Consider the following 110,617-nt stretch of genomic DNA (forward strand, 5'->3'; position numbering starts at 1 on the left):
CCTTGGCGTTTCGGAGGGACTTACACCAGCACGTCCTAAGGCCGTGCCGTCCTGGACAACGGCACGCCACAGGTAGCGCTGAACTCCGTTGATCTTCGATGAAGACTTCGTCGAGGAACCACTTGTCGCCGGGGCGGGCGCTGCGGCGACGCAGCCGGTTCGCGTAGGCCTGCCCGAACTTGGCGCACCAGCGCCGGATCGACTTGTAAGAGAGCATCTCCCCGCGTTGCAGCATCAGCTCCTCCACGTCGCGGAAGCTCAGCGTGAACCGGAAGTACAGCCACACACAGTGGTCGATAATCTCGCTCGGGTAGCGGTGACGCTTGTACGACGGCGCGGCGGTGGTCACGACCACGATCCTGCCAGCCGCCCTCGACAGCTCGCTAACGTGACAATGCCCTACGAGGGTGTGGTGCGAAGGTCTTTGCGGAGGATTTTGCCTGACGCGGACTTGGGGATTGCGTCGATGAACTCGACTCGCCGGACCTTCTTGTAGGGAGCGACGTGGCGTGCAACGAATTCGATGACCTCAGCTTCAGCGATGTTGGTGCCGAACTGACGTACGATAAAGGCCTTGGGGATTTCTTCGCCTTCGTCGTCGGGGACACCGATGACCGCGGTATCGGCGATCGAGGGATGGGTCAGTAGTAGGGCTTCGAGTTCTGCGGGTGGGACTTGGTAGCCCTTGTACTTGATCAGTTCCTTGAGCCTGTCGACGATGAATATTCGACCTAAACTGTCGACTTGGGCGAGGTCTCCGGTATGGAGGAATCCGTCGGAATCAATCGTCGCTTTAGTGGCTTCTTCGTTGCCGAGGTAGCCGACCATTACGTTGGGGCCACGGACACACAGTTCTCCGGGAGCACTGAGTCCCTCTGTGGGGTAAGTAATTTCGTTTCCGGTCACGGGGTCCACAATTTTATTGACGGTGTTGGGAACTGGCCAGCCGCAGGAATTGAGCGGTGCGATGTCGCCGAAGTGTTCCTTGCCGCCGTCGGCGGGCATGCAATGGCTGACCGGGCTCAACTCGCTCATGCCATAGCCCTGGATCATTTGTACGTGCAACCGTCGCGAGACGGCGTTACCGAGTTCGGCATCCAACGGTGCGGCGCCGGACATCACGGTGCGCAGCGACGTCACGTCATAGTGGTCGACCAGTGGATGTTTAGCCAACGCGACCGCAACTGGCGGAGCGATGAAAGTGTAGGTGACTTGGTATTTTTGGATATTGTCCAGGAATTCGGCTAGGTCGAACTTCGGCATGACGAGCAGTGTTGCCCGCGCATGCAGGGCGGCGTTGAGCAGCACGGTCATGCCATAGATATGGAAGAACGGCAGGATGGCGAGGACTTTGTCGTCTGAATCTATCGCTAGCAGCGGCCGGATCTGTGCGATGTTAGCGGCCAGGTTCCTATGGGTGAGTATGACGCCCTTCGGATCTGCGGTGGTTCCGGAACTGTAAGGCAGCACTGCTGGGTGCGTCGTTGGATCGAAATCAACGGTGGGCGCAGAGGCGCCCTGTCCGATCAGATCCTCAAGATTTGGATGTCCGGAAACCGCTTCCCCTGCGCCGTCGAGCACGATCACATGTGCCGGAGGAATACCGACCGCTTGCGCCGCTTCCTGCGCTTGCTGCAGGAGCGCGCAGACTGTGATCATTGTCGTTGCCTTCGCATCGGTGAGCTGTTTGGCAATGTCCTTGGCGGTAAAGAGGGCGTTGATGGTGGTGACGGTGGCACCGGCTCGCAGGGTGCCGTGGAATGCCACGGCGAACGCCGTCGAGTTCGGCGCCAGGAGGCCGACGACGTCTCCCACTCCGACGCCGCGACCGGCCAATGCACCAGCCGTCGAATTCACCTGGCCGATGAGTTCTCCGTAGGTCGTCCGCGCGCCCCCGGGCGTATCGATAAGCGCAACACGATCGAGGTCTGCTTGATTCATGTTGCTGAAGAGCAGGTCGAAAACGCTCACTTCTGGGATGTCCACGTCGGGGAAAGGACTGGAGAAACTCATCTTTACCTGCCTTCACTATGTTGCCCACAACCGATATGCGGGGCGGGGCCGTATGTCCTCGGGACCGCCAACCGCGAGCGGTACACGCTGAGCGGTTAGCGGTCGAGTTCTGCAGTCTCGGTCAGTCGGTTTCGATCTCGGTGATTCGACTGCTGAACTGTGCGCCGCCCGCGGTCAGGTAATCGACGGCCAACCCTGACTCCTCGGAGAAATCCTTGCTGAGCTTCATGACGGTGACAGCGTCCAGAATGGAATGGAACTTTCCGTCCTCGGAGAAGTTCACGTTTGCACCGTTGATGACGTACAAAACGTTGGTGTCTTCTGTATTGCTCTCAGGGGCAAAGAGCGTGTGGACGGATGCTCCGGGCTCGTATAGATACGATCCTGCCGTCTGCAACTGTTCGGGGTACTCGCGGTAGCCCCACGCGCCGGTGAGGGTGTAGGCGTGAACAGATCCTGTGTGCAGATGAATGGGAAGCCCTGAACCCGGCTCGAAGGTGGCTATGAGTACCCAGATGCCGACTTCAGGTTCAAGGAAGAGTGGTTTGAAACTGACACCGGGGGCGAGTTTTCCGGTCACGAGCGGGATCGAGTCTACGTTGATAGTGAGCAGTTCGGTCTGTGGCAGTGAAACGACCGGAAGCTGTTCGGATGTAACGACAGTCATGATGATTTCCCTTGTTTGGTTGTTTTTGTAGGGCGCCAGGTTTTGGTCAGGAGGCGCTGTATCCGCCGTCTACCGGAATCGTCACGCCTGTCACCAATCGAGATGCGCCGGAAGCGAGATACAGCACGGTGCCCGCGATGTCTTCGGGTTCGCTGAAATTTCCGCTGGGCAGTCGACTGGTGATGGCGGCGTTGAGTGTCGGGTCTTCCTCCACCAAGCGTGTCAACTCCGTGCGAATCCAACCCGGGGCAACGGCGTTGACGCGGATTCCGTCGCCGGCCCAAGCCAGAGCGAGAGTTTTCGTCAACTGCACGATGCCCGCCTTCGCTGCACCGTACCCGGGAACGAGCGGAGACCCGAAGTAGCTGTACATCGAGCCGACGTTGATGATCGATCCACCGGACTCGGCCATGAGCGGCTTGAGGGTGACCGCAACATTGAACGACCCCACGAGATGGATATCGACGATCTCGCGGAAGACTGCGGGGTCGAACTCCTCGCCGGGTGCAGCTCTACCAGCGCATTGAACGATCGTGTCGAGCGATCCAAACTTCGATGCGGCCTTGAGAATGCTAGACGGTTCCCTGACATCGGCGACTACGTCCTCGATCCCCACGCGGGGGGATTCCGGCACCGGAGAAACATCGACAGCTACTACCCGAGCGCCGGCAGAGACGAAGGCGTTTGCTATGGCCGAGCCGATACCGCCCCGTCCGCCGGTTACCAGTACGGACTGACCTGCCACAGTGAAATCTGTTGATGACATGCGTGATCACACTTTCTGTCTCACGGGAAAAGTTAACGGGCACCGTCGAATTCATCGGTTGGCGAATACGTCGATTCGTTCCAATCACAGTGAAGTGGTGACGCCCTGGTTTCAAAGTATGGTGCAGGAGTGATCCATGACACTTGACCTGAAGCGACAGTTTTTTAACAATAAGCGACATGGATGATCTGATTCGGGCTTCTTCGCTGGCAAACTTCATCAGCCTGGTCGACAGGCAGGGAGGCGACGGCGAGCGGATCTTGTCGGACTGCGGTATCGATCCCGAATGGGCCGGCAATCATGACAAGTTCATCAGGTACACAGCCCTCTCGCAGGCTGTGCATCTGGCATCGACGTCCTTGGGGAAGCGCGACTTCGGTATCCAGCTCGCACAAGCACAAGGCGCGGACATTCTCGGTCCCGTAGCGGTCTTGGCGCGCCACGCTGGCACCATCGGAGAAGGCATCGATGATGTCGCCCGATACCTCCACACGTACAGTCCGGCCGTGCGCGTTTCGTTACGACGGGACTTGCCCTCCCCGCAATTTCGATTCGAGATCGTCCTTCGCAGCCTGGCCGGCCGCGACTTGATGGTGGAACTCAGCCTCGGAATCGCTCTCGAGTTGCTCAGGCTGCTGATCGACCCAGATTTTGTGCCTGAGCGAACAGGGTTCGCCCACGCGCAGATATGTCGTTCGTCGGTGTATGGCGCAGCGTTCGGATCTCCGGTCGAATTCGAAACCGAAGGAAACTTCTTCGAGCTGCCCAGCGTGATCCTGAATAAGCCGACACGAGGCGGAGATGCAGTTTCACGTCGTCTCGTCGAGCAATACCTGTCGCCTATCTCAGCGTACAAATCAATGGTTGATCAGGTCGCCGATTTCGTGCACCGACTGCTGCCGCTCAATCAGGCAACACTGGTCCATGTGGCTCGAGCAATGGCTGTGCATCCCCGCACATTGCAACGGCAAATAGCCAGAGAAGGTAGTACATTTTCGGCGGTCTTGGACGACGTCCGCCGAAAGCTGGCGTTACGGCTGGTTGGCGAAGGGCTCTCCGCGAACCAGATTTCGGCTTCCCTCGGATACAGCGAGCAAAGCTGCTACACACGTGCGTGCTGGCGATGGTTCGGCGAAACCCCGCTCAATCTGGCATCCCGATCGGTTGGCAGCAGGTAATCGGTGCGTGAGCAATGATCAGAACTTATGGATCCCGGGAGGGCGTACCTTCCCGGATGGCACTGTCACGTCAAGCAATCAAGCGCTGATTGTGGTCGATCCGTGCTCGGAAACCTCCTGCTCGTGTGTGGCTCATGAGGCTGGTGGGATTTTAGGAAGGCACCGAATCGATTAACGTGACAGTGCCGTCCGGCTTCTACAAGCACCAAGGGCGCAGGGTATCAATACTATTGGGGGAACGTCAGCAGCGGCGGGCGAATCTGGAAGTGAAGATCCTCGCGACCCACCAGGAGCCGAAAGGCGTCTACGGGGCACCGAGAATCACCGCTGAGTTCCAAGGTCGCGGCGAGGTGATCACCGAGAAGACGGTCGCGAAGATCATGCGATCGCTCGGCATCGTCGGGATGCCCCCAAGCACTTCGTGCAGGGAGGTACCCCCGCCCGCGCACGTTCAAGGTCCGCACCACCGTCGTCGACCCGAATTCAGTGCATGCATCGACAGTGGGGCGTGACATGCGGGATGAATTCGTCAGTGCTGTAAGGCATTTACGTAAACCGGTGAGCTGACACAGACCAACTCGACGGATTCGACAACCTCTTCACGACTTGAGGATCTGGCGCATTTGATCCGGAGAGAACGGATTCAAGCGGCGACTTCGGCATCGACAGTGCCACTCTTGCCGTGGAATGGCGCATCTGTCGGTCGGCGGTTTACTTCGACCGTCATTGTCCCGCCCTCCGTGGCCCGTCACCGGCGTCAGGTCAGCCGCTTACCAATGCGTATGTGACCCGACGGTTGAATCCGCGCTCACCAAGTACGGCGATGACAGCGGCTCCCACGAGACGGTACTTCCACCCCGATACAGATGATCGGGGTGGAAGGCCAGAGCTATTGCAGCAGTTGACCGTAACCTTCCTCTGCGGCCTTGGCACAATACAATTCGCTCATCGGCAGCGACGTGTCCTGCAACATTTCGCCTAACTATCGGACGATGTGTTTAGCGTCCAAATACCGTTCCGCCGTTGAGATGAATAACCTGCCCGTTGACCAGGCCCCCTGCCTCGCTGCAAAGCCAGAGGATCGCTGCACCGACATCGGCGCCACGACCGAGCCTGCCTATCGGAATCTGGCGGATCATCCTCTGCAGCGCAGGGTCGTCAACATCACCCAATCCCTCCATCATCCCCAACGCCAACGCATTCGCTGTTACACCACGCGAACCACACTCGACACTGAGGTGTCGGATCAAGGCCTCCGAACCTGCCTTGGCGGCACCATACGCGGAGACCCCTATAGAAAGTCCCCGTGTTGATGCACCTGAAGAGATCTGAATGATGCGGCCCCACTCGTTCTCGAGCTGACCAGGGAGTACTGCCTGGACGACTCGCATCATCGCAGACAGGTTGAGGTCGATCTGCCGCTGCCAATCCGCCTCCGGCATGTCGACAAATTGATTCGGGCGTGCACCAATGTCAGGGATCCCCGCATTGTGAACAAGAATATCGACGGAAGCCCCGTCGTCGGCCAGCGCAGTTATTGCCTGCTCCACTGCGGCGGCGTCTGTCACGTCAAACACCGAGGAAAATGCCGATCCTCCGCTGCCGATGATGGCATCGGCGACCGACTGAGCCCTGTCGGCGTGTAAATCGTTCACTATGACTGTTGCTCCGCAGGCCCCGAGAACGCGTGCGATACCTTCTCCTACCCCTCGGCCCGAACCGGTCACCAAAGCAGTGCGCCCATCGAGTCGAAATTGCTCCACACTCAGGTCCATAACGTCCTCCCGGTCGGGTCAGCTGATTACGACATACTGGGCCCGCAGTAGAACGACCAGACGTGCAGTCTCGATGAGCGGGAGTCCGAGAAATGGATTCGAAAGGGCATCTGCCGGTTCGGGATCGCTACCGCCGATTGTGGGTGCTCGTCGAAGTTGCCGGGCGACTCCGCAGCCGGCAGTCCTCCGTTCGCACCAGCGCTCATGTAGATGATTCCCCCGACGTTCACGGTCTGATCGACGTCGACTCACGGGCGGTTCTGCATGCTCGCGACCTGATCGAGGCTCATGGCCCTCTGACCGCCGCCCCGTCCCACACCACGGTCCCCGCACCCTTCTTCCTTCCTTGCGTTGAATTCGGCTGGCATCGAACAATCACGCCACCTTCCCCGCTCGGCGTCATCCGATTGGACTCCCCACATGAGTACAGACCGACTGCTCTTAGAGCTGAAAGACGGAAACCGACCTCTCCCCGAGATCGTCCTCGGGTTGAGCGCAGGGGCACTCCCCTCCCCCGCATCGACTGGCCTGCCATCTCAGCGGTGGATGTGGCTGGCTGATCTCCTCAGAAGGCGTCCGAGAACTCGCGATGGTGAGCAGCGCTGGCGGATCATGGGCAGGCTCCTGGTTGGGTCAGTGATAAGCAAGTCGCTGCCTGTACCCAGGAGTCCACAATGTCATCACCGATTTCGATGTGTCCGTCGTGCCCACCCCACGCGTCGGCGGGGCACCGGTGCGCGGTGTATCCGTCCTCGTCGCTGACCGACGCCCAATTGGTCGGTCCTGGAACCGCTACTGCCGCCGCCGAGCAACATGGCGGGCCGCGGTAGACGGCTCGAAAAGCATTGTCGCCGTGTGATCCTCGACGCCATTCTCTTTTCTTGTGCGGGGCGGGATCGCGTGGCGGCAGCTGCCGGCGGAGTTCCCCCCACCGACCAAGGTCTACGACACGTTCACCCGCTGGGTGCGAGCCGGCGTGTGGCAGCGCGTCCACGACTCGCTCCGGGACCAGCTACGGGTACTCGCCGGGTGCGAGGCGTTGCCCGACCGCGGCGATCATCGATTCGCAGACCGTGCCCGCCGCCGACACGGTGCACCGGTCGGGTCGCGGGTGGGATGGTTGGAATCGGACGAATGGCCGCAAACGGCACATCGGGCGTGGACGTCAACGGTCCTGTTGCTCGCGGTGGTCGTCACCGCCGCCTCCATCGGGGACCGCGACGCCGCACACCGGGTGCTGGCCGTCCTGCGCGGCGCGTTCTTTCGCGATCACGCTGGTCTGGGGCGACGGCGGCTACCCAGGACGTTTGGTCGGGTGGTCGAAACAGGTTCTTGCCCTTGAAGATTCAGGTCATCAAACGGATCCCCGGCAGTACCGGGGTTTCTCGTCCGGCCCCATGTCTGGGTGGTTGAGAGGAGTTTCGCGTGGATTAGTAAAAACCGCCGCTGTGTGCGTGACTACGAAACCAGACCCGATCACCACGAAGCCATGGTCCACCTCGCCATGATCGCGCTCATGACACGACGCCTCGCCCGAACCTAATGAGTTCTCGGACGCTTTCTGAGACCGCGCTCGGAAAAGCACTCGATAACGCACACGCCGTGTATTCGCCCAATCCCCCCCGGTGGTCAGACCGGCAGTCAATCGGTACTTCAGGCCACGACGCATCCAGTCCCGCTGGCACGGTGTTGCGCTATTCGGTTCCGCGATTGACCGCACTGTTTTCGCCAGGTATCGCGACACCGCTGGCAACCCAGGGTTCCGTTGCGGTCGTCTCCCTGTCGGTTCACTCTTGGGCGATGGACACCGCCGGGTTCCTTGCGCGACTGCTTAACTACGGATTCACCAGCACGCGAGCCTTGAGCACCCAAACCCACGGCTTCAACATCGACCCTCGAGTCTCACGCGCAGCTCGCCAAAATTTCCACAGGTCCCTACTCATTCATCCCGAAACTTCCTACGTGTGGGGATATTTCGAAGTAGGCGGAGCCCCGGAAGCCCTCTTCCCACCCGCCGATCAGTGGCCTAACACACTCACATGTGTGTGGGTACGAGAGAGCACTGCAATCTTCGAGAAAGAAATCGAAAAGTCAGCGAAATATATTGACGCACTTGACAAAACCAATGAATACGTCGACGCCGAGGAAAACAGTCGAATCATCGTGGTCGATGTCGACTACCCAACCGGAGACAACTCAGCGATGCTCTCGAAAAATGAGCTACGGAGCGCGCAAATGGAACAAGTGCTACGTGCCGCCGTCAAAGCTGTGAAAATCATGATGGATCGCGGTTTCCTGGACGAAGCGAACACCCAGGCCGCCTTCGAACTGCTTAACGGAGACGAGAGATCCGAGATCGCGAAGCAGATGTACAAATGGCTCACCGCCGAGAAACTGCTGCACAAGGACTGGCGACGCACCGTCGCCGAGTGGCACTAGTCCTCGCCCCAGTCTTCTTCTTCACGCATGCCGAAGTTCATACATCACCCCACTCTCGTTCGACCGAGCAGATCAAACGCCACCATACATTCTCTCCGAACAGATTCCGGTCCAACTGCCCCGTTCAACCGGTATTCGAGAACCGATCAGCGTCGGTCATCGTCAATGGGCGATCGGCCGCGCCGTACCCATCCCCGGAATCACCGGACGAATCCACAACCCCGACAACGACTTCCTACCCACACCCACCGCCCGGATGTTCGTCAAACACGCCGTCGACTACCAGCCCAGCCCCACCGAACAACACCTACTCGAAGACCAAAGGCCGCTGCAGCGGACCACCCCCGGACCCGTCGCGAAGTACCAACTCCAATCGCTGCGCCTCGACAAACCCAGCACCATCACAGCCGGTGATCCATTCGTCCTCGTCGGGACTGTCTCACCAATTCGGTGCACCAGCGACGGCCTTGGCCTCAACAGGTCGACGCCGTTTCCGACCGATCGCGTATCGAATGTGAGCACAGGGTGGTCATACATCGCGACTTCCAGATCGTGTCCACATAATCGAACGCAACCTGATCCGTGAAAGGACTCAGGTCGGACTCGCTGCGGCCCGTGCTCCTGACCGTACCAGTGGCCGGCCCCCGAAGATGACATCGACGAAACTCACACAGGCACAACGGATGCGGGAAAACGGAATGCACCTGACCGGTATCGCCGAGATCATCAGAGTCGGACCGACCACGCTGTACTGACACCTCAAAGACCTGCTTCCCCGAGCCGCTTCTGTACAGGACGTGGCGGGTACGACCGGTCAGTTCGACGGCAGATACTGCCCGCACGCGCGCTGGTCGTCGCGATCGGTGTCGACAGCGTCGCGGCTAGCCGACCAGCAGGCTCGTCAGCTCAGGGCAATACGTTGCTGTTGCAGCACCCACGAAGAAGCCGGCCTTCTCCTCGGTCCAACTCGTGTTTTCGTCCAGGACTGCCTTCACGGTCGAGTTCGCGACGGACCCATCCGACTGCCCTGCATCGATGAGGGAGCACACTTGGCCTGCCTGCGTAACGAGGCCGTCTTGGTCTGCGTCGTAGTCGAAGCTGCTCATGTTCAGGGCGACGAAGAACTGCATGTCTTTCTCGCTGTCGGCGGCGTTCTCTTGCGATGCGGCCATCGCGGTTGTCGTCGAAACCTCGGTGGTGGTGGGGTTGTCCTCGCCTTCTTCCTCGGAGGAGGAGCATGCAGTCAAAAAGAGAGCGGTAGCGGTGAGAGCAATTGCGGCAATTGTCCGTTTCATAGTTCAAGATTCAACCAGACCGGTCGTTAGAGTTCCTAATTGTCCAGTGGCCGATACGCACAGGTTGGGATGCTGTATCTCCATGAGCCATATGCCTGGCGAAGAGGTCACGGTCGTACGGGCGATCGCCATGCATCGTCGCGATCAGCAAAGTCGCGGGAAGGGTGGGGTGCTGATGCCTCGGCCGGGCTGACTGGCCACCACCGCAGGCAGGCCGACGACTGATCACGCATGGCGCCGACGAGGTAGTCGACGACCTCGCTGGGCAAACCCAGCAGTATCACATCCGGTGATGTGATCGTCTTCGTCTCCGCCGACGAATGGATCTACCCGCCGGCCATCGTGGCCTCCGAACCCATCCGGATCCCGCGGACCGGCGGCGCGGTGATGGTTTTCCTGCGTATCCGCACCAACCTGCCCCCACTGCCCCTCGCCACTGCCGAGAAGATGCTCTCCGACCTCGGACACCCCGGTCCAAGGTTGCGGACCGACCACTACGTCCCCTCTATGTCCATCCGGACTGCACTGTTAGCGCTGTGGGACCTCTGACCAACTGAGCACATCCCGTCGATCCGATTTCACCACCGCGGTTGCCTACATTTGCCGGAGCATCCACGTTGCGGCGCACATTGATTGGTTCCCTTGCAAGCGCCACATCGGTAGCGGCACCACAGCCTGGAGTATCGTCTCAGGCCAGGCACACGAGTTGGCGTACAAGTACGCAACCAACCCCTATGCCGCAAACACCTGCACCACACGTGTCCGGACGGACACCGATCGAACCGGACACGACCAATCATCCGAAGGAACCATGGCAACCGACTACGACGCACCACGACGCACCGAAGCCGACGAAGAAACAGACGATTCGTTGGCCCAATTGACCACCGGCCGCAACGAAACCCAATCCGCCGCCGTCGACATCGACGAACCTGACGCAGCGGAATCCTTCGACCTGCCCGGCTCAGACCTCTCCGGTGAGGAATTCACGGTACGAGTACTACCGAAACAGTCGGACGAGTTCACCTGCATCAGTTGTTTCCTCGTCCACCACCGCAGCCGCCGAGCAGACCCCACCTCGGATCAGCTGCTCTGTCGGGACTGCGCGGGCTGAGCAACACAAGACGTTTCACACCCCAGACCGGATCGATACCGAGCGGTCCCCGCTCCCTGATGGAAGGGATCGTGGCCGTCCCGCCGTGCGGGATCGAGAGATGGTCACCTTGCCATGGCGACCAACACACCACTTCGTTCCCGATCTTCCACTCGGACTACGGTTTTCGAAAACGCTACAGGCCGTAGTTACGAGGTCAAGATCGACATGAATGTAGCCGAAGGGGGATCAGGTGGCCCACCGGCGTGAATGTGAGTGTCAGTCCGGTGGGCCGTGCGCGCCCGAGCCGGCAAAGGTAGACGCGCATCCATAATGGTATGTCGCGAGATCCGCCCGGACTCCATCGCTCGGACGGTTCGCGTTCCCTTCATCGATGTTCCTTCGCAGTCCATCCACAGAGTTCGAGGGTCGCCTGTCGCGTAGATCAGGTGACCTGCGCCCGTCCGAGCGCCGTGGAGAGTTTCCGCAGCCTGCACATCGCCCAGAAGCAATTTGAGATCCTCGAGTAGATGTAACTTGGCGCAAACTGGCACTACCAAACGTAATCCCGTACGTTTGCGCTTCGGCGCCGCCGCATTCCCGACCCGAACCCGCTTTGTGGCGCCCGGCCCCGCCGATGCGACATACCCCCAGACCGTCTGCGGGGCAACATGGTTTACGCACTGCTTCCACCTCGCTTTCACGGTGCGCACGCCTCACCGAACGAGCACATTCCCGCGAACTCTTGTCACCGCAAGTGCTCGCTCATCTCGACGACCACGGTAGGTGTCGAAGACCCTCACCCACAGGCCATGACAAATCACCGGGCCGCGCGATCAGCGCCCCACTGACGAGATCCGCCCCATTTCGGCGAGGGCAGGCGATCCCGGATTCAGGCGACCGCCTGCTCGCCTCGGCGACCGAGGCCGGTCCCCGAGGCGAGCAGGCGAAGCAGGAACGACGATGCTCCGCCCACGAACGCGACGGACACGCGCTCCGCGGCAAGCCCTGGCCAAGTCCTCCTGGGAGGAATACCGTATGCAGAGCGGAGCGGTGAGCGCGAAGTGGTTAGCTCAATCCGAGACGCACACATGGTCCGCCCACCGACTGTGCACTCGCCGGGGGGGTTGACCCTCTGCCGCACGAGTCGGGAATGTCGGGCGATCACCGGTCATCACTTACACGGTGAAGTCAGCGGTCTTCATCAGTGAAACGAAAAGTATTCGGATGCAGGGTTTCGCGTTCTCGAGACGCGAGTACGAAACTCGCCGACACGGGCGGGCCCTTCGGCAAAACGCTCGACTTACGTTGCACACCAGAAGGATACGATTCAACCCTCGCGCAGTCGCAGTGTAGCTGCACTCAGTGCGCCGGCCCCGGCCAACGGGCCGGCTGACGCACCGCGTGGGTCCGCCGGTACCGCAGCAGTGACCAACCATCCGCCCGGGCAGCCCATACCGCGGTGCAAAACACATCGTAACTGGAGGTCAACGTTGACCCAGAGGTCACACCGTCGTAGACGGTGTTGTCAGCGCGCAAGTCCTGATACGCGGCCCACCAACAGCCCGAGGCCTTACTCCGCTGTGGACGCCGAGGCCGCGGACGGATACCCTGAACTTGTTGGTTCATTTTGAATCAAGAAAGGTGGGACGTACGAGCACCATGGATCTCAGCCGGGAACAGGTGGCGGAAGAACTCGACGGAGTCGCCGCGCGGCTACGTCTGGACAACCGCGCGCTACTGAAGGCAGTGGCGCAAGCCCAGCGTGTAGGCATGGTCCACCGAGAGATCGAAAAGCACCTCGACGTCTCCCAGAGCACGGTGCACCGTCTACTCCAAAAGGCCACAGCGGACCCGAAGGCTCTCGATGCGAGGCCCGCGGACATTATCGACCAACGAGCCGCCGGGCAGATCCGCACCGAAGAGATGATGAACCAACTGTTGAGCTGGAACTACACGTTCGGGCACATCCCGACAATCGACGGCACCGCGACGGACGCCCACGAACGGGGCAGTTGGGACGACATCGAGCGCGCCTACTACCGCCGTCTGCTGACCGAGGACGAGGTGTCCCAACTGATGGAGCGGAACAGGAATGCGCTCGAGCGGGCAGCACGCGGCAAGTGAAAGACCCTGCTTCCCTTGACGTTTCTTCCCGCGACGCCGTCGCCAAGCAACTCGCCGACATGTCGGCGCCGGGTGGACCGTTGGACACCTCCTCGCCGCTGAACACCACGATCCGCTACGCAGCGTCGATGCAGCGGCTCAACTTCCGCCGGGCGGTGATCGACCGGTACCTCGAGGACGTCGACACGCCGCTCCAGGGGCACTGTCAAGTTAATCGATTCGTCGCCTTCCCCGAATCAAACCAGCCTCACCAGTCACACGCGAGCTGGATGTTCCGGAGCGCGGATCGACCAAATCAATGCTTGATTGCTTAACTTGACAGTGCCCTGCCGGAGCGGTCGTGGAAACGCCTCTACCCGGTACTGGTGTCCCTGCAATCCGTGCTCGACTCCGTGTCTCCGCGCAGCAGTTGGGCGCGCCGGCTCCACGAGCTGCTCAACACCCGTCCACAGGTGAACCTGGCCAGGATCGGTGTCCCGGAAGGTTGGGCGGACGACGACTTCTGGAGCCGACACATCACGCGAGACCGGGCATCACAAAATTCCGGTCATTGTCAAGATATTTGGAGTGCAGCAGTTTTCGGACAAAGTGGGGCATCGCACGGAGATGTCGGTCAGGCAGCGATGGTCGGTTCGGTGACTTGATCCCACGCCTGAAATCCGGCGACCATTTCGGTGCGGTGGTCGGTGGTAGTCCTACCGCGCCGCGGTGGGCTGCAGTGTCGGGAGATTCGGCTGAACACAGCGAGGAATCGTTGTGCTGCACCGACCGAGTGGGACCATGTCATCGCCCGTTCCCGTTGTCGGGTCGGCTGGTGGGAGTTCTCGCACCGATTGCTCGAGTATTTGTTCCGCCGGTGCTCGACCGACGACATCATCTGCCGGTGTGCAACTCGATACGAAGCGAACTTGTCGGCGATCAGCACCCGCGGCGGGCAACCCTGATGTTTGAGGAGTATGCGGAAGAACCTGATCGCAGCCCTGCCATTCCGCTTTCTGTTCCTTCGCAAGAGATTTGGTTCACTCACCCAAGTGCATGGCTGCGGATACCGTCAGGAGTCCACCATCAGCCGAGAGTGTGGCTCCCGAAATCCAGCATGACCGTGGCCCGGTAAGGAATGCGACTGCCTGAGCGGCGTCCCAGGTATTGCCACCCGCGCCGAACGGGTGACGCACCGATGTTCCTTGCGCCGCAACTTCATAGCGACGCGACAGACCGTTTGACAGGCGCTTTACCCGCAAACCCAGTCCGCCATGACGTCCGCCAGCGCCTCGGCGCCCCGGTTGCAGTCGTCTGCTTCAGCGAACTCGTCGGGTGAATGGGACACGCCGGTGGGGTTGCGGACGAACATCATCGCGGTGGGGACCTTCGCCGACAGGATTCCCGCGTCGTGACCAGCAGCGGTCGGCAGGACGGGGATGTCACCGAGGTGGGCAAGGGAGCGCCGCAGCCGTTCACGGGTCGACTGCGGGAACTCGACAATCGGCGTCACCGACTCAGCGTCGACTTCGAGGCCTATACCGTCGGCGGCCGCGTAGGCCTGCGCCTCGGCAGTGATCTGATCCACGAGCTTGGTGAGTGTTTCCTCGTCGGCCGCGCGGGCATCCAACCAGGCCCGCACTTCCGATGGAATAGCATTGGCGCCGTTGGGAAGAACTCGAATTTTCCCGAACGTCGCGACGGCCTCGTGCAACTCCGCGGCCGAGCGGGCGGTGTGGACCGACGATGCGAATGCGAGCATCGGGTCGCGACGGTCGACGAGGCGGGTGGCGCCGGCGTGGTTGGCTTCCCCGGAGAACACGAACTGCCAACGACCGTGGGGCCAGATCGACGAGGCGACGGCGACGGGGCGATCGATCAGGTCGAGGGCGCGTCCCTGCTCGACGTGCAGTTCGACATATACCCCAACACGATCGACCAGATCAGGATCCTCTCCGAGATGGACTGGGTCACGGCCTGCACTCAGCAGCGCCTCGGAGAGGGTGATGCCATCGTTGTCCCGCAGCGCCAAGGCGCGGCCCGGCGCCAGTACTCCGGTGGACAGTTGCGAGCCGACGCAGGCGACACCGAAACGTGCGCCCTCCTCGTCCGAGAATGCCGTGACCGCAACGGGACGTGTCGGCTCGATCCCCCGAGCACGCACGATGTCGATCGCGGCAAACGCCGATACCACGCCCAGCGGGCCGTCGTAGGCACCCCCGTCGGGTACCGAGTCGAGGTGAGATCCGGTGACGAATGCACCACGGGGATCGCCGTCCCACCCCTCGGGCATCCACCAGGCCCAGAGGTTGCCGTTTCGATCCTCCTCGACCGTCATACCGCGCGACCGCGCACAGTCCGAGAACCACTCGCGCAGCGTCATGTCAGCGTCGTTCCACGCGAATCTTCGGTATCCACGAGTCGACTTGTGCTGTCCCACATCGAGGGTGGTCGCCCACAGTGAATCGAAGGAGGTCATGTTCTCGGTCCTCTACTGGTAATGCCGGACGTCAGTCCGCGTGATTGTCGGTGTACGAGCCGTGCCGCTTACATGGCGCCGGGAATCCAAGTCGTCCCGGCCAGTGGAACCCGGGCCATGGCCGAGGCTTCCACGGTGAGGGCGACGAGGTCCTCGGGTTCGAGGTTGCGCAGGTGCGACTTGCCGCAGGCGCGGGCGAGAGTCTGCGCTTCCATCGTGAGCACCCGCAAGTAGTTCGCGAGCCGTCGTCCACCTTCGACGGGGTCGAGGTTCTTCGACAATTCCGGATCCTGCGTGGTGATCCCGGCAGGGTCCCGGCCTGCCTGGAAGTCATCGTAAAATCCGGCCTTCGAGCCGAGCTCCTCGTACTGTTTTGCGTAGCGAGGGCTGTTGTCACCCAACGCGATCAAAGCTGCGGTACCGATCGCGACGGCGTCAGCGCCGAGGGCCATCGCCTTTGCGACGTCGGCTCCGCTGCGGATACCGCCGGACACGATCAGCTGCACCTTCCGGTGCACCCCGAGTTCCTGGAGCGCCTGGACCGCTTGTGGGATCGCGGCCAGCGTCGGGATACCGACGTGCTCGATGAACACGTCCTGAGTGGCGGCGGTGCCACCTTGCATGCCATCGACGACGATGACGTCGGCGCCGGCCTTGACTGCGAGCTTCACGTCGTAATAGGTGCGGGCGGCGCCGACCTTGATGTAGATCGGCTTCTCCCAGTTGGTGATCTCACGCAGTTCGATGATCTTGATCGCGAGGTCGTCAGGGCCGGTCCAGTCGGGGTGTCGGCACGCCGACCGCTGGTCGACGCCCATCGGCAGGGTGCGCATACCGGCGACGCGCTCGGTGATCTTCTGCCCCAGCAGCATTCCGCCACCACCGGGCTTGGCGCCCTGACCGAGGACGATCTCGATCGCGTCAGCCTTGCGCAGATCGTCCGGGTTCATCCCGTACCGCGACGGTAGGTACTGGTAAACCAGGTTCTTCGATTGCCCGCGTTCCTCGGGGGTCATGCCACCGTCACCGGTGGTCGTGGACGTGCCGACCTCACTGGCACCGCGACCGAGCGCTTCCTTCGCCTGCCCGGACAACGCGCCGAAGCTCATGCCGGCGATAGTGATCGGAATATCGAGGTGCAGCGGAAACTTTGCGTTGCGGTCGCCGAGCACGACGTCGGTGTCGCACTTCTCGCGGTAGCCCTCCAGCGGGTACCGCGACATCGAGGCACCGAGGAACAGCAGGTCGTCGAAGTGGGGCAGCTTCCGCTTGGCACCCCAGCCGCGGATGTCGTAAATGCCGGTCTCGGCGGCCCGCTGGATGTCAGAGATGACGCCGCGGTCGAACGTCGCCGATTCACGTAGGGCCGGGTTCGGTGTAGTCATGACGGTTCTCCTAGTACGCGCTGGCGTTGTCGACGTGGAAGTTATAGAGCTGGCGGGCGGAGCCGTAGCGTGTGAACTCGGACGGGTCTACATCGAAAGCCGCCGCTGCGAGCAGCTCCCGAAGTTCCGTCAGGTGCTCCTCGCGCATCTCCTTCTTGATGCAGTCGGCTCCGAGAGAGGCGACGGTGCCGCGCACGTAGATACGTGCCTCGTACAACGAGTCACCGAGGGCCTCCCCCGCGTCCCCGAGGACCACAAGACGTCCGGCCTGACCCATGAATGCGGACATGTGCCCGATGTTGCCGCCGACGACGATGTCGACGCCCTTCATCGAAATACCGCACCGCGCAGCGGCATTGCCGTCGATCACGAGCAGTCCGCCGTGGGCGGTGGCGCCCGCTGACTGTGACGCATCGCCTTTGACGTGGACGGTGCCCGACATCATGTTCTCGGCGACCCCCACCCCGGCGTTGCCGGTAACCGTGACGGTGGCCTGCTGATTCATGCCGGCGCAGTAGTAGCCGACGTGCCCGTCGATAGTGACGTCGATGTCGGAATCGAGACCACAGGCGAGCGCATGCGCACCCTGGGGTCCCGTGATGGTGACCGACTTCGGAGCCTCCGGTGAGGTGAGTTGCTCGTTGACGGCACGGATGCTCGACGTCGCAAGGTCCAGGACGGTCGTGACCGTGATCGTTTCAGTGGTGGCTACCGGTGCCATACGTACACCTCTTCCGGTTCGGGCTCGAAGATTCGGGCGTTGTCGACGCCGGGCAGGTTCGCCAGGGCGCGATATTCGGAGGCCATCGCGACCCATTGGTCGGTCTCGGCGATGACGGCGGGCTTACAGGAAATGGCGTCGCGGACCACGGCGAACGAGTCGGCCGTCGAGACGAGCAGGGTGTAGAAACCGTCGAAGGTTTCGTTCAGCATCAACAGCGCCTTCTCCAGGTCGACGCCCTCGGCGAGCTGCTTCGCGACGAACCTCGCCCCGACCTCGGTGTCGTTGGCGCTGTCGAACACGACGCCGTCACGTTCGAGCTGATGCTTGATACTCATGTGGTTGGAGAACGAGCCGTTGTGCACGAGGCACTGGTCAGGACCTACTGCGAACGGGTGCGACGCCTCGGCGGTCACGGCGGATTCGGTGGCCATGCGGGTGTGAGCAACTCCTTGCCAGCCACTCGCTGACGGCAGACCGAACCGGTTCGCCAGGTCGAGTGGATCTCCGACGCCCTTGAGGACGGTCAGGTCGTCGCCGAATCCGATGACTCGCGCCGACGGTGCCACGCTGCGCACAGCGGCTGCGAGATCCTCTGGGCCGACTGCTCCGTGCAGGATCGTCGTCGGTGGCAGGTCGATTCCGGTGATGGTGGTATCGAGTGACGCGGACAGCGTCGCGGCGAGGTCCGTTGCGGGGACGGGGCAGTCGAGCAGCGACACCGTGGCTTCGCCGATCGGTGACCAGGTTTGGTCGCCGTAGATAGCCATGCCCGCTGAGTCCGGACCACGGTCACACATCTGACCGAGCATGTCGGTCAGCAGAGTACCGAGTTGCGGGTAGAGGGACGGATCACGCAAGTGAAGTCCGACGATTCCACACATGGAGGTCTCCTTTCGGGAGTTTTGTCAGAACGCTGTCAGGTAGTGGTCGAGTTCCCAGGAGGAGACGGTGTTGTGCCAGGTGAAGAATTCCTCCCGCTTGAGTTTCGCGAAGTACGCGGCGACTCCCGGGCCGGCGACGTCCAACGCGCCGCTCACGACCGGATCCGATTCCAGAGCGTCCATCGCGTGCAGCAGTGTCATCGGCAGCATGTCGCTGGGGCTGTCGCCGGAACCTGGGGTCCCAGGGTCGAGATTTCGTGCGATGCCGTCCAGGCCGGCGGCGATGGTGGCGGCTGCGGCCAGGTAGGGATTGGCCGAGCCGTCTCCGCCGCGCAGTTCCACACGATTCTTGTCCGGAACCCGGAGATAGTGAGTGCGGTCGTTCCCACCGTAGGTAGCGTACCGAGGCGACCAGGTGGCACCACTGGCTGTCGAAGTGGCGCCGGTTCGCTTGTAGGAGTTGACAGTTGGCGCGATAACTGCCTGCAGTGCGCATGCATGCTCGAGAATCCCGGCGATGAAGGCGTACGCGGTCTTCGACAGTCCGAGCCCCTTAGGGTCGTCACCGTCCGGGAATACCGAACCGCTCTCGTTCCACAGCGACAGGTGCATGTGCATACCGGACCCGGTGCGGTCGGTGAAGGGCTTGGGCATGAATGTGGCCTTCATGCCGCGCTTCTCGGCAATGACCGACAGCAAGTACCGGGCGGTGATCACCCGGTCGGCCGTGGTCATGGCGTCGGCGTAGTCGAAGTTCTGCTCGAACTGCCCGTTTCCGTCTTCGTGATCGTTGGCGTAGTTGCCCCACCCCAGAGCGTTCATAGCCTTGGACACCTCGGTCAGGTGGTCGTACATACGCGTGACGTCGCGCGCGTCGTAACACGGTTGACGGCTGACGTCGGCGGTGTCCGCAGTTGTGAGTGCGCCGTCGCTGGTGCGGTTGACGAGGAAGTACTCGATCTCGGCGCCGACGTTGACGGTCAGACCGAGTTCAGCCGCCTTTGCGAGCGCCTCCTTCAGGATCACTCGGGGCGAGAACGGCCAGGACTTGCCCTCCACATGCGGATCGCAGTGCACAATCGCCAGGCCGGGCTTCACGAACGGAATCGGCGTGAACGATGAGACATCGGGCATGGCAACAAGATCGGAGTCTTTGGGTTCCTGACCCATGTGTCCGGCAGCGTAGCCGGCGAAGCTCACGCCGTCGTTCTGAAGTTGTTCGACGGCCTCGATCGGGACGAGTTTGGCGCACGGTTTGCCGGACAGGGTTACGAAGAGCGCGAGGATGAAGGTGGTCTGAGTGTCCCGCGCCACCTCGGACAAGGTCTGCGACTGCGGGGTGATGAGGGTCGGCGGGGTAAACGCGTCAGCGGTATCGACAGCCATAGGAAGCTCCTGAACTGTAGGTCTACGGATAAGTGGGTTTCGTATCAGCGCATTTCGCCGGCACCCTCGTAGGGATACAGACTGCGAAGAAGATCGCCTTCCTCGAAGCGCGAGTATCGAAAGTCGGACGGTTCGACGTTCGGGAGAGTCGTTTTTCCGTCGTCGAGAAGCATGTCGGCGACGAGGCGTCCGACTGCCGGCGAGATCTTGAAACCATGGCCTGAGAATCCGGTGGCCAGGAACAGTCCATCGACCGGTGCGGGACCGATGATGGGGTTGTAGTCGGGAGTCACGTCGTACGCGCCGACGTAGCTTGAGGTGATCCGAGGGTCTGGCATGTCGGGTAGACGGTTCCCGAGTTTGCCGATGTTCTTCTCGATGGTGCTGTTGTCTGCCCGGTTGCTGTACTTGTCGGGGTCGATGTACTCGGGCTCGGCGTGGTCACTGTTACCGACAAGCAGCTCACCGTTCGGCTCGCGGCAAATGTACTGCAATCCCGCAAGGTCCGAGAGCACCGGAACCTCCGGCGTCGGAGCACCCTGATCGATCAGGACAAGCTGCGCCCGTTGGGCTTTCACCGGGATGTCGATGCCGACACCGGCGCCGAGTTCGGGGGCCCACGGCCCGGTGGCGAGGATCACCTGCTCGGCATGCACTACGTCGCCGTTCGCGAGGGTCACCCCGTAGACGCGGCCGTCCGCATTCTGCAGTAGCGATGCCACCGGGGTGCTCTGGCGGATTTTGACGCCCAGCTTGCGGGCCGACGCGCCGAATGCCATCCCGGCCATGTATGCCTCGCCGCGGCCGCCGAGGGGCTCGTAGGCAAAGGCGGCAAAGTCGTCGAGGTGCAACCCCGGCCACAGTTCCGCCATCTTGTCGTGGCTGATGTAGTCAACGTCGATGCCGAGGCCCTGCATCATCGCGACGTTCGCCTTCAACGGGTCGATGTTGTTCTCGCCGACGCCGACCACGTATCCACACTGTCGGAACGCCATGTCGTCCCCGAATATCTCGGTGGCTCTGGTGAAGATGTCGATGCCGTACCACGACATCGCCGCCAGCGACGGCGTTCCGTAGTGGCACCGGACCACACCACTGGACTTACCGGTCATGCCCGAGCACAAGGTGCCACGCTCGAGGACCAGGACACCAGTCTCTCCGCGGTCCGCGAGCGACCAGGCGATGGCGAGACCCTCGAGTCCCCCACCGACGATCACGAACTTTGCTGTCTGTGTCACATCGTTTCCTTCATTCGGCCGGATGCGTCAGGTTTTCGCGGCTGAGGTGAGATGTTTCATCTCATGAATCAGTGTTATTTCATATGAAACATGGTGATGATGTCGATCACGTTACGGCAATGTTGTTGGTGAATTACCAATTCCTATACTCCCGAACCTCTTTCGAATATGCATTGCGTCCACTAGCAGGGGATCTACCGAAAAGTAGGATTGTTTACCTCATAGAAATCTACGATGTGGTTTCCTGTTAGTACTTTCTGTTTCACAGCGGAAGTTCGACGTATGAACGCCAGCACCCACCTACCACTACACATCCACCACTTCCCCAGGGAGAACCCATGACCACGACCGACAAGCCTGCAGTCGCCCCGTTTCGCGTCACTGCCGGATTCCACGAGAACCTGCCGCAGATGCCGGTCTCGGAATACCCTGGCACCAAGGGATTTATCGACGACGTCTTCTCCAACCCGGGCGGATCAGAGATGTCGGCAGGCTATTTCGAACTGCATCGCACGGATGCCCCGCTCGATTACTACTACGCCTACGACGAGATGAAGGTCGTCCTCGAAGGTGAGTTCACCATGGAGAACCTCGATACCGGGCAGGTCGAGGTGGCGAAGGCGAAGGATGCAATCTTCTTCCCCACTGGCTCGCGCATCCGCTTCACCACCCCCGACCGCGCACTGGCCTACTTCGTCGGCCACCGTTCCTTCGCTCCCTGATCCGCTATGGCGGTATCGATGAAGTCGACCAGTGTTCCGCGGTGGGGATCTGACTGCTCGGCCGTCGACGAACTGGCGGCCGGCTCTGCCGTCACCCGCTACGTACTCATCTCGGACAGTTCGGTCAGCGCGCCGGCCATACGCGAATTGAGCGAGCGAGTAGCCCCTGTCCCCACTAGAACATTGAGCGTCGACGACGTAGACGGGTCCGGGCTCGAAATGCTCGACGAACTGCTGTCCGAAGCGCGCATCGGATGGCGGTTCGTCGTGACGGGTTCCGAACGGACGGTAGGCGCCGTGCGAACTCGGTTGATCTCTGCGGGCGCGTTGCCCGCGGAGATCGCCGCGGTGATCAACGATCACACGGCTGATGTCCGGGTGCGCGACGTGTTTTGCGCGCATTGCCACACGACGTCGCGCATGGCGGCGGTAGCCGTCGGCGACCGGACACGGTGTGCGGGTTGTTCGGCCGAACTCACCGTCTACTACCACTTCTCCCGGCGCCACAGTGCGTACCTGGGATATCGCGCCGATGCGGAGGAACTGCCATGACCATGACCCTCGAAACAGTTGCGGGCAAGAACATTACAGACGAACTGGTCCTGACTGTCCGCGAGGCACGGTTGTTGTGCTCGGGGATCCGTCAGGTCGTACTAGCGGATCCGGCGGGCCGCACCCTGCCGTCGTTCACCCCGGGCAGCCATATCGCGGTCAACTGGGCCGAGGGTCACCGCAATTCCTACTCGCTTACCGGTCCCTCGATCGAGCCGGACCACTATGCGATCTCGGTCCGGCTCGACGAGAACGGCCACGGCGGTTCACGCTGGGTCCACGGCCTCCAGCTGGGGCAGCGGATCCGGGCCAGCCGTCCACGCAGTGCATTCGCACCCGTGCTCAATGCTCGCCATCACCTGCTGATCGCGGGCGGAATCGGCGTCACACCGATCCTGTCGCACGTCCGGGCAGCCCTCGAATGGGGTCGTTCGTTCGAAGTGATTTATTCCTTCCGTGACCAGCTGGGTGCGCACGCGGGCGAACTGGCTACGCTCTGCGGCGACCGGATGATCACGGTATCGACGCCCGAAGAACTCGCGAACTTCCTGGTCGCCAAGCTGGCGGATCAGCCACTCGGAACCCACGTCTACACCTGTGGTCCCGCGCCGATGATCTCGGCGGTGGCCGAGTGGGCCCGCGATTGCGGCTGGCCGCCGGATCGGGTGCACTCGGAGGCCTTCGGAGCGGGCCCCCTGCCCGAAGGAGCGCCCTTCGCCGTCACGCTCGGACGCACCGGAATGCTCATTCCTGTCCCTTCGGGCCAGAGCCTTCTCGAAGCCATGCTGGACAAGGGAATCAACGTCCCGAACCTCTGCCGCCAAGGTGTGTGCGGCGAATGCCGACTGAGCGTGCGCGGCGGCCGGATCGAACACCGCGACCTGTTCCTCACCGACGAGGAGAAGGCCGCCGGAGATTCCATCATGCCGTGCGTATCACGTTCCGCAGGAGACAAATTGGAGATCGAGCTGTGACATCCAGCGACGCGCGTGCCGACCACATCGCACACTTTCCGTTCCCCTTCCCCCACGACCAGTACCGCTACAGCACCAACGTCGAGCCGGCCGGAAACTGCACCGAGACCGTAGCCGGCTACTGGGGTGAGAACCGCATCGCCATCGATGCCCACTACCACCGAGAGCTTGCCGAGCGCGAGCAAATCCTGGCCGAGGACCCGTCGCGGCACCAATGTCTGCCCCACATGGTTCCCGCCGCCTGGGACGCGATGCTCACCCTGATGCGCACCCTCGCCGACGAATACCCCGACACCATGACCCTCGAAAAACGCCGCGACGAGTGGTTGTGGAAGAACGACATCCTCGGGATCGAACACAGCTTCGTGTTCGGTGACCTCGACACGTTGCCCGCGCCGCCGCTGGCATACATTTGCAGCCAAATCCAGGAAGACGTCGTACTTCTCGATCAGCGCGAGGGCGCGTTGTGGGGCGACGCCGGACTGGTGACGTTCGCGGCGGACTGGTCCTTCGGATTCGACGTGGGTATGAGCTTCCTCGAGATCCACGGCCCCGTCCCACGGGTTCACAGCGAGAAAATTATCACCCGCGCACATAACTTCCTGATGCGACTCGGGCCCGGCCAAAGTTACCGGCGCACCAACTGGACGCTGAACATAGACGGCAAACTCGACACATCAACCGAGACCTATCCCGGGTGGGGGAAGGACCGGCGCACCCTCGCCGACGGTCCGCTGGACGACGTCGGGGACCGGCTCTTCCTGAGAACCGAAGTGCAGCATCTGATCAGGCTCGCCCACTCCGGCGCCGTCATGTTCCTGATCCGGACGTATCTGCTCTCGTTCCGAGACGTCGCCTCCGTTCCGGAATGGGGAGAGCGACTGTACAAGGTTCTGGAGGATCTTCCGGTGGACATGGCCGAATACAAGGGCATCAGCCGCATCCGCGAACCCGGCATGAGATGGCTTCTGACATATGGGAGCGTCGAAACATGACGCTGACCGACAGGCGACCTCAGCGAGGGGCGCCCCCGAGCGATCGGTCTCTCGAGCTCGCACGCGCAACGGTCTCCGTGATCGCCCGCGACGGCCTGCGCAGTCTGACCATCGCGGCCGTCGCCCTGGAGTCCGGAGCCGACGAGGAAGTCCTTCGTAGCGTCGGATCAACCGATGCCCTCGTCGACGTCGCCCTCCGCTACGCGCTCGACAAGAGCGCTAGCATCTTCGTCGACATCACCCCTGGTTCGTCGCTCGACAACTTCGTCGAGCACCTCACCGACCTCGTCGCCCGAGACCCCGACCTTCAGGTCTTCCAGTACGAACTGATGCTCGATTCTCGGCGGACACCGCGACTCGATCCGCATGTGAAACTGCTGTACGCGACCTACCTCGAGGCGACTTCCCAGGCGCTGACCCGTCTGGGCATCACCGCTGACGAAGACCTGACCTTGCTGGTCTACTCGGCAATCGAAGGATTCATCATGCACCAACTCGTCGCGAAGGATCGCCTGGCCACGGAGCGCGCGATCGAACGCCTACGCCGGATCCTCTCGACCGCAAGGTAGTTCGTGTCTGCTGTACCGCTCCGGGTTTCACGTCGTACGTGCACGTCCGGTAACGCAGGCTCACTGACGGTCGAAGATGTCAGCCTTCAGGACCAATGCGTGCCCAGACGTCGTGACGACTCCCCGCTCCACCAGAAGACACTCACCCCGCCCGACGGACCCGAGGTCCGTCGTCAACCGCCCGTCGAGGACCAGTACGAGTACTGCCACTCTCTCGGCGAGATGAATCTCGAAGGGAATTTCGATGTCCATGATCTCGACAGTTGCTGCAGCGCTAGATCTTTCGACCATCACGTTGAACGCCTCCGTCGGGCCGGCAGCAACGCACACGGGTGCACGTTCTCCGGCGAAGGACGTCGGACTCAGTCGCGGTATCACCGTCGGGGAAGCGTCGAAGTCGAGTGACACCGGGTGTGGGCCGATCACGGTGAATATCCGGTCCACTCCGGGAAACGATGAGAACGTCGAATTCGCGTCGAGGGTCGCAATACTGAACCGCCACCGGGAGTCGGCACCGGCGGCGATCTCCGCAGTGCTCCCCAGCCCGTTTGCCCACCGGAGGATCCGACGATCGGCGCGGGGGATGATGCGCGCAGTTCGATCCGCAAGCAAGGTTTCTCCCTCAGTTGTCGCGCCTACTGTTGAGATACTAAATCAACTGTTGTTACACGAATGATTCCACTTGACTGCCAGATCGATTCGGTACTTACTCAGTGCTAGTTAACCTATTTGTCACCGAGATGCCCGCTTTGGCAACGTTTCCTTTGGTTTACTCATGCTACATAGCGATTCCCATTGGCAAACACTTCCTGTGTCACGTCACACTCTACCGAAGGGGACGACTTTATGAATGAAGCAGTCGCTGCAGCCGACACCGCCTGGATTCTGGCCGCATTCATGGCAGTGAGCCTCATGGTGCCGGGGCTGGCCATGTTCTACGGCGGAATGGTGAGTGCCCGCAACACACTCAACATGGCCATGATGACGTTCGGCGCATTTGCCGTCGTCGGCGTGCTGTGGATCATCTTCGGGTACTCCACCGTCCTCGGCAACTCACTCGGCGGTGCCGGCATCCTCGGCAATCCACTGGAGTTCTTCGGCTCGAGCTCGCTACTGCAAGCCCCAGCGGAACCTGGATTGCCACCCGCACTGGTCTCGGGATTCCAGTTGCTGTTCGCGGCGATCACCGTCGCCCTCATCTCCGGCGCGGTGGCCGACCGAATGAAGTTTGGCGCCTGGATGGTGTTCGCCGGACTCTGGGCCACATTCGTCTACTTCCCCGTCGCGCACTGGGTCTTCGCATTTGACTCCGAGGACGGCTCCGTAATCGGCGGATGGATCGCAAACACTCTCGGCGCCATCGACTTTGCGGGCGGCACCGCCGTCCACATCAACGCCGGTATCGCGGCCCTCGCCCTCGTGTTGGTACTCGGCACCCGCAAGACATTTCCCGCCGCGCCCCGCCCGCACAGCCTTCCACTGACCATGCTCGGAGCCGGCATCCTGATGTTCGGTTGGTTCGGGTTCAACGGCGGGTCCGCCCTGTCCGCCGGCCTCAGCGCTTCCGTGGTCATACTCAACACCGTCGCGGCGGCCTGCGCTGGCATCTGCGCCTGGCTGATGATGGAGAAGCTGCGCGAAGGGCGTGCCACCTCGCTGGGTGCCGCGTCCGGTCTGATCGCGGCGCTCGTCGCGATCACGCCGGCGTGTGGCGCGGTCTCGCCCCTCGGTGCGCTGGCGATTGGCGCAATCGCGGGCGCGGTGTGCTGTCTGGCGGTATCGGTGAAATACCGACTCGGATATGACGATGCGCTCGACGTGGTGGGGGTTCACCTCGTCGGCGGCGTCTTGGGCACGGTCCTGATCGGCTTCATCGCAGACCCCGCGGCCCCCAACGGTGTGGCAGGACTTCTCTACGGTGGCGGCTTTGATGTTCTCTGGCGCCAATGTGTCGCTGTGGCAGCAGTTCTCGCATACTCCTTCATTGTGACAGTCATCATCGCCTTGGCACTGAAAAAGGTGATGGGAATCCGGGCCAACGTCGACAGCGAACACGAGGGACTCGACGTTTCCGTCCACGGGGAAACGGCATACGTACTCGACTCCGCGCCCTTCACAGGACATTCCCACGACGCGTCCGACGCGGTCCTGGGTGCCGAGCGAATCACAAATAGTGCGGCGAAGGATACGGCGAAGGCCTGATACCTTCAATCGACAGCCGCAGTGGCCCTGCCCTCAGCGATCCGCTGGCAGGGCCACTGTCGTCATTCTTCGTGATGGTCGGGATAAGCCGTAACGGCGAGGAATCGGATGGGCAGCCGAACCAGATCGTTGGGGCCGTGCAGCCCTTCACCATCGAGCAACAGTGAATCACCTGGCCGCAGTGTGTATTCCGCTTCGCCGTGCCCGTAGACCATTACTCCTTCGAGCATGTAAAGCAATTCGGTGCCGGCGTGCTGAAACAGGGGAAACGTTTCACTGGCGTCGGTGAGCGTGACCAGAACCGGCTCGAGCCTCTTGTGCTGCCCGCGGAGGGTGCCGAGAAGCTCGTATTGGTGGCCCACCCGGGTTCCCCGCCCGACTATCACGGCGCCATGACCCGATTCGACGTACACGGCATCGCGGGCGGTATCCGCGCCGCGGAACAACGAAGTCACCGGCACGTCGAGTCCGGCTGCCAAACGCGCCAGCGTGGAAAGACTGCACGAGGTCTGCGAGTTCTCGATCTTCGACAACATAGCCTTCGAGATGCCGACCTTCGTCGCCATGTCCCCGACGGAGAGGCCACTGGCCTTGCGCAGGGCACGGACTTGCTTCGCAATCACCTTCTCGAGGTCCTGCCCCGTAGGCGTATCGGAGGGCACCTCACGCTCGACAGGCGCCGGGTCCCCGGTATCGCGATGGACTGAGGAACTTGCTCGAGTCGCCACTTGCACACCCTATCAACAGGTCTACTGACAGGAAACAGGGAATGCCGCCTGGGCCGAATCGGTTGTCTGCGATCTCGCCGGCCTAGCTTTTGTTTCCCCGCATTTCCGTCCATCCAGGAGCGAGCAGACCCGAATCGGCTTTCTGGCCATTCGGCCACGTCGATGCATTCGAGAAATAGTTGCAGCGCTGCGTCATAGCGGCGGTCACGTTTGAGCTGTACGACGGTCTCGCGCTAAGCCGTGTAATGCACACCGCGCCTTGCGGTTCGAGATCGGGTAGTCCTGGAACGCGCCGATAACGAGACGCATGCAAAGGACAGCACGGGCTAACCAGCGCGAGAGAACGGCGCTCGCCGATCCCGAAGCTGGCCTGGCAAGCAATGCACAGGCCAGCCAGCGGTCGACGAACCTCGATCGCCTCCGGCACTCCGGCAGCATCGGTATACGCGCCTGCGCGGTCGCCGTTCAAGACCATCGAAGAACAACGAGAACTGCTGCAATCACGCGGCATGACCATCTCGGACGCCGCCGCGGCGGAGCGTTGGTTGCACTCGAATCGTCGTCAATTTCCTGTGGTTGCCCTACTACACGTGGTGGGCGGTTACGATCATCGCGCTCAACGTGTTCGTGATCTGGGCGGTCGTCACATGGAACCCCGATATCATCTGAGCCGAGCGCCGTGTCCGACCTTACCCATCGATGCAGATCATGCAGTGCAACAACAGTTTCCATCCAGAAAAGAACGCGGTGGACAACAGCACGGGCACCGACCCGCTCAGCAAGGACGAACGCGTCGCCACTTCTCCGGTTACGCGGAGAAGTGGCGACGTTGCGCGGACAGGACACCGGAGATGCAGTCGATCTGAGCGGAACAGTCAGCATTCACTGAGCACGATCATCGACAGGGTCAAAGCAGCCTTGACCGAGCGTGGATTCGCGTTCGCGGACAAGATCCCCGCCGCGGACAAGGAATTCGTTCGCTTCCAGTCCCCCGAGCAGGTCTGGTCGTGTTGTGGATCGTTTTCGGTGCGCCGGTCGCGCTCGTAGCTCTCGAACTGCTGACCCGCCCGGCCCGCACAGCCGCGCAAGATCGGTGGAGGATTCGGACGATTCGGATCACGTCACCGAACAGACCGTCACTGCCTGAACATCGCTTTCCCTGACACCCATCGCACCCTAGAAATGCTGTACTCCGACAACTTGACAACACCGTTTACAGAAAAGTCATACTTCGGTACGCTAGGAGTATGACCGCGAAGTTTACAATCAGCCTCCCCGACGAGGACACACACGTCCTCGACGAGTACGTCCGTGATCACGGACTCCGTGGCCGGTCGGCAGGAATCCAGGCCGCACTCCGGCTTCTCGCGACGTCCGGCCTCGAACGCGACTACGCCGCAGCGTTCACCGAAGGCGACACCGACGAGGCGTGGGACGTCACCGCGGCCGACGCCGGATGATCCGCCGGGCACACATTCACTGGGTCGATCTGAACCCTGCGCAAGGTAGCGAAGCTTCCAAACGTCGCCCGGCGGTGGTCGTGAGCAACGACCGCGCCAACGCCACGGCGGAAAACCTCGGCAGGGGTGTGGTCACCGTTGTTCCACTGACCACCAACACATCACATGTCTTCCCATTCCAGGTGCTCGTCGAGCCAGACGAATCAGGGCTAGGTCAGGCGTCGAAAGCTCAAGCGGAACACGTACGTTCGGTATCGGTGCGCCGACTCGACGCCGAACCTGTCGGAAAGCTCGGGCTCAGAACACTGGCCGCACTCGAGGAAGCACTACGACTGCATCTCGACCTGCACTGAACGAACAGCTCCGAAAACTCTTCGACGCATATCCCGATCAGGAGATATTCGCAAGCCTGCCGCGGCCGGGGAATGGTATCCGGCTACGCCCCTTCTAACTGGGCGTGCCAACGCGGGTAGCTCTGTCCGGTGGCTGCGACGAAGCGTTCGTGCAGAGATTGTGTGCGATCTGATAGACGAGCCAGTCTTGCCAGTCCCCTGGGATTTCGAGGTCGACGATCCGGTTCAGCGCGGACGGTAGGTCGATCGCGGCAGCGGGATCGGGATCGGGAATGCGACCGCCCCGGGATCGACCCGGATGCTGTATGCGATGCCCGCGGGAACCCAGACGGCACCGCCCGCTGCGACACTCTTCGCTTCGCCCTAGCGAACCATAGAAAACGCAACAACCACCGTCCTCCCACCAGGGCGGAACCAATGGGTCGACATCGCGCCGCAATCGACAACACCGGCCACACCCCCGACTACCGTTGGGCCCCATGGGCACCACCTTCCACGGACCCAACCCGTGGCCACACATCACCCAAGCGATCCGCACACAAGGCCCACGCCACGCAGCCATCGCCTACCTCGACCACAACGCACCCGAACAACTCCCACTACGAGCCGGAGACATCCTGGTCGTCAACGCGGGCGCCGCCGCGATCCGGGCACACGCCACCTCCCCCACCGCCCTCGCCCACTACCTCAGCAAAGGAGTCCGGGTCCTGTCCTCCCCGACCCTGCACGCGAAAGTCATCGTCACGAACCGGCGAGCAGTGATCGGCTCCGCGAACGCAACCATCAACTCCACCTACTCTGACGACGCCGTCATCATCACCGACGACCCCACCATCATCGCCGACACCCGAAAGTTCATCGACAACCTCGACGACCTCACCGAAGTCGACCAACCATTCATCGACCACGCCACCGCCGAATGGGCAATCGGCCGCGCCGTACCCATCCCCGGCGTCACCGGACGAATCCACAACCCCGACAACAACTTCCTCCCCACACCCACCGCCCGAATGTTCGTCAAACACGTCGTCGACTACCAACCCAACCCCACCGAACAACACCTCATACGGGAGGTGCAACCGCGAACACGGACCACGGCCGGACCCATAGCGAAATACCAACTCCAATCACTACGCCTGAGCACACCCAGCACCATCACAACCGGCGACGTGATCGTCCTCGTCTCCGCCGACCAAGAATGGATCTACCCGCCGGCCCTCGTGGCCTCCGAACCGCTCCGCATCCCGCGATCCGGCGGAGCGGTGCTGGCTTTCCTGCGCATCCGCACCGACCTGCCCCCACTACCACTCCACGTCGCCGAGAAGCATCTCGCCGACCACCGGCACCCCGGTCCGCGGTTGCGGACCGACCACTACGTCCGCTCCCCCGCCCTCCGCACCGCCCTACTCGAACTGTGGAACCTCTGACCATCGGAACATGTCATGTTCGAGTGCCAATACGCGAACGTGCACTGCGTCGGGCACTGTCACGTTGATTGAAAGATGCAGCGCGCAGCCAGTTTTGGAGCTTCTACCCTGAACGCTTTCGGATTGTTCGCCTTCAGGCGGCAACATCGGCCGCGGTGATCTCCCGCCAGACCGCGAATCGGTCGGCCATCTCGGTACGCCACTCGGCCGGGGTCAGGGAAGCAACTTGCGTGTGGCCTCTTCGAGGATCATGAGAACTTCATCGGCGTCACGCCCTGCCGCCACGCCCACCATTGCGCCCAAAAACAGGCAGCTGAGAATCCGGGATGCCGACTCTATGTCATCGTCGGTATTTCCCTGTGTATCGCCGGCGCGGAGCGTCTCGCCGATCCACTTAGCTTTCTCCGGGCCGAAGCCGACTGTCGGATCGGTCGCGATCTGCGCCGGACTGCAGGCGACGTACGCGCGGTACATAGCCTGGTAGAGAAGAGGTTTCCTACTCGCTTCCCTCAAGATCCGCCCGAACACCATCACGAGGCGATCTGCGGGTGTCTCCCCGATCAACGTCCCGTGGCGCACACTCTCGGTCGAGAGCCTGCCGAGAGCCATCAGAGCCTCTACGAGTAACTGGTCTTTCGAGCTCGCGTGTTGGTATGCCGTAGGAACCGACACGCCGGCCGTGGCGGCGATTTGCCGAATGGTGACTGCGTCATATCCGCCCTCTGTTGCCAGGGAGACGGTGGAATCGATCAGTCGCTCCCGGGTGGCCGCCCGGGCAGGCGACAGAATCTGCCGAACTAGATGAGATTTAGGTTCCATGACATGAAGTCTGGCCTCCGATCACCCTTCGGCGCCAACGGCAGCAGTAAACACGTGGTTGACGTGTGTCTACTCTTCGGGTGATACTGGTCGGACCGAGGGGCAGACGTCGGGGAGCGAGATGAGTCTTCATGGCGCCCACGGCCAGCAGCTCCGCAAGAATTTGTGAGTCTGCTGTATGACCTTGACGCCTGCGGATGAGCTGAGCGAGGTACCTGTGAGGCACCAGAGCGAGACGCCGCCTACGAATTGTTCGGGAAGGCAGCTATGACCATTGACGTAAACGACACGGTATCCAGCGTCAGGTCGACCACTGCGCAATCCGAGAACGGGGAGTTCAAGAAGGACATACCGTCGTCGATGGTCGAACGGATAACGCTGATTCTCGATGCCTTCGGCGGTCGGGCCGCGTGGCTCACCCTCGAAGAAGTTGCGTACCGCACCCGGTTGCCTCGCTCCACCGTCCACCGGATTCTCGATCAACTCATCAAACTCGACTGGGTCAATCATGCATCGATCGGATACGGACTCGGCCGACGCGCACTCGGACTGGGGGGCGGGCACAGTCACGTTCGTGAAGCTGCAGCTCCCGTATTGCACGAACTGCATCTGCGGACCGGACTGGTCGTTCATCTCTCTATTCTCGACGGGCGCGATAGCGTCTACCTCGACAAGGTGGGCGGACGCTGGGCTACGGGGTTGCCCTCTCGTGTCGGTGGACGTATCCCTGCGCATTCGACGGCGGGGGGCAAGGCGATGCTTGCATGTATCGCCCCGGAGAGTGTCGACGCATTGTTCGGTGCAACACTCCCTCGCCGTACCGAGAAGACCATCGGGGAGATCGGGGAGCTACATCAGGAGCTGAACCGCATCCGTCAGCGTCGAGGTTTGGCCTTCGAACGCGGAGAAGCGGCGCGGGGTGTCGCCTGTGTGGCCGCAGTGATTCGGGGGCCCGAAGGTCACGTCGGCAGCATTGCGTTGTGCGGTGACATTCGTACCGCACAACTCGAACGAGTGGCGCCCCTAGTAGGTGATGCTGCCCGAGAAGTCTCGCGGTCGCTGAACCCCGAACTGGATGCTCCCCGCCGCGGCCGTGAGGCTTTGCCGGTTTCCGTGGACAACTTTTCGGCGGCGATGATAGACAGCCTCTTGTTCTCCTCCTCGGACCAGTGGATCTGAAGTACAGTTTTGGACGCGCTTTTAGGCAAATCCGCTCTGGGTCCAGGTCGCCCTTCCCTGCCCTCGCCCCTGGCCGGGCGCCTCGCTCAAGGAGTACGGGCGCTTCGGCGCACCGTCTACGCCGCGAGATTACTGGCTGATCCGGACCATTGGCGCAAGATCTCTTGCCGGTTCAACAAGGGCGATGCTCTGCACGCCCTACACCCCGACCTGCTCGATGCCCACGAAGGAATGACCCGAGCTTGGCAACTGGAAGCACAAACCGAATGTTGAACGTTCCTCCCACCACCGTCTACGGACACCTGAACAAACGCACGAAGAGGGCAAAGTCCCCAGCCCAATTGGTAGCAGTGGCCTCGGATGCTGTTGTGGCGGCGAGAGCGCTGCGGACCTGCCCGAGTTGTGGGTACGAGCCGAGCACCAGGGGCTCACCGACGCGCGGATTTGGCCGTGATCTGGTTGCATCCGCACCACCGCATTATTGGGGCACGGTGTCACGAACATCTCCATCCGTCTGAAGATCCCTTCGCGGCAGAGTTCGACTCCAGTCTCACCACCCGCTCAGCCAAGCGGGTGAGCGTCCACGGTCGTGTCAACCAATGAGACTGCCCGCAAGCAACACACGATGTGGCACTACCGCCCACAGGAAATCAACAGAGTAGGAACCAACGATGCACATCAACGTCCCCGACGGCAAGGATCCCACCGAATACGTATGGACCGAACTCGTCCCGGAGATCGGCCGCGCGGCGCGCCGATTTTCACGGACGGTAACCGCGGAATCCACACTGGGTCTACGTGAGTTCGAAGCCGCGCGGCTGCGGATCGCGCAGATCAACGGGTGCATCGTCTGTATGGATTGGCGTACCGAACGCGACGGGATGAGGGTCGAGAGCACTTTCGGTGATGCCGTCGAGCAGTGGAAAACCACGGACAGCTTCGATGTCCGCACGCGACTGGCTGCCGAGTACGCCGAGCGGTACGCCGTGGACCATCACGGTCTCGACGACGAATTCTGGGGCCGGATGAGTGCGCAGTACAGCCAAGCCGAGATCGTGGAACTCTCTATCAGTATCGGGTCGTGGATCACGTCCGGTCGACTCAATCACGTTCTCGGGCTTGACACAGTGTGTGCGATCCCGGTCAGCGACTGAGAAGGTCGTCATGTCCGCGCACTTCAACTGGTGCCAATCGCTTCGACTGTAAACGACGGTTGAAAGCTGGCTCTGGACCACTTTCCGCGATCGATTCTGAAAGTATCAGTCGCTGAAGAGTATTCGTTTGCGAAGCAGGTCAAATCCAACGCGTCCGTACATTTGCCGTTTGAGCATCTTGATAGTTACGTGAAATCTGAATTATCAAGGACGTCCGGCTCTGCCCCGGTTGACCGAGACGATCGGAAGCAGGGTCGAGGTCGCCGGAACACCGATCTCACGTGGCGTGACACCGGTCGGCGTCGGGACGTCGATCAGCCGCTCAAGGAGGTCGTCGAGAGCGCTCTGCCCCTCGTCGACGGCGTCCCGCTCGTCATCGCTGAGCGGGACGGCGGCGAGCATACGCGCCAGATTGTCTTTGGCCTCCAACAGTTAGTCTTTGCCAGAGGCCTTGGGGGCGTAGAAGTCACAGCGGGCGCATGCGATCCTGTGTGGGCATTGTTCGAAGAAGGTGTAGGTGCACTACCCGTGCCCGAGGTCGTAGTACTGCCAAGGCTCGTCGGTGGCAGCGGCGCCGGAGGTGACGGCGTCGCGATCGACGAGGACCTCGATGGTGCGGACGTTGCGGGAGAAGTACCCGGCGTCGTGCTGCTAGCGGATGCAGCCGATCCGCAGTCCGGCGATCTCGTCGCTGCACTGCCGGGAGAAGAACCAGGACAACGTGATTGCGCGGACCAGTTCGTGTGGGTAGAAGTGCCCGGACCGCGTCTCGGGGAGATCGATCTGCGACAGGTTCAGCCCTGCCCTGAGCAGTTTGGCCCAGATCCCGTCGGCGATTACCCGTGGGTTCAGGCCGAGCAGCGCGGTGATGCTGCGCAGAGTGGCCAGCGCCCGCCCAGGGTCGAAGCGACGCGGCAGCCATTCCCATTCCTGGCAGTCGGCGAAGAACCTCCGGATCGCTGCGAGATGGCCCTCCTTGGTCGAGGCCGTCAGCGGCTCGCCGATGCGATCTTCGATTCCGGCGGTGCGCTGCACGTAGTCGCCGACGTTCATCGTGCCCCGCGCCGCGACCCCTGCCGCACACATCTGCCGAGTCCATGCCGTCGGATCGGCGGCGGCGTCGGCGCTCGGCTGCGAGCCAGCGGTCGACCCACTGCTGCCAGACCTGCGCACCGCCAGTCGACCGAGCAGTACCACGACCGGTGGTCGCGGGCGGCGGGTCACAGAACCGACCCACAGCGCTCGAATAGCGTACCGAGATGGCCGACCCTTTCACAGTCTGGCAAGAAGTCACCGCGACCGATGCCACCACCTGAGAATGAACGGCCCGGCGGGGTCCTGTGACAGCCTGTCCAAACATGACTCGCTGCTTAGCTTTTCGACTAACGCCACAGCGCCATCCACCCCGTCACGGGACGAGCTTTTCCTCCCCCTCCGCGTTCTCCTCGCTCGGTCGACGGCCGCTGTCGAGTGAGAGCGTCGCGAAAAAGCCCAGGCAGAGAAATGCTGCAGCAGAGAATGCCGCGTAGCGGGTTCCATCGGAGAATGCAACCTTCGCGTCCTCCGCGATCTGCTCCGTTGCCGGGTCGGCGGCTAACCCTGCGATTGAGGCACCCGCGCTGTTCACCACGCTCGCGACGATACCCACACGTTGTGCCTCCGGCACACCTTGATCGCTGAGACTGCTGTCCAGCGCAGCGCCGGTGGAAGCGAACAGCACGGTTCCAAGAATGGCGATGCCAAGTGCCGATCCGATCTGACGCGAGGTGCTCTGTGTCCCGGAGCCCTGTCCGCTCTGTTCGACAGAGACATCCTTGAGTACCACTCCAGTGAGCTGGGCGGTTGCAAGGCCAACGCCGAGTCCGTAGATGAATAGCAGCGGTACGAGCACACCCCACCCGGTGTTGGGGCCGATTGCGAGGCCGATCCCGGCGACGCCGACGATCTCAGCAGCGAGGCCGACGCGCACGATCACGACAGGGGAGACCCGGTTGCCGAATGCTCCGGCGAAGCCGCTTGCCACGAAGGAGCCGCCAGCGAGGGCCACCAGGATCAGACCTGTGTTGAGGGCGGTGAAGCCCAGCACGTTCTGCAGCCAGAGTGGCAGGGAGAGGATGATGCCGAACTCTCCGAGCGAGACGATCATTGCCGCGAGGTTGCCGTTGCGGAAGGAGGGGATGGAGAACAGGTCGAAGGCGAGCATCGTGCTCCGCCCCATCCGCTCGCGGTGGCGCCCCCACACAACGAAGGCGACGCCGGCGATCACCGCGAGAGCGAAGAACATCGGGATCGGGGAGATATCGAGCGGCCATGTCCAGTCGCCGATCACTGGCCGCGTGTTGACGGCCCACCAGCCGTAGACGCGGCCCTCGATCAGGGCGAAAACGAGCGAGCCACTGGCCACGATCGAGAGCAGCGCGCCGACCAGGTCAATGCGTCGAGAGTCGGTGGAGTCCTTCGATTCGGTGACGGTGAGCAGAACACCGATGACGATGATGATGCCCAGCGGAATATTGATGCCGAATGCCCAGCGCCACGAATATGCGGTCGTCAGCCAGCCGCCGAGCAGTGGGCCGAGTGCGGCCATACCACCGATGGCCGAACCCCAGACCGCGAAGGCAATCGCCCGCTCGTGTCCGCGGAAGTTCGCGTTGATCAGAGACAGCGTCGTCGGCAACACCATCGCGCCGCCGACACCCTGTATCAGGCGCGAGGCGATAAGCAGTTCGCCTGTCGGGGCCAGCGCGGCCGCAACAGAGGCGAGTGCAAAAATCACTACGCCGATAAGCAGCATCTTGCGGCGACCGACGCGGTCGGCGAGCGTTCCGAAGACCAGTAGCAGGGCGGCGAAGACGAGCGTGTAGGACTCCTGCACCCACTGCACCTGGGTGGAGGAGATATCCAGATCGTCGATGATCGAGGGAATCGCGACGTTGACGATCGTAGAGTCGACGATGATCAGTGACACTGCGATGCTGATGAAAACGAGGCCAGCCCAGCGACGTCGTGAGGATTCCATTTTTACCCCGCTCAATAATTAGGCTCAATAATTAGTCAGTCGGCTGATGAAAGTTGAGACTAGTTCTACCATGGGCGCATGAGGAAAGCGGAGCTGCCGGACACTCCATCTGTCGTGAAATCTGTCGCACCGTCTCCGGCGGGTGCCGGGGACAGCGCCATCGAGAGCGTGCACCTACCCGAGAACTGGCCAACTGCCCGACTGCTCTCCACGGCGGCACGCGCCGTCGAACGACGCTGGGCAGATGCCCTGACGGAACTCGGCCTGACTCACGCAGGGCTCATCGTTCTGCACCTGATCGAGCTCGGCGTGAGCACGCAGGCCGAGCTTGCCCGGAACGCCCATGTCGAGGCGCAGACGATGTCGCGCACCGTCGACCGACTCGAGAGGGCGGGGCACATTACGCGCTCCCCCGATACAGTAGATCGGCGACGCCATGTGGTGCACGTAACGCCGGAGGGACACGCTTTGTGGCAACGTGCACGAGGGCTGGAGGCGGCGGTCTTCCCGGCCGTCGCTGACCCTGAAGCGCTGCGTACCGCGCTACTGCAGATCATCAAGCGGTAGGGCTCCCCCCGAAGAATAACCACGATTCACTCGAAGTGACACTATCAAATCATTTGGAGTGCAGCAGTTTTCCGCTAGGTGCGATGCAGCAAGTTTCGCGTCACAGGATCGATGCCAACACAATGTTCGTCCAAAGATCACGAACACGCGGCACAGAATCAGGTGTGGTTGGCGATCGTTGCGCTCGCCTCCGAACTGACAGCCTGGATGCAAATGCTAGCGCTGAACAGCAGCGATGCACGTCGACGGGAGCCGAAACGCCTGCGCCTGCGCGTATTTCGATTGCCGGGCGCATCGCCCGGCCCGCACGGCAAACATGTCTGCGCCTGTCTCGGCGGGCGCCGTGGTCGGGCTTAGTGGCCTCAGCGTTGGCCAGGCTCGACGCGTTACCGGCGCCGACCCGAATCATGGCGAATCCTATTGGCGCGAGCGGAAAGAACACGACTCCGGAAAGTAGAATCCGGCAGCATCCCGACTGCACACCGGCCGACCTGTCACATCCGGATACTGATTCGGACGGTGAAAACATCGTCGGCGAACCGATCAGGCCGGCAGTGGCCTCTCATGCAAGATTGAGGCTAACGGGCAGGTTTTTCTGCCGGCGAGAGTAGCGTGTTGAGGATTTCTCCAACAGGGGCGCGAAGAGTTGTTGCGGTGGCTGAAGTCAATGGTTCCAGTTCGATCGAGGAGCGAAGCAGGATATATTCGTCGTGCCGCGTTGTCCGCTCTCACGGACGGCAACGTATCGATCCCGGTGTTTCTTCAGTCGGTAACTCGCCCCTTTCAACGTCAAAACCTCTTGCGTGATGGACGATTCGGTCGATCATCGCGGCCGCGACCGCCTGATTGCCGAACACGTCACCCCACCGACCGAACGGCAGATTCGATGTCAGAATCAGCGAGGCATCCTCGTAGCGACTCGACACCAACTGGAAAACGCCCCCGAGCACTGCGTGCAGGGAGGGACCCCGTTCGCGGCGTCCTGTTCGAACGGGATGTAGCCGACCTGGTCGACGATGATCAAAACGTCAATGGCTTCATCGAGTGTTCGTGGCATCCCGTAGACGACTAGGGCAGCATCGCGGGTTCGCTCGTTGGCCGAACTGGGTTGTTGCCGAGCAACCGTTCACCGACCACGGTGCGCCGTGAGTTTCGCTCGTGGAGGTGAAGACCATGTATTCCGAGCCCACTGCACCACACTCCGACCCGTCGTTACCCCAGGTCAAAGCTTGTTCAAACACATTCACCCCCCAGGGAGCATTTGTGTCCACTTCCATGATTGGACGGATCGGGACACATCAAAAGGTGTATATCCGACCGAATATCCGATATCTTTCCCCCACGGCAGCCCCTACAGCGGCCGCGCCGCCCCACAGGCGGACTACTGCCTGGAAAGGCGCACGCCCTGAGACCGCCCTCGATCACCGACCACACCGCCCCCGACGCCTCCGGCGACTCACCACAACAGCAGCAGTCACCGCCGGCGTGCTCGCCCTTACCCTCGGCAGCGCAGTGGGTCCCGCCGCCACAGACACCGTCATCCACACGATTCCGGTCGACGCGGGTCCGCGGGGGGTGGCGATCAGCGGCAACCGCGCCTACGTCACCAACAACTCCAGCAATACGGTGTCGATCATCGACACCACCACTACCCCACCGGCGATTATCGACACCATCTCGGTCGGGCGGCCCGGCACGGGTCCGTGGGGAGTGGCGATAATCGGTACCCGCGCCTACGTCGCCAACACCGACGGCACGGTGTCAGTGATCGACAGCGCCGCCGTCCCACCCGCCGTCACCGCCACCATCCAGGTCGGCACGTATCCGGCCGGGGTGGCAACCAGCGGCGACTACGCCTACGTCACCAACTTCGGCAGTAGCACGATGTCCGTGATCGCGATCGAACAGGCGCCCGCCCTCGCCGGGACACCCACCGTCGCAGTGGTCGGTACGCCCTAGGAGTTACACCTTCGCCGTCACCGGAACACCAACCCCCGTGGTCACAGTCACCACCGGCACCCTCCCCACCGGGCTCACCCTCAGTGACTCCGGAGTCCTGTCCGGAACCCCCACCCAATCCGGGAACTTCCCCGTCACCATCACCGCAACCAACAGCGTTGGCACCACCACCCTCGATGTCACCGTCACCGCTGTTCCCGTGGTGGACCCGCCCGAGACGGGATCTCTCGGATCTTCGGGCTCGATTTTCGGGAGCAGACCTACCGCCTGACATGTCCCGTTCTGTTCGTGGCACATGCCGGCGCAGTCCCTTGTGAGGGGGATGCGCCGGCATTTCTCGGCTGTCTCCAGATTGGCTTTACTGGAAGCGCGAGGAGCAGCGTGAGGACTCGGTGGGACGTGTCATCTGAGCAGGCCAGCACATAAAAAGGCCCCCAGAATGCGGTAGCGATTAAGGAGACCATCACCAGAGAATGAGCACACCGTATCGGTCCCACCGTGCGCCGCACGTCAACGCCGGGTGTCGAGTTGCGGTGCGGCCGTCCGCGTCACAGTGTCCGACAGCTACGCGTTTCAATCCATGTTGCTTCCCGCATTGAGATCCACGAGCGTGCCGATCAGTGCTGGACGATGGAACGGCACGGCGCCTTCGTTCTCACGTCTCTCAGACGACTGCCCGTACCTCACAAACAAGCTGGAAATATCCAACCTCGAAATCAACACTGACACAGTTTAATTCCAGTCTCGCTGAAGTTCCTTCATGCACAACCATCGAAATAGTGCCCCGACCGACAATCCAAAGTTACTGAAACACAGCAATATTCACAAGATTCAAACATCGGCTTCCACTCACCCGCCGCGATACCCTCCACACCCCGAATCGACGAGCAGCAGCCTCTCCCCGCGCAACCGGCACTCGTCGCGCCCTCGACCCGCGCAGCGGCGGCACCCGCCAACTGTGCGCGCAACGGCATCCCGGAGCAGGTCATCCCCGCAAGTCAGGACACGTAAACAGCGCATCCCGGCAGATTCCGAGCCCCGAAGCCGGCTCCCCGCACCGCACCACGGAAAACACCACACTGCACCGCGGCCCGCACTAACACACCACGGCAATCGGCACCCCTCAGTCGGCTCCGAAAACCGCAGCGAGGTCCTCCTCATCTCCACAGAGATCGCCTGCTCGACCGTCAGCATGCCTGACGCGAGGCCAAGTACCACCAAGGCAGATGATCCGACGGTACTGGGCTACCGACAATCGAATTGATCACGCGCCCAGCACCCTTCACATCATGCAACTCGGAACAGAAGCTTGAGTTTCAGCTTCATAATCGTCGCCGCATCCAGCCCGAGTCCGTCCACGAGATAGCGGTCGAACGAACCGTAGGTGCTGTCCATTTCGTCGAACGCTGCCTGCAGATAGCTGGCATCGACGCCGAGAAGCTGACGGTAGACCTCCGCGTACTCCGGACCTTTCGCTGCAGCGATCCGAGCGATCTTTGCCTCGATAGCTGCCGCAGAGTACTCATTCGAGAGCAGATAGTCCGCCATGATGGTCTCCCGCGGGACACCGGCGATGCTCAACAGCAGGGCCGATCCCCATCCGGTGCGGTCCTTTCCGGCGGTGCAGTGAAATACCTGCGCGCCCGGGGTGTCGGCGAGTTCGGTCAACAACTGACCGAATCCGGCACGGGAGACGGGATCGCTGACGGTGGACCGGTATCCCGACTGGACGTACGCCTGTGCCTGGTCCTTCGTGGTGATTGCCGCGATGTCACCGCTCGGATCAGCGGCGAGGACCTGAATCTTCTCGTAGCGGACGCCACTGGGCAGGGTGTTCGGGTTCGCGGTGATCTCGGCCTCGGTGCGCAGATCGTATACCGCCGTCAAATGCAGCGATTCGAGGGTCGCCAGGTCTTCGGCATTCGGAGTAATCGCGTTTGCGCGGTAGAACACGCCCTGGCGTACGTGCAGGCCACCGCTGCCGACGTAGCCAGATCCTGTGCCTGCCACATCGCGGAAATTGTCTATCGATGCAAGTCGGGGTGCCACAACGGCGGACGGTGCACTCGAGCCGAAGTCCGACGACCCGAATGACGGTAGGGTTCTCAACTCGGCGGTAGCAGCAGTGATGCCGGCGAACAGGAATGAACCTGCCGCAGCGAGCGCGACGCACGTCCGGGCTTGGTGACGCAAGGCGAAGGGACGGTGTGGCATCGAGTGAAGGCTTTCCAGTAGTGGTAGATAGGTTTTCCTGTCATACGCAATAGTGCAGGAAACTGAGTGGCTGAAAAGGGCCATGCCCATTCACCGAGACGTAGAAAAGCCGAATATTCACCGGGTAACGATCCTGATTCCGACCTCATCCCGATCCCCCCACACCCACCGCGCCGTCGCGCCCGCTGCGAAGCCGGAGCAGCCTTGACCCATCGCCGTGGCCGACGCCAGAGGAAACAAGAAAAGTCCCCCGAGAGTCACGGAAATCGGTGCGGCACTTGTCCAGATGACTTGACGGAGAATCCCAGCCTGACCTCGGGTCGTCGAGACAACTCTGCCGGGGCGGCAGCAATCAACAGCTACCTGATACTCTGCGGAGCGCACGTCGAATTCGCTTACATACGTACATGTTCCAGCCCAAGCTCAGCCGTCACACCTGATTGCCTGACCATGCCAAGGAGATCCGATGACCGAAATCGCCGCGCTAGTCAACTCGCTGCTCGAGCGAGTGCAAATACTCGAAGATGAGATTGCGATCCAGAGACTCATCACCGCGTATGGTCCTGCTGTCGACGCCGGCGAGGCAGACAAGGTCGGTGCCATGTGGACCGAGGATGCCGTGTACGACATCGATATTCGTAACCTGAACGGTCGCGCCGAGATCATCGAGATGGTCCGCACCAAACCCCACCAGGACTACATCAACACCGGTTGCGGTCATCTCCTGGGCCCGCTCAACATCATCGTCGACGGGGACAATGCCACTGCGACGGGCCATTCTCAGTTGCTACGACGAAACGAAGGCGACGATTCGTTCCGCGTCTGGCGTGTCGCAGCGAACCGATTCGATCTCGTGAAGGTACTGGGCGAGTGGAAAATCAAGCAACGCACCACCCGGCTACTCGACGGAAGCTCGTCCGCTCGTGATTTGCTTGCCCGGGCCGACAACTGATCAAGATCTCTGGGCTGTAGCTACGCTCAGTCGGCAAAGATAATGATTTGTATTGGATCGTCCGAATATCCCGACCACGTCTCTCCCCAGTTTTACCGCGATTCACCCAACGCGGGCGATTTACACCGCGACATTGGATACGGTCGGACAAAGACGGCGTCACCACGAATACTGACATCGGCACCGCCATCGAAATATCGTCCATCCGGTGACGTCCGAGTTCTCTTCACAACACGGAGACCCACTATCCGAGTGAACTGCTCCCCTGCCGTTGGACTGAGAAATCCAGTTCCGAGGGACTGTTCATAGCTCCTCTAATGAGAGCTATCGGACTCCGCATGAGGCAGGGGGTCAGGGGTCGCCGATCCAAGTACTTCCAGCAACCGGGCCGGGAATTCCCATCAGCCGACCCAACAGCGGGAGCGGGCTATGAAACGCTTCACATCGTCGCACACGCGCAACGTTCCCTGTCCGCGTACAGCCCGATCTCACCGCCTTTCCGGCCCTGCCAGCATCGACTGACCGCGCCCGAGATGGCCGACCAATTCACGGTCTGGCAGGAAGTCACCGCGAGCGGTGTTTCCTCCTGAAACGTGAACAACCCCAACGGGATTACATCGCAGCTCACTCCAAACGACGACGCCGCCAGTTCTTTCAATCAACGTGACAGTGCCCGCAAGAGGTGCGCCGCCGCGCGCGGCGAAGTATATGAGCGTTCAAGGGTCGAGACCGTTCTGGGCGAGTGCCGCATGTGACTCGAAGGCTTCGTCGAGGATGGTGACCCAGTCGACAGCCCCCTCGTGCGCGCACCACTCATCGTCGGCGAAGCTCACAATAGCCAACGCGATAGCGGCGGTGAGTCGGACATTGCGGTCGTCGGGGGACGAGGCCTGCCGTTGAGACAGGCCTGCGGCGACCTCGTGCTGCCATCGTGCGGAGACCTCGTGATACCGACCACGCAACACCGGAGTCGCGGCCACGACACGATGCTGGCGAAGTCGGCGTTGTGGATCGTCGTGGGGATCTTCGCGCACATGGAAAGTGCGCATCACCTGGCGGATCGCCTCGAGATCCGGCTCATCTGCCGGCCGAGCCGTGAGCGCAGCGCAAAAGTCCGGGGTCGCGCTGTCTGCGTCGATGAAGAGGATCTCGTCCTTAGACCGGAAGTATCGGAAGAAGGTCGTCACCGACACCTGGGCGTCGGCAGCGATTTCCTCGACGGTGGTTGCGTCGTAGCCGTTTTCGGCGAACCGGCGTAGCGCGGCATCGACGAGGCGATTGCGCGTTGCAAGCTTCTTACTTTCTCGTAGGCCCATAGTGGCTCCAGACTACGGCTGACCGAGGGGCACCTCGGCGTGAGCCGACGCGGAGCTGACGGCGGCGTCCTCGGCACACCCGCCAAAAAATGGTAGTTGACTAACATATGTGAGTTGGCTTACCCTTTGGTGGCGGCGCGAAGACCCAGCACCAGAGATGACAGCGCTGGGGCCAACCCGAGGCGTGGTGCTCCATGTCGGACGGCTGACCGGCAGGGCAGGACTCGCCCGGCGCCAACCACTGATGGCGAGAAGGCGCCGAGCCCTCGCTAGGGGCGCGCTTGTAGGTGCCACCGGACGTGGATACCGGAGCTCGCTATTGAATTGATCAATTTCCAAGAAGGAGATAGCAATGAATTCGTCTCAACTGGCCAGTGATCCGCAGGTCCTCGATCCTCATCAAGGCAGAAATCTGCGCGTGACGCCGTTGAACGCCAACATCGGGGCGATTATCGAGGGGGTGAGTCTCAGCGACCTGAGCGATGATGAGTTTGCCGATCTTCATCAGGCCTTGCTCAAACACCATGTGGTCTTTCTCCGCAATCAGCACCTCTCCGAGGATGACCACGTCGCCTTGGCGAAACGGTGGGGCACTCCCATGGCAAACCCGGTGGCGCAGCTCATGGGCGACGAATCGGTGCTGCATTCTGTCGAGAACACCGCGACGAAGCGGCCAGCCGCAGATGGATTCCACACGGACCTAACCTACTGGCCGGAGCCGCCCAACCTGGCGATCCTCTGTGGTCTGGACATCCCGCCCGTCGGCGGTGACACCCTCTGGGCCAGCCTATACGCCGTCTACGACAACCTCTCTGACGAGATGAAGCGGATCTGCCAGAACCTGCGCGCTCTGCATAAGCCCTCCGAGCACTTCATAAAGTCGAGCGTGGAGGTGTACGGCCGGGAAGCAGAGCAGATTATCCGGGAGAAACTCAAGGGCTCCGTAATGCCGTTGGTCCGCACCCATGAGGAGACTGGGGGTCAGGCGCTGTTCCTGAGCTCTTTCATTGATCAGATCGTCGGCATGCACAAGCCGGAGAGCGACGTGCTTCTCGGATATCTGAGCAATCTCTTGGAAAACCCCAACTACCAAGTCCGCTGGCGTTGGCAAGCCGGTGACGTCGCGATTTGGGATGAGCGCTGCACAAATCATCGTGCGCTGTCGGATCACTTCCCGCAGTATCGGCTGATGCGCCGTTGTACGGTCGAGGGCGGGCGTCCCTTCTACCGCCCGGACGGCGCGGCGGAGCCCACCATTGAAGCAGCCTTCGCCTGACAACGGTTCACTCTTTAGGCGAACTGCGCACAATTTCTCAATTGCTGGTGCGAGGTCGGGTCGTGCAGATACGCACGGCCCGACCTCGCACCAAAGAAATCGTCCGAACTTGTAAACCACAGGTCACAGGCAGGCCCGAAAAGCTCGCCGTAGCACGGTGAGCGGCGGACATGATTGAAAGTTGTGAAGCAAACCGCCCAAGGTCACATGCGCATACGTGCTGGCCTCGCTCGGAAAACTCTCATCCTGGCTAGCTGTTGGTCCGCCGCGAATGAATCGATATCTGACAGTGACTGCGCTGCAACAGATTTAAGCCAAGAATGACATTGGCGACAAAGTCTTTATCGTCTGTGTTGCCAGACACCAGCCGGAAAGAATTGAATTCCAGATGAAACGAATGGAAACATCGATTGACGTCGATTATGTAGGCGCCCTCGCTACCCCAGTTCAACGCGAAGGTGAAGAACTGACCCGAAGGATTCTGGAAACAGACGCCTACCGCAACGCAATTCGACATGTCGAGATGCTCTACGCGGCGGACCCACAGGGCTCGACGCCGGCCGGAAAAGCGACGATCAGCAGGGCTGCCCATTCCCTCGCTACCGCAGTGACCCAATACGCTATTTGTGCAGACCCCGGCAATCCGAGGCTCATGTGGGGCGTAACCGCTCCACACGAGTTTCAAGGACTGAGTTCCCCGAGGTCCGGTTTCGGAATCGAGAACCCGGACAATGTTTACCGGCACGCAGCCATATCGGGCGCCTCGACCTACGAGATTCGCGGGAAGGTCAACTATCCGGGACCGACAGAGCAGCATTTCGAGATGCGCGACGCTATCCCCGGGACCACCGCCCTCACCGCAGAAGGCGGCACACAGCTCGCAGGCCTGCACAGCGATGACATCGTGGCCACGACAGACGGCTCCTTTGTCATCACACTGGACGCCCAGCCTGCCAACGGGCGGAGTAACCACATCCAGATCCCCGCAGAGCAGGATTCGTTCTTGATCGTCCGGGATCTCTTCAACGACTGGTCAACCGAGAATGTTGTCCGACTCGATCTGGTCAGGACTGCAGGTCCTGCGGCTCGCGAGTCGCAAAGCGTGGAACAGCTCACTACACGTTCGGTGGAGTTGCTGACGCAATTAGCGCCGTTCTGGCTCGACTACTTCAACCAGTACTTCTATACCGCGGCAGCGAACCATGTTCGTTCGGCCCGTCGTCGTCCCGCAGGTCGTGGACTGTCGACGGGGGGATGGTTTGACGTGAACGATGGAGAAGCGTTGATTGTCACCGTCGATCCACTGGGTGCTGCTTCCCTCGGCATTCAACTCTCCGACCCGTGGGGAGTGGCGTATGAGTACATCCACCGAACGAGTAGCCTGAATACTGTTCAGGCCGAATCTAATTCGGATGGAACGTACTCGTTTGTCATCTCGCGTGAAGATCCAGGAGCGTACAACTGGCTCGACCCCGAAGGTCATAATTCGGGGATGGTCGCCCTCCGTTGGCAGTCGCTGCCAGCGGAGGCTGCCATCGACTTGGCCATCCGGAGCGTCGAGGTTGTAAAACTTGAACAGCTTGTGGAGCGGATGCCTACAGGTACTTCCTTCCTCACAATGCAACAACGTGAACAACAGCAGTCCTCGAGAGCCAACGACTACGTACGTCGGTACACCGAATAGCGCAATTATCGGTTGCGGATCGAGCCGATTGGGTCGTACGTTGCGATCGACTTGTCGGATCGCAACGTACGGGCAAAACCCGCCTGGGGACTCGATTCGCCTCTCCATGATCGAGCGCTGACAATCTCGAAAGTAGTTCATGCCAACGGCACGTCGATCACCGCGGTACCGGCCGGGATGAATCGCCGCGGCTAATTGTCTTTCGATTCACACGCAGCACACAATCACGAATCGCTCTCTCCGCCAATTTGTTCGGCCAGTCTCCATGCTGGCATCAAGTCCGATAACTGCAGCAGGAACTTGGAACAGTCCCACGGACGATGGTGAGTTCGAACGCGGAAGCTGTGCCCTCAATCGGGTCCGCTGTCCGCCACATTCCGATGAACAAGACCACACGACATTCATCGTGATGCACATCACGCAATGTGAAATCTTCGCTGACGCTCCTATAGACGTCAAGTGATCAGAGCCTGGTAATCCGCTCGGAGCGCGCTGAATACCTCGCGGGCAAGGTGGAGCTTCTAGCACCGGAGGATCTCGGGCATCGACTTACCTTCTGACGTGCGACGTTTCGCGTAGCTACGCGCTTCGTCGTGGTATCGGAGTCGCACGACGACAGCAGTGTGCAACGCCTGGTTGGCACGTCTGTCGCCACCTCGGTGAAGCCGATGCCGGGTGGTTTTCCCTGAGGACGCGGAATCGGGGCCACCCCGCAGAGATGAGCCAAGGACGATTCGGATCGTAGGCGGTCGGGATTGTCTCCGACGGTGATCAGCAGCGCGGCTGCCGTGTCGGGTCCGAGGCCGGACACATCCGATGTTCTGGGGGCAATACGAGCGACCAGCGTGGCGAGATGCTTTTTGAGTTCAGCTGCCTCTCTTCGTAGTTCGCGGGTTCGGCTTGCCAAGGAACGTAGGGAGAGCTTGATCGCGTGGGCCGGTTCGCGCAGTGCCGTCAGGTCCGACTCGAACGCTGCACAGATGTCGAGGAGTTTCGTTGCGGAGTGGCCGCGAAGCTCGGTGCGCAGCGATTCGGGCTCGGTGACGATCATCGACCGCACCGCGTTCATCGAGGCGGTCGCGGCTTTGACCGCACCGGACCTGGCGATGCGGAGTGCCCGGATCGATTCGATGGGCCCGTCGCCGCGTTTGGGTTGGGCGAGTTGGTTGCCGGCGAGGACAGCGCGGGCGGCGGCTTCGGCATCGATCGGATCACTCTTACCGCTGTTGCGACGGAGCTTGCGGTTCAGTCGGGGCACCTCCACGACCGAGATGCCGCACCCGAGTAGATGACGGGTCAGGCCCGCTCCGTAGGAGGCGGCGCCTTCGACACCGAAACTGATCGGGTGTCCGTGCTCGAGCATCCAGACTTCGAGGTCGTGGTATCCGATTGCGGTGGCGTCGAATTGGCGGCTGTCGAGAATAACTCCGGTGTCGGTGACGAGTGCGGCGTGGTGGGTGTCAGCGTGGGTATCGACTCCGCAGTAGATCTTCGGTGTCGTCGACGTTCTATTCACGTGGGCCGCCTTCCGTTCGAGTGGCGCGTGCGAGGTTCGGACAGGCCAGTGACGGGCCGTCGGGGCGGCAGGCTCCTATGCGGTCACGGTTCTCGCGTGCTCCACATTCGGTTGTGGTGGCCCCGGCGATCGGGTCGACGGGTCCTGCGAAAGGCACATGTGGCCAGGAAAATTCCGGGTCAGGCCCTGCCGTCGGTGGGTTGATTTCATTATTACTGGAAAATTCTGAGCCCGACCGCCAAACGAAACGCTGTCGTCATGCTCCAGGAAACGATGGGGCTCTCACAGCGTCTCGCCTGCAAAATCGTCGGGCAACCGCGATCCACCCAACGCAAGAAAGTAGCGAGAAACACCCCGGACGATCCGGACGCGGATCTGCGGAAGTGGTTGCGAGACTGGGCCAAAGCCAACCAACGAAAAGGGTTCCGACGGGCGTGGGCGGATCTGCGGGCCGCCGGCTGGGTGATCAACAAGAAGAAGGTTCAGCGCCTCTGGCGCGAGGAAGGATTGCGGGTGAAGGTCCTCAAGATCCGTAAACGAGCCGGCGCCGGGGCCACTCCGATCACCGAGGCAAACGCGCCGAAAGTCGTGTGGGCGATCGACTTGCAGTTCGATTCGACGACGGACGGGAGGAAATTCAAGATCGCGTCGATGGTCGACGAACCTCCCCCAAGCACTTCGTGCAGGGCGGTACCCCCACCCGACAGTCCGTACTCAACATCGTCGAGAGATCCATCCCGGCAGAGGATCTCGTCGCGGCCTTGGAGAAGTCGTTCGCACTCTGGGACGGCCCGCCGCAGGTGTTGCGGTGCGACAATGGACCCGAGTTCATCTGAAGAGGCGTTGCGGACGTTTTGTGAGGACCGACTGGGAATCGGATACGTTCCACCTGGTCAGCCGTGGAAGAACGGCTACATCGAATCCTTCAACAATCGAGTCCGCGACGAATGCTTGAACATGAACGAATTCCACAGCCTCCTCGAAGCCCGGGCGGTCATCGAGGACTGAAGGAGGACTACAACAACCGGCACCGTCATTCATCGCTGGCGTACCCGCCCCGAATGAGTACGCTGCCAGCTGTATTCACACGCATTGACTCTCTGATAGCGAGTTGATCCGTGCACCCAATAGTGCACCAGTGTTATGAGAGCTGAGGGTACGGTTGGATGTCTGCCCAGAGCTTCTCATACTCGATCGGGCTGATGTTGCCGAGATAGCTGTGGCGCCGTTCGGCATTGTGAAAATTGTCGATGTGATCGGCCATGGCTGCAGTCAGTTCCAGCGTGGTCGACCACTTCTTCGTGTTCAGTAATTCCGTCTGCAACCGCCCCCAGAATGCCTCCATGACAGCATTATCGAAGCAATCACCGACCGTCCCGAAAGACTCGAGCAGTCCCCACCTTCGCAGATTCTCACCGAACCCCCACGACGTGAACTGGGGACCATGATCGGCATGCAAGATCGTTGCCTCCCAACGGATCCGTTCCTGCGCGGCCATGTTCACCGCATTGTTGACCAGTGCCGTATCTGCAGTCGTGGAAAAGGAACGACCCACGATCATCTTACTGAAACAGTCCAAAATCGCACAGCAGTAAACCTTTCCGTCACGAGCTTGGATTCCAGCCGGCGTCGCTGTGATGGACAAGTAAACTCAAATCATCTACACCAGAACGCTTTCGGAGATCGATAACATTGACGATAGCCGTATCGACGAGATGGGTGGTCATCTCCGATGCGACCTTCCAACCGACGATCTTGCGAGCAAAGACGTCGATGACGAACGCAGTGAAGGCCCACCCCGACATCGTGCGGCAATAGACATCCCACGCCAGTGAGGTGTCAAGCAGCGGCCTATTCCGGTGTCGATGTCACTGTAGGTTGCGACGCCCAGGCAACGCTGTCGTCCCATCGTTCGTTGTGTTGCAGGCACCACCAGAGCCGCCGGAGTAGTTTGTTGGCGAGATTACGCAATGCGGCATTGTGGTGATCGCCGGCAGCTCGCCGTTTGTCGTAATGCGCTCGTGCACCGGCCGATTTGGTGAGCATCGAGAACACCCACCAGTGGCAAGCATCGCCGAGGCGTTTGTTGCGGACTTTGCGCGCCTTGACATAGTGCGAGCGACCGGAGGTGCGGGTGATCGGCGCGGTCCCGGCGAATGCCCTTAACCCGGATGGGCTGGTGAATCGCTCTGCATCGTCACCGATTTCGGCTAGCACCCGCGCTGCCAGCAGGGGTCCCAGGCCGGGAGCCGATCGGAGGATCGGAGGATCGGCGCCGGCGTCCGTAAGCGCGGCCACCAGGTCATCGGTAAGGGAGGCACGCTTCTCGCCGGTCATGTTGCCGAGCGCATCACTGTCATCAGCGCAATAGTCGCTGCACGCCAGAGTGGTTGGTGGTGGTCTCGCATCTTTTTCGCAGTCCGCATGTCGGGGTTGACCATTCGGCCGATACACCCCTTTGCTAGAAGCCCTGAGGAAGTGCTTGGGTACGCCGGTCGCGTCATTTCAGGTGACGAATTGGCCGGTCATGTCGGGACGGAAGTGCTCATGTGAGCTAGTGCCAGCCGGGCCGAAAGTGCGGCGAGATCACGCTGAACGCCAGCAAGAATCGTTGCGCCGCACCCGGCGAGCGAGAGAACCTCATCGCCCGTCCACGCTATCAGATGGATTGGTGCGATTTCTCGGCCCGGATATTGACGTACATCGACGCCGGCGCCCAGCCGATGACATCAACTTCCGATGCGCCACAACGTAACTCGCCAACTTCTCGCAGGCCAATACCCTTATCACCCGACCCGATGTGCGCATTAGCTTGGGCGAAGAACGATACGCCGCCTTCGCGCTACGTCGCGACTTGACTGCGATGTCGAAGACGTTCCTTTCCTGGCCGAACGCCCGCCACAGGTAGTGCCGTCGTCCGCCGATCTTGATAAATACCTCGTCGAAATACCATGCGCCGCAAGACTGGAGAGCGCACAGCCGGCAGTCCACGGCATATTCGCCGCCTGAACTTGGTACACCATGTGCGGGCGTCTCGTACGAGACGACGATACCGCGCGCGAGAATGAACGCTTCGACGTCTCGCACGCTCGATCTGAACCTGTAGTACAGCTCCCGGAGTGCACGAGCATCTCCGCGGGACAGCGGTGCCATTCGTACAGCGACCTCGTCGTGTCCACGCGTTCCACGACTCATCCGATGGTCGTCGCTAACACTCGGCCAAGTTAAATCGACGAGGCCGTTCTGCATTGTGTCCTGCTCGCCTGCGTTCACGTCTACGGTCCGTGTTCGTCGGTAACGAACTGATGCCGTGTTTCTCGAAGCTCACCCACTGCCGTCGACCGAAGAATTCATCGCCACAGTGCTCGGCGGAGACCGCACCTGTCTGATTTTCGATGATGGAAGCAGCATGAACGTCATCATCCGCCCTGACCCGCGACGGACTCACAGGCCTTCGTTGTCGTCGGCGGCGCGCCAGGTATGGGCACGGCCGGCCGACACAGCACACAATAGGCGTGACTGAGATCACAGCAATTGTGGTGCGTTGCGACACGTCACCCTCCCCTGCGGCCGACGGCCCATCAATGCCTGCACCTATGCCGCCACGTTCCTTAGTGCCGTTGAACTGGGAATATTCGCCCCAGAGTCCACATCCATCGAGGAGATCTGCAGTGCCATGGCCGTAGTTTGCGGCATCGCCTGCTGCAGTCAGTGAACCCTCGATGCAGCCATTTCGAGCAGCGGCAATCCGGAACGACTCCAGGAAACGGTGAATTTCGTGGCAACATCAACCACACGCGACACACCGAGTGGGCGCGCCTACCCGTATCAGTTACAGATTGGTTCTAGTCTTTCCTCATGGCACAGCACAACAAGGGACCTCGCGGACACATCGCGACTCGTGCTCCCCTCAAGCAACACAAGGTGTACGAGGATCGGGCCGCCGAACTCGGAATCCCTGCTGGGGATTATTCCGTGCTCATCTTGGCCATCACCCACGGACTGGACATACCGGATTACATCAGCGACAAGCTGCATCCGGACCAGCTTCGATTGCTCGAAATCGAAGCTGTGGGCTCATTGCGGCGCATCGAGCAGCTCGCAGTCGGCGCATGAACTACCCCTAGACAGCGAACAACCCCCAGGGCTTGGCGGCATCGGGGGCTGTCCGTTTATGCAGTTGCGGGAACTTCCCAGTTCCCCGACCCCCACTAACCCAGTTAAGGAAGAGGCGGTGCTTACTCGATGATATCCCAGAAACGCAATTCCGCCATACCTACTGGCGCGTTCACGGTGTCATTTTCAGCACATCCACATCACAATTCGGTTGGTATGACGCCCACGTCACACTTTGGCGTCCCACAAATCCTCGAATCCGATCAGGTCAGCAACGTGCCCATGAGGGCACCCTCCCGCGGCCGTTGGATTCCGACACACGTCCCTACGCACAGCGAATCCACACGCAATCTGTGGATTCGCAGGAGTTGGGGCCGCCTGTAGCCAAGTAATCGACGAACGAACTCGACACCTAACTACACAGCGCAGACCTCTTGAAACACAAAAGCCCCCAAAGGGGGTGATTGGGAGCGGACCGCATCGCGGCGAATAAGGACTGGCAGGTCCTTGATGTCGACTAAGAACTGGCAGGTTCTCCGTCATCTGTTCTCGAAACGTTCTCGAGAGGTGAGCTCCGAAAGTTGACGCTTTCTCGGCTCGAACTGCATCCCCTGGAAGGGACTACCTATGGCAGGTATGTCTCAGGGTAACTCATACCCTGAATACGGATCAACACATTCCATATCACCCACCTTCGGCGTGTCGCACACCAACACCCACACCGCCGTCCCCCAATCGGCCGAGGTCGACGAATGGCACGCAACCGTCGATGCTGTCCTCGTTCGTGTCGCACTCATCGACTCCGCGACACGACGACTCAATGAGTCCTCTGACCAGCGCGGACGATCCTGGGCATTGCCCGTGGAACCAGCCGAACAAGCGCGGATTCCTGTCTGGACGTCGCGCCGTGAATGGCTCCGTCAGTTCCGCCACCACATCGATACCCCCGCAGGCAAGACCCTGTGCGCACGCCGCCTCATCAAGCCCGACAAGGCCTACGCCGTCGCAGAAGCGCACGCACATTTCGCGGAATCCCACACCGGTCGCGGAGTGACCGCGGCAAAATCGACGATCGCCGCACGTGCCAAGGTCAGTGAATCAGCGGTCAATCGAGCCCGACGCGTCCTCATCGATCTCGAGATGGGTATCGAACACGTTCGGGGACGGAACCTCAAAACTCTCGAATTTCTCGCTGCAGAGGCTCACCACGGGGGCCAACAGCACCGTGCAGCATCATCGTGGTCGCTATCCTCACCACGATGCATCGTGGAAGCGACACCGCTTGCCAAGTCGCCGAAGAAGCGCCCATCCCGCTCCGCCGAACGAACTGCCCGATACCGAACCCGGAAAGCCATGCGCACCGGCTCCGTCCTCCTCGATCAGCCAAACCAAGGCCCACCAGCACCGACAGTTGCTGACACCCTATCTAGTGTTGGTTTTTTATCTTGTGAAGTTCTTCCGTTAGGAAGAACTCACCAACGCGCACGCGCGTGGACACCCCCATCGCCACGAAAAAAACACACCGACTCAGCCAAGAGCCCCCGTCCTCTGGGACTCCAACGGGCAGCTGCAGAACTCATCAATGACGCCCCGGCTCTCTCACCACCTGGCCACATCGGCGCAGTCTGCGACATCCTCCAGAACGCAGGAATCGACCCCACGCGCTGGACAGGGCGTGACATCGCCCGCACGCTTTCACGAGACACCGCTCAACGGGGGTGGATCTGGCCAACAGCGGCCAACCTCTCCTCGCCGCTGGCGTACCTCAAACGCAGACTCGATTCAATCGACTGGACTGGAAAATCACCCAGTGAACAGCGCAAAGCCGCAGATCTAGCCAGAAGGAAGGAACAGAAACAACTCGAATCGACACACGAAGAGCGCGCCAAAGGTGCCGCAAATCCCGAACATCGTGCAAAAGCCCTGGCCACCATCCGAGCACATCTGACCGAGAAGTTGCGGCATCAACGATGCTGAGAACCTTCGATTGCGCTTCGCCACCCGACCTGAGGAGACGCCTGTTCGGCGAGCCGCTTTCAGTGTTGTGGGCCGCCCGATCAGGTGAGCTCGAACGCTCACAGATTGAAGCAATTCTCACTGTGAGCTGCGGAAATGCATCCACGGTTGAAGTGATTCACAAACGAGGAAGTCGGTGTATGCGCTATCTCGGTCCATTCCGAGCAGTTGACCCAGCTCCTAAGCCGCCGAGACGGGGAATGACGAACGGAACTGTCTGATGTCGATCTGCGTAGGGCACCGAGCATCTGCGCCCTCAGAAGCGCGCTGACGAGCTGTTACGCACCCAAGGTGGTTTTCCCATATGGACTGACACAACTCACTCATTCGCCCTAGCCGGCAATGTGCCGTTCTTGCTTGATATGCCTGGTCAGAGCGGTATGTGCTTACTCTTTGTCATCGAACTCAACCGGCAGAGAGTGCTTTTGCGTGGAATTTTCCGGCTGCTCTCAATGCTTGCACCACCTGCATTGGGTGCATGCACCGCGCAGCAGACGTGTATCGCGTGCAATGCACGCATGGCATGCATCGCGAGCGTTGCATGGACACATACTTTCGCCGCTTTCCTCGCACCGTGCGGGGTCGCTGATTCGCTGGATTCCCCCAGAGCGTCGGTTATTCCGCCCATATATCTGTGCTGACGTGGATGATGAAGCCACATTCACTCCCTCACCAAGGGTGGATGTGGCGCTACGACGCCGTAAATTTGCTCGTTCGATGGTCCGTCCCCGGCCTGCAGATGCGCGAAAGTGCCCCGGATTCACTCGAATTTGGATGGAAGGCGGCGACTTTAACCACCTACTCCCTAACGCTCATTACGTCACTGTGACGTAATGAATAGGCTTAGTAGCGGCTCATTTTCCATGGCCATACGTCTGTATTGCGATATTTTTGCCTGCGATAGATCCCAACCCGCCCTCTGCCCGGAAGAGTATTGGAGTTCCGCCCCTCGATCACCGCATCGATCTCACGTCATCTGGGGTTGCGGTCTCGAGTTTTCAGCGAAGATCCGCCCAATTTCGTCCGGTTTCGTTGCTAAAGCTGACACTCCCCCTTCGCTGTGCTGCCGAGAAATTGAAGATTCTGCAGATGCACTGCAATCTACGAAACCCAGTTCGCCCCTTTCCTTAAGGGCGCGCTCTCCATCGGCGGGCCGAGTCGGGGCAGACCACAGTTCATTTCCTCGAAGAATCACCGCACTGCCGCGGCGGTAGCCATCGGATAATTCAGAATCAGGAGATGCAAACACAAACTCGATCGGCCGGAGGGATCATTCCTGACGTGAGAATCGAGTGTGTTTAGTGCTGGCGATCGTACCTTCGTGGTCTGCTGGAGCTCAATTTTCGTTTCTTTGCAATTCGATGTCCGACTGAATCAGCCGCTTCGGCGGGTTCGAGGCGGCGAAGCGGATCGACTCAGTGGTAGATATTGCAACCTCGGCCCATAAGAAATCGTTGCGTGACGACAGAACTTCCGGTAACGGTAGCTCCCGATAGGCGCTCTTTCCGTGCCTCAGTGAACGAGCATCTTGAAAATCTGGAGGATCTCGATCGGATCGTTTTGAATGAACTACTGCTCCGTATGCCAATGAGCTTGTTGGCTTCTCGACTGGGAAGGTGCTTCTACCTGCAGTTATATCGAGTGCATGCAGTGCATGTAGTGCGTGGTGTGCACGCACTGCGATTATTGCATGCTTTGCGTGCGCGATGTTCAGACGTGCTCCGCATGCATTGCATGCACTACATGCGGAGCGTGCGAGGCACGCAGCGCGCAGCGCGTAGCGCGTAGCGCATTGCATGCATGCGGAGCACTCACTGCATGTCGAGCATGCAATGCATGCAATGCATGCAATGCGTGGCACGTGATGCATGCACTGAACGCATGTATAGCTATGCGAGCGTGTCATGCGTCGCGTGCTGGCCATGCATTGATTGCTTGACATGCTATGAACGCATTGCGTGCGCGTATTGCACAGAATGCGCGTAACGCATGGAGTGCAAAGAGAGCACACCACGCAAGCCGTGCATGGTGTGCAATGAATGCTGTGCTTGCAATCTGTGCAAGGCATGCGCCGCATGCGAGAGGTGCGCTGCGTGCGCACTGTGCACGACACGCAATGAATGCACTGCACGAACGGCGTGCATTACATGCGTGTTATGCTACGCGCGCACGTAATGCACAGTGTGCGTGCATAGCTCGCAGTGCTTGTCCCGCACCAAATGCACGCACGACACGCAATGCGGGCAGTGCATGTAGCGCATGACAAGCACGCTATGCATGTCTAGCGTGCAACGCATGTCTTGCACGTAGAGCACCTGCCGCATGCAATGCGAGCAATGCGGATTGTGCACGTACTGCATGCAATGCAAGCAATGCGGATTGTGCACGTACTGCATGCAATGCAAGCGATGCAGATTGTGCACGTACTGCATGCCGTGCGTGTTTCGCGCGCAACGCACGCCACGCAAGTTTGAACACACTCGACGAAAGGTCCGCAATGCAGCCACGCAAAATCGCACTGGGCAACCAGAAGGGTGGCGTCGGCAAAACAGCGTCCACACTCGGACTTGCCAGTGCCATCACCGCGGTCGGCGGGAAAGTCCTTGTTGTCGACATGGACCAGCAGGGCAACACCACCAGCGGACTCGGCGTGGAACTTGAAGACGGAATGCTGACGGCCTACCACCTGATGAACCAGACCAGGGAAGGCATTGCGGCTGAAGCGATCATCGCGACCCCCTGGGACGGCGTCGATCTAATTCCCGCCGATGAAGAACTCGGTAAAATCGAATCGGACGGGTCCAACGATCTCGTATTCCGCCTTGACGTCGCATTCGAGGGCCTGGACCTTTCGCCCTACGACGCAGTACTTTTCGACTGCCCACCCAACATGGGCAAGGTCCTTTTCGCGGTCCTTATTGCGGCAGACGGCGTCGTAGCCATTACAGAGCCGACCATCGACAGCGTCCGAGGAGTCCAGAAGCTCGAGCAGACCATCGATACCGTTCGTAAACGTGCCAACCCCAAACTTGCCTTTGACAAGATTGTGATCAGTCGCCGGCGTGTGACGGGTGAGCACGAGTTCCGCGAGAACGAACTCCGCGAAACATACGGCGACCTCGTGGCCAAGACGGTCATTCCGGAACTTGCAGCTCGCCAGGACGCGCATTCCAACCACACACCTATCCACCAGTTCAAGGGCGGAAAAGCGCTGACACTCAGGGTCGCTTACACGGATCTCCTCGCTGAACTGCCCGTCGTGATCGGAGCCACGGCATGAGCGTCAAACGCGAACCTGCGATCCGCAAAACTCACCCTGCCGAACTCATCCCGGAACGACCCCCGAGAGGGGAGTCGGTGCCCGTCGTCGCGGCGCCTGCGGCCCCGGTGCCTGCCGATCCCAGTGGACGCAAGGACGAGGAGGAGAAGCTGTCGATGACGCACAACACCCGCATCAAGCCCTCCACCAAGGATCGCCTCCGACGTGGTGTCGACAAGTTGCGATACGAGACCGGTGATCGTGAGATCAGTGAAGCATCTATGACGGAAGCTGCGCTGGACGAGTATCTGAAAGCCAGGGGACTGTAGCTAGCTGCATGCCATGCATGCATTGCGTGCGTGCATTGCATGCACTGTGGGGTGGTTGATGTCGTGCCGATCGAGCAGTGAACGAAGCAGAGACTGAAGTTGCGCGCCTCGTTTCGTGCGAGGCACGAGATATCGCCTCCCGTTACATCCGGGGACCGATTGCATTGCGTCGTGCGAGAGCAGTACGCAATCTTGCAACCTGACCTTCTGCTTCGGCCAGCCGACCTGTCGCGGTCATCTCATGGGTGAGTGCACTGCCCCTCCGCGGCTTACACACAATGGGTCTGTTGCGCGGACGGTGAACAAGGTGCCAAGTGTGCTTCTTTGGTCATTCCGTGAAACGGCGCACCTATGCATTCGCGAGGCGCGTGTATTGCGTCCAGACGTTTATCCGCCCGCATTTCACACGCAAAATGCCAGTTCAAGGCGCTCCCCGCCAGTTCCGAACGTATGAACGCACCAGTCGCAGGCCGGACATTGAAGGCAGGAAACGCAACCCCGACACCCGAACAATCAAAGAGGAGCCCCGCCGGCTGCAACCAGCGAGGCCCCAGACCGAGAACACCCCTTTAGGAAGGAAAACCCGATCATGGGTGATTTTAGTCTGCGCGCTGCGCGGATCCAGCTTGGAGCACTGATCGCCGCGCTTCTCATTGCAATCCTCATTGCAATCGGAATCACCACCGGCGCCTTCGTCCTCTCGTTCGCGGTGCAACGCGACCTTGCGCGACAGGGGACCTTGCCCGAAAACCTTGCATGGATTTTCCCTGTCATTGTCGACAGCGCGATCCTCGGATCCACGATCGCGATCGTCATCTTGAGCAAGCTCAAAATGAGCAAATGGGACAAAGGCTTCTACATCGCTCTGGCTGTCACGGTCGTCGCGATCAGCATCCTCGGCAACGCCTACCATGCATTCCATGCCGCATTCGAAGCGCAAAGTCAGGTTGCAGCAGGAACCGATATCGGATTTGTTCCTCTCGACCCGGCCATCGCTGCGCTCATTGCGATTATTCCGCCGGCACTCGTGCTTGCATTCACGCACGGACTCGGGGTCCTCATCAAAGCGACGGGCATCGCGTACACCGACTACAAAACGCAAGCCGATGAACACGCCGCGCAAGGCGCGGCACCCACAGCGCTGGAGAACCAGAACTCACACAAACCGGTGACCGCCGTTGCGCAACACCTGCCTGCGATCGAAGAGCCGCAGAAAATCGCTGTCCGTGTCCATCCACCGCACCTTTCGGTAGGCGACACGGTCGTCGACGTCATGGACCCGCCCGCAACGAAACCGGATCTGTCCGCCGATCTGGACTGGTTCATCACGCAATCCGACTTACCCGCTGCAGTCAAAGACACCGCGCGCCGCAAACTTGCGGACCCAAACCTCACCTGGGAATTCATCGCTCAGACATCAAACCCGCCTGTTGCTACGTCAACTTCCTGGCGGCGTTACGAAAAGTTCGACACAGCGGCCCGCGCGGCCGGCTTCGAAAACCCGCCACTGATCGATATGCGAGCATCGGATATCGACTGCGCTGACGATCTCATCGCCTCGGCCTGAGTCAAGTAGATCGACCTCGCGAGGCTTTGCCTCGGCCTGATCGTGGCCGTGACTATTTGGCTTCGCGTAGTGGAGTGTTTCGGAAGCCTTTTGAATCCCAGATTGGTACCATTTAGGTATGAGCACGCAGATCGCGGTACGGCTACCCGACGAGATGGTGGCATTCCTCGATGGTGAAGTGACCAGTCATCGAGCGTCGTCACGTGCAGCTTTGGTGCTACGTGCGCTCGAGCGTGAACGCCGCAGGCAGATCGCAGCCAGGGACGCAGAGATCCTCGCCAAGGTGTCGAGCGAGGATGATCTGGATTCTCTCGCCGTGTACGCCGAAGATCGATCGGCGGACCTGATCTGATGCGACCGATCCACGAAGCGAAGCTGGACAAAGTTCGCCCAGTCCTCGTGCTGACCCGGGAACTTGTGCGCCCGCACCTGACCCGCGTGAGCGTTGCGCCGATAACCACCACCATTCGAGGACTCTCCACCGAAGTGGCAGTAGGGCGCGCGAACGGCCTGGACGCAGACTCCGTGATCAACTGCGACAGCATCACGACCATCCCGGTGAGCGCGCTCGGGCCGGGAATCGGCTATTTCTTTCCAGCACAAGAAGAATCGCTGTCGGAAGCAATTCGCTCAGCCTTCGATCTCGAATGACGACCACAACTACCGCTGGGGGCGAACCATGGCGCTGAAGAAAGGCGAGCAGTTCGCCCTCTTCGAACTCGACACGCCCGAGGCGGCCCCCGCAGTCACTGAACCGCTCCAACCTTCGCTGTTCGACCCCATCGGTGACGAAGAGCCCGAACAAGGTCAGTCGGACGCTGAACCCGACGGCGAGCCATCCGAATCCGCGACTCCGGATGGCAATGCAGAGGACGCAGAACTCGACGCTTCCGAACAACTCGACGACGTCGTATCTGTAACCACGACTCTGCCGCCGGCGGGGGAGAGTGCGGACGGGCACGCCGTCATCGTCACCGCGGCAGGAACCTACACACCCTCCGGGCACGTCCTCACGGGACCGGTCGACTCCGTCGAAAAGCTCGACAAACTGATTCGCTGGGCAGCCCTGGCACCCCTCGGCGCCCCAGCGCAAATCTGGGTCGTCGGCATCGACGCCTGCGAGATGCTCGGATGGATCATCGACCCCGGCAACGAAGACGACGTCGACGACATGGAAGTCCTCCGCACCCGCGCCGCCGAAGAACTCACCGGAGTCCTCCAAGCCGCACTCACCCCGATGCTGACCGCAGGGTGGGAACTGCGCGGAGACCCCGGCCATGTCGTGCACCTGTCCCGCACCACCGGAAAATTCACATCCATGGTCGACATCGTCATCGAACCGTACGTATGGACCTACTGGAACAAAGACTTCGGATGGGGCAACCGCGTGGGGGACATGGGGATCCTCGGATCACCCACCGCCGGAACATATCTCCCTGACGACGACCTCCCAGCTGCCCAAGAGCTCGGGCGCCGACTCGCATGGTGCGCACAGCATCTCGGAGTTCTCCCCGGGCCGACTCCGGCCCGTACGGGAGCGGCCGTGCTCGACAAGATCAAACGCGAACGTACCCGCAGCGGCAAAGGCATCGTCGTCACTGCCGCCGGTCCCGTCCCGCCGCTCGACGGCGAACATCGTGGTGATCTCGAACCCGCGGTCGGCTGGACCCGAGTCCCCGATCCCGAAGAGTTCGACGACGCGACCGTGCTGGTGTCGATCGACCAACGAGCCGCGTACCTCGCATCCGCGGGCATGCTCGAATTCGGCTACGGGAAACCGCGGCACCTCCGCGCAGAGGACGCAATGGATGCGGCAGAGGCCGTGAAAACCCCGTTCGGGCTCTGGCGCGTCACCCTGCCGGCGGGAAACATGCTCGCCCTCCCAGACAAGCTGCCACTCCCGCACCCCCACATGCTCGCTGATCAACCCGTTCAAACGTGGATCACATCCGTCAGCCTCGACGCGTTCTGCGCTCCCGTTGCCGACGGCGGTATCGGAGCAGAACTCGACGATCTCGACATCACCGAAGCGTGGGTGTACCCGGAACAGGGCCGCGCACTGGACAAGTGGGCGAAAATCCTACGAGAAGCCCGCAAGGTAGCCGTCGACACCAACGACGCTGCCATCAAACGTTTCCTCGGTGCCTGCTACAAGGGGTACATCGGCCGAATGGTCAACCCCGACATGTGGACTGCGAAACAAATGCAACACCACCACCAGCCACTCTGGCGTGCAGCGATCATCGCGCACTGCCGCTGGCGCGGACGCCGCGTAGCCATGCGCATCGCCCGAGAAACCGGCCGCTGGCCACTGCGCACCGTCACCGACTCCTGGGTCTACCCCCTACCCGACAGGATCGATGTCGCTGACGACAGCGACGCACTCGGCAAGATGACCCTCGAAAAGCGCGCCGCACTGACCGATGATCTGGTGGCCGCGCTCACCGAAGCCCGCGATACACACGAGATCAACCTCGCTATCAAGGCAGTCTTCGCCGACGACGATGAAGGAAACAACTAGTGGCACTGCACCTTCCGAAGCCACGAACGAAGCAACCCGCGCAAAAGACCGTCGGGCTCGACGGACTGAAAGTGTCCGTTTCTACGGCGGCGACCAGCGGGGTCGAAAAATCCAAAACCGTCAAAAGTGGTGGCCTGGCGGGCTTGACCAGCAAAGTGTCCATCCGACAAATCCGAACCGAAATCGGCAACGACGGACTGCGCCAAGCAGCCATCGACGCCGGCAGGACACCGCCGTCGGACCGAACGTTGCGACGGTGGGCTCAGCAGGGACGTATCCCACACCCAGAAGTCAACGAACGCGCCCAACGGCGCGCAGCAATTGAACGTCTCGGTGGAATCGACGCTGTCGCAAAGAAAATCGGGCGCTCACGATCCGCTGTATCCCGCTATCGGTCCGGCGAGACGAACGAACTGCGTGCTGACGCGAAGAAGAAACTCAAGAACGTCAAAGCCCACGACATCATGGACCGCGCCGGCGTGCTCCGCCCCGATGGCCAACCGAAGAAAGCGACGATCCGAGTCCGCGGGGGAGTGTCCGTCCGCAACGGCTCCGAAGAAGGCTACGACTACCGGGTTCGGACACTGGATTTCGCGAATTCCGACAGTCCGTTCAGTGTCGACGAAACGCGTGAACTCGCGGCCGCGTTGGCAAACGACGATCATGCCCGCGTTGTGGCGATCCTTGAGCGGCACGCCACGATGGACTATCCCGAGAACAAGGGCTTCGATCAGTACGGTGACGCTTTCGGATTTCACTTCGATTCCATCGAGTCCGTCCACATCGACTGGACCTAAATCGGTAGCTGCGGGGAATCCGAGTTATCCACGGGCGGGTTGAGTGCCTCGAATGGTGCTGTCAAGTTGTTTGGGATGCAGCAGCTTTCGGGCGCAGCAGGGCATCACACGAAGCGGTGTTCAGACAGTGAGGGCCTGTTCGGTGACCTGATCCCATACCTGGAATCGGGTGCGGATTTCGGTTCGATGGTCGGTGGCAGTCATACGGTGCCGCGGTGGGCGGAAGTGCGGGGAGATACGACTGAACGAGGCGAGAAACCTCTGGGTTGAGCCGCCGGTGCGGAAGCCTTTCATGGCGCGTTCGCGTTGCCGGGTCGGTTGATGGGAGTTCTCCGCGCGGTTGTTCACGTATTTGTTTTGTCGGTGCTCAGTTGTCGACATCGGCTTCCGGTGCGCGACCCGGTAACTGGGTAGTTTGTCGGTGATCAGTACCCGCGGCGGGTGGTCTTGTTTCTTCACAAGTTTCCTGAAGAACCTGGTCGCAGCCTTACCGTCCCGTTTGGACTGGATGAGGATGTCGAGGACATTCCCGTGCTGGTCGCCTGCTCGCCACAAGTATTTCCGCACCCAGTGGTGATCCGATGACGAAAGGAGTTGGCCACCATGGAACTACAGCACGAACGTTGCGCCGGAATGGACATCAGCAAACGTGATGCGAAGGTCTGTGTCCGCACCCCCGGCAGGAGAGCGGGGACCTTCGACAAGACCGTGACGGTCTGGGGATCGACCACGCGGGAGGTGGACCGGCTACGTCGCTTTCTCCTCACCGAGGGCGTGAGCATGGTCGTCATGGAAGCGACCGGCGACAGGCACGTATTGCTGCTGAATGAAGTGGAGGCGGCGCGTGATCCATTGGTTCAGTGCAGACACAACGGCACCGGAAAGTGCGTGTCCACCGGGGTCGCGGTGCGCTTCGGTGGGTGCACCGGACTGTCCGAGGAGGTAATCCCAAGTCCGGTACAGTAATTCGGCAGGGATGACGTGATCCTGGTCGCCTTGGGCGACGAAAACCGGTAGATGCGCGAGACGTCCCGGTTCGACGTGCAAACCCGCATCGAAGGGCAGTGTCCCGAAAAGTACAGCAGCACCGGCAAACCGAGCGGGATCGTCGAGTATCAGGCCGCCGGCGAAGGCAGCGCCACCGCTGAATCCAACCAGGATGACCGGTCGTCCGAGTGGTGCGACCGCGTCGAGCCACTCCCGGAACCAACCCATGGTCGCTTCGAGTGACGCGGCTTGGGGACGGCCGATTCCTCGATTGGCGAACCAGGCGAACCCAGATCCCTCGGCGATCGGCGCGCGCACTGCGACATATGCGGCATCACCCGGAAGATGGGGTGCCAGCGACAGGATATCGCGTTCGTTCGATCCCCGGCCATGTAGAAGCACGACAAGGGGAGCAGACGGATCCGTTGCACCGAACGTGGCAATGACGGGGGCGCTGAATACTGCGGCGGTCATGATCGGCCGGCGCAGTTCAAGCGGTTCGTATTTGCGGTCACTGTGTGTTCGCTCTCTTCTCTCAGGGACCGTCAGGCGCCGACGTCGAAACCGACAGAAAACGGAGGCCTTCGTCGAGGGCAAGCTTTCAGTCCTTGCGCCTTGAATGGTCGTGCAAGTGAATCTTGACGAACCGACAGACACTTAGTTGATGCTTCAAGTATTAGCGTAGTCAAAATAGTTGTTGTGTCAAGTAAATGGATATGCTTCAGATGTGAACACACGATGGCTCGACAACCACGAACGGGCAGCATGGCTTCGTTTAGTTGCCGTGGTCGAACTTCTCCCGGGAGTTCTGGATTCGCAGCTACGGCAAGACTCGAACATGACTCACTTCGAGTACTTTGTCCTGGCGATGCTCTCCGAGGCGCCCGATCGAACCCTGCGAATGACCGCGCTCGCGCAGCGCACGAACGCCACCTTGCCTCGACTGTCCCACGTAGTCAGGCGCCTTGAAGGCAGGGGGTGGGTAGAGCGATTCCCATGCCTGGAGGACGGTAGAGCGATCAACGCGCGGTTGACCTCGCCGGGCTGGGACGCCGTGGTCGCTGCCGCACCGGGGCATGTCGACGCCGTCCGGCACCACATCATCGACCCCCTGACACCTGAGCAGCTCGAGCAACTGTGCGACATCGGCGACGCATTGTTGACGCGACTTGATTCGGACGGCCGCATGACCACTGGCGGGTAGATGCGAATGCCGAAATTTGTCGACGGCTGTGATGCGTGCGGCGGACTCGTCAAACTCATGCGAGTCGAGGTTTGGATCTCGACCACCCGGGGATTGTGGACGCGGTGAAGGCGCTGCCTCGTGTCATCGTATGAATCCTCTACCCACAATTGAGGTGTGAGAGTCGACGGTGTTGAGGAGACGGCTCGGGAAACGAGGATTATCTGATATTGCCGATAACATGAACTGGAATTTCATTCCGCCTGCAACGAAGAGGATTCACCGTGGCCGAAATATTCATTCGCCAACTCATCGACGATCTCGACGGAAAACCGATCGACGCCGGATTGGGACACGAGGTCACCTTCTCCTATCAAGGGACCGATTATCGGATCGACCTACGACCCGCCAATGCGGACAAGATCGAGGCGGCGTTCGCCCCGTTCGTCAAGGTCGCGGAGAAAGCATCCACTGCCGGTAAGGCTCGCGCGAAAACCGCGACTCCGACTGCCGTGTCGGGGTCCGGTCGATCAGCCGAGCAGTTGAGAGCGATCCGCGACTGGGCAGGTAGAAACGGATTCGACGTCTCCGCGCGCGGACGGATCAAAGTCGAAGTTATCGACGCTTTCGACGCCGCACACTGAAAGGCATTGAATAGCATCGTTTCTCACTGACACCCACCGGGTAGCGCATCTGTATCCCGTGACTGTTGTCGGTGAGAGAAAGGGAAGTTCAGGCGAGTTCGAGGCCACCCTCGGCGGCGAAGACCAAACGGCCGTCGTCGAGGGCGATCGCCCACCGCAGCACCGGCGCCCAGTCCCGCCCCAGCTCGGAGTTGTCGACGACGGACTCGGCGTAGTCCTCGATCACGACACCGACCTGCGGCTCGGTATCACCGGACCGTGATCCGGAGGTCGGGATCACCGTGACGCGTGAACCGACCGCAATGGGATGAGCGCGTTGAGTGCCAGAATCGGACATGGTCCTGATTCTGGCAGAGAATCCGCACCGCCGGGGAGTGGGGATGGCCGTGTCTCGGGGATTTTCACTGCTTCGAGGATCGTTCCCGGGAGAGTCTGGTCAAGTCCGACATTGCATCTGGCGCCGGGGACCACAACCCGATTCAGGCATAGGGGACGATCCACGAATGTCTGGAGTCACACTTCCGACGCGGAGTCGCATGGCGACTTCGCGTCGCGTCGAGGATCAGCAGTGCGAGTTTGCGGTCGAATTCGTGCAGGTCGAGGATCTGTTCTAACGAGGTGCCGGGGGTGAAGTGGTCTTCGATGGCCGGGCGCTGCCGGCGGGTTGGCTGCGCGGCGGTCACTTCGAGTAGGACTTCACCCGGGCCGGGTTCAGGTTTGGGGATCTCGGTGAGTTCGGGTTCGGCGCCGATAGTCGTGTATTGGATTGCCTTCATTGCGACTCACTTGTCGTTGTGTGTCACCGTTTCTAGGCGCCCGCGCGGCTCAAACTCCGGCTGACCAAAGAGTACGCACGTGTGCATGTTCGGTTACGCCGTCCGAGGCCGAACAGACATCGGTTTCATTCGATCGGAGTCGCGAGGGGAAACCTGGAGGTAAGGCGAGGAGCGCGAGTCGAATTCCTCGCTCAGGTGACAAACTCGGGTCTTTCCACAGATAGCCGCAACCCCACTGAGGTAGTGGCATCCGTGACTTCGTCCCACACTGCGTCCGCGAGTGCGCTCTGATTCCGGCCACCATGATCACGGATCATCCGCTAACGGACCATCCGATAGGTAGCCCTGCCACGCTCGCGGTGTGCATCTCGTCGCTGGGATGTCAGATGGGAATCCTATTTCCGCACAGAAATCTGCCGGAGCGTCCAGTGCTGTACCTCGACGGGCGGCGGCTGGAGGGGCCGGCGAACTCTTGGGTACGTCGTTGCCGTCCGGCACAGCGTTTGGCGGCCCGGACGAAGAACTCGTGACACGCGTCATTGGCGGCGGGGTCGGCGGGACGAACGGCGCTGACACCGTCCGGGTCGATGTTGCCGGGGCTGCGTGGCGTGTGCGTATGTCCCGGAGGGGGTAGACATTCAGCCATGGCCTCCGAACCGCCGCTGTTGTTCGTGCTGGATCTGGCAGGAACTTTCGCGTTCGCTTTGAACGGGGCATTGACTGCGGTGCGTGCCGTCCGACTTGACATCGTCGGTGTCGTGACGCTGGGCATGATCACCGCGCTAGGTGGTGGCACGGTGCGCGATGTGTTGCTCGACGCCCTTCCTCCGGCGACGTTCGTCGATTTGCGATATCTGGCCGTGGCCGCGATCGGAGCGTTGATCGCTTTCGGCCTCAGCTTCCGGTTGGAGCGGTTGGCGATGCCGATCACGGTGCTCGACGCCATCGGTTTGAGCGTGTTCGCGGTCATCGGGGCGCACAAGGGGTTCGAGTTGGGTTTCGGGGTAGTGCAGTCGGTCATCGTGGGCGCGATTACCGGTGTCGGGGGTGGGACGATCCGCGATGTTGTGATCGGACGGATCCCCACGGTGCTGCGCAGTGAGCTTTATGCCATTCCCGCTCTGCTCGGGGCGGCTGGTTTCGCTGCTGCGCACGGCGTCGGTTATGGCGGCGTGGGTGCTGCGCTGGGTGCGGCGGCGGTGTGTTTCGTCGTCAGGATGCTAGGTGTGCGCTTCGATCTGCATGCACCCCGGCCGCCGGGACGCCGTCGACATGGCGGATCGGACGATCTAGCTGGCTGATGGTTCGCCGCTTTCCAGGGCGCCACTCTGACGCGCGGCGTAGCGTGAAGAATGCTGGTTAGCAACGGCATTCGTCCGCCGTGTCCAGGCGCGCCCTAGGCCGGGCGTGCCGCGATAACGTCCGGCGTCGCCGACGGAAGGGGAAGTGATGTCCACGAACTCGCGTAGCGCGACGGTGTTGGCCGGGCTGGCTGCTATCCGCGGTTGGCAGGAAGATCTCTACCGGGATCTTCATCAGCATCCGGAACTCTCGCATCAGGAGTATCGCACCGCGGGGATGGTCGCGAAAAGGTTACGTGCGGCAGGGTTTTCGGTGCACGAGGGCGTCGGTGGCACCGGGGTGGTCGGTGTACTGCGGGGCGGCGACGGTCCGAGCGTGCTGCTTCGGGCGGACATGGACGCCCTTCCCATTCGGGAGGCGACGGGTCTGCCGTACGCCAGCACGGCTGTCGCGTCGGATGCGGCCGGGGACGAGGTGCCGGTCATGCATGCGTGCGGTCACGATGTGCATGTTGTGTGCCTACTCGGCGCAGCCCAGCTACTCGCCGACTCAATAGAACACTGGAACGGCACCCTGGTTGCCTTGTTTCAGCCGGCTGAGGAAGTCGGCGACGGCGCCCGCATGATGGTCGACGATCGTCTGGGAGAGTTGTTCCCCACGGTCGATGTCGCCCTCGCCCAGCACGTGTTGCCCGCTCCGGCGGGGGTAGTGGGTACCCGCAGCGGGCCGGTCCTGTCCGCTGCTGACAGTATGCGGATCACCGTTCACGGGCGAGGTGGCCACGGATCGATGCCGCAGGCAACGGTCGATCCGGTGGTGTTGGCGGCAATGATCGTCGTCCGGTTGCAGACCGTCATCTCGAGGGAAACCGTGCCCGGAGAACCCGCGGTCCTCACTGTCGGGCGTATCGCTGCCGGGACCAAGAGCAATGTCATTGCCGATCATGCGGTACTCGAGCTCAATGTCAGGACGTACAGCGAGGCGACCCGCACGGCGATCCTCGATGCGATCCGCCGGATCGTGACGGCTGAATGTCAGGCTTCGCGGTCGCCGAAGGATCCCGAGTTCGAGTTGTTCGACCGTTTTCCGTTGACCGACAACGACTCTGATGCGACCGAGCGTGTTGCCGCTGCGTTCGCTGCGCATTTCGGCGAGCGTAGTCGGGCGCTGCCGATGCAGACCGCGAGTGAGGATTTCAGTGACATTCCGACTGCTCTGGGTGTGCCGTACACGTATTGGGGTTTCGGTGGTATTGATGCTGATGTGTACCGTGCGGCCGAGTTGGCGGGTCGGGTGTCGGAGGATGTTCCGGTCAATCACTCGGCTGTCTTCGCTCCGGTAATCCAACCCACGTTGGACACTGGAACCGAGGCGCTGGTTGTCGCTGCACTCGAATGGCTGTGACACTGAGGAGTGGGTCTGCTCGTTCCACGCAGACCCACTCCCTTCATCGATCATGGATCAGGCACTGCTAAGGCCGAACCTCGGCCAGTTCTGCGCCGATGCCGGTTTCTGCACGTACCAGCATTTCGGCAAACTTTTCGTCTCGCTCTGGTGAGGGGCCGTGTCGTTTCTCGCCGAGCAGGGAACCGATGATCGCTGCGGCCGCGCCCAGCGGCAACGTGATGATGATGGGTAGCTGGATGGTCAGAGGTGCCGGTCCGCTGCCGAGCCACAGTGCTTCGGTGAACATCAGGCTGACGACGGTTGATACCAGTCCGACGGAGATTCCCCAGACTGCGCCGGTGCTGTTGAACCGTCGCCAGTTGAGGCTGAGTAGCAGACTCGGCAGGTGGGCGCTGCCTGCGACCATGAACGCCATCCCCATGAAGTAGGTGATGTTGGTGGAGTCACCGATGAGCATGGTCAAGATGACGGCGAAGATACTGAATCCCACGGCAGCGTAGCGGGCGACCTTTGCGTCGCGGACATCGTTCTCGTCGTCGTTGGTTCGGGTCAGGCTGGGCCAGACGTCGCGGGCGAATGTGCCTGCGGCAGAGATGACGACGCCTGCGACGACGGCGACGATGCTGGCGAAGGCGACAGCCGCGACCAATGCCAGTGCGATGGATCCGCCGATGGTCCCGACTCCGCCACCGAGTTCGGTGACCAGTGTCGGTGCCGTGAGGTTACCGCCCGTGCCGACTCGTTCTGCGCCGTCGGGTCCGAGTATCGCTGCGGCACCGAATCCCATCACGATGACAATCAGGTAGAACATGCTGCACAGCCCGACTGTCCAGCCGATCGATTTCCTCGCCGTACCGGCGTCTGGGACGGTGAAGAAGCGGATGAGGATGTGTGCCATACCTGCGGTGCCGAGTGCGAATGCCAGTGAGTAGGAGACCAGGTTGAGTGCTCCGGTCTGGCCGAAAATCATTCCGGGGGAGAGGATTGCGTCGCCGGCTGCGGTGTTGTCGGTGGCACCGGAGAGCATGCGGGGCAGGCTGAAGCCGAATTTGGTGAGGATACCCAGGGCGACGACGATGGCGAGGGTTGCCAAGATCGTCGACTTGATCACCTGTACCCATGTTGTGGCGAGCATGCCGCCGACGAAGACGTAGATACCCATGAGTGTTCCGGCGACCACGACGGACAGTCCGAAGGGAATGCCGGACACCGATTGCAAGAGCACGCCCGCCGCGACGAGCTGTGCGAGCAGGACGAAAGTACCGGTGACGATCGTACTGAAGGCAACGACGATTCGAACGCGCCGTGCGCCGGTTCTGAAGACGAGAACATCTGCGAGAGTGAACTTTCCGACGTTGCGCATCTTCTCCGCGAGGAGGAACAGTACGGGAAGGAACGAGACGACCGAGGTGCAGAGAATGACCGCGCCGTCGACGCCCTTATAGAAGATGAGGCCCGTGGTACCCAGGAAGCTTCCGGCGGAGATGAATTCACCGGCGATGGCGAATCCGTTCTGCCATCCGGTGATCGATCGTCCAGCGGCGAAGAACCCGTCGGCGCTGCGACTACGTCGGGAGGCGGCGAACGTGACCCACAGGGTGAGGGATACGACGGCGATGCAGACACCAATCGCCAGGAAATTCGGTTCGGTGGTCATGCGACTTTCTCCTGGGCGTGATCCTCGATGGCCTGGATCGCTGCGGCGGCAGCCGGTTCGATGTAGGTACGGGAAAGCCGGAAGTATGCGTATACCAGGACCCAGGTTCCGGCGAACTGTGAGAACACCACCCAGAGCGACAGAGGTATGCCCAAGAGTTCGTTTTCACCGAGCAGCGCAGGGAAGTATGCGAAGCCGACGAGGAAGCCACCGAACATTGTGATCGCCACCAGTCCGAGGGCAGTGGTCACCGTGCGACGGCGTCGCCGAAGTTCGATGAATTCCGGCAGCATGAGGATGGGTAGCCATGCGCGCGTGCTCATGGGTGTACCGCTGCGCGCTTGGCGTTCTCCAGCGCGAACTGGTTCTCGGCCCAGCCCTCGTCGAGTGGTCCGAAGAAGTGGAATCGAACTTGTTTGACTCGGTAAAACCAGTGCCCGTCGACTTTGACCAGCGTGTCCGTGTAGCGGCCGGCAGCAATGGAGGCAACGCCGTCCGAGACACACGGTTGCCACAGGAATGATCGAACGGTGGCGGTGTCGCCGTGGAGGTCGATCTCCATGTTGGTGATGAAGTGCCAGAACTCGCTGAGTCCACCGTCGGCGAGTCCGGCGAAGAACTCCTTCATCTCCGCTTTGCCTACCGGGTGTGAGAGTCCGTCGAAGGCACCGTCTTCGGTGAACAGAGTCATCAGGTCGTCCCAGTTGCCGTCGTCGAGATGTCGGCAGTATTGCGCGTCGAGGTAGCGGATCGCTTCGAGATCCTCCAATCGCGCGATTCTTTCTTCGAGAGTGCTCAACGCCCTTACCTCCAAGTGTTGGTGAGTGAAGTTGACGGGACGAGACATTAACGCCCGTTCATGTGATTTGGACCATAATCCATCTGGAGGGGCGCCGTCAACACCCAGGAAGCTGCCGCTTGCACAGTCTTTGAGTTGCGCCATAGTCTTTGCGTATGAACAGTCGATCAACAAACGTAGATACCCGGAGCGTGCGTCAGCGGATTCTCGACACTGCGTTGCAGGAGTTCTTCGACTTCGGTTTTCATGCGGCGACCCTGCGTAATATCGCTAAAAGTGCAGGTTGTAGCGCTGCAAACGTCTACAACCATTTCGAGAATAAGGACGAAATACTGGTTGAAATACTGAGGGCGGCCAGTGATGAGCAGTTCACTGCAACCCGTAATGCTATTCGTAAGGCTGGGGCGTCTCCGTCTGCGCAATGGGCGGCGGCAGTTGAAGCGCATGCGTTGTATACGGCGTCGAATGCCCAAGCGTGTCTCGTGGCCAACACCGAGTTGAGATATCTGGACGAGGTGGATCGAAAGCGAGTGGTGGGCTCGCGCGATGCCCAGGAGCATCAGTTCATTGCAATCGCGGAAGCGGGCGTGAACTGCGGAGAGTTCGTGATCCCGCTTGTTCATCAAGCAGTGACTGCGGTATTGACGATGTGTTCGGGCATTGCGCTCTGGTACCGAGACGACGGTCCGCTATCTGCGCGGGAGGTGGCCAAGTCGTACGGCCAATATGGGCTGAACCTGGTCGGATATAGGCCGGCCTGACACTGCAGTGAGGAATGGGTGCGCTGATGGTTGCGTTGACGCACTCGCGGGCTACATGTTCTACTGGATGAACAAGCGTTAATGTGATGCAGAATTCACTTTTCTGACGCACGCCAGCCACCAGGAGCATTTCATGACTCATCGGCCGTCTCAGCCGCGCACTGACTCCCCGCGGTACCTCACCGAAGACCGATTGGCTATCCGCGATCTGGCCCGAGACTTCGCGATGAAGCAGGTACTCCCGGTCGCGAACGAACTTGATCCCGTGCAAGGCGCCATTCCGGATTCGCTGAAGAAGGCAATGTCGGAGGTCGGTTTCTTCGGAATCATGATTCCCGAAGAACACGGCGGCCTCGGACTCGGAGTCTTCGAATACTGTCTCGTCGCCGAGGAACTCTCCCGCGCGTGGATGAGCGTCTCGGGACTGCTGGCGCGAGGAAACGGGATGGGAGGCGGCTTCACCCCCGAACAAGAGGCCGCGCTGCTCCCGAAAGTAGCCAGAGGCGACTACCTCGGAGCATATGCACTCTCGGAAGCCGAGGCAGGGTCCGACGTTGCCAATATTTCGTGCCGCGCAACCCGCAGCGGCGACGACTGGATTATCAACGGCACCAAGATGTGGTGCACCTACGCCGACGAAGCCGACTACATAGTCCTGTTTGCGCGAACGGATCCACAGAAGGATCCGGCTAAACCGCACCGCGGCATCAGTGCATTCCTCATCGACAAGGAACGGGGAATCCTACCCGAGGGCATCAGTGGCACCAAAATACGCAAGATCGGCTATTTCGGTTGGAGCACTTGGGAACTCGCGTTCGACAACTTCCGCGTCCCTACCGCGAACATGCTCGGCGAAGAGGGTAAGGGCTTCTACCTCGCGGTCAGTGGTCTCGAAGTCGGCCGCGCGCACACCGCCGCCCGGGCCATCGGTCTGGCCCGAGCAGCCCTCGAAGACTCCATCGCCTACATGCACACCCGCCGCCAATTCGGCCATCCCATCGCAGACTTTCAGCACCTTCGCTTCAAGATCGCCAAGATGGCTGCCGATATCGAAGCTGCCCGCCAGTTGATGTACTCGGTGGCCACCGACATCGACACCGGCCGCCGCTGCTCGCTCGAAGCGTCGATGTGCAAGCTGGTCGCCACCGAAATGGCCGAGCGTGTCACCAGTGAAGCCGTACAGATCCACGGCGGCGCCGGCTACACCACCGACTTCCAAGTCGAACGGCACTGGCGGGACGCACGACTGACAAAAATCTTCGAAGGAACGAGTGAAATTCAGATGCGGATCATCTCCGACGAACTGCTCGGACGGTCGCAGTCATGACGTCGACGACCACCATCGCAATCGGTGATCGGTTCGCCTCACCACTTCACCCGATCAGCGATCTGCTGGGCCCGAGCGTTGCAGGCAGTTCGGTGCTCGAGCAGGTCTGCGCAACCGGCCTCGTCGCAGCTGGCCTACTAACCACGCCTGTGACTTTCGGTGCCGAGCGCACGAAACTGCAGTGGACCCGCATCGCGGCAGTCACCGGACTTGACACCGTCGGTGCCGAGACGGTGATCACCCGAGTATCGGCCCGGGACTCCGCGATCGAGGTCGATCGCCACATTCGACTTCTCGACGACGCTGGCAACACCCGTGAGGAGGGGATCGAAACATGGACTGTGCCGGTGACCGCAGCAATCGAAGACAGTCCCGGCACCGACTTCTGCACAGTGCGCTGGGGTCAAGCACTATGTGAGTCCCTCAGTAAAGATCAGACATTCGCCGCGTCGCTAGCGAACTGGGACGGAACAATCGGATTGAGATGCACCGATGGATCAGGCCAGGTACGCGAAGTACATCTGCGGATCTATCGTGGCCGGATCGTCGACGTGACCAGGCGTGTCCCCAACGGAGCCACCTTCACCTTCGCCGCCACTGCCGTGCGCTGGGTTGACCTCGTCATGGCTGAACGCAACGACTTCATGCGCCGAGCAATCGCTGGTGAATTCTCTTCCAGCGGAGACGGTTACGAATATCTACGACTGACCAAGCCGCTCGGCACCATCATCGAGCATGCCAGAATCATTGCGAAGGAGACACACGCATGATCGAAGCGAAGTATCTCTCGATCGACGGAACCCTCGGATTCATCGAAATCGTGACACCGGAAAATACTACTGCCGCAACATTACCCACGGTTCTGTGTCTGCACACCGCGGGTCAAAGCGGCGTTCAATGGCGCCACGTCGCCGGTGCGCTCTCCGAATTCGGCTACCGAGTGATCGTCCCGGATCTTCCGGGACATGGACGCTCCGAGCCTGCCGCGTACGCACCGATCAGTAACCTGGCCGACTACGCAGACTGGCTCTGGAAGGTCCTCGATCTCCTCGACGTGCGAACACCGTTCGTCATCGGCTGCTCCATCGGCGGCAAACTCACCTTGGAACTGGCAACGAGGCCATCACGGCCGCTCGCCGGCGCCATCGCCATGGAAGCCGAGGCCGCGCCTGGCCGTGTGAACGTCGACGGACTGCGGCGCGAACTCGAAGATGTGGCCAGCCCCAGTCGCGCGGACCGGACCTACCTGGGCACACTCGCATCGATCGGCCGTGCAGTCCCGGAAGGCCGAGCACAGATTATCGCCACGATGCACAAACGCGAGGATCCAGAGATTTCCTCGACTGACCTCATCGGTTGGGGCACACACGATGTCCGCGACCGTCTTGGCGACGTCACGTGCCCGATACACCTGATCGCCGGAGACGAAGACCCCTGGATCGATGCTCGGAGCGTCCAGTCCGCCGCCGACGCGATCAACGCCGCGAACCCAGGGCTCGCCCGCTACACCCTGCTCGAAGGTATCGGCCACTACCCGATGGAGGAAGTCGACGACTTCGCCTCCCTGGCACACCGCTGGTTGAGCGAGTTGAGCGCAGACTCGTCCGTGGAGACAGTCTCATGACGACACTCGCACATCTTCTGACCGACCTTCTCGACGCGGATCCGCAGGCCGTTGCGACCTTCGACGTGGCCGGAGACCTCGTCCTGCCAACCACCCGCCGCGAGTTGGCCGACCGTGTCCGCGCATTGCGCGCCGAACTGCAGGCAGTTGGGGTCACCGACGGCCAATGCATCGCCGTGCTGCTGCCCAACTGGTCCGACACCATCGTCTGGCAGTTCGCAGCCACCGAACTCGGGGCGCATGTGATCGGTGTGAACACTCGCTACAACACCCGCGAGATCGCGCACATCCTCGTATCGGCACGCCCCTGCGTGGTCGCGGTAGCCGACCGATTCCACGGTCTCGATCTGTTCTCTACGCTCTCCGACGCACTGAACTCGGTCGAGTCGGCCAACCCGCCGGCTGTCGCCGTCGTACGTGGCCCTGCCGCACCGGCCGAAGCACCAGATCCCGGGCCGTTCGATCTCGGTGGCGGTGCCTGGAATGTCGGCAGTGCCGACACCGGAACCGTTCGGGTCGCCGCGACGCCGAACAGGGCAGCGACCACCGCCGCAGGCCTTGCGGCCGGCACACTCGCCGACGACCCTCTCGCAGTTGCCTTCACCACCTCCGGTTCGACCGGCACACCGAAACTCGCAGCACACCGGGAGAGCGCCGTCGTCGGGCACGCCCACGCCGACGCGATAGCCCTGCGGATCGAACCCGGAGATGTCGCCCTGTGCGTTCTTCCCGTCTCGGGCGTGTTCGGATTCAACACCGCTCTGGCCGGTTTGGCTGGCGGCGCAGCGCTACTGATGGAACCGGTCTTCGACGCAGCCACGACACTCTCGCGGATGGAATCGTTGCGCGTGACCCACATCGTCGGCGGCGACGATCTCTACGGCCGACTCCACGATCAATGGCAGAGCACAGGAGACGACCTGTCGTCGCTCAAGGTCCTCGGGATCGCCGACTTCCTCGGCCGCTCACACGAGATCGCCCGCTGGGCACGCGATCAGTTCGGCGCCCTCACCACGGGAGTGTTCGGTTCCTCGGAGGTCTTCTCGCTGATGCTGTTGTGGGATCTCGACGATGTCGAGAAGCTGCGATGGACAGGCGGTGGGCGACCGGTCTCGGAGAACATCGAGATCCGCATCGCCGATCCCTTCGACGACTCGGTCCTGCCGAACGGCGAGCAAGGCGAACTGCAGGTCCGCGGCCCCAACGTAGTCGATGCCTACCTCGGCAATCCTGGAGCTGCGGCCGCCGCATTTACCGCGGACGGATGGTTCCGCAGCGGCGATCTGGGCACCGCAACCGGTGACGGAGGCTACTCGTACGTCTGCCGGATGGGCGACGTACTTCGACTTCGCGGATTCCTCGTCGACCCCGCCGAAATCGAACACCGACTCGCCGAACACGCCGGAGTGCGCCTGGCGAAGGTCGTCGGGATCACCGCCGCCGGCGGATACACACAAGCAATCGCGTTCGTCGTGCCCTCCGGCACCGCTCCGCTCGATTCCGCAGAACTCAAGTCCTGGTGTGCGTCGAGTCTGGCGGCCTTCAAAGTGCCCTCCGCAGTACACATCATCGAAGAAATGCCGACCACCGTCGGCGGCAACGGGAACAAAATACGCGCGGTCGAGCTGCGCGAATGGGCACAACAATGGACCGACCACGAGAGGGACTTCCGACATGCCTGACACCACACCTGCACAGTCACACGATGTTGTCGTCTGCGAACCGCTACGCACCCCCGTCGGGCGGTACGGAGGTCAGTTCAAGGACGTTCCCGCAACCGACCTCGGCGCCCGCGTGGTCTCCGAACTGCTCACTCGCACCGGGGTGGACCCCGCCGCAATCGACGACGTTATTTTCGGGCAGTGCTACCCGAACGGGGAGGCCCCGGCCATCGGCCGCGTCGTTGCCCTGGACGCCGGAATGCCGGTCACCGTCCCGGGCCAGCAACTCGATCGACGCTGCGGCTCGGGTCTACAAGCGGTCCTCGATGCCGCCATGCGCGTCCAGACCGGTGTCGCCGACATCGTGATCGCCGGCGGAGCCGAGTCGATGAGTCAAGCCGAGTACTACACCACCGCAATGCGTTGGGGCGCGAAAGGCGCACCAGCGGCACTGCACGACCGGCTGGGACGAGGGCGCGTCACAGCGGGCGGCCGCAACTACCCGGTACCCGGAGGGATGCTCGAAACCGCCGAGAACCTACGCCGCAAGTACAACATCGGCCGCGACGAACAGGACGCGCTGGCCGTCGAGTCTCATCGCCGTGCGGTGGCAGCCATCGACTCCGGAGTGTTCGCCGAGGAAATCGTTCCCATCGAGATCCCGGTCCGACGAAGCGCGCCATTGGTCGTCGATCGCGACGAGCATCCGCGAGCCGACGCGACAATGCAGTCACTAGGCAGATTGCGACCCATCATGTCCGGTTCGGATCCCGACGCCACTGTCACCGCCGGAAACGCGAGCGGCCAGAACGACGGCGCTGCAGCATGTCTGGTGACATCGCGCGCGACCGCCGAGAGGCTGGGACTTCGCCCGTATGCCCGACTGGTCACCTGGGCAGTGGCAGGTGTCGAGCCGTCGGAGATGGGTATCGGTCCGGTGCCGTCCACCGCTCGTGCTCTCCAACGTGCCGGCCTCACTTTGGCTGACATCGATCTGATCGAACTCAACGAAGCATTCGCCGCTCAGGCACTCGCAGTCACCCGCGAATGGAATTTCACTGCAACAGATTTCGAACGGACCAACGTCAACGGATCCGGAATATCGCTTGGACATCCCGTCGGCGCTACCGGAGTCCGCATCCTCACCACGCTGCTGCGTGAGATGGACCGGCGAGGTTCCCGGTACGGTCTCGAAACCATGTGCATCGGCGGTGGGCAGGGCCTGACCGCGATCTTCGAGCGCACATCATGACTGCGCGTCCACTCGACGGTGTTCGGGTGATCGATATGTGCACCTTCGTCGCCGGACCGACAGCAGGGCGCATGCTCGCCGAACTGGGAGCCGAGGTCATCCGCATCGACCCACTTCGCGGTGCCATCGATGCCGACCGCTGGCCCATCACAGATAGCGGGTCGAGTCTGTACTGGGCCGGCCTCAACCAGGCGAAGAAGTCGATGGCCGTCGACCTCCGCAGTGACGCCGGACGCGCACTGGTCACCGATCTCATCACTGAAGCCGGTGTCCTCCTCGAAAACATCGCCCATGCATCATGGTTGGACAACAACCTGTTGACTGATCGGCGCAGCGATCTGATTCACCTGCACATCCAGGGCAACGCCGACGGCACTTCCGCTGTCGACTACACCGTCAATGCCGCATTGGGCCTTCCGCTCATGACCGGCCCGGTCGATTTCACCGTTCCGGTCAATCATGTTCTGCCGGCCTGGGACATGATCACCGGCGTGCACGCCGCGCTGGGTATCGTCACCGCACTACGGCACCGAGAGCGCACAGGTGCCGGTTCCTACTTGGAACTGGCACTGGCCGACGTCGCATTGTCCGGGATCGCAGGGATGGGGTGGATAGCCGAAGCCGAGCAATCCAATGCGGGACGCCCTCGTCAGGGAAACGCTCTGTACGGTAGCTACGGTTCGGACTTTCCCACCTCCGACGGACGATCGGTGATGGTGGTCGGTCTCACCGCCGGTCAGTGGAAAGCCCTGGTCGAAACGACCGGGACCGCCGACATCTTCGCCGCCCTCGAGAAACAACGCGACCTCGATCTGACAGTGTCGGCGGACAGATTCACTGCCCGAGAGGCGATTACAGCAATTGTGCGTCCCTGGTTCGAATCGCGGACGCTCGAGCAGATCGAGAAGGACCTCGCGAACACCCGCGTGCTGTGGAGTCCGTACCGTGACCTCGGCGAAGTAGCCGCCGAGATCCGCGAGACCGATCAGCACACAGTGGTTCAGGAAATCGAACATCCCGGGGTGGGTTCGATGCTCACTTCCCGTACTGCATTGCGTTGGCAGGGCCGGTACACCGATGCCGCCCCGTCGCCGCGACACGGCCAACACACCGCGGACGTCCTCGGTTCCGTCCTCGGTCTCGATGCCGAACGAATCGATGCACTCGTACGCAGCGCCGTCGTGGCCACCGACGAGGCGCCGTGAGGACCCGACCGCAAGTACGTCGCCGCACGGTGTTGGTCGCACCGGCATCAGACGAACGCAAAGTAGCAAAAGCTCTCGCCTCGGCAGCGGACGAAGTGGTACTCGACCTCGAAGACGCCGTGGCGCCGGCCGCCAAACACGATGCCCGCGAAGCGATGCACAGAATACTGTCTGCGCTGACCGCCGACCGAACAGTATCGGTCCGAATCAATGGTCTCGCGACGAGTTGGGTCAGCGACGATCTTGATGCTTGTGCATCGCTCGGCAGCAAGCTACGCAGCATTATCGTGCCCAAAGCCGAGACCGCAGAACAACTCGACGAGGTCAACACGGCTCTGGCCGGGACGGATATCGGTGTACAGGCTCTGATCGAGACACCGGCAGGAATCGAGAACGCAACGCGAATCGCACGGTCGAACCCGCGGCTGGAGTCGTTGATTCTCGGATACGCCGATCTCGGTTCCGCCCTCGGCCGGAGCGAGCGCGCCGGACCGGCGATGTGGTTGTCGCACCAGGACACCGTTCTGACTGCGGCACGGGCTGCAGGGATCCATGCCATCGACGGCCCCTATCTCGGCATTTCCGACGACCCACCGTTTCGGCAGTGGGCTCAGTGGTCCTGCGATCTCGGATTCGACGGAAAATGGGTCATCCACCCGAACCAGATCGATTCTGCAGAAACGATATTCACACCATCAGCTGATGCCGTCGCACACGCACACAGTGTATTGCGGGCTATGGCAGAGGCTGAAGCCAGAGGCGCCGGAGCAGCACAGCTCGACGGCCGAATGCTCGACGAAGCCATCGCCGTATCGGCCCGCAGAGTGCTGACACGAATCGGAGGAACATCATGACCGTCTCGCTCACCGGGGGACCGTACTTCGATCAACTCACCGTCGGAACCGTCTACGACTCGGCCCCCGCCGTGACACTCACCGACGGCCTCGCCGCAGTCCACCAGTCCATCCTCGGCAATCGGCTGCGGCTGCCACTCGATACCCACCTCTCGAAATCCGTGACCGGAGAACAGACCGCGCTCGCACATCCCGGGCTGGTCTGCGATGTCGCGATCGGGCAGTCCACTCTGGCGACGCACCATGTGATCGCCAACCTCTTCTACCGAGGGCTCCGATTTCACAGGTTCCCGCACATTGGTGAAACACTGCACACGAGAACCGAAGTCGTTGCTCTCCGCGAAAACTCGCACAAGGCGGGCCGCGCTCCCAGCGGATTAGCAGCACTGCGCGTCACATCCACTGACCGGCACGGTGAGGTCATTCTCGATTTCTACCGCTGCGCGATGCTTCCCCTGAGCGGCGATCCGGACCCGGGACGTGTCCGGCACAGCGACGACATGTCGTCCGTCGGCCCGAGTGACGACTGGCCCTGGGGTATTCCGCAAGGCTGGGATCTGGATGCGTACCGGAGGGAAACAGGCTGCCGGACCTTCGTGGCACCCACGCCGGGGACGATCTATCGAAGCAGCGGCGATGTAGTCTCCAGCGCGCCCGAGCTTGCCCGGCTGAGCATGAATATCGCTGCAGTACATCATGATCAACGCGAACAAGGGCGTCGTCTCGTCTACGGTGGCCACACCATCGGCCTCGCACTCGGACAAGCGAACCGGGCTTTTCCGGACATGATCGGCATCCTGGGATGGGTATCGTGCGATCACACCGGGCCCGTTCGAGAAGGTGACACACTGACAAGCGACGTGACAGTGGAAGCCGTCGACGAGAAGGCCAATGGCAGTGTGGTGCATCTGCGGTCGGTCGTGCGCGCGCAGCGAGCGGACGCCAGCGATCTGGACGTGCTGGACTGGCGCTTCGTGGCAGTGATGCCGTGAACTATTACTGTCGACTACGGCCAGAGAACCTGGGTAGGTACAGCCTTCGATGAGCGGTGTTCCGTGCCGAGTAGACCGTCACGCCCTCGGAGACCATCTGCCCCTGACCGCGGCCGGTGCCCGGCTGCACCAATCCGGCTGTATTGGTTGTATCGGAATAGTCCAGGTGTCGACAAACGGGCACAACAGGTTACGGACGGTTCTGCGCAACTTCCCGGGACGTCGCGGGGGTGGGAAGACTCGGTTTACCTGTGTTCGCCTGGGACCGCACTGCGGCGCTCACGGGGCAGATCGCCGATCCCCGCGACTTACCGCTTGCACGTTCGGAGGAGCTTCCCGCCGGGCTAGCGCGGTAGAACGGTCAGGACCCGATGAATGTGATTGCGGAACTCGGCCATGTAGTTCCGCAGGAACTCCTCGGTGGAGGCGTTGTGCACGGTGCCGTCGTCGCCGAACACCTCGGGCGTGTAGTGGATGTAGGCCTCTGGCGCGGTCATCTGTCGGGCGTTGCAGAAACTGAGCACCGCCCGCAGGCTCTGTTGACCGACGGCGGTGCCGATCGCGCCGATCGATGCGCCGATCACGGCGGCTGGGATGTGATCGAACGAGTTCTGGCCCCACGGACGTGACGCCCAGTCGATCGCGTTCTTCAAAGCTCCGGGGATCGAGCGGTTGTACTCGGGTGAGACGAACAAAACCGCATCCACCCCGGAAATCGCGTCCTTGAGTGCGGTGCCCTCGGGTGGATACTGGGTGTCGTAGTCCGGACTGTAGAGCGGCAGGTCCCGGATGGTGATCTCGGTGAACTCGAGGTCCTGGGGTGCGAGCTGGATCAGTGCTTTCGCCAGGATCCGGTTGATCGAGGTGGAGGAGAGGCTGCCGACGAAGTAGCCGACCTTGTAGGTGCTCATGGTTGCTTCCGCCTTTCTACTGTCGCAGTTTCCAGCGCTCGTAGTTGGGGCTGTCTGACATCGATCTGGCGCAGGTTCGGCCGTCGCTTTGGCGCTGATAACCGCTGCCGGTGTTTGCGTTGAACTACCCGATCTTGGCCCGAAGTCGGAAGCATGGCGGTGGTTCGAGGCGATCAGTCATCACGTGTGTTTGGGTGTGTCGGCGGTGATGGTCGGCTCCCGATCATGTGAGGGAGGCATAGAGTGATTCGAGAAGGACTGCCACCTCGACTGTGGGAGGTAATGATGGCCGAAGGTTTGCGTGACGCGTTGATCGGTCCGTGGAAGTTGGTGTCGTATCAGGATATTCCGATCGACGGGTCCGATCCGTTCGAGCCGCTAGGCCACGAGCCTCGGAGTCTGATCATTTACACCCCGGACGGTTACATGTCGGCGCAGCTCTCCAAACCTGACCGTCCGAACTTCGAGTCGGGGGACTGGTTCGCGGGCACGAATGAGGATTACATATCGGAGGCGTCCTCGTACATCGCCTATTCGGAACCGTTCCACGTCGACGAGGACAAGCAGACGTTGACGCACTCGATGTTCGTGTCACTGTTCCCGAACTGGACCGGCCAGAGCCAGCCGCGGCGGATCCAACTCGACGGCGACACACTGAAGTTGGGCACCACGTCACCGATCCAGTCGGGCGGCAAGACGGTAACGTTTTGTCGACCCGGATGATATCGCCGCGCTGGCGTTGTTTCTCGCTTCCGATAGTGCGAAATCGATTTCCGGGCAGACGATCCCGATTGACGGCGGATCCAAGTCCGCACAATAGATTTCACGGCTCTCGGGTAACAGAGTACTGACACGACTTCACGACCTGTGAGAGGTGATCGAGGTATGCCGCAACCTCCAGCGCCGGTCACTCGTGGACTGCGTGCGATGTTCGTTTTTCATCCCGCGCCTCGGCGTTGGCCGAGTGGGCTACGTGCTGCTGTATGTATGGGGGCGCCGGTTTTCATCGGGTGGCTGGCGGGTGATTTCACCGCCGGGCTAACCGCGTCGCTCGGTGGGTTTGCCGCGCTCTACGGGAGCGGGCGACCATACCTGAACCGCGCGATACTGCTCGCTGTCGTCGCGATCTCGCTCAGTGTCGCGGTGGGTCTTGGTATCTGGGCGTCGTCGATCATCTGGGTAGGGGTGATCACGGTTGCCGCGATCGCCACGGCGGCAACCCTGTTGTGTAACGCGCTGGAAGTCGGTCCGCCAGGGGCATATCAGTTTGCCTTGGTGTGCGCGGTCGGCACCGGCCTGTATCAACAGAACGAGAACCCGACATGGGTCGCTCTGCTGGTGTTCGCGGGCGGAGCTTTTGCGTGGCTGGTGCACATGTCCGGCGCCGCGTTCGCGCCCCGCGGTCCGGAAAAGTCCGCCGTGAGCGCTGCCGGAATGGCTGTCGCGGACTACATCGAAGCGATAGACACAGATGGGCAAGATGCGGCGCGACACCGCGGAGCACAAGTGATGCATGGTGCCTGGGAGAGCTTGATCAGTCGACAGCCCCGGCACCTGGCACCGAGCGACACCGTGCGCCGGTTACAGGAGTTGAGCCGTCGGCTTCACATTCTCTTTGCCGACGCGATGAGTTCCGCCGAAACACACACGCCCGCAGACCCAGCCGGCGCAGACCGTGCCCGCGCACTCGCCCGGCAAGCACTCGACCCAGCCGGCGTCGTCGAAGTGACCCCAATCGATCAGCTGCCGCTCGGAAGACCGGGGGCATCGGCGCTTCTGAGACAGGCTGTGCAACCGCACTCGAGGTCACTGTTGGTCGTCATACGCGTGGGGGTGGCGGCAGTACTGGCCGGAGCGCTCGGCAGCTTACTCGGACTCGAACACGCCTATTGGGCTATGTCGGCCGCGGTGCTGGTATTGCATCAAGGCCTGGATCGACGCCGAACTACCCAGCGTGCTCTCGAACGTCTCACCGGAACCTGGGTTGGGCTGGTTCTCGCTGCGGCAATCATTGTCACCCACCCCCATGCGCTGTGGCTCGTCGCGGCCGTTGTGGTACTGACCTTCCTCATCGAGCTCACGGTGGTGCGCAACTACACGTTGGCGGTCGTCTTCATCACGGCGGTGGCGTTGTTGATCGCCACCGGAGGTCAGAGCGTCGACGAGCTGTCCTCGCTTCTGCTCGCGCGTGGCCTGGACACCGCAGTGGGATGTGCGGCGGCACTGGCCGTGTTCTTGTGGATCGTTCCCCGCGATGTTCAGATGTGGCTGCCGGCTGCGGTCGCCGATACCCTAGACGCGGTCGCCACCACCGTCGGGTATCTGAGCCCCGCCGCAATTACTACCCCGGCAGCCCGGATTGTGCGACGCGATCTGCAACGCAGCTCGCTGCGGCTGACTCAGACCTTCGACAATGCCGTGAACGGCTCCCGAGAGCAACAGAAGACGGCCGAGCAGAGGTGGCCGGCGATAGCCGCGACACAACGATTGGTCTACCGCACACTCGCCGAATGCTGGCGAATCGAGCGCTCGTCCGACCCGAACGGCACTGCAGTGCAGGATAATTCAGCGATCACCGATCTGAGCAACTCCCTGAAGATTCTTGCCGAGGCCATCCGGGCGGGACGCAAACCGCCTGAGCTCCCTGCTGCTCCTGCGGGTGTGTTGTCGGGTGAGGTGCAGGACCTGTACGACGTATTGGTACGGGAGCTCACCTGACCGCCGGAGTTCGCGCACCGTACGAGATCCATAACATGTCTAGGTCCTCGCCGGTTGCCCCCACCTCCGTGCACGTCGCTTTATTCGCCGACATGCTTACCGGCCGCCGTATCGACCGTCTCAACTCCTCACGCGAGTTCTCGGACCCTTTACTGACGGGGCTACCCCATTTTTTGAAGGTCACCCCTTCCAAGTTTCTGGAAGGGGTGACCTTTGGTGAAACGGTATGAGATTCAAGCCTCGGACAACGCGAGCAGACGCAAGGCCGTCGCAGTGGGGTCAACGACCAGCGGGCTGGCCGGTGGATCGGTGAGCTGCACCGCCGAACAGGCATTGATCGCGACGGAACACGTTAGCCTGCCGGCATTTTCGACTACTGCATTCCCCCACGCCTCCGTATCGGCGATGTCGTGAACCGACAACTCGAGCACAAGCGTGGGATCGGCTTCGAAACCATAGAACGCCAGTCGACGGTCCAGTTCGGTTGCGATCGTTTCGTTCCGAGCTAACGCACCGATGCGCAGTCCCTGGGAGAGGTAGAACGATGCGGTCAGTCGTGACAGTCCGTAGAGCGGCCGGGCGAAAGTGCCGGCCACCTCGGCGCATGGATCCAGGACGCAGTCCGGGAGAAACCCGTCGAAGCCGTCGGGATCAGCATTGCGAAATGCATCCACCAGTAAGTCTTCGGACGCCCGGACCTGTCCTTCCGCGTCGAGCGCACGTGGAGCGGCCGAGCCAATATTGCGCAGCTCGACCGAGATTCCCTGCGGCGAAAGCTGATCGTAGCGATCCTGACGACGACGCAGTTCCGCGTCGTCGATATCGATCGGTGTGATTGCCAAGAGACGCATCGAGTTCTCTCCTTCAGATACCGAGGTAAGCCGCTTTAACGCGGTCGTCGTGTGCCAGTTCGGCACCGGTACCTTCGAGCACTATCGAGCCGCTTTCGATTACGTATGCGCGGTCGGAGATCTCGAGCGCCTGCGCCGCGTTCTGCTCGACGATGAGTACGGTCACTCCGGTTTCGCGGATCCGCACGATCGAGTCGAGGACCTCTGCCGCCAGCTTCGGCGAGAGCCCCACCGATGGTTCGTCGAGTGTAAGTAGCCGCGGCCGGGCCATGAGCGCCCGACCGATCGCGAGCATCTGCTGCTGCCCACCGGACATCGTGTCGGCCCGCTGGTCGCGGCGTTCGGCCAGAATCGGGAACATGTCGAAAACCTGCTCGAGTGATTCGCTGACCGTGCTGCGCTTCTGCGTGTACGCCCCCATCTCGAGGTTCTCGAATACCGACATACTGCCGAAGAGTGCGCGGTCCTGAGCAACGTGAACCAGCCCAGCCTTGACGATACGATCGGCGCGCATGCCGTGAATGGGTTGACCATCCAACATGATTCGCCCACCGGTCGCGGAAACCAAACCCGAGAGCGCACGCAGTGTCGTCGTCTTACCAGCGCCGTTGGCTCCGATGAGCGAGACAATCTCGTTCTTCTCGATGGTCAGGTTCAGTCCGTGCAGAATCTCCAGGCGTCGGTATCCGGCGTGAAGGTTGTCTATCTCGAGCATCATGCTGACTTCGCCTCTCCCAGATACGCTTCGACGACTCGCGGATCGGTGATCACCGTCCGTGGATCACCCGATGTGAGCACCGCACCTTCGTGCATGACAACAAGGCGCTCGGACAGCGCCATCACCGCCGCCATGATGTGTTCGACGAACAGCACCGTCTGCCCCTGAGCGTGCAGAGTGCGCAACAGTTCGATCATCGGTGCACGCTCGGCGGGCACCAGTCCAGCCAGAACTTCGTCGAGCAGGACCACACGCGGCTCCAAGGCCAGTGCGCGAGCCAGTTCGAGTCGTTTGAGTCCGGCCGTCGACATGGTGGACACTTTGCCGCCGACCTGATCGGACAGTTGCACTCGATCGAGCACCTCGAGTGCATGCTTCCTGGCGTCGGAGCGTGACCGACGTTTTGTCAGCGCCGCGATGGTGACGTTCTCGAGGACGGACATCGACTCGAACGGCCGCATGAGCTGGAACGTGCGAACCAGTCCGGCCCGGGCAATCTTGTCGGCCGGCCAACCGGTGATGTCGGTCCCGTCGAAGACGACTCGACCTTCGGTCGGCGGTTGTTCGCCCGACAGCAAGGAGAACAGAGTCGTCTTACCTGCACCGTTGGGGCCGATGATGCCCAGGAATTCGTGCTCGGGAACGTCCAGGTTCACGTCCCTGACGGCGTGAATTCCGGAAAACGATTTACTGAGACCTTCTACGTGCAGCAGGCTCATCGATTCCACCTCTCACGGATAGTGCCGAAGATGCCCTTCGGCAGGAAGATGACAATCAGAATAAGAATCACCGAATACGCAGCCACGTCGAGGCCGACGACGCCATCGAGGAAGGACAGGAATTCCGGTGGGTTGCGCAGCAACTCGTTGATCGTTTCGGACAGCGGACCGACGACGGCAGCGCCGATGACCGGTCCCCAGATGGTGCCGATGCCGCCAATGACGGCGGGGACGATGGCCTCGACCGAGACCGCAGATCCGAAGGCCTGTTCGGGGCCCACGAAGAAGTAGTACTGGACGTAATAGACGCCGGCGACTGCGGTGAGCGCACAGCTCGCGGCTACGGCGATCAGCCGGTACTTCATCGTATTGATTCCCAAAGAGGCTGCGGCAGTTTCATCGTCACGCACCGCCTGGACAAACTGGCCGGCACGCGAGCGCACGTAGAAGATGGTGCCGAGTATCGCAAGGGCGAGAATCACCAGTGGGATCCAGATGTACAGCGGACTGTCCTTGTCGAATTGAAGCATCGACCACGAATCTTTGCGCAGGATCGGGACATTGAAGCCCTCGGTCTTGTTGAATACTTCGAGGTTTTGCACCAGCAGCAGGAACATCTGGGCAAACGCGAAGGTGGCCAGCGCGAAGTACGAACCGGCAAGCCGATAGCGCAGGCACAGGTAGGCGATCAGGGTTCCGACGCCGGCGGAGAGCACCGCGGCGATAGCCATCGAAATCCACGGCGAAACACCGTGTTCCACCAAGAGGTAGGCACCCGTGTATGCGCCGATGCCGAAGAACGCGGCATGCCCGAAGCTGAACATGCCGCCGTAGCCGCTCATGATGTTCCAGCCGACTGCCATGATGGCGAAGATCAGCGTTCGAACGGCGACGGTCTGCGCTTGCTCGCCGAGCATCAACGGAAGGGCCGCTACAACGGCGAAACCGATGACGAGGGTGATCAATTGGCGTTGCAGCCACGTGTCTTTGAGTCGTATGTCGGTCGCCGAGACTGCAGTCGCAGAGACTGTATCGGTCGCGGCGTTCGAGGAAGTCGCATTGGTCATCGGCGGGCTCCGTACAATCCTTCGGGCTTGAGAAACAGGACAAGGACGAACACCGCGAAGACCAGGATGAGCGACCCTGTTCCTGGCAGGTAGAGGGCTCCGACGGTCTGGACCAGACCGATCACCAAACCGCCGAGCATCGCACCGACAACACTGCCGAGGCCACCGAGGACCACGATGATGAACGCCAGGATGGTGAATTGCTCACCCACTGAGGGCGTAAGGCTGGTGAACGGAGTCATGAGTCCGCCGGCGACTGCGACACACGCCGCGCCGATACCGAACGTGAGGGCGTACACCCGGCCGATGTCGACACCGACCAGCTTGGCGCCCTCGGAGTTCGAGGCCACCGCGCGGATGGACAGTCCCAGCGGAGTCCGTTTGAGGACGGCCGTCAGAGCCACGGCCACGAGGGCTGCGCCGACAAACGCGATGACGCGCGGCCAGGAGGCGACCGCTCCGAGGATCGACAATGAACCGTCGATGGGTGCCTCCACGTCCTTCGGGCGTCCACCGAAGATCATCAGGAGGACGTTGATGATGAGCAAGGAGAGTCCGAGGGTGACCAGAAGTGGGCCGTCGTGGCTGCCACTGATCGTGAGTTTGGTGAGCAGCGACGCTTGAACGATCACGCCGAACACGAACATCAACGGAACGGCGATGATCGTTGCGACGTAGACCGGAAGTCCGGCGGTGGAGAGTGCGTAGACGATGTACATCGACATCGTGAGCATGGCGCCCTGCGCGAAGTTCACGATGCCGAGAACACCGAAAATCAGGGTCAGACCCACCGAGATCAGTGCGTACACACCGCCGAGCAGCAGTCCGGAGACCACGGCTTGGGTGACCAGGCCCTGGTCCTTGCCGCCGACGAGGTAGATGAGCGCCATGACGACGACGATCGCACCGACCACGAGTACACCGGGGTTGATCCCGGATACGCTGGGCCGCTTGGAATTTGTGGCAACACTTGTTACGCCGCTCATTTTGCTTCTCCAACCGGGAACTCGATTGCGTCCGTGGCGAATTCTTCCGGGAACACCTGCAGGACCTTTCCGTCGCGCACCTGCATCACGATCACAGCGGCGTTCTTGTTCTGACCGGTCTCGTCGAATTCGATGGGACCGGAGAATGCGAGCAGTGGATCCTCTAGGGACACTGCGGCAATGGCGTCACGGAGGGCTTCGGGATCACTGTCCGCGCCGGCTTCGAGGCCGGCAGCAATCACCTCGACCGATTGGTACGACAGCATCGCCGCCGTCTCCATCGGACGCCCGTACTGCTGCGTGAAGCGGGCGCGGATGTCGTTGGTGCGCTCACTCGTTGCGTCGTAGTGGTAGTTCGCGCTCAAAATTCCTTCACCGGCGGATCCGGCTGCGGCGGGGAACGAACTGTCGTCGAATGCACCACTGGCAATTCCGTACATGCCCTTGACATTCAGCTTCAACTGTTCGGCGGCTTTGGCAATCAAAAGGCCGTCCGGGTAGTAGCCGGTGGTGACGATGACGTCGGGATTGGTGACGGCTGCGTCGCGAACCTGTGTGGTCGCATCGGAAAAGTTCGTTGCCGGGTAAGTGATTTCCTGCACCGAGTTGATGCCTTGGTTCGCGGCTTCTTCCTTGAAGGCTGCGAAGACGCTGCCACCGAAAGACCCATCGATGTGCAGGTAGGACACCTTGTCGATGGCCTGACCGGTTTGCTTCTCGATCGCGGCCAGCGCCTTGGCGCCGTCGCGTCCCATGGTGGAAGCGTTGGGCTGCAGGCGGAATGTGTACTCGTATTCCTGCTGGAGGATCTTGTCGTCGACCGCGACGTCGATGACGAATGGAACGCGTGAGCGTTCGGCAACGGAGGCCACTGTCTGCGTCACGTCACTTTGGTACGTGCCGATTAGCGCTACAACTCCCTTGCTGATCAGTCGTTGAGCCTCACTCTGGCCGATCTCGGCCTTGCCCTGGCTGTCGCCGTCGACCAGTCGCAGGTGTCGACCGTCCATCGATTTGATGCCGCCGGCTGCATTGATGTCGGCCACGGCCAGTGCTGCGCCGTCGTTCATCAATCCACCGACGCCGGCGAGTGCGCCCGTCATCGGATGGACCGAACCGATCTTGATGTCGCCGGAACCGTCGGTTCCGGACGATCCGCACGCGGCGGCACCCATTAGGGCAGCAGCCGTAAATGCCGCTACAAGCTTCTTCATTGTCGATAGCCTTTCGCGCCGTCTCTGTACCGAGTCAAACCGATCGGCGGCGTTTTCATCGTTCCGCTCAGCGATCATCGTTTCCGGACATTTCTACTCTTCCGCAAGAGTATGGCACGCATCACGGTCGCAGAACAGGCCGTATCCTGGATTTAACATTAGTTCGCTGGTTCGCTGAGCGGAACACTTGCCGTAGGCCGTTCGCGTTACTAGGCTCACTCCGATCCAGAAGGAAGGCTCGCATGGCCACCACCCCCCATATCCGACCATCGACCGAAACGTCCACGGGCACCGAATCAGCCGATCGCGTCGCGGACGTCCTTCTGGCCTTCGCTCAGTCCGAACGTGCGCTCGGTGTCTCGGAAATCGCGCGAAACCTCGAGCTGAGCAAAGCAGTCGTGCACCGAATCCTGCAGTCGCTCGCATCTCGCTCGATCGTGCAACCGGTGACCGGCGAAGCAACGTATTCCCTCGGTCCCGCGGCGATCGGACTGGGAACCAAGGCATGGAGCCAATTGGATGTACGCTCCATCGCTGCTCCGGTGCTGCGCGAACTCAGAGAGCAGACACTCGAAACCGCAACACTGTCGGCACTTGTCGGCCACCGCCGTGTCTACCTGGATCAGTACGAGAGTCCACAAGAAGTGAAGATGGTCGTCGAGATCGGGCCTCAGTACCCGCTACATTCCGGAGCCTCGAGCCGCGCCATTCTTGCCTTCCTGCCCGAACATTTTGCCGTCGAGGCTTTACGAGAACTGCAAGGCACGACCCCGGCCGCCGACGCCGACGCGTTCTTTGCCCTACTCGCCGAAATTCGGGAACTCGGATACGCCACCTCACTCGACGAACGCAATACCGGCGCCGCTTCCATCGCGGCACCGTTCTTCGACGCGGCCGATCACGTTCTCGGGTCGGTCAGCTCGTCCGGGCCGGCCTTCCGATATTCCTCCACCGCGGACGAGAAACACACCATCCACGCCCGCCAGGTACTCACTGCGGCCGAATCGATCACTCACATCATGAAATCGCGAGCCACTCGATGATCGGAGTAACGAAGTACACCTCCGCACAACATGTTTCCGCTGTAAACGCACTGGCGGAGACTGCCACTGCGCTGCGCGGTCACGCACTTCCGCGATCACTGGAAGATCGAGTCTCCGTACTACTCCAGGATCTGTTCGCGGTGACAGTCGCGGGGGCACGGACCGGGGAGCTGCGCGAACTGACGCGGAACTGGGTAGCGGAGGCCGGTGAAACCGCACCCTTGGGAAGCGCAATTCGAACGAATGTGGAGACGGCAACCGTCCTCGACGCGATTGCATCATGCGCGCTGGAGCTCGACGAGGGAAACAAGTACGCCGCCGGCCACCCTGCCGCTCACGTCGTACCGGCAGCAATTGCCGCGGTACGTCTGAGCAAAGTGCCAGTCAGCGGACGAACCTTCCTCACCGCCGTTGTTGCCGGGTACGAAGTGGCATCACGCTTCGGTTACGCGTTGACTCGAAACGATCGCTGGCACACACACGGCCACTGGGGTGCAACTGGCGCAGCGGCAGCGGCTGCAATGGTGTGGAATGCAGATGTCGACGTCGTGGCCGCTGCCATCGACGGATCATCTGCACTCATTCACGTTGCGCCGTGGGCACTGGTCCTGGACGGAAACTTCGCGCGAAACCTGTGGATCGCAGGCGCGGTGCGAGCGGGACTGGATGCCGCACGACTCGCGGCGGCCGGTCTGGTACACAACTCCGGCGCCATCGAGCACACGCTCGGCGATATCGTCGGCAGTCTGGACCTAGACCGGCTCACCGAAGATCTCGGCCGACGCTGGCTCACGTTGGAGGGGTATGCAAAGCAGCATGCAAGTTGCTCGTACACCCACGCGGCGATCGATACCGTTCAGAGCTTGCGTGCACATGCTAGCTGGACTGCAGAAGACGTCGAACATGTTCACGTTCAGACCCATTCGCTGGCCGAACCGCTTTTCGGTCGCCGGCCGTCAACTCGACTGGGCGCGATGTTCTCGTTGCCATTCGTTGTCGCAGCGTCCTTTGTTGCGGACTCGATCGACGCTGACACACTTGACCCTGCCGGCGGAACTTTCGAGATCGCCGAGCAGTTCAGCAAACGAGTCACCGTCGCCACGTCTATCCAGCTCGATGCATTGCTCCCGCAGCGTCGCGTCGCCCAGGTGCAAGTCGAACTGAGAAACGGCGAGCACGTGGCGGCGTCGACACCGAACCCGGTTGGCGATGTCGATCATTTTCCCATGGACCGTAACGCAATTCGCGCGAAGTCCGTCCGATTGATCGGCGAGGCTGATGCGAGTGTGATCACGGAGATCGTTGACAAGCTCGCTGCCAGCGAGGACGTTGCAAGTCTGATCGGCGCGCTGAGGTCCCTCGGGAACTGACACCCGTCATTTCGCAAAGCTCGCCTCTCCATGCCTGGAAGGTCGGCGGGCTAGCCTCGGGCTTGCGTGCGTCCATCCGATACACCCAAAGGTGTTATCGGCTTTGATCTTTGCAGCTATGACAGTGCCGTCGTGGGGGTTACGACGAGTGTGCACGTCGGTGAAGGGATGCCCAGTGCGTCGCCAGAATCGTTGCACTGATTCCGAAGACGAGCCAGGTGATTGCAGCGGCGACAACTCCTGTGACGAAGAACCCGAGAAGCAGTCCCGCGACTACGTTCACGATGATCAACACGGCAGATCCGGCCAATCCGAGGGAAGTACGAATTGGGGCGAACGTGATCGTCCGTGTGACTTCCTTCAAGGGGCCGGCGGCGGCTGCCGACAATACGGGCAGGGACATCACGGCGACGAGAAGAGGCAGAATCGGGTTCAGTATGCCCGCGACGATTCCGCAGAGCACAGTGACAGTCGCCGCCAGCAACAACCGTGAAGAAAATGGGGTGTCCGTGTGCGCAGCGAAGCTCATCGTCAACCAGAGTGAGAGGATCAACACCGACGCCGAAGCCAGTACTCGGGCGGCGAACCACCACGACGTCGTCGGGACAGGATCGCCGAGGACTAACAGAGCTTGAATCACCGCGCCCACCAGAATGGTCGGCACGTACGTGAGGAGACCACGGCGCAGGCTCTTCACGGTGCACCGATCGTTCCGTTGCGATCGAGGACGGTTTGCACGTCTCCCGAGTAGACGGTTTCGGTGCCGACGACCAGCTTGAACGTGCTCTCGTCCTGGGATGTAGATGTAGCCGTGATGGACTCGCTGTTCACGGTTTCACCGGTGCATCGCAGTTCGAGACCTTCGCCGGAACATACCGGTGCCACGAGGATATCGATGTTTTTCTCGAGCAGCACTTCGTTGGTCGCGTAGCGCATGTCGGCGATTCCAGCCCCGCCCACTGGTGCGAGGGCGTCGACCTGGGAGCATCCGCCGAGCGTCACCACCAGGGCGACTCCCACGGCGAGCCGCCTCACCGCTGTGCCCGCTGTTGGTAGGAGAGCAGGCGGGCGTGCTCGTCGAGGTGCTGTTGTTCAAGCGATGCGTCGGTGACGATTTCCATGTCGAATGGTGCGGGCAGGAGGAGTTCGGTGTTGCGGTCCAATGCTGATCCTCTTCTCATCAAAGGGTTCTCGGCCCAGTCGTTAGCTGCCAGTTCGCGGCTCTGCGACGCAAGATCGAGGTAGCCGCCGGAGGCGCCAGGAGTGATCGGAGACGCGTGGTCGAGAACGGTGGTGAAGAGCGATAAAGTTCCGTCGCGGTTGTCGACGATCTCGACGGTCTGCTGTTGCTGCGGGAAATCGATGCAGGACGCGGTGGTGATCTCCCAGAATCCATGATCGCCGCCTCGGTGCGCCAGGATCTGGTTCTGATGAGTGTGACCGTTCAACCAGCCGATCACTACCGGATATTTCAACAGTAGATCGACGAACTCCTCAGCCCCGTAAAGTTTCTTGTTCACCCCTGGACGCTGAGCGCGGTTCTCCAGGGTCAGACTGTTGTGGTGAGTGAGGATCAGTACGAGCTTCTTCTGAGCCTGAGCTAGTTCCAATTGTTCTCGGAGCCAGTCGAACTGATCCTCGGGTACTGCTCCGTCGGCACCGGCGACCGCATTGCAGGTGTCGAGTCCGAATGCCCGAACATGTGGCGTCATATCCGTAGACCACCAGGTTTCGCCCGTATCCAGATTGTGTTGGGTGAATCCGTGTCCGATCGGGCCTGGTGTATCAGCGGTATTGAAGTGTTCGGCCATGAACTCGCGCTGTTCGAACAGATAGCGTTGCGGATCTGCTGTGACACGTCGGAAGCCGGGCCGAGTTCCGGCTTGCACGCCTAGCGCGTCGATCATCCGCTGCAGCGGACTTGCCGTGGCGGTATAACCGGCGAGCGCGGACGTCGCGGTCGCTTGCAGTGTGTACGATTTCTCAGATCCGACGGCAAGCGAATGCAGTTGCGAAGACAAGTCGAACGTGCCGAGCAGAAGGGTGTCGTGGTTGCCGTATACCGCGTACCACGGCACCGGCAGGCCTACCGATTCGACGGGCTCGGCGATCGCGTCGTTCAGCAGTCGGGGCAATGTCGGAAATCCGTATTCTCCGAACGACCCTCCCGACGGGTCATCCGGTCGGTATGCCCATTGCGCGTCCGGCCAGGCTTGGACGCCCTCGAACGTCGTCAGTGATCCGCTGTTCGGTGTGACCGGTACACCGTCGAGAACGTCGATGTACCAGCGCAGTTCGAGGTGTGAGTGCATATCCGCGCTGTCGCCGGTCACTGTCGCGGCACCGAGTGGCGCACCTGTGACCGGGCTGATGGTGTTGTCGGCGAACGATTTGACCATCGCAGCGGTCACGTGGACGGTCAGAGGATCCTGTGGGTGGAATGCAGAACCCCACGCCGCGTGGTTTTGGACGATCATCGGTTCGATTCGCGCGGGTGATTGCGCGTCGATGACGTGCATATCCGACAGGTGGCCGAGGTACAGAATCGACCGCCGGGTTTGCGCCCTGGCCTCGGCCGGTGCTCTGCGCAGAATGTCCAGGCGCGGCAGATGCTCCTCACCCGGGCCTGCCCTCAACGTCCGATACGAATGCGCGTCTCCCGCAGCACGAAGAATCGTTCCGGTCAGCGTCGAAGGCGCAGCTCCTGTAGGAGTCTGCGCAAACGCCACGCGGCTCCCCAGTAGAGCAGGAGTGACGCCCCACAGCGCGGCCAATGCGGCCGTCAGGCTTATGAACTGACGACGAGACAACCCGGGCATAGCACTCCTCGATCTTGGCTAGCGGAAGAATACAACGAGGTGTCAACGACGGGCTGGAACTTGCCCCCGTTGTGAACCAGTCCACCGGGTCGAGGTTGACTCCATCCGGTATGGGTTCTGGCCAGAACAGTGTCAGTACGTCGTGGTCTTGGAAGAGGTCGTCGAGGGTGCCGTCCCAATCGTCGTCGTTCTTGTGCAGGGGAAGACGGGTGATGTCGTCGATGAACCGGTCTGCGGTCATGGCTGTGTGGGCGCGTCCGATGATCAGATGCAGCGCCATTTCCTCACCCGTGCAGCGATGTTCGGGATCGAGATCCGCATTCGCATCGGCGGAAAGGTCATCAAACGCCCCGAGCCATGGTGCGCCGACACGTCGCATCCTGAGTCCAGGTGCATTCCGGGAGCTCTGTGAGCGCCGCACACCCGAAACTTGGTTGAACGGGGAGCTCGCCGAGTCGGTGGGCGTCGGCGAATACTGCATCCGCCAACGAAACTGTCAAGTTGATTGGTGTGCAACAGTTTTCGGTCGCAACAGGACGTCACGCCGAGCAGCACTCAGGTTGCCGGGGTCAGCTCGGTAACCTGATCCCATACCTGGAATCGGGCGCGTATTTCGGTTCGGTGGTCGGTGGCAGTCATACGGTGCCGCGGTGGGCGGAAGTGCGGGGAGATACGACTGAACGAGGCGAGAAACCTCTGGGTTGAGCCGACGGTGCGGAAGCCTTTCATCGCGCGTTCGCGTTGCCGGGTCGGTTGATGGGAGTTCTCCGCGCGGCTGTTCAAATATTTGTTCTGCCGGTGCTCGACCGTCGACATTATCTGCCGGTGCGCAACCCGATACGAACCGAACTTGTCGGTGATCAGCAACCACGGCCGACAGCCTTGTTTCTTCAATAGGGTCCGAAAGAACCTGGTCGCAGCCTCCCCGTCCCGCTTTTCTTGGATCAGAATGTCGATAACATTCCCGTGCTGGTCTACCGCTCGCCACAAGTACTTCCGCACCCCGCCGACCTTGACGAACACCTCGTCGAGATGCCACTTATCGCCAAGCCGGGGTGGCTATCTGCCGTAGCCGGCGGGCGTACTCGGGCCCGAACCTCGCACACCAGGTGCGGATCGTCTCGTACGACACCGCTATTCCACGCTCAGCCATGAGTAACTCGATCTCGCGGAACGAAAGCGTGAACCGGTCGTACAGCCATACGCAGTGGGAGATGATCTCCCGCGGAAACCGGAACCCCTTGTACGTCGACGACACCCGCAGATCATCCCAGATCAGGCATTTTCAACAACTTGACAGTGCCGTTTCGATGTATGCCACAGGGAAAAAGCGGTGTGGAGGGGTTTATCAGACACCTCGCTGCTGAGACAGGACAGTTCGGCGTTACTGCGAATATTCTGGCGCTAGGGCATCAGAAGAATCTCGAGGACCGCATGTCTCAGGAGTCGCTCGACGCGATTATCTCGACCATTCCGATCGGCCGACTCGGAGACGCTGCAGAGGTGGGGGCAGCGTGCGTCTATCTATCATCGGACGAGTCAGCTGGAATGACCGGACAGACAATAGATTTCAATGGTGGTTCGCAGACTCGTTAGTTTGTCGAGAGTAGTCGGTCCGATTGCTCGTTTCTCGACTGTGCTGTGATAGCTGCGGCTGGTGGTGCATGGGCTCTGGTTGCTCACCAGGCGCAGTGAATTCGCCAACCGCGCTCGGCGGAGACGGTGACCGACCGGCAGCTCGTCGACGTTGATGCCGACCATTGCTTCGCCCAGTCCGCGGGAGACCTTCGCGAGCACGTCCGGGTCGTCGAAGAACGTGGTGGCCTTGACGACGGCCTCGGCGCGCTGCTGCGGGTTACCCAACTTGATTCCGAACCTTGCCGGCAAAGCACCGGTCTTCAGTGGCACGACTGACTGCAGCGCATGAACTGCTCGACTCCCCAGTCGTGTGCGCCGCGGCCTTGATACACGAGTGTTGCGCTGCAACGAGATTGATGCTCAGTCCGCGTCCCGACTATTGGGACGCTTCCCGGTATCTATTGCAATCCATCGCTACTGTCCAATGATTGCCCTCAACCCGTCGCTGCAGCGAAGAGATTGGACGAAAAGTGAACACCGGAATCTCGATTGATCTGGAAACGCTGCTCGCCGAACGCGAGATCGCACGTGCCATTACTCGCTTCGCCCGCGCAATGGACGACCGCGAATGGGAAGAATTGCACGCCATCTTGCTGCCCGACGCCACAGCGGAACTGGGCACCGGCACTTTGCACGGTCCTGCAGAGGTCGAAGCACTGATTCGCTCGTTCCTCGACGACTGCGGACCCACCCAACACCTGCTGGGAAACATGCTGATCGACGTGAACGGGACCACCGCAACCAGTCGCACCTACGTGAGCGACCTGCATCTAGGTGTGGGGGACAGAGCCGGGATCAGCTTCTCTACCCTCGGGGACTATCACGATCGCTGGCGTCGAGTCGACGGTACGTGGCGGATGAGCCATCGCACCAAGAAGATGCGTGGCACAACAGGCTCGATCGAGGTCCTCGGCAGCGGGCCGAGCATCGACCCCACACCGCGGCCACACCCCAATTCGGATACCGCAGCAGAGGACATCAATGCCCTCACTCGACTTAAGGCCCGCTACTTCCGCCTGATGGACACCAAGGACTGGACTGGTCTCGCCTCCGTGTTCAGCGATGACGTCGTCATCGACATGACTGAAACCGGTGGGGGCATCACCCATTCCGTCGCGGACTACATGCCGTTCCTGCGCGCCAGCATTGAGAATGTCAGTACCGTCCATCACGGACACACCCCCGAAATCACCCTCACGTCACCCACCACTGCCACCGGGATCTGGGCGATGGAAGACAAACTATGGTGGCCGGCAGGCGGAATACTCGAACACCTGCACGGTTACGGCCACTACCACGAGGAATACCGCAAGACCAGTGATGGTTGGCGAATCTGCTTCATGCGTCTGTCTCGACTGCGCACTGATACCACTTCCAGCTGACTGCGCAACTGTCGATTTGAATCGCCTGTGAGTGTTTGTGGTGGCAGGTCCGGAGCTTGGTGACAGGACGACTGCGCCCGTCTATAAGAGGACGGATCGCGAGTGGACGGATCGAGAACTGGCGAACTTGGTCCGAGAACGCCACTGAATGTCTTGTCATGTGACCACGACCGAGATTCAGTGGCGGACTAGATAATCGAAGCCAGGAGTTTTCCTGTTCGAGTTCCGCGAACGCGTCTTGGTCGCCCCTTGACCAAGCCTTCGCCCATTGTGTGTAGTTGTTGATGGTTGCGTCGATACCCACGAAGTCGAGGATCGCATCTGCGCCGCGTTCCCCGGTGCGCTCGCAAATCGCCGCGAGCGTCGCGTCATCAACACCTGCCAGGGCCTCGTGGGCCCCGAGTTCGAGGGCGCCGCGTCCGACGCTGGCATGTAAGCAGTTGTTGCTTTCACGCTTGTCTTGCTGCGCGGCGTTCGGGCCCGAATATGCAGCTTCCTCGCGCCGACGTTCTCCCCTCTCTGGTGACAGATGGCACCTCGACGGGGTGTTCCTGAAAATCGACGGGCAACGCCGTTACTTGTGGTGGTCCGTCGATCAGCACGGCGGCTCTGTCAACTTAACTAAAGATGATTGGGAATCAACAGCATTCGGTCATGCTGGGGTGGATCCTGTTGGTGGGAAACCGGGTTCAGGCGGCGGCGGATACGCCGGTGACGTCGTTCCAGGTGGCGAATCGGTCGGTCATTTCGAAAGCGGTAGGCGCTCGCGGTGAGCTTGTGTCGGCCGGGTCGGAAGTGCGGCGAGATCGCACTGAACACAGCCAGGAATCGTTGTGCCGCAATGGGTGATCGGGAGAACTTCATTGCCGGTTCGCGCTGTCTGGCGGGTTGGTGCGAGTTCTCGGATCGGTTGTTGAGGTACTTCGAGCGTCGATGTTCGACCGATGGCATCAGGTCTTTTTGCGCCACAACGTAACTGGCGAGCTTGTCGGTGATCAGCACCTTCGGCACCGGGCCCTTCTTGCGGCATGGGCGAAGAAGCGTTTCGCAGCCTTCGCGCTGCGTCGTAACTGGATTAAGACGAAAGAGGACATTGCCGTTCTGATCGACCGCCCGCCACAGGTAGTGCCGGATGCCGCCGCTCTTGAGGGACACCTCGCCGGGAAACCATGTGTCGCCGGGTTCGGGAGCGTGTCGGCGCAGGCCACGCGCGTATTCGCCGCCCGAACTTAGCGCACCATGTACGGATCGTCTCGTGCGAGACGACGATGCCGCGGGCGAGCATCAACTCCTCGGCGCCGCGCAAGCTCAAGCTGAACTGGTCGTACAGCCGCACGCACTGCGCGATGATCTCCGCGGGTGAGCGGTGCCGTTTGTACGGCGACCGCCTCGAATCCGCCCTTGTCTGGTCCCCACGGCTCATCCGATGATCAGCCCTGGCTGATGGCCCAGTTGAGTTGACGATGCCGCGCAGCCAGCCGGTCTATTGCGGTCCGACCCGCTTCTTAAATCCGGAGGACCTTGCCAGCTACGAGTCTGGCGCGCCCTTGTTGAGCGTGTGCTCACCAGCCGAAAGAATCGAGGTTTGCGACAACTGATGGGTGTTGCTTATTTGTTAAGACTGTCGAGATACTCGGTGAGCATTCCTATCCGAGCTACTGCTTCGCCTCGAAGCGCCCACACTGCTTCACCATCGACGATTCGGGGTCCCGGTGGCCCCGCCGGGCAGCGTCGGTGATTGCAGCCATTCGTAGAAGTTCTGGAAGTTGCGCGCAATCTCGATGGTTGCGGTCGGGTTATCGATGACACTTGTCATCCCGAACGCGCTACCGTCCTGACGGTTTACTCCCAAACTGAGAACTGGGCCAGGAACTGGGAATACGTCTTGTCGAATGTCGATACGCCATACGCTATACGCCCGGATTGAACCTGAGTGCCGACCGCAATGCTGGCGAATGGATTTTGGATGGCTTAATCGTCAGGTTGCTCGCACAGTGTGGGTCGATTCCGCAGTCGCCCAGCGTATTTCCTGTTTGGTTTGTCGACTGTGCGTGCAACACGTGCATTGCACGCATTGCGTGCACATTGTTGGTCGCGGCCGGAAGGTTCGTAGACATGGGATCAGTGGCAGTGGCAGTGGCAGTGGCAGTGGTGGTGGGCGTGGGAGAGGGCGGTCGCGGCTGACATGGAAGAAGACGTGAAGGCCAGTGCGTATACCTCTATCGGTGTGGCGGTCTGTCGCTGTGCGCCTTGATTTTTCGAACCGTGGATGAATCCGATCCTGTACCGAGATGGTTGGGATGGTTGTCGAGTTGTTGTGCTTGTTCGCGTAGGAGTGCGCGGTCGATGATTCCAGCGGAGAGCGCGGCGGGTCGGTGTCCGATGTGGAACATGCCGTCTGTGTGTGGGCACGGTATCTGCTCATGCTGCACGGCCGATGTGGAGGTTGAGCCAATCGGAGATCCACTCGATGGCGTTGCGTCCGGCGTTGTCGACGACGAGCGTGTTGTAGTTTTGGTGTGCGCCGGAGGCGAAGAACGATGCGGCGTCGAGTCCCTCTCCTACGAGTGATGCGAGGTCGGATGCGCCTTGCGAATTCGCCATCGCCGTCAACGATCCAGCCAAGGCCGGGAGGTCGAAGCCCTGCGCCTGGTTGGTGACAGCCGCCCCGGCGGTGGTTGATTGCTTACCTGGCAGTGTCGGGGATGTTGTGGTGGCTTTGCCGGAGAGCATGTTCACCGCAACCGAGGCGAGTTCGAGTCCGATCGGAAGTAGGCCGGTCATCTCGGCGCCGGCGGCGAGAAGGTTGGGGAGTTGGCCTGGCGGTGGGAGTAGTTTTTCGATTGCGGCCCAAGCGATTTCCTGGATCTGGCCGATCAGGGTGGCGAGTTTGATGATGTCGACGTTTGCGAGGATCGATGCGGCCAGTGCGGCGACCTGGGAGTAGCCGGACGGGTCGGGGATGACGGAGAGCACCTGTGAGACCCATGTCAGATCGACGCCGGCGGCCATGCGCACCAGTGGGGAGAACTGGTTGTTGAGGTCGCCGGCGACCTTGTGGGCGCCGTGTGCGTCCAAGGCGGCGACCTTCTGCGGGAGCAGGGTCAGGTTCGCCAGGATTGCCGGCATGTCGAGTGAGGTGACACCCGTGACAACGCCCAGGACCTGGTTGACGACGACGGTTGGTTTGAGCACTGAGAGCACACCGGATGCGGAACTGAGGACGTCGGTCGGTGTCGACGCGAGCGGTGCGATCTGACGGTTGAGCGTGTCGGCAGTGGCCCCGAGTGCGGTGATGTCAGGTGAATGGGTCGGCAGTGTTGCCGTGCCTTGGTTTGTGAGTTTGGTGGCGGCGTCGATGATCGTCGTCGCGGCCGAGAGTGCGCTGGTCAGATCTGATTGGCCGGCGCTGTCGAGGACTTTGCTGGCGTTGTTCTCCGGTGTTCCGGCGGGTGCGGCGGCGAGTTGACCGTTCGCGGCGGGGTTGGCGGCACCGGAGCCGATCAGTTCGGCCAATGGGCTGAGGGTGTCGGTAAGTGCGGTGGCGCTGGCGGTGACCTGTGCGAGGTCGACTGTGCCGTCAGTTGTGGAGAGCTGACGGGTTAGATCACCGGCTGCATCGGAAATTCCGGCGAGATCAGCCCGGGAGAAGTCGGATGCCAATGCTGTTGCCAGCGTGGAGTTTCCACCCACCGCCTGGTCGGGTGTTGCGGAACTTGAGGCCTTGGAGAGTATCGAGCCGAGCGATCCGAGGAGAGGGCTCGACCCTTTCTTGATTGAGCAGTAGAGATCGTGGGGGTCGCAGATCGAGGCGACACGGCCCGAGAGCTTCCCCATGCCTTGGGGCCGTGGATCTGCGATGCCGTGTCCGGACGGTTTCGGTCCGACGACCGATTCGCCTTTCGTGCCTGAGCCGGGGTCGGCGAGCAAGCCGACGGCGAGGATCCGTTCGGGTGTGATCGGTCCGGTGTCGTTGCCGATGGACGAGGCGAGATCGCCTGCGGCGTCGGCGCCTTGGGAGTATCCGGTGATCGTGAACTTGGTGTTCGAGCATGTGTCGGCGATCTCGGAGAGCACGGCCTCGGCCTTGGTGAGTGCGTCGGCTTTGCTGTCTGCGTATGTTTTTCCGTTGTCGAAGGCGCTCGCCATGTACGGCAGTGTGTAAATTTCTGCGGCGGTGCCGTGCTTGGTTTCGAGGCGCTCTGCGATCGGTTTGAGCATGCCGACCGGCACGGTGGGGTCGGCGTCTTCGGTGGTTTCCCAGGTGCCGGGGATGAACAGGTTGAATGTTGCCGCACATCCGGTTTGGGCGGAGGCGATGGCGGGTGTTGTGAGTGCGGCTGAGGCGGCGGCGAGGGTGGTTACCGTCAGGAGGGTGACCGCGCAGTGGGCGTTTGGACGTGGGAGCGGCATGGGCACCTCATCTACCAGGGGACAGTGCACCTGAGGTAGGCGCGGCTGAAGTCCTGCCAACTGCGCCTACTTTTAGGTGAGTGGCACACTGTGGCCGATGCGTCCGGGGTTGATCAACGTGACCTGTGGATAACTGGGCAGAACTACCGCTTGTCCACGTCCAGTTGATGGGGACGGACTCGATGGAATCGAAGTGGAGCCGGATAGTCATCACCGTACTGATCGAAGCCATTTTCTCCGGGTAATCCGTAGTGACGAGCGGATCATCGACCATTCGAGAGGATGGGGGTGGTGGGCCGGCTGCGCTGGCGTGAATGCTCAGGCCGGATGTGCGGGCCAGCATCACGGCGCAGATGTTGTGCTCCCGTGTCCGGTGAGAGTGGCGCTCTGGTCGATCGCGATCACCGACACCGAATTACTTCCCCAGTTGGTGATGTAGGCGTGGGTGCCGTCGGGGTGATTGCCAGTGCCGAGAGCTACCTCCTTTGCGTGATCCCCGGCGACGGATGGGGCATTCCTGCGAATGGGCAGCAGTAAGAGTTGGGGAACGGTGTCAGCGTTCGAGGTCGCGGCCGCGTTGCGTCTTCTCTCGCGTCGGCGTGCGGTGGTCTAGGCAAGATACAGAAACGTTCCGAAGATCGGATCATCGGCAGGGGAAAGGACAACCTCTAGCTCGATAGGAGGAGCAGTGAGGAGGAGTTGATTCTGACGGTGCACCACGCAGGAGGGTCGGCTATGTGAAGCGGAAACGACTCTCTGGTCATGGCATGAGCAGGGAAAGCGCGCCGATGCGCTGTGTCGTTGAAGCCGGCAGACCCCGACGGCCACACAGAACAGGGGACCGACGAAGCTGATAAGACTCTGCTGGCGATTTCACCTACGCTTACATTTCGACTGTACATGTAACTCTTGTGAGTCGCAGGATTTTATTTCTATCACCAGCGCCAACTCGGAGAATCGTTCCGTTGTTGCCTGCGGGGCTGACGTTGAGGAAAGTGTGGACGTTCTGGCCGCGGTTTCCTTGTCTGCTTCAGTTGCGGCCCCGCTGACGCGATAGACCGCGGCGTTGACCTATTGAGACCAAGATCTGTTTACGACAACCGGTCAGTGATCAAGTTTGTGCAGGTCTATGGATTTCAGCACTTCCTGGCGCCGTTCTGCGATCGCTCGCTGTCGCCAATTGCCGATCCCGATGGTTGGCTCCTTCCGGACAGCGTTGGCGAACTCGGTGCTCCGCGGTGACAATAACGTCTGGCTCATCACTCGTCCTCTTCGTAGGTGCGCAACCGGATCCGGTGCAGTGAGGGCTCCGCAGTGCGCGGTTCTTCGCGGATGATGATGGTCGGGATGCGGTGGTTGATGGTGTGGCGCACGAAGAGAGCGAGTGGGCCGCGAGGTAGCGCCGGCCTTGGAAGTGGATACCGCCGTGTTAGACCTTGCGGCGTTTGAGAACAGTCAGGAAGAGTCCGTCGAGTTCTTCGAGACTGTCGGGCATTTGAGGAAGCCATCCGTCGGCGACCCCGGCGTCGCGGGGAGAGATGCCGAGTTCGCGGTGGGGTCGGGCGTTGTAGGTACCGAAGAAGTCGCCGATCGCAATATCCTTGGGGTTTGCCCCATTTTGAGCAACTTGTCCAACAGTCTCGTGTGAGTGATGTCGATGCTGTGGGCGGAAGTCTGGGCCAAACGGGAACGCCGGCCTCGAAACCCTTGCTGTAACCATCCGTGACATAAGCGATCTCGACTGAACTGCCAGTGTGGCCGAGTATGAGAAATAGCAACAGGTCTACTGCAACAACAGGCGATCGAAATTTGAGATGCAAACAACCAGGCGTTGTCAAGTTGTTTGGAGTGCAACAGTTTTCGGATTCAGCAGGGCATCCCACGGAGAGGTCAGTCATGCAGTGATGAAATATCTCGAACGAATTTCAGGCGTAGGACGATAGAGAGCGCTGAAGCCGGAGACGCTCTGCGCGTCCCCGGCTTCAGTCAGTCGAACTATTCAGTTGTCAGCGCTTTCATTGAAAGTTCAGTTGGTCTTCCAGGCCTCGTCGAAGAACATGATTCCGTCGAGACTCTGCTGGATGCCGTGGACATTCTTGCCCCACACGCCGAGCCACGGGCTGTTGCCGAGGATCTGCCACGGCACAACTTCGGTGGCACGCTCCTGGATCTTGGTGAGCACTGCCTTCTTCGCGTCGACGGACGTCGCAACACCCAACTCGTCGAGCAGCACGTCCATCTGAGCATCGGAGAAGCTCGTAGAGTTGTTGCGTCCACCGGTCTTGAGGTTGGAGTACAGCCGCTCGAACGGGTCAGCCTCCGGCAGGCTTGCCGCGCCGGTCGCCATGTCGAAGTCGCGGTCGACGTACACACGCTTGACGATGTCGGAAACCGAGTTGACGTACTCGATCTGGAAGTCGAAGCCGACTGCATTCGCCATGGACTGCAGGGCCAATGCCATCGCCTGAGCCGAGTTCTCCTGCATGGTCAAGTACGTGACCTTGCCGTCGAAGCCGTCAGCCTTTGCCTGATCGAGCAGTTCCTTCGCCTTGGCCGTATCGACGCCAATGGGAGCAGCGTCGTTGTGCCAACGTGAGCTGTCCTGGAAGATCACCTGTCCGGGAAGGCCCTTACCTTCGTTGAGGCGGTTGTCGAGCGCTACCGGATCGGTTGCCAAAGCCAGTGCCTGGCGGATACGAACATCGGCACCCGGGCGACCCGGAGCTGCGTTGATCATGGACAGGTAGGACAGCGACGGAATATCGAGGTAGCCCGGGTATCCGGAGTCGATCAGGTCGAGAACGTTCGGAAGACCTCGGAAGTACGTAGCATCAGCGCCACCGCTCTTGAGCGACTCAGTTGTGGCCTGCGAACCGATAATGCTGATGAGGCGCAGCTTGTCGAGGTTCGGGGCACCACCGAAGTAATCTTCACGCGCATCGAGAATCATTTCCTCGTTGGGAGCGAACTTCTCGAGCGTGAACGCGCCGGCACCGATCGGAGTGAACTGGTCACCCTTCTGAGCCGTAGGGGCGACGATCATGCCGGGGCCGGTCGAGAGCAGCGACTCGATCCCCGTCCACGGATCATTCAGATTGAAAACAACCGTCTTCGCGTCCGGAGTGTCGACCGAAGCAATCTTCGACGCATACAAGCTGGACTGCGGTCCCTTGTTTGTGACGTAGCGACTCAGGCTCGAGGAAACGGCCGCAGAATCGACTGGTGTGCCGTCACTGAACGTCACTCCATCACGCAACTGGAGAGTCCACGTCTTGAAATCGGTACTCGGCGACATCGAGTTCGCGAGCTTCGGAACAAACGTCTGCGAAGTCGAGTCGTAGCGAAGCAGGGTGTCGTAAATCGCTCCCAACTCCGAACCTGCAACCGAGCCCGCGATCTGCGTCTTCGCAGGGTCGAGAGTCGTGACGGCGGAGTAGCCGCTGAAGGTCAGGGTCCCGCCCTTGACCGGATTTCCCTCGTTGGACTGCTCGTTGACGGGACCAATGCTCAGGGCTGAGCCTGATTCAGCACCGTCGCCGCTTCCGCTGTCCTTCCCATTGTCGGCACACGATGCCAAGAACAACCCGGCGGAAACAGCCAGGGCGACGGCTGCGACCTTACGACTGCCGCGTCGAGAACTGCGACTCATTCAAAACCTCCAGATGGGAAGTGCAACTGTAATACGAACCAAAGCCGTCATAGTTTGTGATGTAAGGCACAAGTATTAATGTTCAGTCCCACTGAGCGGAATCGAGAAAATTGCACTCTGCAACAATTCGGCACACCACGCCAACCTGCACACACAGCGAAGCCGGAGACGCGGGATGAATCTCCGAATTCTGCCAGCAAATTATTAGTCATCTCATCGCCGCCGGGTCTCACGGCAGCCGAAAAGGGTCTTTTCGAGGCTTTTCATTGTCCGCAGCAGAATCGGAGCGACGACACTGCCCTTTTGCCGCTACTTCGGATGGTCCCTGTCATCCGTTCGAATAAACTTGCGCAGAAACCTGTATCGAACTCGTCCGTTGGATTACCGTGGTTGCGCAGAGATTCGATATGAGGGGGCAACTCGGCACGGATAGTGGGTCGCCGTGTTGTGTGCTCAACACGAATGACGTTCGGCCCCCCGGCTTCCTCGAAGTCGAGGGAGCCGAATTCGAGGAGCTGCCGTCATCGTTCGACTCAGGTAGGACACGTTTCCGCTTTCACCAGAAAGACCTGCCGACAACCGTCGAGAACCCCCTGCCACGGTAGCAATCCGACATAGATTTTCGACACGAGTTCTCGACAGATCTGAACAAGTTTGACCTGCACTGTGGATTTCAGTGCTTTCTGGCGGCGTTCTGTGAATCCTCGCTGTCGCTAATTGCCGATAACAAGAATGCTCGCCGAGGCCTCGACGACGTCGTCGGTAATGACCTCGAGCTGGTTGATCTGGAGAACTCGCGCGATCTGCAGGAACAGCCGCTCGAGGAGCCGGAAGTTGCCTCGTGTGATGCGTTCGATCGCGGCGATGGCTTGCGCATCGGTGAAGTCATCGGGGTCGAGGGTGCGGTTGAGACGTTTCCAATGACGGTCGAGAGCGAAGAGGAGCTCGTCGTGTCCGAGGGCCCGGTACCGGTGGGAGAATCCGAGGCGGCTGTAGAGCTGGGGGTAGTGCCGGAATCGTTGGTCGATTCCGGGCATTCCGATGAAGATCATCGAGAGGTGCGTGCGGTCGTGGTGATCGCGGAGGAGCTCGAGCACTGTGGGTGTAAGTCGTTCAGCTTCGTCAATGATGAGCAGTTCCACCAGGTAGGCGGCGTGACTGGTCTTGTGCGGCACCGTTCCGAGACATCGTTGATGTTCGCCGACACAAATACCGACTTTGAGTTCTTTTCGGAACTGTGAGACACGAGCGGCGATGAGATGACTTTCCGAGACAATGTCGTGGTGGACATCCTGCGGGAATTGAGGCATGAATCCGGTCGGACCGGTGTCTCGGAAAACTGTAGGTTTCCGAGACGGACATGTCTGCGAAGTTTTGCCCACAGTCGCCACCGAAGAGAGCGGCCCTCCGCGCTATTCCGATCACCGGAAGCCCAGGAAATCCTCCTTGCGGCCGGCCCCACTCTCACGCCTCCATCGCTGATGACTACCCTCGCACCGGAGAACAACTGACGTTGGGGTGGGAGGTGTCCGTGGAGGCATTCCTCGCTCCGCTCCTGTCCCCGGTAGGCCTGGTGCTTGCGCTCTTGGGCGCAATTACCTGGCTGTCCTTCAGCGCCACTGGCCGAAACACACGCAGGTCTGCGGCTGCAACCTCCGTGCTTCTCTCGCTCTGTGGATCGATCGCCTTCCTCGGGTTCGCGAGCATCGACGACTACAACGACTACCCCGGCTATACCTGCTCCCTGCGCGACGGGAACGTGCCGGACGGCTTCCCCTCCAGCCGGCTCCCACCACCAGACCCAGACCTGGTGAGCAGGTTTCATCCCAATATCGTCTGGTCCCACGAGTACGAACTGTTCCCTGCCGGCGTGCGCTGTACCTACTGGACCAGGGACGACCCCCGCGCCACCGTGGTCACCCACAGTCCCTGGGCGTACTCGGTGTGGTTCTACGGACTACTCATCGTCGCCTTGGCCCAAGCCGTGCGAGTGGTCAATCCTGATCTACTTACCCGACGCGCCGGCTAACCCACGGCGCGAAAACGCCGATCTGCGCGATGCCGAAACCGTCTTCGCTCACCCGCCGCGCAGCCCTAGCAGAACACCGCCACGCGGTCAAATTCACAGTGCAGGTCAGATCTGTTCAGATCTGTCGAGAACTCGTGTCGACAATCTATGTCGGATTGCTGCGTGACAGGGTGTTCTCCGCAGCTGTCGAATGACGAGGTCGGGAGTTCAGCGTTCGATACCGCGATCGCGCTGCCAGCCGTTGTGTTCGCGTTGGCCGGCGAGCATCATGGCGAGGCTGTGACGTTCCCGTGTCCGGTGAGAGTGGGGCTGTCGATCACGATCAACGACACTGAGTTGCTACCCCAATTGGTGATGTAGGCGCGGGTGCCGTCGGGGGTGACTGCCACCCCGACCGGATATGCGCCGATCCCGAGCGGTGTGGTGGTGACGATGCCCGTGGCGGTCTCGATCACCGACACCGAGTTGCCGTAGTAATCGGTGATGTAGACGCGGGTGCCGTCCGGGCTGATCGTCACCCCGGACGGAGACGCACCGACCCCGAGGGGTGTAGTGGTGAGAGTGCTGGTGGCCGTGTCGGTCACCGAGATGTAGCCCTGGCTGGTGATGTAGGCGCGGGTGCCGTCGGGGGTGACTGCTACCCCCGACGGAGAGGATCCGACCGCGATGGTGGCAACGACGTCGTCGTTGGTGGTGTCGATTACCGATACCGAGCGACTGTTCTGGTTGGTGACGTAGGCGCGGGTGCCGTCGGAGGTGATCGCCATCCCGAACGGCTGCGCGCCGACCGTGATGGTGTTGGTGTTGACGGTGTTGGTGGCGGTCTCGATCACCGACACCGAGTTACCGAACTCGTTGGCAACGTAGGCGCGGGCACCGTCGGGCGTGATCGCGACCCCGACCGGATTCGCGCCGACGGCGATCGTGACGGTGACGGCGTCGTTGGTGGTGTCGATTACCGATACCGAGCGACTGTTCTGGTTGGTGACGTA

105 protein-coding genes and 16 pseudogenes are annotated in these 110,617 nt (G+C 61.2%); 67 read left to right on the top strand and 54 right to left on the bottom strand.

The window, feature by feature from the left end; all coding sequences use genetic code 11:
* From QM600_RS10025 to QM600_RS10040, 4 genes and pseudogenes are all read right to left on the bottom strand, one after another.
* Nucleotides 1-349, bottom strand: a pseudogene (locus QM600_RS10025) (IS6 family transposase); the annotation flags it as partial.
* Nucleotides 350-399: 50 nt separating this feature from the next.
* On the bottom strand, nt 400-2,013 hold the full coding sequence (locus QM600_RS10030) for a 4-coumarate--CoA ligase family protein (RefSeq protein ID WP_283261316.1): 1,614 nt from the start codon (nt 2,011-2,013) through the stop codon (nt 400-402).
* Nucleotides 2,014-2,134: 121 nt separating this feature from the next.
* On the bottom strand, nt 2,135-2,680 hold the full coding sequence (locus QM600_RS10035) for a 2,4'-dihydroxyacetophenone dioxygenase family protein (RefSeq protein ID WP_283261317.1): 546 nt from the start codon (nt 2,678-2,680) through the stop codon (nt 2,135-2,137).
* Nucleotides 2,681-2,726: 46 nt separating this feature from the next.
* Nucleotides 2,727-3,446, bottom strand: coding sequence for an SDR family NAD(P)-dependent oxidoreductase (locus tag QM600_RS10040; RefSeq protein WP_283261318.1), 720 nt, complete (start codon nt 3,444-3,446; stop codon nt 2,727-2,729).
* 179 nt (nt 3,447-3,625) lie between these two features.
* On the opposite strand from QM600_RS10040, the gene QM600_RS10045 reads away from it, so the two are divergent.
* Both QM600_RS10045 and QM600_RS29820 read left to right on the top strand, forming a co-directional pair.
* Nucleotides 3,626-4,624, top strand: a complete 999-nt coding sequence (locus tag QM600_RS10045; RefSeq protein WP_283261319.1) for an AraC family transcriptional regulator ligand-binding domain-containing protein — start codon at nt 3,626-3,628, stop codon at nt 4,622-4,624.
* A 266-nt stretch (nt 4,625-4,890) separates the two neighbouring features.
* Nucleotides 4,891-5,136 (top strand): IS3 family transposase, encoded by a 246-nt coding sequence (locus QM600_RS29820; protein ID WP_502942928.1) that lies wholly within the window; start codon nt 4,891-4,893, stop codon nt 5,134-5,136.
* A 486-nt stretch (nt 5,137-5,622) separates the two neighbouring features.
* Here the strand turns inward: QM600_RS29820 and QM600_RS10055 are convergent, their stop codons facing one another.
* Nucleotides 5,623-6,399 (bottom strand): SDR family NAD(P)-dependent oxidoreductase, encoded by a 777-nt coding sequence (locus QM600_RS10055; RefSeq protein ID WP_283261321.1) that lies wholly within the window; start codon nt 6,397-6,399, stop codon nt 5,623-5,625.
* A gap of 883 nt (nt 6,400-7,282) precedes the next feature.
* Here QM600_RS10055 and QM600_RS10060 point away from each other — a divergent pair.
* The 3 genes from QM600_RS10060 (at nt 7,283) to QM600_RS10070 (ending at nt 9,593) form a co-directional block, all read left to right on the top strand.
* Nucleotides 7,283-7,741, top strand: a complete 459-nt coding sequence (locus tag QM600_RS10060; RefSeq protein ID WP_283261322.1) for a transposase — start codon at nt 7,283-7,285, stop codon at nt 7,739-7,741.
* A 344-nt stretch (nt 7,742-8,085) separates the two neighbouring features.
* Nucleotides 8,086-8,838, top strand: a complete 753-nt coding sequence (locus QM600_RS10065; protein ID WP_283261323.1) for a hypothetical protein — start codon at nt 8,086-8,088, stop codon at nt 8,836-8,838.
* Nucleotides 8,839-9,416: 578 nt separating this feature from the next.
* Nucleotides 9,417-9,593, top strand: coding sequence for a helix-turn-helix domain-containing protein (locus QM600_RS10070; protein WP_283261416.1), 177 nt, complete (start codon nt 9,417-9,419; stop codon nt 9,591-9,593).
* 126 nt (nt 9,594-9,719) lie between these two features.
* On the opposite strand, the gene QM600_RS10075 is transcribed toward QM600_RS10070, so the two are convergent.
* A complete protein-coding gene (locus QM600_RS10075) occupies nt 9,720-10,133 on the bottom strand; it encodes a DUF732 domain-containing protein (RefSeq protein WP_283261324.1) in 414 nt (137 codons plus the stop codon).
* Nucleotides 10,134-10,394: 261 nt separating this feature from the next.
* Here QM600_RS10075 and QM600_RS10080 point away from each other — a divergent pair.
* From QM600_RS10080 to QM600_RS10090, 3 genes and pseudogenes are all read left to right on the top strand, one after another.
* Nucleotides 10,395-10,682 (top strand): annotated as a pseudogene (locus QM600_RS10080) (phosphatidylserine/phosphatidylglycerophosphate/cardiolipin synthase family protein); the annotation flags it as partial.
* 262 nt (nt 10,683-10,944) lie between these two features.
* On the top strand, nt 10,945-11,247 hold the full coding sequence (locus QM600_RS10085; RefSeq protein ID WP_283261326.1) for a DUF4193 domain-containing protein: 303 nt from the start codon (nt 10,945-10,947) through the stop codon (nt 11,245-11,247).
* A gap of 1,623 nt (nt 11,248-12,870) precedes the next feature.
* Nucleotides 12,871-13,353, top strand: coding sequence for a winged helix-turn-helix domain-containing protein (locus QM600_RS10090; protein WP_283261327.1), 483 nt, complete (start codon nt 12,871-12,873; stop codon nt 13,351-13,353).
* Nucleotides 13,354-13,966: 613 nt separating this feature from the next.
* Here the strand turns inward: QM600_RS10090 and QM600_RS10095 are convergent.
* From QM600_RS10095 to QM600_RS10130, 8 genes are all read right to left on the bottom strand, one after another.
* Complete coding sequence (locus QM600_RS10095; protein WP_283261328.1) at nt 13,967-14,380, bottom strand: DDE-type integrase/transposase/recombinase; 414 nt, start codon at nt 14,378-14,380, stop codon at nt 13,967-13,969.
* Entirely contained in the window at nt 14,373-14,528 is a 156-nt protein-coding gene (locus tag QM600_RS10100) for a hypothetical protein (RefSeq protein WP_283261329.1), read from the bottom strand. The genes QM600_RS10095 and QM600_RS10100 overlap by 8 nt, the downstream gene beginning before the upstream one ends.
* A gap of 56 nt (nt 14,529-14,584) precedes the next feature.
* Nucleotides 14,585-15,811, bottom strand: coding sequence for an allantoate amidohydrolase (locus QM600_RS10105; protein WP_283261330.1), 1,227 nt, complete (start codon nt 15,809-15,811; stop codon nt 14,585-14,587).
* Nucleotides 15,812-15,879: 68 nt separating this feature from the next.
* Nucleotides 15,880-17,196, bottom strand: a complete 1,317-nt coding sequence (locus tag QM600_RS10110) for an FMN-binding glutamate synthase family protein (protein WP_283261331.1) — start codon at nt 17,194-17,196, stop codon at nt 15,880-15,882.
* Nucleotides 17,197-17,206: 10 nt separating this feature from the next.
* Entirely contained in the window at nt 17,207-17,917 is a 711-nt protein-coding gene (locus tag QM600_RS10115; RefSeq protein ID WP_283261332.1) for a GltB/FmdC/FwdC-like GXGXG domain-containing protein, read from the bottom strand.
* A complete protein-coding gene (locus tag QM600_RS10120) occupies nt 17,905-18,801 on the bottom strand; it encodes a class II glutamine amidotransferase (protein ID WP_283261333.1) in 897 nt (298 codons plus the stop codon). The genes QM600_RS10115 and QM600_RS10120 overlap by 13 nt, the downstream gene beginning before the upstream one ends.
* Before the next feature lie 24 nt (nt 18,802-18,825).
* Complete coding sequence (gene glnT / locus QM600_RS10125; RefSeq protein WP_283261334.1) at nt 18,826-20,187, bottom strand: type III glutamate--ammonia ligase; 1,362 nt, start codon at nt 20,185-20,187, stop codon at nt 18,826-18,828.
* A gap of 44 nt (nt 20,188-20,231) precedes the next feature.
* Nucleotides 20,232-21,425: an NAD(P)/FAD-dependent oxidoreductase gene (locus tag QM600_RS10130; RefSeq protein ID WP_283261335.1), complete on the bottom strand. Its 1,194-nt coding sequence runs from the start codon at nt 21,423-21,425 to the stop codon at nt 20,232-20,234.
* 338 nt (nt 21,426-21,763) lie between these two features.
* On the opposite strand from QM600_RS10130, the gene QM600_RS10135 reads away from it, so the two are divergent.
* Genes QM600_RS10135 through QM600_RS10155 form a run of 5 tightly spaced genes read left to right on the top strand, consistent with a single transcriptional unit; the run spans nt 21,764 to nt 25,237 of the window.
* Nucleotides 21,764-22,147 (top strand): cupin domain-containing protein, encoded by a 384-nt coding sequence (locus tag QM600_RS10135; protein WP_283261336.1) that lies wholly within the window; start codon nt 21,764-21,766, stop codon nt 22,145-22,147.
* An 18-nt stretch (nt 22,148-22,165) separates the two neighbouring features.
* On the top strand, nt 22,166-22,699 hold the full coding sequence (locus tag QM600_RS10140; RefSeq protein ID WP_283261337.1) for a dimethylamine monooxygenase subunit DmmA family protein: 534 nt from the start codon (nt 22,166-22,168) through the stop codon (nt 22,697-22,699).
* Nucleotides 22,696-23,673 carry a PDR/VanB family oxidoreductase gene (locus QM600_RS10145; RefSeq protein ID WP_283261338.1) on the top strand — a complete coding sequence of 326 codons (978 nt, stop codon included), beginning with the start codon at nt 22,696-22,698 and terminating at the stop codon, nt 23,671-23,673. The genes QM600_RS10140 and QM600_RS10145 overlap by 4 nt, the downstream gene beginning before the upstream one ends.
* Nucleotides 23,670-24,668 carry a heme-dependent oxidative N-demethylase family protein gene (locus QM600_RS10150; RefSeq protein WP_283261339.1) on the top strand — a complete coding sequence of 333 codons (999 nt, stop codon included), beginning with the start codon at nt 23,670-23,672 and terminating at the stop codon, nt 24,666-24,668. Before QM600_RS10145 ends, QM600_RS10150 begins: the two co-directional genes overlap by 4 nt.
* A complete protein-coding gene (locus QM600_RS10155) occupies nt 24,665-25,237 on the top strand; it encodes a TetR/AcrR family transcriptional regulator (protein WP_283261340.1) in 573 nt (190 codons plus the stop codon). The genes QM600_RS10150 and QM600_RS10155 overlap by 4 nt, the downstream gene beginning before the upstream one ends.
* A gap of 60 nt (nt 25,238-25,297) precedes the next feature.
* Here QM600_RS10155 and QM600_RS10160 read toward each other — a convergent pair whose 3' ends face one another.
* Nucleotides 25,298-25,849: a HutD/Ves family protein gene (locus tag QM600_RS10160; RefSeq protein ID WP_283261341.1), complete on the bottom strand. Its 552-nt coding sequence runs from the start codon at nt 25,847-25,849 to the stop codon at nt 25,298-25,300.
* 234 nt (nt 25,850-26,083) lie between these two features.
* Here QM600_RS10160 and QM600_RS10165 point away from each other — a divergent pair, with 234 nt between their 5' ends.
* On the top strand, nt 26,084-27,439 hold the full coding sequence (locus QM600_RS10165) for an ammonium transporter (protein ID WP_283261342.1): 1,356 nt from the start codon (nt 26,084-26,086) through the stop codon (nt 27,437-27,439).
* Nucleotides 27,440-27,501: 62 nt separating this feature from the next.
* Here the strand turns inward: QM600_RS10165 and QM600_RS10170 are convergent, their stop codons facing one another.
* Nucleotides 27,502-28,167, bottom strand: coding sequence for a helix-turn-helix domain-containing protein (locus QM600_RS10170; RefSeq protein ID WP_283261343.1), 666 nt, complete (start codon nt 28,165-28,167; stop codon nt 27,502-27,504).
* A gap of 555 nt (nt 28,168-28,722) precedes the next feature.
* Here QM600_RS10170 and QM600_RS29825 point away from each other — a divergent pair.
* The 5 genes and pseudogenes from QM600_RS29825 to QM600_RS10190 form a co-directional block, all read left to right on the top strand.
* Nucleotides 28,723-28,836, top strand: a pseudogene (locus tag QM600_RS29825) (DUF7144 family membrane protein); the annotation flags it as partial.
* 78 nt (nt 28,837-28,914) lie between these two features.
* Complete coding sequence (locus tag QM600_RS10175) at nt 28,915-29,214, top strand: hypothetical protein (RefSeq protein WP_283261423.1); 300 nt, start codon at nt 28,915-28,917, stop codon at nt 29,212-29,214.
* A 200-nt stretch (nt 29,215-29,414) separates the two neighbouring features.
* Nucleotides 29,415-29,627 carry a ribbon-helix-helix domain-containing protein gene (locus tag QM600_RS10180; protein ID WP_283261344.1) on the top strand — a complete coding sequence of 71 codons (213 nt, stop codon included), beginning with the start codon at nt 29,415-29,417 and terminating at the stop codon, nt 29,625-29,627.
* Complete coding sequence (locus QM600_RS10185) at nt 29,624-29,980, top strand: type II toxin-antitoxin system PemK/MazF family toxin (RefSeq protein ID WP_283261417.1); 357 nt, start codon at nt 29,624-29,626, stop codon at nt 29,978-29,980. The genes QM600_RS10180 and QM600_RS10185 overlap by 4 nt, the downstream gene beginning before the upstream one ends.
* A gap of 479 nt (nt 29,981-30,459) precedes the next feature.
* Nucleotides 30,460-31,407, top strand: coding sequence for a phospholipase D family protein (locus QM600_RS10190; RefSeq protein WP_283261345.1), 948 nt, complete (start codon nt 30,460-30,462; stop codon nt 31,405-31,407).
* A 213-nt stretch (nt 31,408-31,620) separates the two neighbouring features.
* Here QM600_RS10190 and QM600_RS10195 read toward each other — a convergent pair whose 3' ends face one another.
* Nucleotides 31,621-32,226, bottom strand: coding sequence for a TetR/AcrR family transcriptional regulator (locus tag QM600_RS10195; RefSeq protein WP_283261346.1), 606 nt, complete (start codon nt 32,224-32,226; stop codon nt 31,621-31,623).
* Between the two features lie 267 nt (nt 32,227-32,493).
* Between QM600_RS10195 and QM600_RS10200 the strand changes: the two genes are divergently transcribed.
* From QM600_RS10200 to QM600_RS10205, 3 genes and pseudogenes are all read left to right on the top strand, one after another.
* Nucleotides 32,494-33,405 carry an IclR family transcriptional regulator gene (locus QM600_RS10200; protein WP_283261347.1) on the top strand — a complete coding sequence of 304 codons (912 nt, stop codon included), beginning with the start codon at nt 32,494-32,496 and terminating at the stop codon, nt 33,403-33,405.
* 79 nt (nt 33,406-33,484) lie between these two features.
* Nucleotides 33,485-33,672 (top strand): annotated as a pseudogene (locus tag QM600_RS29830) (Tn3 family transposase); the annotation flags it as partial.
* Nucleotides 33,673-34,076: 404 nt separating this feature from the next.
* On the top strand, nt 34,077-34,559 hold the full coding sequence (locus QM600_RS10205) for a carboxymuconolactone decarboxylase family protein (protein WP_283261348.1): 483 nt from the start codon (nt 34,077-34,079) through the stop codon (nt 34,557-34,559).
* A 204-nt stretch (nt 34,560-34,763) separates the two neighbouring features.
* Here QM600_RS10205 and QM600_RS10210 read toward each other — a convergent pair whose 3' ends face one another.
* The 3 genes from QM600_RS10210 to QM600_RS10220 form a co-directional block, all read right to left on the bottom strand.
* Complete coding sequence (locus tag QM600_RS10210) at nt 34,764-34,961, bottom strand: hypothetical protein (protein WP_283261349.1); 198 nt, start codon at nt 34,959-34,961, stop codon at nt 34,764-34,766.
* A 249-nt stretch (nt 34,962-35,210) separates the two neighbouring features.
* The gene (locus QM600_RS10215) at nt 35,211-35,612 is read right to left on the bottom strand and encodes a hypothetical protein (RefSeq protein WP_283261350.1); all 402 of its coding nucleotides are present in this window, start codon (nt 35,610-35,612) and stop codon (nt 35,211-35,213) included.
* A gap of 355 nt (nt 35,613-35,967) precedes the next feature.
* Entirely contained in the window at nt 35,968-37,578 is a 1,611-nt protein-coding gene (locus QM600_RS10220; RefSeq protein ID WP_283261351.1) for a DHA2 family efflux MFS transporter permease subunit, read from the bottom strand.
* Nucleotides 37,579-37,656: 78 nt separating this feature from the next.
* On the opposite strand from QM600_RS10220, the gene QM600_RS10225 reads away from it, so the two are divergent.
* Both QM600_RS10225 and QM600_RS10230 read left to right on the top strand, forming a co-directional pair.
* Nucleotides 37,657-38,145: a MarR family winged helix-turn-helix transcriptional regulator gene (locus QM600_RS10225; RefSeq protein WP_283261352.1), complete on the top strand. Its 489-nt coding sequence runs from the start codon at nt 37,657-37,659 to the stop codon at nt 38,143-38,145.
* A gap of 150 nt (nt 38,146-38,295) precedes the next feature.
* A pseudogene (locus tag QM600_RS10230) lies at nt 38,296-38,546 on the top strand (transposase); the annotation flags it as partial.
* A 263-nt stretch (nt 38,547-38,809) separates the two neighbouring features.
* Here the strand turns inward: QM600_RS10230 and QM600_RS10235 are convergent.
* Nucleotides 38,810-39,169 (bottom strand): annotated as a pseudogene (locus QM600_RS10235) (ATP-binding protein); the annotation flags it as partial.
* Nucleotides 39,170-39,630: 461 nt separating this feature from the next.
* On the opposite strand from QM600_RS10235, the gene QM600_RS10240 reads away from it, so the two are divergent.
* Nucleotides 39,631-40,104, top strand: a complete 474-nt coding sequence (locus QM600_RS10240; RefSeq protein WP_283261353.1) for a YncE family protein — start codon at nt 39,631-39,633, stop codon at nt 40,102-40,104.
* A 10-nt stretch (nt 40,105-40,114) separates the two neighbouring features.
* Nucleotides 40,115-40,375 (top strand): annotated as a pseudogene (locus tag QM600_RS10245) (putative Ig domain-containing protein); the annotation flags it as partial.
* Between the two features lie 1,016 nt (nt 40,376-41,391).
* Here the strand turns inward: QM600_RS10245 and QM600_RS10250 are convergent.
* Nucleotides 41,392-42,318: a tyrosine-protein phosphatase gene (locus QM600_RS10250; RefSeq protein WP_283261355.1), complete on the bottom strand. Its 927-nt coding sequence runs from the start codon at nt 42,316-42,318 to the stop codon at nt 41,392-41,394.
* 466 nt (nt 42,319-42,784) lie between these two features.
* On the opposite strand from QM600_RS10250, the gene QM600_RS10255 reads away from it, so the two are divergent.
* Together QM600_RS10255 and QM600_RS10260 are read left to right on the top strand one after the other, a co-directional pair.
* Nucleotides 42,785-43,270: a nuclear transport factor 2 family protein gene (locus QM600_RS10255; RefSeq protein ID WP_283261356.1), complete on the top strand. Its 486-nt coding sequence runs from the start codon at nt 42,785-42,787 to the stop codon at nt 43,268-43,270.
* Nucleotides 43,271-43,620: 350 nt separating this feature from the next.
* Nucleotides 43,621-43,860 (top strand): annotated as a pseudogene (locus tag QM600_RS10260) (IS6 family transposase); the annotation flags it as partial.
* Between the two features lie 126 nt (nt 43,861-43,986).
* Here QM600_RS10260 and QM600_RS10265 read toward each other — a convergent pair.
* On the bottom strand, nt 43,987-44,586 hold the full coding sequence (locus QM600_RS10265; RefSeq protein ID WP_283261357.1) for a TetR family transcriptional regulator: 600 nt from the start codon (nt 44,584-44,586) through the stop codon (nt 43,987-43,989).
* A 352-nt stretch (nt 44,587-44,938) separates the two neighbouring features.
* Between QM600_RS10265 and QM600_RS10270 the strand changes: the two genes are divergently transcribed.
* Both QM600_RS10270 and QM600_RS10275 read left to right on the top strand, forming a co-directional pair.
* A complete protein-coding gene (locus tag QM600_RS10270; RefSeq protein ID WP_283261358.1) occupies nt 44,939-45,862 on the top strand; it encodes a TauD/TfdA dioxygenase family protein in 924 nt (307 codons plus the stop codon).
* A gap of 397 nt (nt 45,863-46,259) precedes the next feature.
* Complete coding sequence (locus QM600_RS10275; RefSeq protein WP_283261359.1) at nt 46,260-47,546, top strand: DUF1214 domain-containing protein; 1,287 nt, start codon at nt 46,260-46,262, stop codon at nt 47,544-47,546.
* 463 nt (nt 47,547-48,009) lie between these two features.
* Here QM600_RS10275 and QM600_RS10285 read toward each other — a convergent pair whose 3' ends face one another.
* Nucleotides 48,010-49,062, bottom strand: coding sequence for an IS110 family transposase (locus QM600_RS10285; RefSeq protein ID WP_349307249.1), 1,053 nt, complete (start codon nt 49,060-49,062; stop codon nt 48,010-48,012).
* 273 nt (nt 49,063-49,335) lie between these two features.
* Here QM600_RS10285 and QM600_RS29835 point away from each other — a divergent pair.
* The 3 genes and pseudogenes from QM600_RS29835 to QM600_RS29840 all read left to right on the top strand — a co-directional run.
* A pseudogene (locus QM600_RS29835) lies at nt 49,336-49,572 on the top strand (IS3 family transposase); the annotation flags it as partial.
* Nucleotides 49,573-49,652: 80 nt separating this feature from the next.
* The gene (locus tag QM600_RS10290) at nt 49,653-49,898 is read left to right on the top strand and encodes a hypothetical protein (RefSeq protein ID WP_283261360.1); all 246 of its coding nucleotides are present in this window, start codon (nt 49,653-49,655) and stop codon (nt 49,896-49,898) included.
* A gap of 52 nt (nt 49,899-49,950) precedes the next feature.
* Nucleotides 49,951-50,070 (top strand): annotated as a pseudogene (locus QM600_RS29840) (integrase core domain-containing protein); the annotation flags it as partial.
* A 133-nt stretch (nt 50,071-50,203) separates the two neighbouring features.
* Here the strand turns inward: QM600_RS29840 and QM600_RS10300 are convergent.
* From QM600_RS10300 to QM600_RS10315, 4 genes and pseudogenes are all read right to left on the bottom strand, one after another.
* Nucleotides 50,204-50,617: a transposase gene (locus tag QM600_RS10300; RefSeq protein ID WP_502942929.1), complete on the bottom strand. Its 414-nt coding sequence runs from the start codon at nt 50,615-50,617 to the stop codon at nt 50,204-50,206.
* Between the two features lie 67 nt (nt 50,618-50,684).
* Nucleotides 50,685-50,879, bottom strand: a pseudogene (locus QM600_RS29635) (DDE-type integrase/transposase/recombinase); the annotation flags it as partial.
* A gap of 34 nt (nt 50,880-50,913) precedes the next feature.
* On the bottom strand, nt 50,914-51,399 hold the full coding sequence (locus QM600_RS10310; RefSeq protein WP_349307251.1) for a transposase: 486 nt from the start codon (nt 51,397-51,399) through the stop codon (nt 50,914-50,916).
* Between the two features lie 303 nt (nt 51,400-51,702).
* Nucleotides 51,703-52,311, bottom strand: coding sequence for a DDE-type integrase/transposase/recombinase (locus QM600_RS10315; RefSeq protein ID WP_349307255.1), 609 nt, complete (start codon nt 52,309-52,311; stop codon nt 51,703-51,705).
* Nucleotides 52,312-52,920: 609 nt separating this feature from the next.
* On the opposite strand from QM600_RS10315, the gene QM600_RS10320 reads away from it, so the two are divergent.
* The 9 genes from QM600_RS10320 (at nt 52,921) to QM600_RS10360 (ending at nt 63,667) form a co-directional block, all read left to right on the top strand.
* Nucleotides 52,921-53,178 carry a hypothetical protein gene (locus QM600_RS10320; RefSeq protein WP_283261363.1) on the top strand — a complete coding sequence of 86 codons (258 nt, stop codon included), beginning with the start codon at nt 52,921-52,923 and terminating at the stop codon, nt 53,176-53,178.
* 699 nt (nt 53,179-53,877) lie between these two features.
* Nucleotides 53,878-55,155, top strand: coding sequence for a Rep protein (locus QM600_RS10325; RefSeq protein WP_283261364.1), 1,278 nt, complete (start codon nt 53,878-53,880; stop codon nt 55,153-55,155).
* Between the two features lie 2,536 nt (nt 55,156-57,691).
* Entirely contained in the window at nt 57,692-58,474 is a 783-nt protein-coding gene (locus QM600_RS10330) for a ParA family protein (RefSeq protein WP_283261365.1), read from the top strand.
* The gene (locus tag QM600_RS10335) at nt 58,471-58,782 is read left to right on the top strand and encodes a hypothetical protein (RefSeq protein ID WP_283261366.1); all 312 of its coding nucleotides are present in this window, start codon (nt 58,471-58,473) and stop codon (nt 58,780-58,782) included. The genes QM600_RS10330 and QM600_RS10335 overlap by 4 nt, the downstream gene beginning before the upstream one ends.
* 589 nt (nt 58,783-59,371) lie before the next feature.
* Nucleotides 59,372-60,349: a DUF2637 domain-containing protein gene (locus QM600_RS10340; protein ID WP_283261367.1), complete on the top strand. Its 978-nt coding sequence runs from the start codon at nt 59,372-59,374 to the stop codon at nt 60,347-60,349.
* Nucleotides 60,350-60,467: 118 nt separating this feature from the next.
* Nucleotides 60,468-60,701: an antitoxin gene (locus tag QM600_RS10345; RefSeq protein WP_283261368.1), complete on the top strand. Its 234-nt coding sequence runs from the start codon at nt 60,468-60,470 to the stop codon at nt 60,699-60,701.
* Complete coding sequence (locus tag QM600_RS10350) at nt 60,701-61,000, top strand: type II toxin-antitoxin system PemK/MazF family toxin (RefSeq protein WP_283261369.1); 300 nt, start codon at nt 60,701-60,703, stop codon at nt 60,998-61,000. Before QM600_RS10345 ends, QM600_RS10350 begins: the two co-directional genes overlap by 1 nt.
* Before the next feature lie 28 nt (nt 61,001-61,028).
* The gene (locus tag QM600_RS10355) at nt 61,029-62,870 is read left to right on the top strand and encodes a hypothetical protein (protein WP_283261370.1); all 1,842 of its coding nucleotides are present in this window, start codon (nt 61,029-61,031) and stop codon (nt 62,868-62,870) included.
* Nucleotides 62,870-63,667 (top strand): hypothetical protein, encoded by a 798-nt coding sequence (locus tag QM600_RS10360; RefSeq protein ID WP_283261371.1) that lies wholly within the window; start codon nt 62,870-62,872, stop codon nt 63,665-63,667. The genes QM600_RS10355 and QM600_RS10360 overlap by 1 nt, the downstream gene beginning before the upstream one ends.
* 120 nt (nt 63,668-63,787) lie before the next feature.
* Here QM600_RS10360 and QM600_RS10365 read toward each other — a convergent pair.
* Together QM600_RS10365 and QM600_RS10370 are read right to left on the bottom strand one after the other, a co-directional pair.
* Nucleotides 63,788-64,225: pseudogene (locus tag QM600_RS10365) on the bottom strand (IS6 family transposase); the annotation flags it as partial.
* 189 nt (nt 64,226-64,414) lie between these two features.
* Nucleotides 64,415-65,128 (bottom strand): alpha/beta hydrolase, encoded by a 714-nt coding sequence (locus tag QM600_RS10370; protein WP_283261372.1) that lies wholly within the window; start codon nt 65,126-65,128, stop codon nt 64,415-64,417.
* A gap of 253 nt (nt 65,129-65,381) precedes the next feature.
* On the opposite strand from QM600_RS10370, the gene QM600_RS10375 reads away from it, so the two are divergent.
* Nucleotides 65,382-65,858 (top strand): MarR family winged helix-turn-helix transcriptional regulator, encoded by a 477-nt coding sequence (locus QM600_RS10375; protein WP_283261373.1) that lies wholly within the window; start codon nt 65,382-65,384, stop codon nt 65,856-65,858.
* A 263-nt stretch (nt 65,859-66,121) separates the two neighbouring features.
* Nucleotides 66,122-66,481, top strand: a complete 360-nt coding sequence (locus QM600_RS10380; RefSeq protein WP_283261374.1) for a histone-like nucleoid-structuring protein Lsr2 — start codon at nt 66,122-66,124, stop codon at nt 66,479-66,481.
* Nucleotides 66,482-66,569: 88 nt separating this feature from the next.
* Here the strand turns inward: QM600_RS10380 and QM600_RS10385 are convergent, their stop codons facing one another.
* Nucleotides 66,570-66,818 carry a hypothetical protein gene (locus tag QM600_RS10385; RefSeq protein WP_283261375.1) on the bottom strand — a complete coding sequence of 83 codons (249 nt, stop codon included), beginning with the start codon at nt 66,816-66,818 and terminating at the stop codon, nt 66,570-66,572.
* A gap of 334 nt (nt 66,819-67,152) precedes the next feature.
* Nucleotides 67,153-67,257, bottom strand: a pseudogene (locus QM600_RS10390) (NAD(P)-dependent alcohol dehydrogenase); the annotation flags it as partial.
* A 644-nt stretch (nt 67,258-67,901) separates the two neighbouring features.
* Between QM600_RS10390 and QM600_RS10395 the strand changes: the two are divergent.
* On the top strand, nt 67,902-68,558 hold the full coding sequence (locus tag QM600_RS10395) for a trimeric intracellular cation channel family protein (RefSeq protein ID WP_283261376.1): 657 nt from the start codon (nt 67,902-67,904) through the stop codon (nt 68,556-68,558).
* 148 nt (nt 68,559-68,706) lie between these two features.
* Nucleotides 68,707-69,963, top strand: coding sequence for an amidohydrolase (locus tag QM600_RS10400; protein ID WP_283261377.1), 1,257 nt, complete (start codon nt 68,707-68,709; stop codon nt 69,961-69,963).
* 67 nt (nt 69,964-70,030) lie between these two features.
* Here the strand turns inward: QM600_RS10400 and QM600_RS10405 are convergent, their stop codons facing one another.
* Genes QM600_RS10405 through QM600_RS10415 form a run of 3 tightly spaced genes read right to left on the bottom strand, consistent with a single transcriptional unit; the run spans nt 70,031 to nt 72,422 of the window.
* Nucleotides 70,031-71,623: a solute symporter family protein gene (locus tag QM600_RS10405; protein ID WP_283261378.1), complete on the bottom strand. Its 1,593-nt coding sequence runs from the start codon at nt 71,621-71,623 to the stop codon at nt 70,031-70,033.
* On the bottom strand, nt 71,620-71,946 hold the full coding sequence (locus QM600_RS10410; RefSeq protein ID WP_283261379.1) for a DUF485 domain-containing protein: 327 nt from the start codon (nt 71,944-71,946) through the stop codon (nt 71,620-71,622). Before QM600_RS10410 ends, QM600_RS10405 begins: the two co-directional genes overlap by 4 nt.
* Nucleotides 71,943-72,422 carry a nuclear transport factor 2 family protein gene (locus tag QM600_RS10415; RefSeq protein ID WP_283261380.1) on the bottom strand — a complete coding sequence of 160 codons (480 nt, stop codon included), beginning with the start codon at nt 72,420-72,422 and terminating at the stop codon, nt 71,943-71,945. The genes QM600_RS10410 and QM600_RS10415 overlap by 4 nt, the downstream gene beginning before the upstream one ends.
* 155 nt (nt 72,423-72,577) lie before the next feature.
* On the opposite strand from QM600_RS10415, the gene QM600_RS10420 reads away from it, so the two are divergent.
* From QM600_RS10420 to QM600_RS10460, 9 genes are all read left to right on the top strand, one after another.
* Nucleotides 72,578-73,183, top strand: a complete 606-nt coding sequence (locus QM600_RS10420) for a TetR/AcrR family transcriptional regulator (RefSeq protein ID WP_283261381.1) — start codon at nt 72,578-72,580, stop codon at nt 73,181-73,183.
* Nucleotides 73,184-73,316: 133 nt separating this feature from the next.
* The gene (locus QM600_RS10425; protein ID WP_283261382.1) at nt 73,317-74,510 is read left to right on the top strand and encodes an acyl-CoA dehydrogenase family protein; all 1,194 of its coding nucleotides are present in this window, start codon (nt 73,317-73,319) and stop codon (nt 74,508-74,510) included.
* Nucleotides 74,507-75,280, top strand: coding sequence for a hypothetical protein (locus tag QM600_RS10430; protein WP_283261383.1), 774 nt, complete (start codon nt 74,507-74,509; stop codon nt 75,278-75,280). Before QM600_RS10425 ends, QM600_RS10430 begins: the two co-directional genes overlap by 4 nt.
* On the top strand, nt 75,277-76,134 hold the full coding sequence (locus tag QM600_RS10435) for an alpha/beta fold hydrolase (RefSeq protein WP_283261384.1): 858 nt from the start codon (nt 75,277-75,279) through the stop codon (nt 76,132-76,134). The genes QM600_RS10430 and QM600_RS10435 overlap by 4 nt, the downstream gene beginning before the upstream one ends.
* Complete coding sequence (locus tag QM600_RS10440) at nt 76,131-77,816, top strand: AMP-binding protein (RefSeq protein ID WP_283261385.1); 1,686 nt, start codon at nt 76,131-76,133, stop codon at nt 77,814-77,816. Before QM600_RS10435 ends, QM600_RS10440 begins: the two co-directional genes overlap by 4 nt.
* Nucleotides 77,809-79,047 (top strand): acetyl-CoA C-acetyltransferase, encoded by a 1,239-nt coding sequence (locus QM600_RS10445; protein WP_283261386.1) that lies wholly within the window; start codon nt 77,809-77,811, stop codon nt 79,045-79,047. The genes QM600_RS10440 and QM600_RS10445 overlap by 8 nt, the downstream gene beginning before the upstream one ends.
* Nucleotides 79,044-80,252 carry a CoA transferase gene (locus QM600_RS10450; protein WP_283261387.1) on the top strand — a complete coding sequence of 403 codons (1,209 nt, stop codon included), beginning with the start codon at nt 79,044-79,046 and terminating at the stop codon, nt 80,250-80,252. The genes QM600_RS10445 and QM600_RS10450 overlap by 4 nt, the downstream gene beginning before the upstream one ends.
* Nucleotides 80,249-81,106: an HpcH/HpaI aldolase/citrate lyase family protein gene (locus QM600_RS10455; protein ID WP_283261388.1), complete on the top strand. Its 858-nt coding sequence runs from the start codon at nt 80,249-80,251 to the stop codon at nt 81,104-81,106. The genes QM600_RS10450 and QM600_RS10455 overlap by 4 nt, the downstream gene beginning before the upstream one ends.
* Nucleotides 81,103-82,098, top strand: a complete 996-nt coding sequence (locus QM600_RS10460; RefSeq protein WP_283261390.1) for a MaoC family dehydratase — start codon at nt 81,103-81,105, stop codon at nt 82,096-82,098. The genes QM600_RS10455 and QM600_RS10460 overlap by 4 nt, the downstream gene beginning before the upstream one ends.
* A 344-nt stretch (nt 82,099-82,442) precedes the next feature.
* Here the strand turns inward: QM600_RS10460 and QM600_RS10470 are convergent, their stop codons facing one another.
* Nucleotides 82,443-83,009 (bottom strand): NADPH-dependent FMN reductase, encoded by a 567-nt coding sequence (locus QM600_RS10470; protein WP_283261391.1) that lies wholly within the window; start codon nt 83,007-83,009, stop codon nt 82,443-82,445.
* A 243-nt stretch (nt 83,010-83,252) separates the two neighbouring features.
* Here QM600_RS10470 and QM600_RS10475 point away from each other — a divergent pair, with 243 nt between their 5' ends.
* From QM600_RS10475 to QM600_RS10485, 3 genes are all read left to right on the top strand, one after another.
* A complete protein-coding gene (locus QM600_RS10475) occupies nt 83,253-83,732 on the top strand; it encodes a lipocalin-like domain-containing protein (RefSeq protein WP_283261392.1) in 480 nt (159 codons plus the stop codon).
* A 16-nt stretch (nt 83,733-83,748) separates the two neighbouring features.
* Nucleotides 83,749-83,829, top strand: a complete 81-nt coding sequence (locus QM600_RS10480; protein ID WP_283261421.1) for a hypothetical protein — start codon at nt 83,749-83,751, stop codon at nt 83,827-83,829.
* Nucleotides 83,830-83,894: 65 nt separating this feature from the next.
* Nucleotides 83,895-85,727, top strand: a complete 1,833-nt coding sequence (locus QM600_RS10485) for an FUSC family protein (RefSeq protein WP_283261393.1) — start codon at nt 83,895-83,897, stop codon at nt 85,725-85,727.
* A gap of 233 nt (nt 85,728-85,960) precedes the next feature.
* Here QM600_RS10485 and QM600_RS10490 read toward each other — a convergent pair whose 3' ends face one another.
* From QM600_RS10490 to QM600_RS10515, 6 genes are read right to left on the bottom strand one after another with little or no spacing between them, the layout of a single operon-like run.
* Nucleotides 85,961-86,578: a hydantoin racemase gene (locus QM600_RS10490; protein ID WP_283261394.1), complete on the bottom strand. Its 618-nt coding sequence runs from the start codon at nt 86,576-86,578 to the stop codon at nt 85,961-85,963.
* Between the two features lie 13 nt (nt 86,579-86,591).
* Nucleotides 86,592-87,296, bottom strand: coding sequence for an ABC transporter ATP-binding protein (locus QM600_RS10495; protein ID WP_283261395.1), 705 nt, complete (start codon nt 87,294-87,296; stop codon nt 86,592-86,594).
* Nucleotides 87,293-88,015, bottom strand: coding sequence for an ABC transporter ATP-binding protein (locus tag QM600_RS10500; protein WP_283261396.1), 723 nt, complete (start codon nt 88,013-88,015; stop codon nt 87,293-87,295). Before QM600_RS10500 ends, QM600_RS10495 begins: the two co-directional genes overlap by 4 nt.
* Nucleotides 88,012-89,082 (bottom strand): branched-chain amino acid ABC transporter permease, encoded by a 1,071-nt coding sequence (locus tag QM600_RS10505; RefSeq protein ID WP_283261397.1) that lies wholly within the window; start codon nt 89,080-89,082, stop codon nt 88,012-88,014. The genes QM600_RS10500 and QM600_RS10505 overlap by 4 nt, the downstream gene beginning before the upstream one ends.
* Entirely contained in the window at nt 89,079-90,068 is a 990-nt protein-coding gene (locus QM600_RS10510; RefSeq protein WP_283261398.1) for a branched-chain amino acid ABC transporter permease, read from the bottom strand. The genes QM600_RS10505 and QM600_RS10510 overlap by 4 nt, the downstream gene beginning before the upstream one ends.
* The gene (locus QM600_RS10515; RefSeq protein ID WP_283261399.1) at nt 90,065-91,282 is read right to left on the bottom strand and encodes an ABC transporter substrate-binding protein; all 1,218 of its coding nucleotides are present in this window, start codon (nt 91,280-91,282) and stop codon (nt 90,065-90,067) included. The genes QM600_RS10510 and QM600_RS10515 overlap by 4 nt, the downstream gene beginning before the upstream one ends.
* 242 nt (nt 91,283-91,524) lie before the next feature.
* On the opposite strand from QM600_RS10515, the gene QM600_RS10520 reads away from it, so the two are divergent.
* Together QM600_RS10520 and QM600_RS10525 are read left to right on the top strand one after the other, a co-directional pair.
* Nucleotides 91,525-92,325 (top strand): IclR family transcriptional regulator, encoded by an 801-nt coding sequence (locus QM600_RS10520; RefSeq protein ID WP_283261400.1) that lies wholly within the window; start codon nt 91,525-91,527, stop codon nt 92,323-92,325.
* On the top strand, nt 92,322-93,695 hold the full coding sequence (locus QM600_RS10525) for an MmgE/PrpD family protein (protein ID WP_283261401.1): 1,374 nt from the start codon (nt 92,322-92,324) through the stop codon (nt 93,693-93,695). The genes QM600_RS10520 and QM600_RS10525 overlap by 4 nt, the downstream gene beginning before the upstream one ends.
* Before the next feature lie 139 nt (nt 93,696-93,834).
* Here QM600_RS10525 and QM600_RS10530 read toward each other — a convergent pair whose 3' ends face one another.
* From QM600_RS10530 to QM600_RS10540, 3 genes are read right to left on the bottom strand one after another with little or no spacing between them, the layout of a single operon-like run.
* Nucleotides 93,835-94,392 (bottom strand): hypothetical protein, encoded by a 558-nt coding sequence (locus tag QM600_RS10530; RefSeq protein ID WP_283261402.1) that lies wholly within the window; start codon nt 94,390-94,392, stop codon nt 93,835-93,837.
* Nucleotides 94,389-94,715, bottom strand: coding sequence for a hypothetical protein (locus QM600_RS10535; protein ID WP_283261403.1), 327 nt, complete (start codon nt 94,713-94,715; stop codon nt 94,389-94,391). Before QM600_RS10535 ends, QM600_RS10530 begins: the two co-directional genes overlap by 4 nt.
* Before the next feature lie 11 nt (nt 94,716-94,726).
* On the bottom strand, nt 94,727-96,514 hold the full coding sequence (locus tag QM600_RS10540) for a TIGR03767 family metallophosphoesterase (RefSeq protein ID WP_283261404.1): 1,788 nt from the start codon (nt 96,512-96,514) through the stop codon (nt 94,727-94,729).
* A 142-nt stretch (nt 96,515-96,656) separates the two neighbouring features.
* Between QM600_RS10540 and QM600_RS10545 the strand changes: the two genes are divergently transcribed.
* Nucleotides 96,657-96,926 (top strand): hypothetical protein, encoded by a 270-nt coding sequence (locus QM600_RS10545; protein WP_283261405.1) that lies wholly within the window; start codon nt 96,657-96,659, stop codon nt 96,924-96,926.
* A gap of 143 nt (nt 96,927-97,069) precedes the next feature.
* Here the strand turns inward: QM600_RS10545 and QM600_RS10550 are convergent.
* Nucleotides 97,070-97,778 (bottom strand): annotated as a pseudogene (locus QM600_RS10550) (IS6 family transposase).
* A gap of 50 nt (nt 97,779-97,828) precedes the next feature.
* Between QM600_RS10550 and QM600_RS10555 the strand changes: the two are divergent.
* The gene (locus QM600_RS10555) at nt 97,829-98,110 is read left to right on the top strand and encodes an SDR family oxidoreductase (protein ID WP_283261406.1); all 282 of its coding nucleotides are present in this window, start codon (nt 97,829-97,831) and stop codon (nt 98,108-98,110) included.
* A gap of 83 nt (nt 98,111-98,193) precedes the next feature.
* Here QM600_RS10555 and QM600_RS10560 read toward each other — a convergent pair.
* Nucleotides 98,194-98,380: pseudogene (locus QM600_RS10560) on the bottom strand (pyridoxal 5'-phosphate synthase lyase subunit PdxS); the annotation flags it as partial.
* Between the two features lie 242 nt (nt 98,381-98,622).
* Between QM600_RS10560 and QM600_RS29640 the strand changes: the two are divergent.
* The 3 genes from QM600_RS29640 (at nt 98,623) to QM600_RS29845 (ending at nt 100,307) form a co-directional block, all read left to right on the top strand.
* Nucleotides 98,623-99,534, top strand: coding sequence for a nuclear transport factor 2 family protein (locus QM600_RS29640; protein ID WP_349307254.1), 912 nt, complete (start codon nt 98,623-98,625; stop codon nt 99,532-99,534).
* Nucleotides 99,535-99,802: 268 nt separating this feature from the next.
* On the top strand, nt 99,803-99,970 hold the full coding sequence (locus tag QM600_RS10575) for a hypothetical protein (RefSeq protein WP_283261407.1): 168 nt from the start codon (nt 99,803-99,805) through the stop codon (nt 99,968-99,970).
* 19 nt (nt 99,971-99,989) lie between these two features.
* Nucleotides 99,990-100,307, top strand: a complete 318-nt coding sequence (locus tag QM600_RS29845) for a DDE-type integrase/transposase/recombinase (protein ID WP_502942931.1) — start codon at nt 99,990-99,992, stop codon at nt 100,305-100,307.
* Nucleotides 100,308-100,386: 79 nt separating this feature from the next.
* Here QM600_RS29845 and QM600_RS29850 read toward each other — a convergent pair.
* The 4 genes and pseudogenes from QM600_RS29850 to QM600_RS29855 all read right to left on the bottom strand — a co-directional run.
* Nucleotides 100,387-100,689 (bottom strand): annotated as a pseudogene (locus tag QM600_RS29850) (DDE-type integrase/transposase/recombinase); the annotation flags it as partial.
* Between the two features lie 532 nt (nt 100,690-101,221).
* Complete coding sequence (locus QM600_RS10580; protein ID WP_283261408.1) at nt 101,222-101,350, bottom strand: hypothetical protein; 129 nt, start codon at nt 101,348-101,350, stop codon at nt 101,222-101,224.
* Between the two features lie 605 nt (nt 101,351-101,955).
* Nucleotides 101,956-103,947 (bottom strand): cutinase family protein, encoded by a 1,992-nt coding sequence (locus QM600_RS10585; RefSeq protein WP_283261409.1) that lies wholly within the window; start codon nt 103,945-103,947, stop codon nt 101,956-101,958.
* A 342-nt stretch (nt 103,948-104,289) separates the two neighbouring features.
* Entirely contained in the window at nt 104,290-104,481 is a 192-nt protein-coding gene (locus QM600_RS29855) for a hypothetical protein (RefSeq protein WP_502942932.1), read from the bottom strand.
* An 850-nt stretch (nt 104,482-105,331) separates the two neighbouring features.
* Here QM600_RS29855 and QM600_RS10590 point away from each other — a divergent pair.
* A complete protein-coding gene (locus QM600_RS10590; RefSeq protein WP_283261410.1) occupies nt 105,332-105,595 on the top strand; it encodes a hypothetical protein in 264 nt (87 codons plus the stop codon).
* A gap of 378 nt (nt 105,596-105,973) precedes the next feature.
* Here the strand turns inward: QM600_RS10590 and QM600_RS10595 are convergent, their stop codons facing one another.
* Complete coding sequence (locus tag QM600_RS10595; RefSeq protein WP_283261411.1) at nt 105,974-107,596, bottom strand: ABC transporter substrate-binding protein; 1,623 nt, start codon at nt 107,594-107,596, stop codon at nt 105,974-105,976.
* A 713-nt stretch (nt 107,597-108,309) separates the two neighbouring features.
* Complete coding sequence (locus QM600_RS10600) at nt 108,310-108,906, bottom strand: AAA family ATPase (RefSeq protein ID WP_283261412.1); 597 nt, start codon at nt 108,904-108,906, stop codon at nt 108,310-108,312.
* A 221-nt stretch (nt 108,907-109,127) separates the two neighbouring features.
* On the opposite strand from QM600_RS10600, the gene QM600_RS10605 reads away from it, so the two are divergent.
* Nucleotides 109,128-109,625, top strand: coding sequence for a hypothetical protein (locus tag QM600_RS10605; protein WP_283261413.1), 498 nt, complete (start codon nt 109,128-109,130; stop codon nt 109,623-109,625).
* Between the two features lie 266 nt (nt 109,626-109,891).
* Here QM600_RS10605 and QM600_RS10610 read toward each other — a convergent pair.
* The coding region (locus QM600_RS10610) for a beta-propeller fold lactonase family protein (RefSeq protein WP_283261414.1) at nt 109,892-110,617 on the bottom strand (726 nt) is incomplete at its 5' end.

Source organism: Rhodococcus sp. IEGM 1379, assembly GCF_030056815.1.
GTDB lineage: Bacteria > Actinomycetota > Actinomycetes > Mycobacteriales > Mycobacteriaceae > Rhodococcus_F.

What these genes read in the sequence shown, in the direction of transcription:
- QM600_RS10075 (WP_283261324.1), bottom strand. Translation starts at nt 10,133, where the DNA reads ATGAAACGGACAATTGCCGCAATTGCTCTCACCGCTACCGCTCTCTTT.
- QM600_RS10180 (WP_283261344.1), top strand. Translation starts at nt 29,415, where the DNA reads ATGACCGCGAAGTTTACAATCAGCCTCCCCGACGAGGACACACACGTC.
- QM600_RS10425 (WP_283261382.1), top strand. Translation starts at nt 73,317, where the DNA reads ATGACTCATCGGCCGTCTCAGCCGCGCACTGACTCCCCGCGGTACCTC.
- QM600_RS10120 (WP_283261333.1), bottom strand. Translation starts at nt 18,801, where the DNA reads ATGTGTGGAATCGTCGGACTTCACTTGCGTGATCCGTCCCTCTACCCG.
- QM600_RS10490 (WP_283261394.1), bottom strand. Translation starts at nt 86,578, where the DNA reads ATGCGTCTCTTGGCAATCACACCGATCGATATCGACGACGCGGAACTG.
- QM600_RS10135 (WP_283261336.1), top strand. Translation starts at nt 21,764, where the DNA reads ATGACCACGACCGACAAGCCTGCAGTCGCCCCGTTTCGCGTCACTGCC.
- QM600_RS10315 (WP_349307255.1), bottom strand. Translation starts at nt 52,311, where the DNA reads ATGCAGAACGGCCTCGTCGATTTAACTTGGCCGAGTGTTAGCGACGAC.
- QM600_RS10580 (WP_283261408.1), bottom strand. Translation starts at nt 101,350, where the DNA reads ATGACAAGTGTCATCGATAACCCGACCGCAACCATCGAGATTGCGCGC.
- QM600_RS10265 (WP_283261357.1), bottom strand. Translation starts at nt 44,586, where the DNA reads ATGGGCCTACGAGAAAGTAAGAAGCTTGCAACGCGCAATCGCCTCGTC.
- QM600_RS10205 (WP_283261348.1), top strand. Translation starts at nt 34,077, where the DNA reads ATGCACATCAACGTCCCCGACGGCAAGGATCCCACCGAATACGTATGG.
- QM600_RS10445 (WP_283261386.1), top strand. Translation starts at nt 77,809, where the DNA reads ATGCCTGACACCACACCTGCACAGTCACACGATGTTGTCGTCTGCGAA.
- QM600_RS10485 (WP_283261393.1), top strand. Translation starts at nt 83,895, where the DNA reads ATGCCGCAACCTCCAGCGCCGGTCACTCGTGGACTGCGTGCGATGTTC.
- QM600_RS10395 (WP_283261376.1), top strand. Translation starts at nt 67,902, where the DNA reads ATGGCCTCCGAACCGCCGCTGTTGTTCGTGCTGGATCTGGCAGGAACT.
- glnT (WP_283261334.1), bottom strand. Translation starts at nt 20,187, where the DNA reads ATGGCTGTCGATACCGCTGACGCGTTTACCCCGCCGACCCTCATCACC.
- QM600_RS10435 (WP_283261384.1), top strand. Translation starts at nt 75,277, where the DNA reads ATGATCGAAGCGAAGTATCTCTCGATCGACGGAACCCTCGGATTCATC.
- QM600_RS10040 (WP_283261318.1), bottom strand. Translation starts at nt 3,446, where the DNA reads ATGTCATCAACAGATTTCACTGTGGCAGGTCAGTCCGTACTGGTAACC.
- QM600_RS10405 (WP_283261378.1), bottom strand. Translation starts at nt 71,623, where the DNA reads ATGACCACCGAACCGAATTTCCTGGCGATTGGTGTCTGCATCGCCGTC.
- QM600_RS10595 (WP_283261411.1), bottom strand. Translation starts at nt 107,596, where the DNA reads ATGAGTCGCAGTTCTCGACGCGGCAGTCGTAAGGTCGCAGCCGTCGCC.
- QM600_RS10355 (WP_283261370.1), top strand. Translation starts at nt 61,029, where the DNA reads ATGGCGCTGAAGAAAGGCGAGCAGTTCGCCCTCTTCGAACTCGACACG.
- QM600_RS10155 (WP_283261340.1), top strand. Translation starts at nt 24,665, where the DNA reads ATGACGCTGACCGACAGGCGACCTCAGCGAGGGGCGCCCCCGAGCGAT.
- QM600_RS10035 (WP_283261317.1), bottom strand. Translation starts at nt 2,680, where the DNA reads ATGACTGTCGTTACATCCGAACAGCTTCCGGTCGTTTCACTGCCACAG.
- QM600_RS10505 (WP_283261397.1), bottom strand. Translation starts at nt 89,082, where the DNA reads ATGACCAATGCGACTTCCTCGAACGCCGCGACCGATACAGTCTCTGCG.
- QM600_RS10500 (WP_283261396.1), bottom strand. Translation starts at nt 88,015, where the DNA reads ATGAGCCTGCTGCACGTAGAAGGTCTCAGTAAATCGTTTTCCGGAATT.
- QM600_RS10335 (WP_283261366.1), top strand. Translation starts at nt 58,471, where the DNA reads ATGAGCGTCAAACGCGAACCTGCGATCCGCAAAACTCACCCTGCCGAA.
- QM600_RS10210 (WP_283261349.1), bottom strand. Translation starts at nt 34,961, where the DNA reads ATGCTCGCCGCCGTCCCGCTCAGCGATGACGAGCGGGACGCCGTCGAC.
- QM600_RS10460 (WP_283261390.1), top strand. Translation starts at nt 81,103, where the DNA reads ATGACCGTCTCGCTCACCGGGGGACCGTACTTCGATCAACTCACCGTC.
- QM600_RS10140 (WP_283261337.1), top strand. Translation starts at nt 22,166, where the DNA reads ATGAAGTCGACCAGTGTTCCGCGGTGGGGATCTGACTGCTCGGCCGTC.
- QM600_RS10115 (WP_283261332.1), bottom strand. Translation starts at nt 17,917, where the DNA reads ATGGCACCGGTAGCCACCACTGAAACGATCACGGTCACGACCGTCCTG.
- QM600_RS10350 (WP_283261369.1), top strand. Translation starts at nt 60,701, where the DNA reads ATGCGACCGATCCACGAAGCGAAGCTGGACAAAGTTCGCCCAGTCCTC.
- QM600_RS10185 (WP_283261417.1), top strand. Translation starts at nt 29,624, where the DNA reads ATGATCCGCCGGGCACACATTCACTGGGTCGATCTGAACCCTGCGCAA.
- QM600_RS10540 (WP_283261404.1), bottom strand. Translation starts at nt 96,514, where the DNA reads ATGCCCGGGTTGTCTCGTCGTCAGTTCATAAGCCTGACGGCCGCATTG.
- QM600_RS10190 (WP_283261345.1), top strand. Translation starts at nt 30,460, where the DNA reads ATGGGCACCACCTTCCACGGACCCAACCCGTGGCCACACATCACCCAA.
- QM600_RS10200 (WP_283261347.1), top strand. Translation starts at nt 32,494, where the DNA reads ATGACCATTGACGTAAACGACACGGTATCCAGCGTCAGGTCGACCACT.
- QM600_RS10585 (WP_283261409.1), bottom strand. Translation starts at nt 103,947, where the DNA reads ATGCCGCTCCCACGTCCAAACGCCCACTGCGCGGTCACCCTCCTGACG.
- QM600_RS10225 (WP_283261352.1), top strand. Translation starts at nt 37,657, where the DNA reads ATGAGGAAAGCGGAGCTGCCGGACACTCCATCTGTCGTGAAATCTGTC.
- QM600_RS10600 (WP_283261412.1), bottom strand. Translation starts at nt 108,906, where the DNA reads ATGCCTCAATTCCCGCAGGATGTCCACCACGACATTGTCTCGGAAAGT.
- QM600_RS10045 (WP_283261319.1), top strand. Translation starts at nt 3,626, where the DNA reads ATGGATGATCTGATTCGGGCTTCTTCGCTGGCAAACTTCATCAGCCTG.
- QM600_RS10470 (WP_283261391.1), bottom strand. Translation starts at nt 83,009, where the DNA reads ATGAGCACCTACAAGGTCGGCTACTTCGTCGGCAGCCTCTCCTCCACC.
- QM600_RS10215 (WP_283261350.1), bottom strand. Translation starts at nt 35,612, where the DNA reads ATGAACGTCGGCGACTACGTGCAGCGCACCGCCGGAATCGAAGATCGC.
- QM600_RS10420 (WP_283261381.1), top strand. Translation starts at nt 72,578, where the DNA reads ATGAACAGTCGATCAACAAACGTAGATACCCGGAGCGTGCGTCAGCGG.
- QM600_RS10370 (WP_283261372.1), bottom strand. Translation starts at nt 65,128, where the DNA reads ATGACCGCCGCAGTATTCAGCGCCCCCGTCATTGCCACGTTCGGTGCA.
- QM600_RS10440 (WP_283261385.1), top strand. Translation starts at nt 76,131, where the DNA reads ATGACGACACTCGCACATCTTCTGACCGACCTTCTCGACGCGGATCCG.
- QM600_RS10340 (WP_283261367.1), top strand. Translation starts at nt 59,372, where the DNA reads ATGGGTGATTTTAGTCTGCGCGCTGCGCGGATCCAGCTTGGAGCACTG.
- QM600_RS10055 (WP_283261321.1), bottom strand. Translation starts at nt 6,399, where the DNA reads ATGGACCTGAGTGTGGAGCAATTTCGACTCGATGGGCGCACTGCTTTG.
- QM600_RS10105 (WP_283261330.1), bottom strand. Translation starts at nt 15,811, where the DNA reads ATGACCTCCTTCGATTCACTGTGGGCGACCACCCTCGATGTGGGACAG.
- QM600_RS10385 (WP_283261375.1), bottom strand. Translation starts at nt 66,818, where the DNA reads ATGTCCGATTCTGGCACTCAACGCGCTCATCCCATTGCGGTCGGTTCA.
- QM600_RS10195 (WP_283261346.1), bottom strand. Translation starts at nt 32,226, where the DNA reads ATGGAACCTAAATCTCATCTAGTTCGGCAGATTCTGTCGCCTGCCCGG.
- QM600_RS10320 (WP_283261363.1), top strand. Translation starts at nt 52,921, where the DNA reads ATGGCACAGCACAACAAGGGACCTCGCGGACACATCGCGACTCGTGCT.
- QM600_RS10255 (WP_283261356.1), top strand. Translation starts at nt 42,785, where the DNA reads ATGACCGAAATCGCCGCGCTAGTCAACTCGCTGCTCGAGCGAGTGCAA.
- QM600_RS10520 (WP_283261400.1), top strand. Translation starts at nt 91,525, where the DNA reads ATGGCCACCACCCCCCATATCCGACCATCGACCGAAACGTCCACGGGC.
- QM600_RS10410 (WP_283261379.1), bottom strand. Translation starts at nt 71,946, where the DNA reads ATGAGCACGCGCGCATGGCTACCCATCCTCATGCTGCCGGAATTCATC.
- QM600_RS10430 (WP_283261383.1), top strand. Translation starts at nt 74,507, where the DNA reads ATGACGTCGACGACCACCATCGCAATCGGTGATCGGTTCGCCTCACCA.
- QM600_RS10220 (WP_283261351.1), bottom strand. Translation starts at nt 37,578, where the DNA reads ATGGAATCCTCACGACGTCGCTGGGCTGGCCTCGTTTTCATCAGCATC.
- QM600_RS10495 (WP_283261395.1), bottom strand. Translation starts at nt 87,296, where the DNA reads ATGATGCTCGAGATAGACAACCTTCACGCCGGATACCGACGCCTGGAG.
- QM600_RS10345 (WP_283261368.1), top strand. Translation starts at nt 60,468, where the DNA reads ATGAGCACGCAGATCGCGGTACGGCTACCCGACGAGATGGTGGCATTC.
- QM600_RS10030 (WP_283261316.1), bottom strand. Translation starts at nt 2,013, where the DNA reads ATGAGTTTCTCCAGTCCTTTCCCCGACGTGGACATCCCAGAAGTGAGC.
- QM600_RS10555 (WP_283261406.1), top strand. Translation starts at nt 97,829, where the DNA reads ATGCCACAGGGAAAAAGCGGTGTGGAGGGGTTTATCAGACACCTCGCT.
- QM600_RS10400 (WP_283261377.1), top strand. Translation starts at nt 68,707, where the DNA reads ATGTCCACGAACTCGCGTAGCGCGACGGTGTTGGCCGGGCTGGCTGCT.
- QM600_RS10330 (WP_283261365.1), top strand. Translation starts at nt 57,692, where the DNA reads ATGCAGCCACGCAAAATCGCACTGGGCAACCAGAAGGGTGGCGTCGGC.
- QM600_RS10270 (WP_283261358.1), top strand. Translation starts at nt 44,939, where the DNA reads ATGAATTCGTCTCAACTGGCCAGTGATCCGCAGGTCCTCGATCCTCAT.
- QM600_RS10250 (WP_283261355.1), bottom strand. Translation starts at nt 42,318, where the DNA reads ATGCCACACCGTCCCTTCGCCTTGCGTCACCAAGCCCGGACGTGCGTC.
- QM600_RS10515 (WP_283261399.1), bottom strand. Translation starts at nt 91,282, where the DNA reads ATGAAGAAGCTTGTAGCGGCATTTACGGCTGCTGCCCTAATGGGTGCC.
- QM600_RS10165 (WP_283261342.1), top strand. Translation starts at nt 26,084, where the DNA reads ATGAATGAAGCAGTCGCTGCAGCCGACACCGCCTGGATTCTGGCCGCA.
- QM600_RS10450 (WP_283261387.1), top strand. Translation starts at nt 79,044, where the DNA reads ATGACTGCGCGTCCACTCGACGGTGTTCGGGTGATCGATATGTGCACC.
- QM600_RS10110 (WP_283261331.1), bottom strand. Translation starts at nt 17,196, where the DNA reads ATGACTACACCGAACCCGGCCCTACGTGAATCGGCGACGTTCGACCGC.
- QM600_RS10145 (WP_283261338.1), top strand. Translation starts at nt 22,696, where the DNA reads ATGACCATGACCCTCGAAACAGTTGCGGGCAAGAACATTACAGACGAA.
- QM600_RS10085 (WP_283261326.1), top strand. Translation starts at nt 10,945, where the DNA reads ATGGCAACCGACTACGACGCACCACGACGCACCGAAGCCGACGAAGAA.
- QM600_RS10275 (WP_283261359.1), top strand. Translation starts at nt 46,260, where the DNA reads ATGGAAACATCGATTGACGTCGATTATGTAGGCGCCCTCGCTACCCCA.
- QM600_RS10510 (WP_283261398.1), bottom strand. Translation starts at nt 90,068, where the DNA reads ATGAGCGGCGTAACAAGTGTTGCCACAAATTCCAAGCGGCCCAGCGTA.
- QM600_RS10310 (WP_349307251.1), bottom strand. Translation starts at nt 51,399, where the DNA reads ATGACCGGCGAGAAGCGTGCCTCCCTTACCGATGACCTGGTGGCCGCG.
- QM600_RS10525 (WP_283261401.1), top strand. Translation starts at nt 92,322, where the DNA reads ATGATCGGAGTAACGAAGTACACCTCCGCACAACATGTTTCCGCTGTA.